Origin of the sequence: Arthrobacter terricola, from assembly GCF_004354015.1 — a bacterium.
Taxonomy (GTDB): Bacteria; Actinomycetota; Actinomycetes; order Actinomycetales; family Micrococcaceae; genus Arthrobacter; species Arthrobacter terricola.
The window spans coordinates 1-115,343 of the sequence record NZ_SMRU01000013.1 but is presented as its reverse complement, the minus strand read 5'-3'; the positions used below and the strand labels follow the sequence as shown (position 1 = coordinate 115,343).

Here is a 115,343-nt window from a genome sequence, read left to right as displayed (position 1 = left end):
GGCTTGGCTGACTTCAAAAGCCGGGTTCAGAAGTCCGAACAAAAGGAATACCTGGCAATCGACTACCAGCCATTTCGCTGGGCCAGCCAGGCAGCACCCGAGATGTTCCAAGCGAAGCTCGCTGAGATCATTTCGAAGGGCTACGACCTTATCCTCATCGTTAGGGGTGGCGGGCACTGGAGCAAATTGAGGGTCTTCGATCAACCCGAAATAGCTCTTGCAATCAACCGCTCTCCGGTGCCCGTCGCAACCGCTATTGGTCATGAACCGGACGTCTCCATGGCCGATCGAGCAGCGAGTTTCTCCTTCGTGACGCCAACGGCCGCTGGAGAAGCAATCAAACGGGAACTCGACAAGCGCCACTACATCGAGTCCAAACGAATCAACGAACGAGCTTCGACTGGGCGCTCGCCCGCGCCGACCTCTGCCAGAGTTTCCGCCCCGGCCAATGCGCCGACCCCCATCAACGAGCCGCCTGCCCCTCGTTATCCGAGCTTGGCTGATCTGCATCGAGCAAGGGCGGAAGCCGCGGCATTTCAAACGTGGGCCCGGGCTGCCGAACACGAACACCGCAGTGACCTCATCGAATTGGCGCAGCGCCGCGTTCGAATGTTCTCCCAACTCAAAGTCGCTGCATTTATCGCGGCAGGCGTTTTTGCCCTTCTCGTCCAGCAGCCGGTGCTCGAGCTAACGGGTTTCAGTTCGCTTGTTTTGGCCCAGGTGCTGTATCCGGTTTGCTCTGTGGGGATCTCACTCCTGGCTGCTTGGGTGGAGAAGCGGAACCAGAGGTTTGTTTCGGATCCGGCGACCAAGCCAATGAAGCACCCTTTCCGCGACCAGGATGACTGGCGTCGGAGAGCCAAGAGTGTGAGGACCATTCGGGGCATTCGCCAAGTAATCGCAAACATCCCTTCCAACGGCTGAGCAAACACGACAACGTTGTGACGCTTGTCTCATCATCCTTGGCTCCGGAATAGTTGCAGACGCGTTGCAGTTGCCAACAGTGGATCCGTTCCCGTTTGAAAGGCATTGCACATGTTGTTTTCCCCGTTGACGCTCGGCGAACTTGAACTTCCCAACCGCTTGGTCATGGCACCGTTGACCCGTGTACGTGCAGGCGCAGAAGGGATTCCCGGGCCCCTCCTCGTAGAGCACTATCGGCAGCGCGCGTCCCTCGGCTTGATCGTCAGTGAGGGAACTTATCCCACTCCAGCCGGCCAGTCCTACCCGGGCCAGCCTGGCCTTGTTACCGAGGAACAGATCGCAGGCTGGAAGAAGGTGACCGACGCCGTCCATGCCGAAGGCGGCCGCATGTTCGCCCAGATCATGCACGGTGGACGAGTCTCCCACCCGGACATCACCGGCGGCAACGAAATTGTCGCACCCAGTGCTGTCGCCATCGAAGGCGAAGTGCGGACCCCGAACGGCAAAAAGCCTTACCCGGTTCCGCGCGAGTTGAGCACAGATGAGCTACCAGCGGTCATCCAGGAAATCGTTACGGCATCCCGGAACGCTATCGAGGCCGGGTTCGACGGCGTTGAACTGCACTCAGCCAATGGCTACCTGCTCCACGAGTTCCTTGCACCTAACACCAACATCCGTACGGACAGCTACGGAGGTTCCCCGGAAAACCGTGCCCGCTTCGTCATCGAGACCGTCAACGCCGTGGTCGAGGCCCTCGGCGCCAACCGGGTGGGCATCAGGATTTCCCCGGAGCACCTGGTACAGCAGATTGAAGAGACTGATCCTGCTGATGTCCGCGCAACATACGAGGTTCTCGTGGACACGATCGCCCCGCTCAACCTGGCCTACCTGAGCATCCTGCACCACGAACCCCAAGGCGAACTCGTCCAGGACTTGCGCGAGCGTTTCAGGGGTACGTTCTTGGTGAACACCGGCTTCAGCACCATCACGGACCGGGAAGAAGCCGTAGCACTCGTCGCGAACGGCCACGCGGACGCCGTCGTCGTAGGGCGCCCGGCCATCGCAAACCCGGACCTCGCGCGCAGGTGGCGTGAGAGCCTGCCGCTCAACGAACCTGATCCCTCTACGTTCTACGGTGAAGGCGCGAAGGGCTACACCGACTACCCGTTCTACGCGAACTAACCCCAACTAGCCCTCGACGGCGGCACTCGGCTTTTCCTGAAAGCCGAGTGCCGCCGTCGTGATTTAAGCGATCTTACCTGGGTAGCTTCTGCCATCGCGGCACATTCTGCTGGATCAGCGGGTAGGTGCCGTTCGAGATCCCCGGAACCGCGAGGGAGCCAGCCCAAGCCAACCGGAGTGGCCCAGCAGAAAATCCCAGCCCCCTTAGTTCCCCGCACAGTTTCCGGGTCTAAGGTTTTTAGTGAGGTAACAATCCCGAATCGGCCCGTGTGCCGGGAAGGGGCAGTTGAGGTGGCGACAAAGACCCAAGTCTTCAGGGATAAACGCCAGGCCCGCATCGAGCGCGCGGTTGCCAGCCCCCACTATAAATGGACAGTCCTGACCAACACCACGCTGGGCATGCTCATGGCGACCATCAATTCGTCCATCATGCTCATAGCCTTGCCCGACATTTTCCGCGGAATCCACGTAGACCCGCTCACTCCCGGCAACACGAGCATGCTCCTTTGGCTCGTCATGGGCTACATGGTGGTCACGGCCGTGCTTGTGGTTACCTTTGGCCGGCTGGGCGACATGTTCGGCCGGGTGACGATGTACAACGCAGGCTTTGCGATCTTCACGGTATTCTCCGTGCTGCTTTCTTTGACGTGGCTCTCAGGTGACGCGGGAGTCCTGTGGCTGATCATCATGCGTGTGCTTCAGGGCGTCGGCGGGGCGATGTTGATGGCCAATTCAACGGCCATCATCACGGACGTCTTCAAAGTGGAGCAGCGCGGACTGGCGTTGGGCCTGAACCAGGTCGCAGGCATTGCGGGATCCTTCTTGGGCCTGATCGTAGGGGGATTGCTCGGCCCGCTGGATTGGCGCTTGGTGTTCCTCGTGTCCGTGCCGGTGGGGTTGGCGGGCACCGTGTGGGCCTACCTCAGCATGCACGACACCGGAATCCGGCAGCCGGCCAAGCTCGATTGGTGGGGCAACGGAACGTTCGCGGTGGGCCTGGTCGCGGTGCTGGTGGGCATCACGTACGGCATCCAGCCATACGGCGGCCACACGATGGGCTGGACCAACCCGTGGGTGCTCGCCGCCTTGATCGGTGGAGCTGCGGTGCTGGCCATTTTCTGCTTGGTGGAATCAAAGATCGAGGAGCCTATGTTCAATTTGTCGCTCTTCAAAATTCGAGCGTTCACCGCTGGAAACCTGGCCTCGTTGATGTCCGGCATAGGCCGCGGCGGCTTGATGTTCATCCTGATCATCTGGCTTCAGGGGATTTGGCTGCCGCAGCATGGCTACAGCTTTGAAACCACCCCGCTTTGGGCGGGCATTTACATGTTGCCGCTGACCGCGGGATTCCTGATCGCAGGACCCGTTTCCGGTTGGCTCTCCGACCGCCATGGGGCCCGGCTCCTCGCCACCTTGGGAATGGTAGTGGCAGCAGCGAGTTTCCTTTGGCTGCTCGTATTGCCGGTGAATTTCACGTACCTGCCGTTCTGCCTTGCGTTGCTGACCAACGGCTTGGGCATGGGGTTGTTTGCAGCACCGAACAGGGCCGGCATCATGAATTCGCTTCCGCCTAATCGCCGCGGCGTGGGCGCGGGCATGAGCACGACCTTCCAGAACTCGGCCATGGTGCTTTCCATCGGCATCTTCTTTTCCCTCATGATCACCGGGCTCGCCCGCACTCTGCCGCAGACACTCGCCTCAGGCCTGACGGCTCACGGTGTGGCCGCCGCAGACGCGGCGAAGGTTGCGCAACTACCGCCAGTTTCGGTCCTGTTCTCCTCGTTGCTGGGCTACAACCCGGTACAGACGCTGCTCGGGCCGAAAGTCCTGGGAGGCCTTCCGCCGACGGACTCGGCGTTCCTGACCGGCCGCTCCTTCTTCCCGGCCCTCATCTCGGGGCCGTTCGCCGAAGGCCTTGCAGTGGCCTTTGCCTTCGCGATCGCGGCCTGCATCGTGGCCGCTTTCGCGTCCGCCCTCCGCGGCGGAAAGTACGAGTACACGGAGCATCGGATCGAGTCCGAGGCCCCGCGTCGTCTCCCAGCGGCGCAGTTCCTTCCGGCTGCGGAGTCGTTGCGCACGGTCAGGGCGCACGACGGCGGAAAGCAAGCCGTCCGTCGGCGTGCCGCTGACCATGTTCCGAAACCCACGAGCGTTGATCCACGTCGCCTCCGATGAAGCGAAGCTAGCTGGCCCGCTGGCACAGCGCGACGAAGCCGCCCAGTTGCTCGAGACCTTCGGGGTGGCTCGGCAGGTAGTTGGTCAGTTCCGGTGAGCGTACGACGACGGCACGCCATTGACCGCGCGAGATCGCCACGTTGATCCGGTTGCGTGAGAGCAGGAAATCCATGCCGCGGGGAACTTCGGCCGCAGCGGACGCTGCCATCGAAACGATCACCACGGGAGCCTCCTGGCCTTGGAACTTGTCCACGGTGCCCACGCGCACACCGCCGAGGCCGGCACCCCGAAGTTCCCGCTGGATGAGCTGCACCTGGGCGTTGTAGGCGGCCACCACCAAGATGTCTTTCTCACCCAATGGCCGTTCTTCGGCCGATTCACGCGGATCCAACCATGCGAGTCCCACGTGCCTCCGAACTTGCCTGGCCACTTCCGCGGCTTCCTCCGATGACTGGGTGGAGTTGCCGCCGTGCGGAACGTAGACGCATTCCACGCCGGCAGGGACTCCGGCCAGTCGCCGCTCCGAGGCGAGGGGAGCCGACTCGAGCCGGTTGTCGTAGGAAAGTTCTGACACCGCAGTGCACAAATCGGGGTGCATGCGCCACGATGTCGCCAAGAAATAGCCAAGCTCCTCCGGCAGTGTGTGATGGCCGTTCGCCAACCAGCCGAGGGCGGATTCGTCCACCGGTTCAGGGTGTTTGCCTTGGGTAACCTGCGGGAGCTGCTGCGGGTCGCCGAGAAGCAGCAGCCTGTTCGTTGCCCGGCTTACGGCAAGGGTGTTGGCCAGGGAGAACTGCCCGGCTTCGTCGATCACCAACAGGTCCAAGGAACGGGCTGGAACGGTTTTGCCAGTCATGGTCCAGGCCGTACCGCCGATGAGGCAACCGCCGGCCGACGTCAACAACCGTTCTATTTCGCCATCAGCCAGGATCTCCCATGGTTTTGCCTGGGTATCGCCTTCCTTGGGTTTCTTCCCGACCCTGGCCGGAGATACGCCTGCCTCGATCGCCCTGCGGAGGAGTGCTTCAACCGTTGTGTGGGACTGGGCGACCACCCCTACTTTCCATCCTGCGGCCACGAGTCGTGCCACAACGTGGGAGCCGACGTAGGTCTTGCCCGTTCCCGGAGGTCCCTGAACAGCGAGGTAGGAGCGGTCGAGGTCTGCGACCGCTGCAGTGATCGCGTCCACGTAGCCGTTCTCGCCGGGCCCGACGACGGGCAGTGCCGTTGGCGTGGCAAGCCGCGGTGGGACTCGGCGCAGCAAGTCCAAGGCTGGGTTCTTTGGCCAGGACGGCAAGCTGGAGCGAAGCTCGACGGCTAGTTCCGAGAGGGCTGCCCGCTGGCCGTTGGTGTTGACCGGGACATCGGGCGTCAGCGCCATGGGTAGCTGGTGGAAGGGCGAAGTTTTGCTGGGCAGGATCTCCCGGACGAGCACGGTATCGCCGCTGTGCCCTTCACCGGGGGAGTCCTTAGCGTCCAAGCCGCTTGCATCGAGGATCTCGGTTCCCCCTGCACCGCTCCTGCCTTGGGCACTCATTGCCTTGCCATCGAAAGCCTCAGGCACAGGGGCATCGTACATTCGGAAGAACTTGTTGCCGGGCGTAAATCCCGAACCTTCGGCTGCGCGGCCGTAGAACAGGACGTCCCTCGAAGGGTTCCTCTTCCCAGGTAAAGTGGACCAGTCCCGTACCACCTCAGCTTGTTCAACAACGAAGCAGTCCCGGGTGTCCTCCCATTCGGAAACGGGCCGGTCGAGACGATCGAAGTGGCCCCACCAATATTGTTTGTCCTCGCGCCGGTGATAACCGACGGCGGCAGCCACCAAGGCGACTGCCCGGGCTTCCGAGGGTGCCACGGCATGCTCCGCGACGTAGTCAAGCAGGGCAGTTTCTTCCGGTGCGGCTTCGTATTTCGCCGGCTCGGTCTCCTTGTGCGTCGCCGGCACGGAGTAGCCCGGCTCGATTGAACGCTCGGAGGCCAAGCCCAGCAGCCAGTTCCGCAGCTCAAGGGTGGAGAGGCAGTCGTATTCGTTGTAGTCCGAGATCCCCGCCAGAATGCCGGCGGCCTCGTCGCTACGGCCTTCGTCGCGGGCAGTGCAGTAGTTGGCATAGGCAACTACTGAAGCTCCGGCGTCGGTCACTTCGCCCGAGCGCAAATGCTCGCCCATGTAGAGGGGCTCGAGTTTCTTGATGCTGTAGGAGTTTTCGGAGATGCGGATGCTGTGCCGGACGGTGTCGTACAGGTCCACCAGGACGCCGTCCCGCAGGAGGTTGTCCACGGCGGCCTCGCCGACAGTATGGATCAGCGACAGGTGGCGGAGGGCAGTTTTCTCGTAAGCCGCGTAATGGTAGATCCGCATGTCCGGATACTTCATCCGGCGTTCCTCGACGTAATCGAGGAAGTCGATGAAAGCCTGCCGCTCCTCGGTCCGGGAATGTGCCCAGAACGGCCGGAAGACGGGCTTTTCGCCCGGAGTTCCAGGATTCTCGACCACGCCGAACAAGTACTCCAAGCCCCAACGGCCGGTCGCCGGGTCTTGCCACAACGGATCTCCCTCGAAGTCGAAGAAGATGTCACCGGCGTCGGGTCGCGGAAGGCGGGCCAAAGAGTTGGATTCGAGGACCGAGTAGCTGATGCTCTTGGCCTTACCGGTCTTGTCGGTATAGCGAACGGTTCCGTCGGCGGTCGCGATCCCTGTTTGCAGCCGCGCTTGTTCCTGCAACCGCCGCGTCACGGAATCCGTGGCGTCAGGCATCCCGGCCAAGTCGTCAATCGTGGAGATGCCATCGGCAAGCAGTTTCTTGCGGCGCGTGATCCTCATCCCCGCCACCATCAGCAGGTCCCGGTGCGACTCGACCTGTTCCTTGCAATAGTTGCACCTGCCGCACGCGGTCACCCCTGAAGTGCCCCACTGGACGGGCTCGGGCTGTGACCGGTGCGCCGAGGTCAGCGCCAGGAAACGGCTGCGGCGCTCGCGGAAAACCGGCAGTACGTCGGCCAACTTGTGGTTGCTGTGCACGTAGTCGTAGCCGCCGGTGTCTGCCTGGACAGTTGCCCCCAGGACGAGAGTCAACTCCGGCGCAGGCTCGATCCCGGCTTTAAGAAGTTGCTCCGCATAAGCGGCAAGCTGCAGCAACGCCGTGACCTTCGCGTGCCGCGCGAGCTTGGTGTCGAAGACCGCATACGTGCCGCCGGGGCGCCTGCCGCCGCCCTGCTTCACAAGGAAATCCGAGCGACCGTGGAACCCGCCGTCGAAGAACGCAGCCTGAAAGACCACGTCCGCGCCGGACCGCAGGGCTTCAATGGATTCCGCGTGCTTGGCGCGCAGGGTGGCGCGGTCCATCGCTTCGGCGGGAACGACGTCGTACACTCCGGTTCCCGCGCGCGGATCCCAAGCGCCGAACTCGGCCACGAACCGCTCCAGCACGGCGTGTTCGTGGATATCGCCCAGCTTCGCGGCGCGCCCAAGCATTTCGTCGGCGTCGAACTCCGCTTTGGGGGAGCGATGCAGCTTCTCGTCCAGCACGCGCAGCAACTGGTATTCGCACGTGGAAGCAATCACGAGGTCGCTGGCCGAAAACACCAGGTCCTGCGCCGCTCCCGCACTTTCCGAATCAAGAAGAAACACCCTGCCCCCTTCGAGGCCACGCACCATTCCAAGCCGACAAAGCCAAGCTATCAGGGGTCCCTGACAGTAATAGGATCAGCACTTTCAACCGCGATCTGTTCAGCGTTTCGGCCTGAGCGTAGGCTGACAACATCGGCGTCGGTGCCGGGGGTCCGCGTCGATACCACATCGATGGAGGAGGACTCATGAGTGTTGTGCGCGAATTCATGACCACCAACGCCCAATGCGTCAAGGAAGACCAGTCATTGCGTGACGCGGCCGTCCTGATGCGCGATCTGGACGTCGGTTCCCTGCCGATTTGCGGCAGCGATGGAAGGCTCAAGGGATTCATCACCGACCGCGACATCGTGGTCAGATGCGTAGCTGAAGGATGGGATGTCGGCGTGAAGACCGCGGCCGACCTCGCCCTAGGCACGCCGATCTGGATTGATGCCGATGCAAGCATCGACGCCGCCATTGACTTGATGGAGAAACACCAAGTCAGGCGCCTTCCGGTCATCACCGACCACCGCTTGGTCGGCATCATCAGCCAGGGCGACATCGCCCGCAACTACGCCGAACAGCGCACTGGAGAACTGGTGGAGCACATTTCCGCCAAGTCGCCCGCCGTCCCGCTCGGCTGACGCACTGCAAACCCAAGCGTCACGGCCAACCAGCCGTGGCGCTTTCGTTTGTGGGGCACAATGTCATGGTGACTCAACTTCCAGCGACCCCGTCAGCCCCGAGCCAGACCACGCCGCTTCCAGCGGCAGAAACCGCCATCCACGCCCGCATCGCAGACGAGTTGGGCGTCAAGGCTTGGCAGGTCAAAGCCGCGGTTGAACTGCTCGACGGCGGATCGACCGTCCCCTTCATCGCCCGGTACCGCAAGGAAGTCACCGGGACGCTCGACGACACCCAATTGCGCGAGCTCGAGGAGAGGCTCCGCTACCTGCGGGACCTGGAGGACCGCCGTCGTACTGTCCTCGAGGCGATTGCCGCGCAAGGCAAGCTGACCCCGGAACTGGAAGCCGCCGTCGTCGGCGCTGACACCAAATCGCGGCTTGAAGACATTTACTTGCCCTTCAAGTCCAAGCGCCGCACGAAGGCGCAGATCGCCCGCGAGGCCGGGCTCGAATCGCTCGCCGATGCGCTGCTCGCAAATCCGCAGCTCGATCCGGAGACTGAAGCTGCCAAGTACTTCAACGCCGAGCACTCAATCGACGACGCGTCCGCCGCGCTCGCCGGCGCCCGATCGATCCTCGTGGAGCGTGTATCGCAGGATCCGGACCTTGCCGAGGACCTGCGCGAACGGTTGTGGACGCAGGGCCGGATGGTGTCCCGCGTGAAGAAAGGCCAGGAGGTCGAGGGGCAGAAGTTCAAGGACTATTTCGAGTTCACGCAGGTGCCCTCCGGCATGCCGAGCCACCGCGTCCTCGCGCTGCTGCGCGGTGAGAACGACGGCGTCCTCGAGCTTGACCTCGCCGAGGCAGAACCAGCCGACGACGACGCCCTGGCCGCCGCCCGCACGCGCTACGAGAACGCTGTGGCCAAGTGCCTCGGGGTCGCCGAACGTGGTCGGCCGGCCGATTCGTGGCTTGTCCAGACTGCGCAGATCGCTTGGCGCTCGCGGATCCTGGACCGCCTGAGCAACGACCTCCGTGGCCGCATGTTCGCGACGGCCGAGGACGAAGCGGTCCGTGTTTTCGCTGCCAACCTGCGTGACGTGCTCCTTGCCGCTCCGGCCGGGAACCGCGCCACGCTGGGCCTGGACCCAGGATTGCGGACCGGCGTGAAGGTGGCCGTCGTGGATGGCACCGGCAAGGTGGTCGCCACCGACACGATCTATCCGCACGCCCCGGCCAAAAAGTGGGACGAGGCCTTGGTGACGCTCGAGCGTTTGGCGCGGCAGCACGCCGTCGAACTCGTGGCGATCGGCAACGGCACGGCCTCGCGCGAAACGGACAAACTCGCCGGGCAGCTCATCAAGAACCTGACCGCGTCGGGCGGTCCTGCCGTGCAGAAACTGGTCGTATCCGAGGCCGGTGCATCCGTGTACTCGGCATCCGCGTTGGCTGCTGCCGAGCTTCCCGGCATGGACGTGTCCCTTCGTGGCGCTGTGTCCATTGCGCGACGCCTGCAGGATCCGCTGGCGGAGTTGGTCAAGATCGAGCCGAAGTCGATCGGCGTCGGGCAATACCAGCACGACGTCACCGCGGCGAAGCTTGACCGTTCGCTCGACGCCGTCGTCGAGGACTGCGTCAACGCAGTGGGCGTCGACGTCAACACCGCATCTCCCGCACTGTTGAGCCGCGTGGCCGGTGTCGGACCGCTCCTGAGCGAGAACATCGTGGCCTACCGCAACGAGAACGGCCCGTTCGCCAAGCGCGCCGACCTCAAAAAGGTGCCCCGGCTCGGCGCCAAGGCCTTCGAACAGTGTGCCGGCTTCTTGCGGATCACCGGGGGAGCGGAGCCGTTGGACGCGTCCAGTGTCCACCCCGAAGCGTATTCGGTGGCACGGAAAATCGTCGCCGCCGCACATGGTGGGGCCGTGTCCACATTGGATCCGCAGGCGTTCGTCGATGGGACATTCGGTTTGCCGACCGTTCGCGACATCATGGCCGAGCTCGAGAAGCCCGGCCGCGACCCTCGACCCGCGTTCGCCGCCGCGACGTTCTCCGAAGGCATCGAGAAGATCTCCGACCTCAAGCCCGGCATGATCCTTGAGGGAACGGTGACTAACGTGGCAGCATTCGGGGCGTTCGTTGACGTCGGGGTTCACCAGGACGGCTTGGTCCACGTGTCGGCGATGTCCAACAAGTTCGTGTCCGACCCCCGTGAAATCGTCAAGTCCGGCCAAGTTGTGCGGGTGAAGGTCCTCGAAGCCGATCCCGAGCGCAAGCGGATCTCGCTCACCCTAAGGCTCGACGACGAACCCGGCACCGCGGGCGGCTCGGGCGCGCGTGGTGGTTCAGGCGGCCGTGGTGCCGGTTCGCGCGGTTCCGGCGAGCGGGCTGGTTCGGGTGAGCGTGGCGGTTCCGGTGAGCGCCGTCCGGCGCGGCAGGGTGCCGGATCCCCGAGGGCAGGAGGGGCGGCTAGCGGTGCGAAGGCGACGCCCAAGCCGCAGGCAGACACGGCAATGGCAGAAGCCCTCCGGCGAGCCGGGCTCGGCAAGTAGCCCCGCCGTCGAACGCAGCGTCTCAACCCGACGCTCGCTCACGTCTGGTGGGTTTTTGGTGGACGCTCGCTCACGTTTGGGACTTAAACGGCAAACCCTTGCGCACGTCGGAAAATGATGTGCACAAGGGTTTGCCATTTTTGCGTCAAAAGTGAGCGAGCGTGTGCGGCACCCGCCGTCGCGAGGCCGCACCCGCCCCTATAGCGACGGAATCGGGAAGAACGCCCGCGGGTCCTGCATCAGGGCCGGGAAGTCCAAGTCCGAACGGTCAATGACTTTCTCGACCTCGAAGTTGCGGCCGAACCTGCCGTCTGCCAAGGTGATGGGCCGTCCGTGGATCTTGCCCAAGACGAACTTGGCACCGCCTTCGACGGGGACAAGGACAGGCGTGCTGCCGGGGAGCGTCCTGAAAGCTTCTTCCTGGCGTTGCCGGTTCCGCGTGGGTTTCTTGACCTTCTGGACGGGTACCTTGCGCGAGCTTTTGGCGGGGCGGCGGGACGTTTCCTCGGCGTAGACGAATTGGTATTCGTCGCTGTCGGCATTTGCGGGCTTGACCTTACCGACAGTCGGCAAACCGACCTTGTCGATCTTCTCCGGTTCGACGTCGCCCACCGGGGAACGAAGGACCCAAATGAAATCGTCGAAGGGGTCTTCCGGAATGAATTCGTAGCGCGGCTCGGGCCAGATGTATTCCAGGTCCTTCGGAGCGTCCGGGAAGTGTTCTGCATAGAAGCGAGGTTCCTTCTGGAGCAGCTTGGATTGGTGGCTCAAGTGAAAATCGGGGTCGCCGAGCCACGGCGGCATGGGAATCTTGTCCGCGTAGTCCGGGTGGGCTGCCTGCGGTGCGAACTCGGTGATGCTCGCACGGGTGTTGTCCGGATTGCCACGGGCGACCCATTCGTCCACCATCGCCAGGCCGTACATCGTCAGCGCAGGAACATACCCCATCCACATGCGGATTGCCGGGTGGGCAGACCGGCCGAACTCGGGGATGACCAGTGCGCGGAGGATCTGCAGGGCTTCGACACGCTGCTTGCCAAGCCTGGCGGTGTCCAACGCGGCAGCGCTCTGCTTGAAATCGGGGAACGGGAGGAAGGTCTGCATCCTTTCAGTTTGGGGGTGCGACGGCCCAGAACCAAGTTGACGGGGTGTGGTCTTCCCCTCGCCGGCTCTATATGGTGCATCCATGGAGCAAAGAGTGGACATGTCCAGTGGCGGCGGCGCACTGGCGGCGTGTTGGTGTTGCGGGTCCGAATATCCCGAGTGGCGAATCGTCCGCCTCGGCGCGCATCCGGAGGCCGGAGTGTGCCTTTCGTGCACGGTGTCCCTCCGAAGCACTGCCCGACGTCGGGAAACCAGTTCCGCGAACTGGCCGGCGCGCGCTGTGCTCGGGGCGGTCGACCGCGCGCGTGGCGCCGTCATGAAGCGACAGTGGCAGCATCTACCCGTGTTCGGATCGCTGTTGCGGAGGATCAACCGGCATCTCCCGTGATTCGTCCTAGGCTTGTCGGGTGGAAACTTTTGGCGAATCGACGGCGACGGCGGCACCCCCGGTTGCCGAACTGCACCTGCACATCGAGGGGACGCTCCAGCCCGAGCTGATTTTCGCCCTCGCGGAACGTAACGGGATCCAGCTTCCGTACGCGGACTTGGACGAGTTGCGTGCCCTGTACGAGTTCACGGATCTGCAATCATTCCTGAACCTTTACTACGCCAACATGGCTGTCCTGCAGACCGAACAGGACTTTGCCGACTTGACCCGTGCATACCTGGCGCGTGCCGCGGCCGGAGGAGTCCGGCATGTGGAGGTCATGATGGATCCCCAGGCGCACGTCTCACGCGGGATTGCGTTGGAGACCTGCGTGAACGGTGTGGCTTCGGCGCTCACGACGTCGGAGGAAGAATTCGGCGTCTCGTCGCTCCTTATTGCCGCCTTCCTGAGGGACATGTCCGAAGAGTCGGCGCTCGACGTCCTCGAACAGTTGCTTGCCATGGACGCTCCCATTGCCGGGATTGGCCTGGATTCGGCCGAGGTGGGCAATCCGCCGTCGAAATTTGAGCGCCTGTACCGTCGCGCGGAGGAAGCCGGCCTGCACCGCATCGCCCACGCGGGCGAGGAAGGTCCGGCGTCGTACGTGTACGAGGCGCTCGACCTGCTCGGGGTTGAGCGGATTGATCACGGGATCCGCTGCATGGAAGACTCCGTGCTCGTGGATCGCCTTGTGGCCGAACAAATTCCGTTGACTGTGTGCCCGTTGTCCAACGTGCGGCTGCGTGCGGTGGACACCCTGGCCGACCACCCCTTGCCCGCAATGCTCGCTGCCGGGCTGAACGTGAGCGTGAACTCGGACGATCCCGCGTACTTCGGCGGTTATGTGGATGACAACTTCGCGCAACTCGTCGCGGTCCATGAATTGTCGGCGCGGGACCGGGCACGGCTCGCGTCGAACTCTGTGCGGTCGTCCTTCGCCGGTGAGGCGAGGAAGGCCGAACTGCTCGCAGAGGTTGCGGAGTGGGAGAAGGCGGCGGGGGCGTAGGAGGCACTCCACTTCGATCCGCAAGCTACTCGGCAGTACCCGGTCCAAGTCCGTAATTTGCGACTGTTTGGGCGTAATAGTGGGACACGACACACGCTGTTAACCGGGAACAGTCGTCAGAATTTACAGAACATTGGCAGACTGCTCAAGGAATACCCGCCGTTGAAGGAGACCCATTGGCCAAGTCCACCGTCGAAAAAAGCAGTGTCCGTCTCAAGACCGTCCTGGACGTCTTGGCTGAGGGAACCTGGTCTGAGAAGTCGCTGAACGCGGGCGAAGTCTTGGCGGAGGCGATTGTCCGCGTGCCGCTGGATGCACGCGAAGCAGAATTGTTGAGTGGAGGGATTCCGCGTGGCCACAAGAGCTTGACCACCGCTACCGCGAAACTGGTCAAGGCGGGCTGGCTGATCAAGGGCCGTTCGGGCTGGACCATCACCGAAGACGGCCTGCGTGCCACGGTGGCTTTCGCGAAGCCGGAAGAGTTCACCGTCGCACTGGCTGAGGGAACTCCCGTTCCTGCGGAAACCCCGCTCCCGACAGCTCCGGCCAAGAAGGCTCCTGCGCGGAAGGCTGCGGCCAAGAAGGTGCTCGGGGAAGCCGCCCCTGCCGAGGTTGCCGAGGCAAACGCTGCGACCGCCAAGGCAACGCCCAAGACCGACGTGGCGCCCAAAGCGGCTTCCGCCGTCGACAAGCTTGAGCAGCCGGCCGCCGTCGCGATCGCCGGTGATTTCAACAAGATCCTCGGCGCCCCGGAGGACTGGGCCCCCCAGTACGACGAAGCGCAGATGAAGTTCAACTCGCGCCGCAAGGTCTGGACGCTCGCTACTTCGTTGCCGGCGGGCTTCTACACGTACAAAATCGCGCTGAACCGTTCGTGGGACGAAAACTACGGTGCGTTCGGTGTGCGCGACGGCGCCAACCACGAATTGCACCACGACGGCGGCAAGGTCACCTTCACGTACGACCACTCGACGCGGGACATCGTCACGGCGTAGCGTCGTTGTCCAAGTTTTCTCCAAGTCCAAATGTGGACTTGGAGAAAACTTGGAGTTCCCCCTGATCCGGGGTAGGCGCTAACCTCCCGTCGGGATGCTTAATGAGAATCATTATTGATAAGCTCCAATTGCTTGATACCTCGCGATTGGAGTTCCATGCCGTTCAGTGCTTCCCGACTAGCCCTTTCAATTGTTCTTCCGCTGACCTTCCTTCTGGGTGGCTGCGCGTCGGCTGAGCCAGCGCCACCTTCCGGGTCTGGCGCGACGACGGATCGGGAGTGGCTTCTCACGGCTGATCCCAAGGCAGCCACGCTCTACGTAAACGATGTGTTTGACGGGAGTCAGAAAGGCTCGATTGACGGCATCGAGCTCGGTGTCCACGCCGGAACGATTCAACTCGGCAAAGGCCGCATCGCGTTGGTTGATGAGTCGAAGCCAAGCCTGAATATCCTGGAAGTCGACCATCAGGGCAAGCCGGTGATCGCGCAAAGCTTCACGATTCCCGATCCGAACGGAAATTGGGAGCGCGCTGGATGGATCACCACCGACGTGAACAAACGGTACTTGGCCGTCGGTTCTGACTTCGATGAATCCATTGAGCAGCAGGTGACGCTCGTTGATCTTCAAAGCGGTGGCCAGTGGACGGTCTCATTGCAAACGAATGAGGTAGTCCTGGCGACCACCGGGAAACCGGGCACCGAGGAGATGCATACGTTCCTGGCAGGCGATCCTCTGAGGCTCGTAGTCTCATCGGGTGGGAAGCTGGACGCTTATCTTGTCTCGGACATCACTTCCGGAAATCCGACTCCGACGCGCCACAGCTCTACGGCGTTGGGTGCGTATCCGCATGGTCCACTCATGGGCAAAGATGGCGACGCCATTGGATCGACGCTGAACTCCGGAGTCGAAACTCTTCGCTTGACGCGAGACGGTTTCGGGGCACCGGTTTCCGCCGGCTACCCGGCCGGCGTCGGGCAAAGCTACCGCCCGCGCATGGCTCCCGATGGCACGACTTTCGTAGGGGCGCAAGCCGGGCGCGTCGAGAAGGGCACGGCATGGAACCTCACTCCTGCGTACCTGATGTCCGGTTCAATGACTCAGGGAAGCATCGCTTCGGTCAAGGTAGGTGAAGGGATTGCAACACGTGCGGCAGTCAGTTCGCGCTTCGCATCGCTTGTCCTGACGAAGGCCGGGGGCGATAATCTGATCCTCCTTGACCGCAACTCACAAACAGGGATTTACGACGGCGGGAAGACTGAGATCCCCCTTGAACCCCTCAGTGCGGGACCCAAAGCCGGACAAGACAGTAAGACCGCCGAAACCAGATTTGTTGCTGCGACAAAAGACGGAGAAATGATCTTTGTCTCAAGGGGCGGCGAGGGTGCGGTAACCCAGGTTTCCACCTCCGAATCAAAGGCCCGGCGCACCATTACCTTCCCGACCAAGCTTGCTGCGGGTGGATATCTCGCAGTCATTAACCCTGCGGAAACGCCGTTCGACCTTGGTGGGCGCTGACCCCGCCCCTACCCATACATCAGCGATCCCGGCGTCGTCAGTTTCTCTCCGGTCTCGAGCCACGTCTTGAGGCCGGAGAGGATCATTGGCCAGCCGCCGTAGATTTGGTCGTTGCCGCCTTCGCGCAGGTCGCTGTGCGTAACGGTCAAGTGGCACGAGTCGCCCACAGGTTCGATTTCCCAGGTAACCCGCGACGTTCCTTCAGCCTTCACGTCCTCGCCCCATAGTGCGCGCATGGTTTGCACGAGCCGGCGCGGGGGATCGACCTCCAGGTTTTCGCCTTCGCCGAGGATCATTCCGTTGGCTCGAGGGTTTGTCATTTCGTAATGGCCTCCCGGCGACCATTCGGCAGTGTGGGTGTTGCCGAATTGGTACTTGCTCCGGATATCGCTGTCCGTGATGGCTTCCCAGAGCCGTTCCGGAGTGGTCTTGATATAGATTTCGAAGATCTTTTCCACGGGACTTTCCAATCTGGATTTGAGGTCGCTCAATGCGGCGGCCCATGGTTCTGCGTATTTGCTCACCCAGCGGTCGTGGACGAGCCGGATAGGTACGGGATTCAGGTAATGCAGTTTTTCACGACCACGACGGCGGGTCACCACCAGTCCGGCCTCCTCAAGGATCTTGAGGTGCTTCATGATCCCGAAACGGGTCATGTCGAACCGCGCCTCAAGCGCACCCAGCGTCTGACCGTCCTCGCGGAAAAGCTCATCGAGCAATTCCCTGCGGGTGGGGTCGGAGAGTGCCTTGAATACGGCGTCCATGAATTCAGGATAGGTGACCATTTAGTCACATGTCAACGGTGCGCGGCAGCACAAATGGCGCTCACAAAACCGCGCATGACCTCACAACCGATCATGCCTATATCCGAGTAGGCCTGAAGAACCCGTTGCGTCGTGGTATTTGGCGGGGATCGATATGGGGTGGGGGCTTGAACCATGCCACGCCGGAATCCATGGTGATGGTCCATTGTTCTTTGTGGATGACGTGATGGTGGTGGCTGCATAACAAAATGCCGTTGTCGGTGCCGGTGGTGCCGCCTTGGCTCCAGTAAGTGATGTGGTGGGCTTCGCACCACGGCGCGGGAATATCGCAATCCGGGAAGGCACAGCCTTGGTCGCGGGCGCTGATGGCTTTCCGGATGTGGGGTGGGAACACCCTGGTGCTGCGGCCGATGTCCAGAATGCGACTCTCACTGCCGAGCAAAACCGGAATGATGTCCGCGTCGCAGGCTATCTTGCGGATGACCGTAGGGTGGATTGGGCCTTGGAACGTGGACGAACTGCTGCTTACGCTGCCGCGCGAGGCGGCCGGTGATTCGTGTTCGATGCGGTCCAGCAGTTCGCGGTAGTCGATGGTCACCATGACCTGCGGCCGAAGGCCACCCGCGGCTGGCAGCTCCGCCGTGGAGAGTGCCACCCCGCAGGCCCCGACCAGTCCGTCAAGTAGCTTTTGCGCACGCGAGCGGCGATCGAGCGATGGGCGACTGGCGCCGTCGTTCTCGGAAAATGCCCGCGGGGAGGCGGCGCTCCCGTCGTCCGGGTCAGCATCCTCCGGTCCGTCGGCATCTTGGCGCAGACGAGGGTTGGTGGCAGTGTTCATGACGGTGGCGAGTGTTTCAAACTGTTCCGCGGTGGCGAAGATTTCCACGTGGTGGAGCCCGCGGCGAGTTTTGCGGATGAACGCCCCTTGCCGCTGGCGGAGTTCTTCTTCGCTCGGTTCCGAGCCGTCTTGGTCGATGGCATCAACCCAGCGCTTCGCCATCCGGGCGACGAAATCAGGATCGCTCTGCACAGCCGCGTTGGTGAGTGACTGTTCCATCTTCAGTGTGGTTTCCGAATCGGCGATATGCCGTACCCGGTCCAGGGCTAAGCTGATCAGCGTGGCCGAACGGGACGGCACGACTGCCGATGAAAGAGCCGCGGCGAGGACTTGGTTCCGCGCGCAAACTTCCTGCCCAGCGATGCCCGCCTGCGGGAGCACCACCGAAGCAAGCCCAAGCCGACGCCGGGCCTCGCCGATACTGATCCGCAACCTGGCCCTCAGGAATTCGGCCGCGTTCCGGTAACCATCGTCCACCGAACCAGCCTCGCTCGGGCTGACCGGAGGCGCTGGTACCGGGACCTCGCTGTGGGATGCGGTTGCTGTCGGCTCGGTCCAACCGGTCCTCCATGCGGGCGCTGCCGATGATTGCCTCGCCTCTTGGGCTTCCCCGCGTGTCCGTTCTACGGCCTCGGCTGCGACGATCTGTAAAAACTCCACCGCCCGCGATATCTCTTCGACTTTTCCGGCGAAATCAGCGGCATCCTTGAATCCAAACAGGCGGGAAGCGGTAACCGTTTCTGCGCGAAGGGCATCCATCGCGGCATTGGCCTGGTCAAGCCAGAAATCCGGATCCGCCATTCGGTCCGGTTTGGCAGCAGGAAGGGCCATCAGTTGTTTGAAACCGGCGGCCTCGAGCATCGAAAACTTGTGCATTGTCCGCGACGTCGCGGCGTTTCCCAGTCCGACGCCGAGTCCGCCGCCAAGCCCGGCACGCTGGGCCGCACTGGCATTCATACGTTGCGAAAGGCGTTCCAACGCCGCAACGTCAACGCGGGGCGAGACTGCCCGACGTGCCACGTTGTGAACGATGCCTTCCATAGATAAACCATGTCACGGGGCTCTGACATTTTTACCCCCGCGGTTACCAGGCTCCAAGACTCGGAGCCTTAACTACGCCTTCTGCTCCCAATGAACCCGGATTGCCGTGGCAATTGGGTCAGTGGTGACATCAACCTGGAAGGCTACTGGCGCGGTTCCTGTTTCTTCGATGACGTTATCGCGGTACACGCGGCCGCATGAAGGACACAGTGTGTAGAGGTCCTCATCTTCGGGCCAGGCGGCCAGCCCGTCGGGAGGGAGAGTATCTTCAGCGAAATGCACAGGGACGCCGTGCGAATCGGCCTGGATCAATCCCTCTTTGCCGACGGTGTTTCCGCAAATGCAGGTGATGGTGGTGACATCATGATCGATGACTTCAGCCATTTCAGTGTACATGTGAGCTCCCGGAGTGGAGGGACCTTGTGATTAGATTATGCCCGGGAATCCGTAACTAGTTCAGAGAAATGCCTGGATTTTGTACCGTTGACGCCCGTCTTGTCTAGTCGAGGATCGTGTAAGTCGCGTCGGCAGAGAGGTAGTTCTCAAAGTCGGGGAAAAGGCTATCGTCCATGAATGGTCGGCAAGTTCCGCTACGGGACGCGATTTGCATGGTGCCCGTGGCGCGGCCCTGACGCATTTCCGACGGCGGCGGGGAGCCGGGGTTCGTGTTCGGGCAGGAACCGACAAACCGCCATTCATCGACTCCGTAGTAAGTGACCAGAAAATCGTGTGGGCGGGCGAACGCATCCCTGACCGCGAGCACTTTTGATGGGTCAGGAACAACCGTCCCTGCGTCGGCTTGGAACCAGTCCGAAACGCCAGGGTGCGAAACAAGGTCGATGGACGCACCCGGCGCTACAGTCTGGTCGATGTGGAAGTGCGCAAGCTCCACCCCGCACCAAAACCCTTTGAGTCCTTCGCCGAAGGCTTTGTCACAGAGGGCGTTGGGTGACTCCCACAGGGCATACAGCCCAAACGTCGCTGGCCACTCGGAACTCGGCTCGAATGTTAATGACGCGCCAGGAGTCGTGTTGGTGATTCGTAACGTGTAAAGGGCCTCGACTTGAAGCTCAGCCATGGGCTGATTGGTCGTGGGCCCGACCATGGCCAGGGGCCTGCTCTTCATGCGGGACGGTGAATAGCTGTAGCTCAGCTCAAAGGTGTTGCCGTCAACGTCCCTAATTTGGTGTGTGCCGGAGGATCCTTGAAGCGGTGCTGGCGTCCGCGGCGCCGCTTCCTGGGTGGATTGCCCCGCGGCTTGGCCGGATGGCGTCGCGGGTCCCGACGGCCCCCGGGCAGGAAATGGCCCACTGAGGAAGACACAGCCAGACAAGCATGCCGCCACGGCCGCCCCGACTGCGATTGCGGCAAACTTCCCCATGGTGCCCCCACCACACTCGACGGCCCTGATGGCCGCATCTCCTCAGATGCTAGCTTCTGATCGCGTGAGGCAACACCATTCACCAGCACCTAGGGCGGGAGGCGCCCACCTGTACTCCCCAGTACAAAACTCCACCTACTCGCAAACTCATTAACTAAGTCCAGTAGGCATCACTCAAGGCTGGCCGGAATCCGATCCGTAGGCTCCGTTGTGAGCTGAGGAAGGCTCACCGCCATCGGACTGGGAAACGGTGTGCGGAGGTTTCAACCGGCAGTGCCTGTGCCATGCCAAGGACGCATCATGAAAACTCCAAAACTCATGGCCATAGCTTGCCTTTTGTTTGGATCGATAGTTACACCGCTCACGGCGGCGAACGCCGCGAGTGCCGAGACGCTGGAGTCTCCGAATCTGGGAGCCGCTGCACTGGGGAACGATATTTCGTGGCCCCAGTGCGGCGGCGGATTGCCTGGCGGGCAGTCATTCGGGATTGTCGGCGTGAACGACGGCCGGCCTGGCACGGTGAACCCTTGTTTGGGCGAGCAGCTCCAATGGGCTGCAAGCTCGGTAGGGGGAACCAGCCAGGCGCCGGTCGCGCTGTATGTCAACACTGCGAATCCGTCGCAATACGCGTATACGTGGTGGCCCTCGTCCAACGTGGTGTTGGGAGTGAATGTTCCCAACCCTTATGGTGCCTGTAACGGGACCGCTTCCACGGCCTGCGCCTACATCTACGGCTACGCCAACGCTTACGACGACGTGAACGAGTGGGGCGTGCCGGATCCGACGAAGCACATGTGGTGGCTCGACGTGGAAACCGGTAACGCCTGGTCCTGGGACACTGCGGCCAACGCCTCCGTTCTTGAAGGCATGACCGCGTACTTCCAAAGCATCGGGGCCCAAGTGGGCATCTATTCCACCTCGTACCAGTTCGGACTGATCGCCGGTCAACCGGGGCCGAACAGCAACCTGAACGGGCTCAAGAGCTGGCTCGCCGGCGCTACCTCGACTGATACAGCGGCAGAATACTGCGCCTTGCCTCCGCTCACTGCCGGCGGCGTCGTCGCACTCACGCAGTTCACCGATGGAAACTTCGACTACAACTACTCCTGCATCCCGCCGGCACCGCCCGCACCTCCAGCGCCGGTCGCTCCACCAGCGCCCCCGACGCCGACACTCACCCACGACGCCGACGGTCGCCTCAAGCCGCTGCTCTCGCAGGCACAGGGCTGACGCCCAAGGTCAGAACGCGACCCCCGGCGGGTTCCAAACCCGCCGGGGGTCGACTGTTGTAACGCGTCGGTTCGTGACCCGAAGCAACTATGTACCAGACTTAGTTAGGTGACCAACAAATCCCGCCCCGGCCTCGCGATCACAGCTCTGAGCGTCGGCACGGCGTTGAACCCGCTGAACTCGTCCATGATTGCGGTCGCCTTGGTGGTGTTGCGGGAGGACTTTGCGCTCGACGTCGCCACCGTCACCTGGGTGATCACCTCGTTTTATCTTGCCTCGGCTGCCGGCCAGCCGCTCATGGGAAGGTTGGCGGACCGCTTCGGTCCGCGGCGTCTGTTCACGTTCGGCATGGCGGTGGTCGCAGTGACGTGCGCGGTGGCGCCGTTCCTGCCCAACTTCGCGCTCGTCTGCGTGGCCCGGGCCCTCATGGCGGTGGGCACCGCGACCGCGTACCCGTCCGCCGTCGTCATGGTCTCCACGCTCAGCCGGGAAGCGAACATCAGTTCCACGCGCCCGCTCGGCCGGATCCAGATGGCCAACACTTCGGCGGCGGCCGTCGGGCCGGTGATCGGCGGCGTGCTGGTGAGTCTGGTTGGCTGGCAGGCGCTGTTCGCGATCAACGTGCCGCTGTCGATCGCGGCGCTACTGGTGGTACAGCGGACGGCCCCGCCCGACGTCGGACGCGAAACCGGAAAGCTCTCTGTCCTGGTTCGCGATTCCGATGTCCCCGGAATCCTCGCGTTCGTCGGTTCCCTGTTGCTCGCGATGATGGCGCTGCTCAATGTCGTGCCGGCCTACCGTTGGTGGTTCCTCGCTGCCGCGGTGATCCTGGCGGCGTTGTTCGCGTGGCGGGAGCTGCGGTTCGCCCCGCCGTTCCTCGATTTGCGGCTGCTCGGCCGGAACCGGCCGCTCATGCTGCTGTACCTGGGCTTCGCGGTATTCAGCGCGGTGTACTACTTTGCGTTCTTCGGCTTGCCTCAGTTGCTGCAACAGGCTGCAGGGTACGACGCCGGCGTGGTGGGTGTGTTAATGCTTCCCCTTGCCGCCGCGTCGGTTTTCATGACGCCGGTGACGGTGCGGCTGATTGAGCGGTTCGGTGTGCGACCGGTGATGGTGGTCGGCGTCGTGGTTCTTGCGTCGGCATCGGGAGCGCTTGGCCTGCTGACGCTGTCCTTCTGGCCGCCGCTGGTGCTGGTCCTGACGGCGTTCATGGGTGTGCCGTATGGCGTGGTCAGTACCTCGTCGAACCAGGGTTTGTACGTTTCGGCGCGGCCCGAGGAGAGGGGAGTGGCGGCCGGGATTTTCCAGACCTGCCGCTACCTCGGCGCGATTACCGCCACGGTGCTGATCGGTGTGCTGTATGGCTCGGGCGTGAACCAGCCGAACTGGGGACTCATGGTGTTGGTGATGCTCGTGCTCAGCGCGGTGGTTTTCGTGCTGGCGATGGCGTGGCGGAAGCCGGCGGAGTAGGCGCGCTGCCTGTCCGCGGAAATAACGCATTGAGCGTACGACGGCGGCTCCCGGCCTGAGTGCCGATAGGCGCCTGAGCTGGGGCTTTATTGAGTTGAAGTCCGCCTTAAAACGATTCTCGTGTGGGCGCGCTTTGTGGTTTGTGCTTCGTATTGACACCCATTTCGCGCCGGAATAATCTCTGCGTTAGCGAGGCCGGTCGCCTCGTCGTTGGGTTTTTTGGCGCTGCCTCTGGGGGAGCTCCGCTAGGAGATTGTTCTAGCGAGGAGAGTCCTGAATGTCGTGGGAAAAGTCCGGAAAATATGTTGCCAATGGCAATTGTGCATTGATCTGTCCGTGTCTGGGCGAAATGGCCGAGGGCACCCCTAAGGGGCAGGCATGACTGCGGGACACGTGCCACGGAGGAGGCTGAACCGGGGAGCTGCGGGGCATGCCATGGCGGGCTCCGCGGCTTTCAGGGTTGGCCCTCGTTTCCGGGTTGATCCGCGCGAAGCGGGCTTGGTTGCGGTTCTTCTTGCCCTGGCTGCGGCGAGTTGGGTCTTCACGGCTGTGCAAATGTCCGGCATGGACATGCGCCGTTGGACCAATCCGGGACCGCTTGGATTCTTCGTCACCACGTGGGTTGTCATGCTGGCCGCGATGATGTTCCCTTCGGTGGCGCCGATGGTCGTTGCCTATGCGCGGATCGCTCGCCATCGCCGCGAGACCGGGCGTTATGCGCCGACGGGTTCCACGGCCTTGTTCGTCGCGGGTTATCTGGTTGCGTGGACGGTGTTCGGTCTCGCTTCGTATGCAATTTACGCGGTACTCGGGTCGCTCATCCCTGGGGTGTTTTCCTCTGATCCGGGTGGCCGCTATCTGGCAGCCGGGGTGATTTTGGCGGCCGCGGTCTATCAGCTCACGCCAGCCAAGAATGTTGCCCTGATGAAGTGCCGGACGCCGATGGATTTCATTCTCCGCCGCATGCGGCATGGGTATTTTGGCGCGCTGCGCATGGGAGTGGAGCACGGCACGTGGTGTGTTGCCTGCTGCTGGGCGCTCATGATCGGGCTTTTCGCGCTTGGCGTGATGAGCGTTGGCTGGATGGCATTGGTGGGGGTGTTCATTGCCCTGGAGAAGATGCTCCCGTGGAAGCGGCTCGCCAACCGCGCGGTCGCGATCGCGTTGGCCCTTATCGCTTTGGGCATCGCCGTCGCGCCAGGAATGGTGCCGGGGTTCGGAATGTAGGTTTGTTGGCCATGAGTGCGCGGCTCGCGGGTGTGTGGCGGGTTCAAGCGGGGTTGCTGGCCGTGGCCGGTGTCCTGCTGCTCTGCGCGTGTGCTGCTTGGCCGTGGGGTGACTCTCCTTCGGGCGTGGTTTCCGGGAACGTCCTGTCTGCGCCGAGCTGTCCGGTGGAGCGCGTTGGTTATGTGTGTCCTCCGCGCCCGGTTTCAGGAGCCACGGTGGTCGCTTACGACGGCGACACGGCCCAGGTCTCCACGCGCACCGACTCCGGCGGCTTCTTCAGGCTCACCTTGCCCGTCGGCCGTTATGTCATCAAAGCGACCAACGCGGGCGGCTATGCGTCGACTGCCTCACAGGATGTGGTTGTGTCGGGCGGGCCTGTGCGAATCACGTTGATCGTGGATAGCGGGATTCGTTGAGGACGGGCTTAGTTTGCCGGGGGCCGGACGCGCACTGCGGTTTTTTGAGTCCCTTTGATGCAGCTCGATCCGATCTCGACGCAAATGCGCTTTTACCACATCCTTCTCCCGCTGAGTGGTGAAAGGGAGATTTTGAGTGCCCGAAACCATGAATTTGAGTGGTCCTACGAACTTAAAATGAGTATTGACAAATTTGCCAATAGAGTATTTCCGAATTTGATCGCAAATCATTAAGTGGGATCATTGAAATTCACTGCTTTTCGTATTGCGGACAAATACCCTAAGGAGACGAGCGTGGATTAATTAATTCCGCGACTTCAACTCTAATCTAAGCATGCATCGTTACATTCGGGACTACGACTGCATCCAGAATGCGGTCGGGTCCTTCAATGCTGGTCGCTGGTCGTTTTAGGTTCTGGTTCCCGACGCTGTGAGGTGAGGACACTCCATGGACAGAAATAGAGGCTCAATCAATGGTCACCCCCTTCCCGTCAGGGAACGAAGCCTGGTTGAAGTGCGCGGCCGCCTGTTCACGGGGGCCGATGGCCATGCTTATGTGCGGCCTAGGATGCACCCGTATGAACCGGACCCCAGCCCGCAACTGCAAGCACGGGAGGACACAACGCCGTTCAGGATGAGGGTCACCGGCCCTGAAATTGTCGAACAGAAACTTGCTCACCCCGAGGGATCGTGGCACACCATTCGGGGCGTCCTCCGAGGGACGAGCATTGAAGTTACCGAAGTGTTCGGTCAGCCCGCGCAGTGGCTCGACACCTGGGAGGAAGCGGACCCCAGATACGCGGAGTCGAATCCGGATGCGCCAACGGAGTGGTTCCTTAGTCCGGACCGGCAAACGCTTCTGGAAGAGATTTCTGACCGCTTTGATCAGCGCACGGACTTCGGCCCGCATCTATCGTGGGGGCTCAACGGCACGTACGAGGGTACGTTTCGAGTCAAGTTATACATGCTGATGATCAATGACAACTTCGCATCGTGGGCGAACAACTACAGCCCCGATGACCTTTTGGTTCGATCCTTCGTTATGGCCCTGTAGCTACTAGTTTCTCAACTGCAATCTTGGACGGTTTACATGGTTCGACAGATGTCAAAGGAACGGCTTGTCACTTTGGCGGCGGTTGGCTTCGCAGTGTCGCTAGGCATGTCAGCTTGCTCGGCAGTGGCGGCGAACACCACTGCTACGCCAACCACTGCAGACGAAGCGAGGACCCTGGCTCGCGCCGTCGCTGACAAAGCAGGGTGCGGGTCGTTCGAGGACTACATTGTGAACAGTCGCCCGGACTGGTGGAAGTTCACGTGCCAAATCAAGGACGATACCTTCTCGATCGTCGCCTCCCGATCGCCCAAAGCAAGAAGCGACGACGAAACCCACCTGAAGGAAACCGGTCAGCAATACTGGACGCAAGATTCATACAGCATAGTTGCCGTCCCGAAATCGAACAGTAAATCCACAATTGGGGCAATCAGCCCAGACTTGGAGCCGTTCAAGAAAGCATTGGATCGCTCAAAGTAGCCGGCAGACAGATCAAGGACGACCATCACGTATGACGCGGTGGCCGTCCTTGATTTTGCCCGGCGTTACGTGTCGATGCTCGCCATATTCGGGTAACGGGCTCCAGCCGTCGCACCCGCCGGCGCGAGCTCGTCCAGGCGCTTGAGGTCCTCTTCCGAAAGTACGACGGCGGTCGCACCCAGGTTTTCGTTGAGTCGTTTACGGTGCTTGGTGCCGGGGATAGGGACGATGTGCTCGCCCTGTGCCAGCAGCCAAGCGAGCGCCAGTTGCCCGGGAGTGCATTGCTTCTCGTCCGCGAGTTCCTTGACTCGGTCAACGAGTTCCAGGTTGCGGGTGAAGTTGTCGCCTTGGAACCGAGGTGAGTGCCGGCGGAAGTCGTTCTCAGCGAAATCCTCGGGCGTACGAATTTGGCCGGTCAGGAAGCCGCGTCCCAGTGGGCTGTAGGGGACGAAGCCAATGCCCAGCTCGGCCAGGACCGGGAAGACTTTCGTTTCGGGTTCGCGCTCCCAGAGGGAGTATTCGGTTTGAAGGGCTGTAATGGGATGAACGGCGTGGGCGCGGCGGATGGTCTCCGCTGAAGCCTCGGACAAGCCCAGATGGCGGACCTTGCCTGCCTGGACCAGTTCGGCCATGGCACCGACGGTGTCTTCGATGGGCACCGTCTTGTCCACGCGGTGCTGGTAATACAGGTCGATGTGGTCCACGCCGAGGCGCTGAAGGCTGGCGTCGCACGCGGCTCGCACGTACTCAGGCTTGCCGTTGATACCCGCGAAGGAGCCGTCTTCGTGCCGTTCGTTCCCGAACTTCGTGGCAATGACGACGTCGGCACGACGCTCGGCGATCGCCTTGCCTACGAGCTTCTCGTTAGTGAATGGCCCGTACATGTCGGCGGTGTCCAGGAGGGTGCCGCCGGCGTCGAGAAACGCGTGGATGGTGGCGATGGACTCTTGCTCGTCGCCGTGTCCGTAAAACTCGCTCATGCCCATGCAGCCGAGGCCGAGGGCGGAGACAGTCAATGATCCAAGCGTGCGGTTTTCCATGGGTACTCTCCGTAATCGCGGAATGTGCTGGACTGGACTCAAGGAGGGACTGGGCTCAGAGAGGGTGCGTAGACCGCCACTATAGGCACACGGGTGAGGTGGCGACAACGGCTCACTCATTCAGCCGACAGCGGGGACGTTGGCCAGCGAGAGTTCTGCTTCGAGCTGGTCGAGAGCCTCAGGGTACCCGGCTACATCGATCACCCCACGCGTTGTCTGGAGTGAAACCATTCGAACGCCAGGTCCGATATTCATTGCCAAGAAATCCCACGCCTTGAGGTGTCCGCGGTCCCGTCGAGACCAGTCGCTGACGAGAAAGGTAGCAGGTTTGACCCAAGCTCCTTCACGGTGCTCATCCGGCACAAAGTCCACAAGTGGCGTGCGCACTGAAAGCAGCCCGCGCACCCATTTGTCCGCTAAACCGCCGGGCAACGGCTCGGGCGAACGAACCCGCCTCGCGGAGGTTGTCCGCAAACCCATCCGACTCCGCAACCTCAGTCAACTGGGAGTTCCCCGCAAGCCACCTCGGAATCCTTGACTCCACCGAGGGAGTCAACAAAGGTGGGAAGGACCGATCCAAGCGAAATTCTTGCGAATCAGGAGATCCACTATGACTCTTCCCTCAGGTCTGACTTCCGGCACGTGGTTGCTGGACATGTCCCACAGCGAGATTGGCTTCAGCGTCCGGCACGCCGGCATCAGCAAGGTCCGGGGCCGCTTCACGGACGCCAGCGCCGAGGCCCGCGTGCACGGGTCCCTGGCCGACGCTTCCCTTCACGCAACAGTGAAGACCGCCAGCTTCGATTCCGGCGATGCCAACCGCGACGCGCATGTCCGTGGCGGCGACTTCTTCGACGTCGAACAGTTCCCGGAAATGACCTTCCGAGCCACCAGCGTGGAGGGCGACGGCGAGGATTACACGCTCACGGGCGACCTCACCATCCGCGGGATCACCAAGCCGGTTGAGCTCGAAGTGGAGTTCACCGGCGTCGCTGTTGATCCTTTCGGGGCCACCCGGGCGGGGTTCTCCGCGGAGACCGAGATCAGCCGCAAGGATTTCGGGCTGACGTGGAACGCGGCCCTGGAGACCGGTGGCTTCCTGGTTAGCGACAAGGTGAAGATCAACCTCGAAGCCGCCCTGGTCAAGCAGACGGAGCCTGTCGCCGCCGAATAGTCCCACGAAGCCCGCCACCCCAGGCACAGCTCCGGTTTGTCGGTGCTGGACCTCCAGGGGTGGCGGGGGCTTTTGCGGTTAAGCCAGCGTGGGCAGTGCGCTGAAAAGCTCAAACTTTAGTGGCTGCCCTGACGCAACAAGAAAGCCGCACTGGGCCTTGGGCACCAGTGCGGCTTTTTCAATGTTTATCACCTATTTGTCATGATGTCGTTTCGGAAGATCTCCTGTAGAAACGTCCGAATCGCTGAAGGTAAAGATATGTACCTGCAAAGGTGATCAATCCGAGGACCGGCCCTGCCCAGAAGGCTACCGGCGTGCTGCGCACGAGAACAGCAGCACCGCCGAATACGGCACCGAGAATACCGACTCCCGGACCGGCCGTAGCAAGCTTCCCCTGGATTTCGCGGCCGATCTGGCCATAGTGGATGCCTTGTATGACTACAAACAACAGGAATGCGGCAACCATAATCACCGACCACGGAGGATCGGTCATCGCCACGACGCTAATTGTCACACCGAACAAGGCTGACAGTGGCAGCCAATAGGCTCGCGCGGTCAGATGCGTTGTTGTGCTCATGAGCAACCTCGATTGAAATCGATGACAGATCCGGCAATGGCCATTGCGGCCGAGCATCCCATAGCGGCCATCGGACCGAAGAAGCCCCTCGTGCAGAGTTGTTTCCGAATGCGTGTTGCGTGAACCATCTAAGATCCCCAAACTCTTAGTTTTCGGCTGCTCAAAAAGAGCAAATACACCGACACCAACTCGTCAGTGGCGCCCGGTTCAGGTCACGCTAGAGAGCAATCCGCTCCGATGCAAGTCAAACCGGAGAGCTCCATTGAGGGCAGGTGAAGCCCCTGTGGGAAGGGGACATCGGTCAGCTCGTGTTTTCCAGCCCGGCGCTAGGGTGAGCGTCGAACGTTGTCTCAAGACCGGCTTAGTGCTGGTCCACCGTTTCCTCGACCTTCTGTGCTGACCGGCCGGATTCTTTCCGGCCGGGCGGGTAGGCGTGCCGCTTGCCGGCCAGCGTGATGACGAGCGCGACGACGACCGGCAGCGCCGCGGCGACCGGCACCATGAGTGGTCCGGCCAGGACCAAGGCGGCGGAGCCATAGAGGGCGCCGATGGTGATGCCGAGTTGGATGGTGAGGACGGTGAGGCCGTTGGCGGCATCCCGGTATTCGCCTCCGGCGCGGAGGATGGCTGCCTGGTTGTAGATGCCGATCGCGCCGAGGCCCGCGCCCCAGACAGTCATGAGGACCATGGCGCCGGGGATCGTTCCGCCGCCGAGCGGCAGGAGGAGCATCGCTATGGCGATTGCCGCCGTCGTAATCATTAGTGAACGGCGGGGCCGGGAGTCAACGGTGATGCCCGCGATCCAGATGCCGATGAGGCCGGAGGCTCCGAGGACGGTGAGCGAGAGGCTGATGGCGTAGTCGGGCAGGCCGGCTTCGCGGATGAACGGTGCGATGTAGGTGAAGAGCGCGAAGTGCGCGAGCACCAACAGTGGCCAGGCGATCGCGACCGCTTTCACGCCAGGCTGGGCGATGGCCATGCGCATGGAGGGGCGGACGGCGTCGGGGATCCGTCGGACTTGGGGGAGCAGCCAGAGAGCCAGGCCGGTCAGCAGCAGGCCGAACCCGGCCAGGAAGAGGAAGGCCGCGCGCCAGCCGAGGAGGGTGCCCAGGGCCGTGCCGACAGGAGCGCCGATGGCCATGCCCAGGCTGTTGCCGCTGAAGACGATGGCTAGGGCTTTGCCTACTTTGTCGGCCGGGACTACGCGTGAGACGAACGGCGCCATGGTGGTCCAGAGCAGGCCGTGCGCCAGGCCACCAACAAGTCGGCCGCCCATGGCCGCCGCGAAATTGGGGGCGAGCCCGACGAGCACGTTGCTCAGCGCGAAGGTGAGGACGAGTGAGACGAGCAGGGTCTTCTTCGGGACCTTGGCCAGCAGACGCGCGGCCGGGATCACCGTGACCACGATAACGGCGGCATAAGCGGCCGCAAGGTAACCCGCCACGGGCTCGGACACGTCCAGGCCAACGCTGATCTGGGGCAGCAGACCCGACGTCAGAAGCTCCGTGGTGATGGCCATGAAACCGGTGGTGGCAAGGACCAGCATCGCGGCGATCGGGAAGCGTTTGGGCGCAGGCAAGGGCAGGACGGAAGACATGGGGGAGCGGATCCATTCAAAAGGGGTGGGTATGAGGACGGCGCCTATGCCAGAGTCCTGCGGACTAAGTTACCTGATTTGTTTGGCGTGAGGGAGGGTCTGTGAGGGCTATGTTGGGGGCGGGTCCGGATAGATAGTAGTCGGTAATAACAAATGACACCCACGGACAATTCAGGCTGTTGGTTTTTGTCTGATCCACCAAATAACCTGGCGCAGTGACTACATTCGATGGGGGACCGGCAGATTCGAAGCTGCCTGAGGGACTGTACGAACTCCTGAACACAGAAGGCTTGGCGGGAAAGCTAGCGCTGGTACCGGACCTAAAACCGGTGGTGGCCGTCGTCGAAGATGATGACAGCCCAGACGTTCTTTCACGTCACGTTGCAGGAGTCGTCCGCCGGGCATTATCCGCAGCGAAGCCGGAAGACAGGGTGTTCCTCGCCAACCGCCTGCTCAGTGAGATCAAACACGCCGACCACATAGCTGACGGCCCTACACAGCTCCTCTCCCTGCACCGCCCCGACGCCCTCAAACGCCGGCAACTGCGGCGCCCCACCACTAGGCTCAGCGAGTCGGCACTCCTCACAAACAGCAAGGAGGATCCCAATCTCGCCGCTGAGTTGCGAACTGAGATTGAGTCAGCCAATACTGTCGATCTCCTTTGCGCCTTCGTCCGGTGGACGGGCCTCAGGTTGCTCCAACCAGCTCTCGAGCAGCTCAGGGAGCGTGGGGCCAAGTTCAGGGTCATCACGACCACCTATATGGGTGCCACGGAGCGCCGCGCGATTGATGAGCTCGTCATGCGCTACGGCGCCGAGGTGAAGATCAATTACCAAACCCAGGCCACGCGTCTGCATGCCAAGGCTTGGCTCTTCCGGCGGAACACGGGATTCGACACCGCCTACGTTGGAAGTTCCAACCTCAGCCAGGCCGCGCTCCTAGACGGCTTGGAATGGAACGTCCGCCTGAGTTCTGTCGCAACGCCGGACCTGCTAAAAAAGTTCGAGGTCACTTTCGACAGCTACTGGGAACAGCGAGCATTCCAGAGCTACGATCCCGACACCGATGGTGCCAAGCTTGACGCAGCCCTGGAACGCAACGGCGGGAGGCGAACTGCAGCCCCGGACGCGGCCACAGGCCTGGAAGTCCAGCCCTTCCTCCATCAGGAAGAAATGCTGGAAGGCCTCGAGGCAGAGCGGTCCAAGGGATACAACCGGAACCTCTTGGTCGCTGCCACCGGCACAGGCAAAACCGTCATCGCTGCCCTCGATTACAAACGGCTTTGCGAAGCGGCCGGCCGCAACTTGACGCTCCTGTTTGTGGCACACCGGCAGGAAATCCTGAAACAGTCGTTGCGGACGTATCGCGATGTGATGCAGGACGGTGCCTTCGGCGAGCTCTACGTCGGCGACCACAAGCCGCAAGAGTGGAGACACCTGTTTGCCTCCGTCCAATCCCTATCTTCTCTGGGTGTAGAGGCACTCAAGTCGGATCAATTCGACGTACTCGTGATCGATGAGTTCCACCATGCCATGGCTCCGACCTACCGGTTGCTGCTCGAGTACCTCCAGCCGCAACAGCTACTTGGCCTCACGGCGACACCAGAGCGTGGTGATGGCGGCGATGTGGCCAAGGAATTCTTTGGCGGACGCACGGCCAGCGAACTCCGGCTCTGGGACGCCCTCGACGCCGATCTGTTGGTGCCTTTCCACTACTTTGGCGTGTCCGACGACGTCGACCTCACCCAGGTTGAATGGAAGCGCGGCAACTACGACAGTGCCCAGCTCGACCGCCTGTACACGGGCAACGATGCCCGTGCCGCAAAGGTCATACGGGAGCTCCGGGACAAAGTCCCGAGCATTGAGTACATGCGCGCGATCGGCTTCTGCGTTTCGGTGCAGCACGCGCGGTATATGGCCGAAGTCTTCAACGGTGCTGGTATTGCGTCTGTTGCCGTTGACGGCAGTACCGACGATGTCGAACGCGAACTTGCCCTGAGCCGGCTCCGCGACCGGGAAATCAACTGTATCTTCGCCGTCGATCTTTTCAACGAAGGCCTTGATCTGCCGCAGGTTGATACCATCTTGATGCTCCGGCCAACACAGAGTGCAACGATCTTTCTCCAGCAGCTCGGGAGGGGCCTGCGCCGCGCCGAGGACAAAGCCGTACTGACGGTGATGGATTTCATCGGCCAACAACGTCGCGAGTTTCGTTTCGATCTTCGCTACCGGGCGCTCACCGGCTATGGGCGGAAGGAGCTGGAGAAGGCTATCGAGGATGAATTTCCATACCTGCCATCGGGTTCGCAGATCGTGCTGGACCGCGTGGCGCAGAAGGTCGTTCTGGACAACATCAAGGCCCAGCTGCGGTTCAACCGGACCCAGCTCGTCCAGGACATCGCCTCCTATGCAGAGATTGACCTGGAGGCATACCTCGAGCAGTCCGGGAATGACCTCAAATTGATTTACCGGTCCACACGCGATTCATGGACAGGCTACCTCCGGCAGGCAGGGCTGATCGAAGGGTTCTCACCGTTGGAGGCAGTCCTGACGGGGAAAATCCGGGAGCTCTCGGAGGCCAGCGAGCAGCGGCTCCTCGGCCGTATGGCCGCACTCATCCACGTGGACGACCCGGAACGCGCCGATGCATACTCGATGCTGGTCGCCCCTGACGCGCCGCGGTATGCGGAACTTGGAGTCCGCGAACAGACGTTCGCGCGGATGCTTTTCTATACCCTTTGGGACGACGGCGGCGATTTTAAGACGTACGACGCCGGACTGGACTATCTGCGCAGCTACCAGTTTGTTTGCAGCGAGATCCGCCAGCTCATGAAGCTCGGCGTTGCCGCCTCGAGGCATGCTGCCAGGGGCTTGGGCGCAGGGCTGCAGCATATTCCGCTGCTCTCTCACGCGACATATCGACGGGAGGAAATTCTCGCGGCGCTTGAGTACGGTTCGCTGGAGCTTGGCAAGAACGTTCAGCATAGGGAGGGCGTTGCCTGGTGTCCGGGGACGTCGACGGACGCCTTCTTTGTCACTCTAAACAAGGACGACAGGAAGCATTCGGCGACGACGATGTATCGGGACTATGCGATCGGCCCGGAGCTCTTTCATTGGGAATCACAGAATGCGACATCGCCCAGTAGCCCGACGGGAAAACGGTACTTGGACAGACTGAAACATGAGTCGCATATCCTGCTATTCACCAGGGACACCGCTGAGGATGAGACAGGCCTCACCGTTCCCTACACTTGCTTGGGGCAGGTGGACTACGTCGAGCACACGGGGGAGAAACCGATTGCGATCAAGTGGCGGCTGCACCGGCCTATGCCGGGAGACGTGTTCGCGACGGCTGCTGCCGTGGCGCAATAGCGGACGACCTATGGGGTCGCGGGTCTTGGGATAGGGGGGGTTTCGGACCTCAGCTACAGCCGAGCCTTCAGCCAGTGCGATCGACGCAAGATTTTTCGGATGATCAAGAAGGCCTCGCGAAAATGATCAAGGGCTGCGGCTCGTGAGGAAGCGATGAAAGTAGTGGGCAAGGACCCTGGGCCTCGCGCATGCGGTGTCTATGACTATCTTCGAACACGGTCTCCGATTTGATATTTGTCGGAGCGGCTCCGGCAACCGCTCGTTCAACGCGTCCAGGAGCCTTTCGAGGAGCGCGAACGGTTGGTAAGTACCCCGCGAGTCTCACTCCGCGCAACCTACTGCATTGACGTTGGAGCCGGGCTGGAAAACTCTAGGTGAGATTCTTGAAAACGCCAGTCAACTCCCTACGCTCGCCCACCCGGATAGCGTCGTTGGTGCTGATGTAGGCGAGCCGCCGTTGCTCCAACCTCTTCTGTTGACCCGGCGATGGGATCCGAGCCCCTTTGGCATGGTTGCATCGGCTGCACGCGGCCACGAAGTTTTGGAGCGAAGTTGTGCCTCCCTTGGACCACGGGTAGAAATGGTCCCCATGTTCCGCAGGGCGCAAACACCGACGGTGAAGGCCGGCCTCCAGTTCGCACTGCCCGTCGGCTCGTGCCATTCCTTCCCGGCGCTGTTGACGCGTGAAACGACGGAGCGGGTCGCGACGCCGGACGTCGTTGGCACGTATGACGACGGCAACGCCAACGAGGACGATGAAGATAGCACCGGGCAACGCGACCGCGGCCAGGGCGGCATTGAGTATCGGACCCAAGACGTCGATAAATGAGGTGGGTCGCTGGCTCATCGAAGCATGCGTGGCGGCGGCGAAGACAGCACCGGCAAACAGCCACGCAACTGTGCAGAGCGTTCCGAGGCGGAGCGACTTGCGGGTCCAATAGATGCGCTTCAGTTCCAACATTGTGCCCCTAATGATTGCGGCGCAGTAGATACCGCCATTGGCGTGTCTGGTCAGACAGATCGTAGCGCTATGCCCTCAAGTTCACGTCGTTGCCGGTCGACGTGCTCTGCGACGGAAGGCTTGAGTCTGCTAGCTGCTCCCGGACCGGTGTTGGGCCCGCCGAATATTTGGTTCGCGCGCACCGTTGGGGCGACGAACACTCATCAAGCGCTTGATGACCACTCAATTTGGCTTTCGTCGGCACCTAATTCCGGGTGCTGGTCACCTAGTTGACAATTTCGACCCTAGCCTTACTCACACGAAGACGCCGCAGGCAAAAGGGGAAGCTTTGATAAGACATTGGCAGTCATAGTCGTCGCCGTCGTGCCGACTCCGTTGGTCACCGCCGGCAGGGCTATCGCGGCCCCCAGCAAATCCGAAGTCCCGGAGGTGTTGACGTGAGGAATTCGTATGTCCCGCAGCGGCGGGCTGGATTAACAGTGGGCCGGAACTATGGCTGTGTTGGGGAACGAACCCAGGAAGAACATCATACTGAAATATATGCTCGAAATGGCGGAAGCGCGCAGGGCAACAGCGGGACGACGCATCTATAACTACGCAATGGCTGCGGTTTTGGTGGCAGCCGGAATCTGGGTTTTCACAACAGGCGCACCGGGATGGATCTTTCTCGCCGTCGCGGCCGGTGACGCCGCCTTCGATTTCTTCCTCGTCAATAGTTGGGTGAAGCATGATGCCTTGCGGACGTCGCGATCTGCCGGCGATTCAGTCTGACCTCGTTGTCCGTCTGTTGTGCACCAAGGTCTGAATGAATCGGTCAGCTGCCCTCGCGTGAATCCCGCTTATGCCAGCTTGTTGAATCCCGTTATGTCGCACCGCATTAAGGAAACGATGAATAGATTAATGTCCCGAGGGCTGATCTTTGGTGCCGGATTTGGGTGCACGTATGTGTTGGTGATTCTTTCTTTGAGCGCAACCAGCGGCCCGGGATTGTTGGTATTCGGCGGACTCGGCGGTGCGTTCGTCGGTGCCCCGTCGGGTTTCATCATTGTGGTCTTCACCCTTGGCGTCGTTCGGCTGGTCACAGTTCGACCCGGCTTTGAGAAAGCCATTGCTGCCACCACAACCGGAGCTTTGACTCTGCTGATCCTTATGGCTTTGGCATCGGGTTCGGATACACAGTGGCCATGGTGGACCGAGGTTGTCACGGCGAGTGCCGCGGCTGCCATTGGTGGGCTGGCGTGGCGTCGGGAGAAGACTTTGGCTGAGAAGTCCAGCGAGCTTCATGTCCCCCAACATACTTCGCAACCCGATTCGCAAGGTTAAATGCCGGACACTGCGTGACAGTGCAAGCTTTTGTCTAAGAATTGCCCAAGATTCGTCAATCGACCTTCCAGACGGAGCGGATTATGACAGCATCGTGCTCGGGGCCTTTCCCACTGAACGTTGGGGGTAGCGATGTTCGTTCCGAATTCCGGGGATCACTTTCGCGAGGACGATCTGCCAGTCCAGATTCGCGCATTGCGGATGCCGCGCTGGGCCGGTGCTGTCCTCGGTGCCGGCCTGGTGGTGATGGCGGTTGCAGCGGTTGCCGCCTCGATCGTTGTCAACGATAGCGACAGCACGATCATCCCGGCTTGGGTCGAGGGACTCATCCTGGCGGGATCAATAATCTCGGCTATCTCAGGTGCCGTCCTGCTTTGGTATGCGGGGGAGTGGGTCACGCTCACCAAGTTCGAAGCAATCGTCACGAGGGCATTCGTCGTCCACATCAGGGTCGACCGCACGCATCTTGAAGACTTCCACGCCTACCTCCACCAGCACTACGCCCGCGGGGGAGTTCAGTACCGCATGGTGCCCACCTTCACCACCAAGGACGCATACGACCGGCTCCGGGACCTGCCGCTGCCATTCCTGTCCTACTGGAACCCTGCCGGAGGGACACAAGCCCCTTTGCCACCGCGCGCCGCATACATCGAGGCCTGGGCCCGCGCTGGCTACAGCCCGTACTCGAGAGCCATACCCACAGGCGTCGTACCGTACACGCTCTCGATGCATCGGGACGCCATGCGAACAGGCCTGCGGCACCGCGCGCGCATGTGGGCGATCATCCTCCCGGTGGTGTCGATCGGTCTCGGCCTAAGCCTCGGTTTCGGCCTCGGACCCGTCGCCAAAGGCCTCGGTCACAGCCGCAGCTTTGACGCCAACCGCAGCTTTGACGCCGAAACGAACCGTACTGGCATCCGCGACCTCAACGACGCGCTTACCCCCGACATCGCCAGCTACCAGTGGCATGCGACGGTGTATCCCAGCACCGGCACGAGGGACTTCACCTTCTTCCCAATCATGCGGTCCCTACCCTCAGGGCCCTACACCGTCCGATATTTCATCCGCGACCCCGCGCAGCATGGCGCCGACCTCAGTGTTCCTGAGCAGAGGTACGGCCGAATCGTCTCCCAAGGCACAATAACCGTCAAAAACCCCACAATTGCGTTCACCCTGGACCACGACGACAGCACCTTTGCCATCGAGGTATACGTCACCGACGACCACGGGCACACCACGGCCAACTCCAAGATCTACAGAAACATCGCCGAGCTTCCGGCGCCGACTCCCACGCCCCTTCCCACACGCTGAGAGACCGGGAGTTTCGCATAGGGATTCCGGCGCGTGAGGAGACTCCAAGCCCGGACCGACGCTGGACAGCACCGTCGGCCCGTGGTTGCGTGGGACTGTTGCCATGGCCGTAAACGGAAGGAACAACAGTGAGCAAGCTTGCACTTATCACGGGAGCCAGCTCCGGAATCGGCTGGGCATTTGCCGAGCGTCTTGCCGCCGACGGTTACGATCTGGTGATCGTGGGCCGACGACAGGAACGCCTGGAACAATTCGCCCAATCCCGCCCTGAAACCACGATCCGGACCGTGGCCGCCGATTTGTCCACGCCCGCAGGGATCGACTCGGTAGCGCAGATCTGCGCTAGCGAACCAGTGAGCATGCTCGTGAACAACGCAGGCGTGGCACACTACATGCCTCTCGCCGAGCTCCCGGCGGACAAAGCCACGGAACTCGTCAACGTCAAGGTCCTCGCTCCCACCATGCTCAGCCGCGTCGCGATCCCAGGCATGCAGGAGCGGGGCGAGGGAACCATCATCAACGTGGCCGGCATGATCGCCTTCGGAGGCCCCGCGCCGCACTCCCAGATGCCCCGCCGCGCGGTCTACGGCGGATCCCTGGCCTACCTCGTCGCGATGTCCCAGACCCTCAGCGCGGAGCTGGAAGGCACCGGAATCACGGTGCAGGTGGTTTGCCCGGGCGTCGTGGCCACGGAATTCCACGAACGCCAAGGCATGGACCTGAGCATGATTCCGCGGATGAGCGCCGCCGACGTCGTCACCGCCAGCATGCGCGGCCTGGAACTCGGCGAAACCGTCTGCGCCCCGGGCGTCGAGAACACCGGGCTCCTCGACGCAGTGTTCCAAGCAGACCTCGCCGCTTTCGGCGCGCAGAGCCCCGAGCTTGCCACGCGCTACCGGACAAGCTGATGCGATCCTCGTGAACCGGTCCTAGAGTGGGGCCCATGGCTATCGCACGCTTCCCGGTCGTGGTGCTCGATTGTCCCGACCCCAAGACCCTTGCCGAGTTCTACAGCGCCCTCCTCGAGTGGAAAGTCGAGCGGAACGACGACGACTGGTGGTCCGTTCGTGCCGAATACGGGGATTCGCTCGCCTTTCAGAAGGTCGAATCCTTCACGCCGCCGCAATGGCCTGGCCAGGACGTCCCGCAACAGATGCACCTCGACGTCTCGGTGGACGACCTCGACACCGCCGAGGCGGCCGTGCTCGAAATCGGGGCTACCAAGCACGAATACCAGCCGGGAACGTCATTCAGGGTGTTCCTTGACCCGGCCGGCCATCCGTTCTGCCTCTGCCAGGACTGACCGCTACACGCTCGCCGTCTCCGTGACCTGCGCCGCCGCGTACACCGGCGGGAACATCTCCGAGGTCTCCCGCCGCCTATAGTCACGTTCCCCGTAGGCTTCGACCATCTGCCCGAAAAGCCGTTGGCCCTCAGCGCGCAGTTCAGCGAGGTCGATGCCCGGGAGCGAGCCGTCAACAACCACGGGTCGACCCGCGACGTAAGTATCGGTGACGTTGCGTGCCGAACCGTTGAGGACGAGTGTGCGCAGGGGATCTTCCACGACGCCGTCGCGGAAGTCGCCCAGCGACGCGACCATGATGTCCGCTTGCGCGCCCGGGCACAAGCGTCCCAAGTCGTCGCGGCCCAAAGCCTTGGCACCGCCCAGAGTGGCGGCGTCGAAGAACGCTGATACCGAGCCGGCGTCCCGGCGGCCTTCCGCGATGCGCGCGAGGTGCGTCCCGACGTCGATACCCTTGATCAGGTCCGGCGGGAACGAATCCGTTCCTAGGCACATGTTCACCCCGGCGGCCGCGAAGGCGTCGAAGGACTTGAGCATGCCTGAGTAGTGGAACGATGTCAGGGGACAGTGGATGATGCTGACGTCATGCCGGGCCAACACGTCTAACGGCCCGCCCTCAGCGCTCGACGACGGGTCCGTGCCGTCGATCACGATCCCGTGCGGGATCAGGAGCCGGGCGTCCAGCAGGCCGGAATCTGCCAGCTGCTCCAGGACCGTGCGTCCGGTGAGCTTGAGGAGTAAGCCGTTTTCGTTGGGCTGCTGGAGGCAATGCAGGCGCACCAAGGCGTCGCGTTCGGTGGCCAACTCGGCGGTCCGGCGCATCAGCTCGTCCGAGAGCGTCTCGATCCGGCAGGGGAGCAGAACACCGGTCAGCAACGGGTGCCCGAGTTCCTCGGCGTAATCGAGGAACCGGACGGCGTCGGCGAGTCCCTTGCGCCCCTCGTCCTCGTCAAAGAGGACCACGCGGCCGCCGTCGTTGTCGGTGACATTGATCCCCGAGCGGTAGGCCGGCCCCAGGAAGCCGCGCAAACCGAGTTCGATGCTGGACTGCGCCATCCCCTCCAGTTCTTCGAAGGTTTCGGCCCACGAGCTGTGGATCTCCGAGGCGATCGGCATGTAGGTGGTCACGCCGTGGAGGGCCAGCTGCGCCAAGGCGAATTTGCGCACGATCTGGCGTTGCGCCGCGGTGAAGACATCCCGACGGCGGTGGGTGAAGTAGTCCTCGGACCATTGCAGTCCCGGAGCGGTCTCTTCCGTGGGCCAGGAATCGAAGATCATGTGGTCGATGTCCGCCAAGGCATCGAGATCGATGAGGCCAGGCGCGATCAGGCTCTGACCGAAATCCCGGCGCTCGTCCACGGGACCCGCGTAGGCGGTGCCGACGTAGATCACCTCGTCGTCCCGCATCACGACGTGCCCGTCCGTATGCAGCACGTGCCGTGTCCCGTCATAGCCAAGGACGTACCGGGCAGAAAGTTGGGTAATCATGAATCCTCCATATTTGGTATCCCAGGTTGACTAGCCGCAGTTCTTGCTCGACGACGACCATGGGCGACGATGCCCATGTTCTCCGAAGATTTCATGCGACTTCTGTGACATGTATTGCATTGCGATGTGATCGAGCTTACCATTTTTGGTATACCAAATAGCGCGGACGTATCCGTCCACCGCCTCTTCAGCACACGAAGGGTGCAGAACAATGAAGAACCAATCCACAACCACTCCGGAGGTGGATGCGCCGGTAGCCAAGGTCGACGACGGCGCGACCCGCCTCTTCACCCCGACGGCACGGCAATGGGGATCAATGATCCTGTTGTCCACCGGTATCTGCGCCGTAGCAATCCTGGCCGGCACCCACAAGATTCCGCTCGGCAACGCCGCGATCGTGCTCATGCCGGTCCTGTGGGCCGTGCTGATCGGTGCAGTCATTGGCGTGCAGAAAGTGCGGCCGATGTCCGGCCAAAGCCGCGCGGTGGCCTCTGTGTTGCTCAACGTCAGCATCGTGATGTTCCTGGCAGCCCTCGGCACCCAGGTGGGGCCCTCCCTCAGCAAGCTGACGGCACTCGGCCCGGCCATCCTGCTTCAGGAAGTAGGCCACATCTTCGGTACTGTCATCATCGCCCTGCCTGTCGGCGTCGCACTCGGCATGGGCCGGACGGCAATCGGCGCCACTTGGGCGATCGACCGTGAATCGTACCTGGCCTACGCGCTGCAGCGCTTCGGCGTGAAGTCGCCGGTCTACCGCGGCGTCTTCTCGGTTTGGCTGCTCGGCAGCGTCTTCGGCGCGGTCTTCATCTCCCTGCTGGCCGGCCTGCTTGGCGGGATGGGCATCTTCGACCCGCTCGCCCTGGCCCTCGGCTTGGGGCTCGGCTCGGGATCGATGATGCTTGGCGGCGTAGCAGCCCTCTCCATCCTGCATCCGGGGCAAGCGCCGGAAATCATGGCGCTCGCGGCCCTGTCCAACCTCGTGACGAACCTCGTGGGCTTCTACGCCGGCGCCTTCCTTTCGTTGCCCATGGCCCTGAGGCTCTACAAGTTCTGGTCGCGCCTCTTCCGGCGTAACGACGACGGCAAGCGCCTTGACCGGTACGGAAAGGTCGTTTCGGCGAACCTTCGCGGGCGCAAGGGTAGCGGTACGGTAGACGTTTCGGCGGTGATCCAGGACCCCGAGGTACGCACGAAGCCTTCGACGTGGATCATCGCGTTCGCCGCAAGCATCGCCACCGGAGTAGTCCTCAACGCCCTCGGCACCAAGTCCACCAGCCTTAACGACGTAGTTGGAGTGGTGATCCTCGGCCTCCTGACCGCCCTGGCCTTCGTCCTCGCGAAGTACATCCCCGCCGTGCCGTCGAGCGTATGGGTCCTCGCCCTCGCAACCTTGGCGACGGCGCCGATCCTTCCTTTCAGCGGCGCGATCGTTTCCCTCACCCACAACCTCGACGCCCTGTACGTGGGCCTCGGATCGATCGCCCTGCTCGGCATGAATGTGGGGCGCGATGTCAACGCGCTGAAGACCCTGAACTGGCGCACAGTAGTTGTGGCGACAATCACGTTCTCTGCGAGTTTCGTGGCAGCCGCCGCTCTTGCGCAATTCGTCATCCATGTCTGAGCGGTGACATAACGCCAATCCAGGCGGGTGGAATGGATTCCTTCGTCCATTCCACCCGCCTTCCCGAGTTTCCTGGGCGAAACCCTCGGCAGAGCCTGCAGGTGATATTCGACGCATCGTGGCCCCTTCGAGCCCTAGCGCACGCCATAATCGGTCGAACATGAACGGCGGATGGACAGCAAGCCATCTTGGACTTGCTAAGATCTAAAGGCTCGTCGGCAAACCGGAGAGCCTCCCCATCAATTGGTCCGGAACGGACGTGCGTCGACGCGCCCGGTACCGGCCCCTGCCCGACCCGAGGAGACCCCCAGCCCTCATGACCGCATTGGCCGAACCGGACTATTTCGAAGACTACGACCAGGATTACCGCAGCGAGATCGACTCGCGTTATGAGGAAGGCTTCGGGCGCGGGCCCGAGCTGGACGACGACTACGACAGTGGCTACGACGAACTCGACAAGCTCTTCGATGGTCTTTTTGACGACGAGGACGACCTTGACGCCCCTGCCAAGGCCGAAAAGAAGACCCCGGCCAAGAAGGACGCTCCTAAGGTAGCTTCCGGCAAGGCAGCACCGCCGAAGAAGGCAGCGGCAAAGTCGCTGCCCAAGGCCAGCCCGGTCATTACCCGCCGGGTGGTACCCGTCGCCGCTCCCGCGGCCGAGGCACCCGTCGCCGTCGTCGAGAGCTCCGTCGTCGAGCCGTCCGTCGTCGAGAGCTCCGTCGTCGAGCGCACCGTCGTCGAAGAACCGGCCGTCGCTGCAACTCCCGCGCGCGAAACGGCGACTGTGACCGTCGTCGAACGCGCCGCCGTCGAGCCCGTCAGTGCCGAATCGGTTTCCACGGAAGAAGCCCAGGTTCCTGCGGAAGAAACGGTTCCTGCGGTTCCGGACAGCCCCTTCTTTGCCCCTCACATAGCGCCGGTCAACGAGCACGTGGAGTTCCTCCGCAAGCTGCGCCCGGGCTTCGAGGTCCCGTATGTCGATCCGATGCACTCCGTGGAGGAGTGCCGGATTGTTTCCCTGTTCTCCAACACCGGAGAGGCCTCTCCGCGCGGAGTTGTCTGGGCCGGCGACGACGTTGCCGCCACCCGGCTCCTGGGCCTGCAGTTCCAGCTCGGCCTGCGCCCGGAATGGATGATGCCGTGGAACACCCACCCGTGGTTCACCCCAGGCGAGGCGAACGGAAAACTGACTCCCGAGCAGGTCAACGCCGGCCTCAAGCCGCTCATCGGCTTCCTCAGGCTCGTCCCGCGCGCCTCGGCGATCGTCGCGCACGGAACGGAAGCCAACCGCCTCGCGCAGATGCTCCTCAAGACCGACAATCCGCTGATCTGGCGGCGCGGCTTGAAGGTCTACAAGGCCCGTTCGCTCCACGGGCGTGCCTTCGCCGGGTCCAAGGAACGCCAGACCGAATGGCTGATCGAAATGGGTCGCTCCTACGCGGACGCCATGGCACGTGCGGGCCTCCAAGCAGGACGGCGCTAAGCACATCGCCTATCCCCGGCAGGCGCTGAGTGGCTCACCACCCAGCTCTCGCCGGGGTGGCGGTTATTTCTTCGATGAACGCGGTTTCGCGGCTTTTGGGGGAAGGGTGGCTACGTAGGTGAAAGCCTTCTCGACCCATTCGGCAGTCTGCTCTTCGTCGGCATTCCACGTTTCGGGCAGTCCGACGTAGCCGCCCATGGGCCGGCCTTCCGGGCCGAAGGGAAGAGTTTGGTGGTTGGCTTCGAGTGTCTCCCGGTCGGCGTCGGAGAGCCTGACGCCGATCATCGGGCCGAACAATCCGGCGAACATGTTGCCGTTCACGAAGGCGCCGAGGTTTCCGAACATCGGCTTTACCACGACCTCGGGGTTGTCCGGCACCGCTGCGCGGAAGCGGTCTTTGTCGACGTCGGACGGTTTGGGTATCTGCACGTGCCTGCTCCGGGGTAGGGGATCGAAAGCCTGGGACTGCATGCAGCATACGGTCCTTTGACGCGGGCTGCCAGATGTGAGCAAACTCAGGTCTGATGGGCTTTTCCTGACCGGTAGCGGTGAATTGCAGGGACACCAAAAAAGATGTATCCGAATACTATTACCGGGTATCCGGTCCAGAGCGGTCCAATCAGCTCGCGAACAGGGGTAATGAAAATCATGGCCACGCCCAAGAGCGCTATCGCGAGAGTCAGCAAGCCGCTCCAGCCGTGGAGCATGACTTGGCGGCTTTGTTCTGCAGAGATCATGTCGCAGCTCCTTGCTTTCGACTGACGACTGAGTGAGATCTTGTGGTCCAAATCGCCACTTAGGCGGAGAAAGCTAATGGAATGACTGTTCGTGAAACTATGAAGGACGCTGGTTTGGCACCTCCATACCCCACCGGTTCGGGTCTGAAAGGTCTGCAGACCCTAATTTGCTTTACCTGCCTATTTCTTTCTTGACGGGAACCAGGGAACCCCGGGCTTCACGGCAAAGATCAAGAACAAGAAAATGATGCTGAACGACACCAGGCTCGCCAGTGTAGGTTTGGGTGTCCAGCCCGACGTGGCCCAGTAGACCAACCATTGACCTGACCACATCCCGCCCACTGAGGCGACGTAAACGTACAGGCGTCCCCACAGGGTCCTTGGAGTGAGGAACTTAGGCTTGGACGTCAATGTTCCTGTCCCTCCCGGCACTGCTTGATATTTCACACTAACTCCCCAATTGGTTAGACATTGCGGCCGGCAATCAGAGCGGCTCCGCTTTGAATGCTGCCCATTTTTCGGCGGGTTTTGGTTTCGGCAGTCAGTTCTGCCTTCCTCTACCCAAGTGAAAAATACGGCCAGCAGCCTCCGCTTGGGTGTGAGACTGTCGGATCTAGGTGTGAAAACGGCCAATCTAGGTGTGAAAATGTTCTCGTCTAGGGGCAAAAGTGCTTAAACACTTAGTTGGGTGCGCTTCGGTCGCAGGCAGCCCCCTCCAACTCCAAACGGAACACCCACAGCAACTCGTCCTCACCCGGCACATACCAATCGCGCTCCGGCGCCCGCCGGAAACCAAGAGACCGATAAAGCGAATGCGCCCGTTCCATGAACGTCGCGCTCGTCAGGCTGATCGCACGTATTCCAGGCAACCGCTGAGCATGCTCAATGATGGATCGAACGACGGCCCGCCCGACACCCGACCCTTGCAGGGAGGGATCCACCGCTAGCATCCGGAACTCGAGCTCATTCTCCAGCGCGATCTCGCTGTATGGCTGGCCCCTGAAGGTCAATGTCACTGCCGCCACCACTGCGCCTGCTGACTTGGCCACCCACACCTCGGCGTGCTCTGCCCGGTGTTCCACATCGTCCAAGACACCCATGTAAGGGTGGTCGGCCGTGAAGTGGCCCGCCTGCACATAGGCCTCCCGAGTGACCCTCCGAACCTCCGGGAAATCGGCCGCCGAAGCGCGTCTGAAAACGAAGTTCACAGCCCAACCCCAGCCGAAACCACACGAGCAACATACGAATCCAGCGAACCCAATGCCGGTTGGGACGACGGATCCGCCACGGCATCGGCGCCGACCAGATTGGCCACAGCCAGCGCATCCCCATAAGAAAGCCCCGACCGCAGCGCCAACACCAAACCAGCGCAGAACGCATCTCCCGCGCCGATCGTATTCGCCACGGTCACTGAAACCGAATGCGCCTCAGCAACCCGCACTCCGTGCTCAAACATCGCCGAGCCGGCAGCACCATAAGTCACCGCCACCAACTTCGCGCCAGTCAAAGAAGTGATCAGCTCGTACTCGGTCTCATTGACGATCACCAAGTCGCAGCGCTCCAACAGTTCCGCCGGCAAATCCATTGCAGGCGCCGCGTTCAGCACGAAGAATCCCGTAGCGCGACGCGCAACCTCCAGCACCACGGGCAGCCCGACCTCGAGCTGGCAGAGCACGGTCTCCTCAGGAGCAAAAGAAATGCCATCCAAGGCAAACCCCGAGTTCGCCCCGGGGCACACGACGATCTGGTTCTCGCCGTCGTGATCCACCACGATCAGCGCGGTTCCGGTCGCGGCGCCATCCAGCACCGCAACGTCCGAAACATCCACGCCCGCAGACGACAGCGCCGAGAGCATCACGCCACCTTGGGAATCAGAGCCAACGGCCCCGATCATCCGGGCAGTTCCACCAAGCCGCGCGGCAGCGACCGCCTGGTTCGCTCCCTTGCCGCCAGGTTGCTGGCTGAGAACGCCGCTGCCGATGGTTTCCCCGGCGGTCGGAAGCCTGTCTGCGGTGGCGATGATGTCGAGGTTGATGCTGCCGACCACGGTGACGGCAGGAAGTCGAGTGCTCATGGGAAGTCCTAACGAAAGAGGGCTGATGAGGAAATAGTGTACGGGATGGTTGTACTTGTGCGTCATACATGGTTGTATAACAACTCACATCCCAACGGCAGGACGTGCCTGCAGAACAAAGGAGTTTGATGTGAACACCCCAGCAAGCGTCACAACAACGCCGCCATCCGCCGTCGTCGGCGATCCCGCGGTCACCGGCGAATCAGCCGAAAGCAAGCTCGGCGGCCGCCGCGCCGCGATGCTCATCTCCGCACTGCTCCTCGGCGTGCTGTCCTTCCAGCTCAACGCCAGCATGGTCACCCCGGCTCTCCCGCACATCGCCGCGAGCTTCGGCCTGGGCGCCGACAGTGCCGCCCCGGTCCAGTCCATGTTCTTCCTCGCAGGCGCCATCGCGGGTCCCGTGATCGGCAGGTGGAGCGACTTCATCGGCCGCCGCACCGCACTGCTGCTCGTGCTCGGGATCATGGCCGTCGGCACCATTCTCTGCATCGCGGCACCCACCCTGCCCGTCCTTATCGCGGGACGTTTCCTCCAGGGTGTATCGAGCGCGGTCTTCGCCCTCGCCTACATCGTGCTCAGCGAAAACCTCCAGCCGAGCGTCTTCGGTACCTCCGTCGGCATCATCGCCGCGATCAACGGCGGAATCGGTGGCGTCGACGGCTACTTCGGCGGCCTGATGTCCGAGACGCTCGGCTTCCGCTCCATCTTCGTCGTTGTACTGGTGCTCACGATCATCGCCGCGGGCTGCATCCTCAAGACCGTTCCCAAGGGCAAACCGCAGGGTATCCGTGGCGCGATGGACTGGTGGGGCGCAGGTTCGCTCTCGGTATTCCTCGTCTTCATCACCTACTTCGTGTCCGACGGTTCAGCCGCCGGATGGGCCGCTCCGAGCACCCTCGCCCTGCTCGCCGGCACGGTCGCATCCTTCGTTGCCTTCTGGATGATCGAGAAGCGACGCCGCAACCCGCTCATCGCCGTCCACCATCTGCGCTCCCGGCAGGTCTGGCCTGTCATCGCCACCACGGTCCTCACCCTCGCGGGCATCTTCGCCATCATCAACTTCACCGTGGTGCTGCTCAGCCAGGACACCCACGATGGCTTCGGACTCAGCGCATCGCTCTCCGCCCTCCTGTTCCTCACCCCGGCGGCCCTCATCGGCGTCTTCGCCGCCCCGCTCGCCGGCTGGCTCGCCGACCGCCGCGGCTGGATCAAGACCCTCCGCGCCGGCACCGCACTCAGCCTTCTCAGCGCAATCGTCGCAGCCACCTTCTCAAGCAACCAGATCGCGGTGATGGTCGCCGTCGCGTCCCTCGGCATCTTCTACAACGGCTTCTTCCTCACCGCCATCAATGGACTCTCGGTGCTCCTCTCGCCGAAGGAGGCACCGGCTGCCCTGCCCGGCATCAACGGTGCGGGCTTCGGCATCGGGGCGAGTCTCGGCGTCGTGATCGTTGCGCCGTTCGCCGCCCAAGCGACCTCAGTCGGTTACGCCACCGCCCTCTGGATCTCAGTGGCGATCACCGCCGTCGCGTTCATCGTCAGCCTCTTCGTCGCCGCCCCCAAGGGCGAAACCCTCTAATCCCTCCACCAACCGAAATGAGAACCATGACCACGCCCGCCCCGTTCTACCTCGACTGCGATACCGGAATCGACGACGCCCTCGCCCTCGCCTACCTGCTCGCCTCGCCACATGCCGACGTGCGCGGAATCGGCAGCGTCAGCGGTAACGTCAGCGCCGCCGTCGGGGCCCGCAACACGCTCGACCTCCTCCAACTCGCCGGTCACGCGCACATCCCCGTCGCGCTCGGCTCCCACGATCCCCTCGCCGGATCCTTCCAAGGCGGAGCGCCGCACGTACACGGCACTAACGGAATCGGAGAGGTTTCGCTCACGACGGCGGCTGCCGCACTTGCGCCCGAAACCGCACCGGAGATGCTGGTCCGGCTCGCGCACGAGCACCCCGGCACGCTCAAGGTCCTCGCCATCGGGCCTTTGACAAACATTGCCGAAGCCCTGCGCCTCGACCCCGAACTGCCGCAGCTTGTGGACGAGATCACTATCATGGGCGGGGCTGCCTTGGCCCCCGGAAACATCACCCGCGTGGCCGAGGCGAACATCGCCAACGACCCCGAAGCGGCCGCTGTCGTGCTATCCGCGGACTGGAAGATCACCCTCGTGCCGCTCGACGTCACCATGGCCAACGTCCTGGAGGAGAGCCACAGGCAAGAACTGCTCGCTTCGACGGAGGCCGTGCCGCTAGCGCTGGGGGAGATGCTCGGCTATTACTTCCGCTTCTATGAAGGCATTTACGGCCGCGCGTGCTCCGCCATGCACGACCCCCTTGCCGCGGCGCTCGCCGTCGGTGCCGTTTCCGCGGCGGTCGCACCGGTGGTGCGCGTCGAAGTCGACACCAGTTCCGGTCCCGGCCGCGGCCAAACCATCTGCGAACTGCGCGGACTGTACATGGACTACCCGGAGCAACCCGGCGCGCGCTGCCGCGTTGTACTATCCCTCACCGACGACTTCGCCCCGCACCTGGTGGAGACGCTGCTGTCGTTTTCGGCAGAAAGTACGACGGCGGAGCTCGGGTTGGCTGCGACTGTCGCCTGACGGCTTTGGGTGCTCAGGACTGGAGCGTCTGCATCACCGAGAGGTGACCGGCGCGGTCGGCGATGAGGCATTTGGCCAGGTAGAAGGGCCGGTTTGCGTGCCGGACGTACTGGGTCAGGACGAGGACGGGGTCCGAGGCGCGCAGGTCCAACAACTTGGCGCGGCTCGGGCCTACCTGGCTCAGGCCGATTTGGCACTCACCCGGCCCCAAACTGCGGCCCGCCGCTTTGTTGAGCGCGGCAAGCAAGGTGGTGCCGCCGTCGTCGTCGATTTCCAACGGCGCGGCGGGACCGCCGGCGAAGCTGACCGGGAGGGCGGAGATGTTCTCCTGCAATTGCGCGATCGGCTCGCCGTCCCTGATCAGGACCGACTCCCAGAGCCAGCAATCCTCCCCGGGGTTGACGCCGACACCAGGGGCCGAGAATTCGGACGCCGGTTGCTTCACGACCTGGGTGCGTTTGATTTCCAGTTTTTTCCCGGGACCGCCGAGAACTTCCTCGAAGGGTCGGATGCGTTCGATGCCGATGCGGGGGAGGGTATCCGAGACGAAACGCCCGACGCCGCGCCGCGCCCGGATGAGGCCGTCCTCCTCGAGCAGCATCAGCGCTTCGCGGACCACCGTGCGGCTGACCTTCATGTCCGTGCCGAGCTCCGTTTCGGTGGGAAGCATGGAGCCGGGGTGCAGCAAGTTGTTGCGGATGGCTTCGGCGATCCGTGAGTAAACGACCACCCGAAGCGGTGAGCCGGGCTGGGCCTCCACCGGCTGGGACAGGAACCGGACGGCGTCCTCGTGCACGATATGCCTCGCTTTGCGGTCTTGGGGAGAAATCCAGCGTAGCAAGTTGTACGGGCTTGTTGGACAAGGTGGGACTTTGGGGGGGCGAATTACGCGAGAGGTTCCGGTGTTCTTGGGTGCTCGATTGGTTGTCGGTGGTGACAGCTAGGATTGCGTCGTGATGCACCCGCGACTGGAGTCCTCGCCGAGGGAGTCCCGCAGTCCGAAAAGCACGTCATCCAGGATGTCGATGAGCTGCTGGCGCGGAATATTGCGCTGATTCGGGCCAGTAAAAGCCGCCATGAAGCCAGAGGGGCGTTTTGCGCTCGCAGCAATGACCAACCTGCGTGGTTGTCACGCAGCGAACTGATTGCGTAGTAGTCCATCAGGTCCTTCACCGCGGTGGGGGCTTGCTTCTGTGCATTCTAGAGTGCGGCCCGGACATTTTCGCCCATCGTGGCAGCCCTTGCGAGATCGGGTAGGTGTCACCCTCCTGTCGCCTAGACCTGCGGGTAAATTCAAGACGTTTTAGTATTTCCTCATGGCTGATCTCGAAATTGAAACTATTAGGAACGAAATTGACGAGCTGGATCGTCGGATCGTCGCGCTGATTGCTGAGCGCCAGAAATGGGTGATTCAGGCAGGCAGGATCAAGAAGGGCCAGGACGAGGACGCAGTCAAAGCTCCGGACCGCGTGGAGAGAGTGATCTTCAAGGTCCGAGCCCTCGCTGAAGAAGCGAGCGCTTCAGCAGATGTCGTTGAGGCTGCGTATCGCGCATTGATCGCAGGATTCATTGACTTGGAACTCGGCGTGCATCGCGGTCAGCGTTGAACAGTCACTCACCAGGGGAGTATTCCTCGGGGCAGCGTTCGGCTGCATTTACGCGTTAGGGGTTCTCTTCTTCAGCGGTACCAGCGAACCCGGTTTGCTGGTCCTTGCCGGGCTTGGCGGAGCGCTGTTTGGCACTGCCGTGGGCTTCGTCAACGCCGCCTTGATCCTCGGAATTGCTCAGGTCATCAGAGTTCCACACGACATGGAAAGAGTCGTTGCTGCGGGAATCACCGGAGCCATCACGTTGGCGATCCTTATCGTTTTGGCTTCCGATTCGACCTGGCCATTTTGGGCGCATTTGCTTCCGTCCGGCGTCGCAGCGCTTGTTGGCAGTCTGGCGTTGCAGGCTCCTCACCGGTCGGCTACGCAATCGGACCCAACGCCAGAAGAAGGAAATGTTGGGTAGTCCTTGTGCCCTGAGCACTCATCAAGCGCGTAACCACCACTCAAATTGGCCTTATCCAGCACCTAATTCGAGGTTTCGAAAACCCCGGCAGTAATTCCCTCTGTAGCCTTCCGTGCACGCACACTTTGCATGCTCGTGGAACGCAGAGGAGGGATTATCGTCCTGAAGTATCTGCGTGAACTGGGTGACGTGCGAAGGGCAACCCCGCGACGACGCGCTTACAACTATGGGATGGCCGCGGCCATTATGGGAGTCGGAATCTGGATCTTTGTGTCGGGGGCGCCCGGATGGATTTTCCTCGCCGTCGTAAGTGCCGACGCCGTCGTTGATTTCTTCCTTGTCAACAGCTGGGTGAAGGCAGATGCGGTCTCCGACCTTCACCGCCCGGCCACGCACCCCGCAACAAACTCGGCATCAACGCCCACACCCTCGATGAGCGCGGAGTAGTTCCCCGTCAACCACGGCAGGCCCGCCTCCGGCCGCCAGCCATCTGCGGCTCGCACCTCCCTTCGACGCTGTGGCAGAACCTTACGCCTGGCAATTCAAGGAGGGAATGGATCGGTCAGGATCGGAGAAGCGATCAAAGCGCCCCGTGCCTAGAGTCAAAAGTACGAAACCTATCCAAACCTATTGAAGGACATGTCATGACCTCCATCGATTCAGTCACCCTCGAAGTACAGGACCCCGCGGCGGCGGCCGATTTCTATGATGCCGCTTTCGGATTGGGCGAGCTCGTGCGGGTACGCGCGGCTGACGCCCCGACAACCGGATTCCGCGGATACACCCTCTCGCTCGTTGTCTCGCAACCCTCTACGGTCAGCAGCCTGATCGACTCCGCCGTAGCGGCCGGAGCCACCACCCTCAAGCCTGTTCAGAAATCTCTGTGGGGCTACGGAGGCGTGGTGCAGGCTCCGGACGGCGCGATCTGGAAAGCCGCGACGTCAGCCAAAAAGGACACAGGGCCAGCAACGCGCGAGATCGAAAAACTCGTCCTCCTCATGGCGGCCGCGGACGTGACTGCAAGCAAGAAGTTCTACGTCGACCGTGGGCTCACCGTTGGAAAGAGCTTCGGTAAGTACGTCGAGTTCAACATGCCGTCCAGCCCGGTTCAGTTGGGCCTTTACGCCCGCCGTGCCCTCGCCAAAGATGCGGGTGTAGCTCCCGACGGCGGCGGATCGCACCGTATCGCGATCGGCAGCCCGGCCGGCCCGTTCACGGATCCCGACGGATTCGCGTGGGAGGCCGCATAGCTCAGGATCTGCGATCTCGGCAATTGTTCAGTTAACCTCCCGTGAAGTGAGGTCGGCCTGCAGGAACTGGAGGAAGCTCATCCCGGTGGACGTGCCGTCGCCCCATCGATTGCCGTCCACGTAGGCCGTCGGGGTTCCGTTGATCCCACTGTCCAATGCCAGCCTGCCTGAGTATCGTGCCCACGCGAGATAAGTGCCGCCGTCGATACACGTGGCCACATCGGCGCCGGCTCCCGATGCAAGCGATTTCAGCTGTTGATTGCTTAAGCCTGCGGGTCCCTCTACCGGTTGGTGGGCGTACAACTGGTCTACGAACGCGGCAAATTTGTCCGGATGCGAGTTGGCGACACAAGCTGCTGCCGCCGATGCCCGGGACGAATACCTCGTGGTAGAGCGGTCGTCGAGGAAATTGACCGGCCGGTATTCCAGAGTGATCTTTCCCTGATTGCGCAACAAGTCGAGGGCAGGTCCGTTAGTGTCGTGAAAGTTGGCGCATGCCGGGCAGGCAAAGTCGATGTACACGACGACTTTGGCGGGCTGTCCTTTCGGTGCCGCCTGGATCCCCGGTGCGTTCGGGTTGCCAAACGTGGGCGCGGCCGGGTCCGGCGAGGGTAGCGTCGTGGTGTCGATGTTCGACGCCGGTGCAGGAACCACGCTGCCGCCGGCACCCAGGACTATCCCGCCGTTGGCGTTCATGTTGGCTGGGCTCGGACCCTGGTCGGGGAGGCGGCTTGGACTGGTTCCGGTCCATTGTGTCGCGTTCGTCGTGACTCCGGAGGCAATGAGAACGAAGACGAGCGTGCCGGCCAAGGCGGCAATAACGAAGCTGGTGTAGCCGATCACCAAGCCCGCGACGGCGAGCCCCCGACCGCCGTCGCCACTGCGCCTTATGCGGGCGAGGGCAATGTGCCCGAAAACGATACCGAGTACGTTGACGACCACAGCGCAGATGAGAGACGCGATGGCCAGAGGCTCGGTGCGTTGAGGTGTCTGGGCCGGTGGAGGATAGCCCTGCCAGGTGTCCGTCCACGGGCTGCGTTGCTTGTCCGCGGATTCCGGCTGCGGAGGCGGCCACGGGCGCGGATCGGGCTGCTGATAATTGCTCATCCGAAGTGCTCCTTCCGGTGCGCAGGAGCCCCACGTCCCCCACGTGGTCACGAGCATAGTCTTGAATGCTCTGCCAACGGGAGGACGCACCGTCCGGATCTAGGAAGCCAGCCGCTCCCGAGGGCTGTCATCCGGGATGCTCGGCGTGGTGCCGCCCATTGGCCGGTTGATTTCGGCCCACACTTCATCGAGGGAGATGCCGAGGACATCGGCGATCGCTGCGATGGTCGGAAAAGCCGGGGTCGCCACCCGGCCGGACTCGATCTTCCGGAGGGTCTCTGGCGAAACGCGGGCATCGAGCGCGGTATCGAGCATTGAGCGCTCGCCCCTGGCGCGACGCAACAGGGCACCAAGGCGCTGTCCGCGTTCGACGTCTGCGGGAGTGAGCGGCAACCTGACCATGGCTCCGATTCTAATACCGGGATACTATTACCGGGATAGTTATTCGAAGCGCATGGAAGAGGCGCCGCATGATCGAGATCCTGAACCCTACCGAGCTGCGCTGCGCAAAGTCATCTGGTGCGCTGGTTGCTGACATCCTGTACACGCTGAAGGGCCGTGTCCAAGTTGGAACCAACCTCCTGGACGTCGACCGCTGGGCACGGGAAATGATCGTCGACGCCGGCGGGGTGTCCTGCTACGTGGACTACGCGCCGTCATTCGGACGCGGACCATTCGGCCATTACATCTGCACTTCCGTCAACGACGCCGTGCTTCATGGCCTGCCCTACGACTACTCCCTTAACGACGGCGACCTCCTCACCCTTGACCTCGCAGTATCCAAAGACGGAGTCGTGGCAGACTCCGCGATCACCTTCATCGTGGGCGACTCGAAACTCCCGGAAAGCGCTGCGATGATCGAGGCTACTGAGCGTGCCTTGCGCGCAGGTATAGCGGTGGCGGGTCCCGGAGCCCGCATAGGAGACATCTCCTATGCCATCGGCACGGTGCTTAGCGATGCGGGCTATCCCATCAACACCGAATTTGGCGGCCATGGGCTCGGCTCAACGATGCACCAGGAGCCGCATGTTCCGAATACTGGCCGCCCGGGGCGCGGCTTTGAGCTTCGGCCAGGCCTTTTGCTGGCATTGGAGCCGTGGGTTATGGCAAACACGGCTCAACTCGTGACGGATCCCGACGGCTGGACCCTTCGAAGCGCCACAGGCTGCCTGACAGCGCACAGTGAGCACACCATCGCGATTACCAACGACGGAGCAGAGATCCTCACTCTGCCGAGCTAGTCGCTCCTACCGTCCCAACGCTACGTTGCCCGTTCCCAGTGCTCTCGAAGCATGGCAGCCAACCGGTCGGGCTCGATCCGGTGCGGGGGATCGAAGTGGTGGCGGTCCGGAAAGACTTCAAGCCTGAAATCAGGAAATACAGTGGACAGCCGCTCGGCGACCTCACCATAGTCATCCGGGTTGCTCAGCCCGCCGAGGACAAACAATACGGGTCGTCCGAAAGCAGCGAGGCGCTCCTTGTCGAGGTCATAGACCTTGAAATCGTTCAGGAACGCCCGGATTCCTGCCGGCCGCTTTGCCATCCACGGCGGCGGTCCGCCTTCGGGCGGTGGCGGAAGGACGACGTCGGGCTTCACTCCCAGCCTTATGAAAGCGGCCATGAACTGTGCAGGCGGGAGGGACTCGAGCGCCTCGTATTCCTTCCAGAGTTCGGCATGCGCCGGGCTCCAGTCCCAGTCGCCCGCCCACGCCGCCTCCAAGAGCGTGAGGCTTTGGAGGCGTTCGGGATGCTTGGCAGTGAACGCAAGGGCCGCCGCGCCGCCACCTGAGTAACCGAGCAGATGGAACGTTTCCCAGCCTCGCGAGTCGGCCTCGCGAAGGACCCCGTCGATCTCGGTATCCAGGCTCCATCCGGGCGGCGGCGCATCGCTGGCGTAGAGCTCCAGGTCCTTGGCGACGGCGTCGACGTCGGGCCCCAGCGCTTCGATCAGCGCGCCATAGGCAGGTTGAGCAGGAAGCACGCTCCCTGGAAGGAGAATGACCCGGATCCACTCCATGGCAGAACTGTACGCCTAACGAAGAATTCCGCTAAATACTAGCCAAAAGCCCACACCCCTGTATGATTGTGGCTGTTGTTGTGTTTGGCATTTGGTAGTTCAGGCAGTTCCCGCGGTTCATCAACCGCGACCTTCTGAAGTAACGGTGGAGAACACCCCACAACGGAGGCCCGACAGTCGGGGCAAACCTCCACCTTCAGTAAGGAAACTGAAAAAATGGCTACAGGTATCGTCAAGTGGTTCAACTCTGAAAAGGGCTTCGGCTTCATCTCCCCGGAAGATGGCAGCCAGGACGTTTTCGCTCACTACTCCGCAATCAACTCGTCGGGCTACCGCTCCCTCGAAGAGAACCAGAAGGTTTCCTTCGACGTCGAGCAGGGCCCCAAGGGTCCCCAGGCAGTAAACATCCAGGCTCTCTAAGCTTCGGATTACACGAAAGCAGGGCCGGTTCGTTTGAACCGGCCCTGTTTTTGTCTTGCCTGCTATTCGCAGGCTATGCCGTCGTTGTCCCTGTCCAAAGCGGCCCGATAGCCCGGCTGACCTCGATAGATAGGCGCCGCCCCGGCAGCTCGCGCAGCTGTACAGTTCGCGTAGTAGACCGACGACGGCGGTGCGGCCGGCTGCTGTGCTGCAGCTCGTGCGGCGGCTTCTTGGGCGGCTTGTGCCGCAGCGGCTTGCGCGGCTGCCTGAGCGGCCGCTTGCGCAGCCGCGGCATCTGCTGCTGCCTTGGCTGCTGCGGCCTGTTCTGCTACCGCCCTATCTGCAGCTGCTTTGTCCGCCGCCGCTTTATCTGCCGCTGCCTTTGCCGCGGCGGCTTGTGCGGCCGCTCGTGCATCGGTGACTTTCTTGGATTCGGACCGTTCCATCCAAACCAAAGCGCCGGCATCGGTCTTCGTGCACACGAATTCCTTCGGAGGGTAGCTCTCCGTTGCGTTTTCAGTTAAGCAGGATGTTGATTTCGGTGCTGTCGGTGTTGGTGTAGCCGAAGGAGTGGGTGTTGGCGATGCGGACGCCGAAGTCGATTGCACGGCGGCTGCGTTGGTGTGTGTTGTGCCGGCTCCGCCACACGCAGCCAGCGAGATCGCCACAGACCCGGATGCAATGACGGTGAAAATCCGGAACATATCCTTGCGCGTTCTTGGAAATGCTTGAAACGCTTTTTTGACCCGGTTTTTTGGCGCGCATGTATTCATTTATTGCCCCCCATGAATATTTTATTTTGATGCAAACATCGCAGATCGTAGCACCAGGAATCCTGCGGAAGGAAGTGTTATCCACATACTTGCGATGGTCCGTTGACTGTTCGTTCCCTTCATGCATCTTCGAAAGTATCTTCTAGTCAAGAAAAATATATTCGAACAAATATCCACATGCAAGAAGTCGGACCTAGAGCCCGGCACTCGGTCCCCGTAGCGTCGAAGCATGAGACCACCAACCCGGATCCACTCGAGGATCGCTTCTGCCGCCACCCCAACCCCAACTAGGTGTTTTCCGGGAAATACACCTAGATGGCTCCTCCTCACACCTAGACGGGAAGCAAAACCCCACGTCAGCACACCTAGATGCATGACCGGGCACACCTAGATTGGCCATTTACGCCCCTGGAGCCCGAAAAGACCTCTTACAGTTCCCCGTGGAAGAGGTCCGTGTGCGGGCCCTGGGGGAATCTGCGGCATTGCTTGGGATATCCGTCCGCCAACGCTCAGCTTTGGGCGGGGCTCAGTCGAATCGTCTGGACATGGCACCACCCAGGGTCCGGGGACTGCTGGTTTAGCCCATCGAAGGAAGTTGGATCGTGTTCGAACAGGAAGTTCGGCGAACACTGGAATACATCGCTCGCGGAATGGCGGTTCGAATAGTTGCGGCTCCTGGCGGCGGACGCACCACCATAACGCAGAAAGTCATCGCCGAGTTCGAAAAAGGCGGGGTCACTGTATATTCGATTTCCGGACTGCGCTCACACCGAAGGGTGCCTTTCGGTGGAATTCACAGCCTGGGCCAGGATATTCGCGTTGGCCAATTGGGAGTGCTCGGCGTGGCCGACGTCCTGGCCAGTCGCCTGACCAAGCCAGGAGAGCGTGTCCTCGTCGTCGACGATCTCGAATACGTAGACCCTGAGTCCATCGCTGTCCTTGACGCTGTCCGGCGACGAACACGGCGCCCCATGATCGTCACTATGACCGAGTCGTCCCTTTACACCAAGGGGCGCGTTCCCCTCCTAGGCCTCGGTCCGGAAGCCAGGGTGCACCTGAACCCATTGCGGTATGAGCAAGTCAACGAGCTCATCACCGAGGTCCTTGGCACCCCGGCCGACGCTGATGCCACAGCACGGATCCTTGCAAAGTCCGCCGGGAACCCGAGGCTCATAGTCCGTATCGCCGAGACCGCGGCATTGAGCGGACTCCTTGCCCGCCGGGACGGTCAATGGCACATGACCAACGACACCTTGTGGAATGAGCACCTTTACAGCACCGTTGAGTCCCTGCTTGAAGGACTCGAAGCAGACGAACTAACAGGGCTGCAGACCATGGCGATAGCAGGGACTGCCTCAATCGATGTCCTTCAACAGGTCATCAAGCCGGATGTCTTGGACCGGCTGGAACAGCGCGGCTTCATTTCCGCGATCGATAGCGCGCACAACGACATATCGCTCGCCATCACGCCTCCGGTCATCTCCGACTACTTCCGGGGCGAGCGGATGCTTACTACGCGACGTGTGCTGGCCAACCGAATCACGCGCACCCTGAGTGCCGAGCCGCAGGAGTCCAACGCGAGCGCAAGCTCCGGTGATTCACTCACGCGCGTCCTGGCCGCACTCCGTGTCGAACGGAGCTCCGGGGACGCAGCCACTGCTCGTCACTTTCACGAACAAACCGCCATTTTGGAACGGCACCGCTTCGAACTGTGGGATGCCGACAAATCGGTATCGAATGCGGCCGCCTTGCTGCGGGTCTATTGGGGCTCACCGATTGATGCGTCGCGGATTGAGCAAGTTCTGGCGAGCACGCCCACGGCAGATGGTGACTCGGGCGAACTCTTGTTCTTCGCGGTCTCAAAAGCACTTTGGGCCATTTACTCCGGTAAAGGCCTGGACCAGGCAGCCGCGGTGCTTAGGAGCTTCGCCAAGGAGCATCCCCGACGCTCGGCGGAAGCCGACGCCTTTGAACTATTCATCAACGCCTCCTACGACAAGATGCCGCAGGACCTTGACCAGGTCCTCGAGCGACTCCACGAGCGCAGGCCTGGAAGCAGCGTCATCGCGAGCGTCCAAGCAATTCTGGAGCTCTACCGTTTCAATCCCAATGGAGCGCTCGCCGCCCTCGAATCTTCGCGTGATCCAGGAATCAATCCCGGAATCGAACCATTCATCCGTGGAATGGCCATGTTCAGTCTGGGCAGGTTCGAGGAAGCAGTCGTCCTGGCGCTCGACAAACGCGCGGAGGCGCGGCGCGATCTCGACCAATTCGGGGTGGTGTCAAGCACCTATGTAGCCGCCCACGCCCTTTCATATGGCGGCTATTTGGACGAGGCCGACTACTTGATGGGCAGCGTCTTTGCCATGGGGCGGCCGGGCTTCCTGATGGACTCCCTGTACGACGCAATGCTTAGGCTTGCCGGACTCAGGACAGCCGCGTCGACCATCGAGCCCACCATTACGCTGGCTACGCAGGCACGGCGCCAAACTGAAGAAGCCGGTCCGCTACCTGGAATGGGAAAGGGCGTCTACAACCTGGTCGCGGGACGGCCGCTCGTTCCCGCTGTCTTCGATCGGCAAGCCGCCTATCTGATCAAGCGGCAACTGCAGCGAGGCTACGTGCTTGAAGCAGCGCACTCCGCCTTGTTTCTGACCTGTTTGCTGCCAGGACGCAAAACGCTGGACCTTCTTCGCGAAGCCCTTCGGGACCACTCGATCACCGCTCACGAACAACTGGTGGAAATTGCCGCCACGGTCGTGAAGGAAGACCACCAGTCGCTCGACACGCTCCTTAAGAAATACAAGCCCGACGCAGATCTCTACCACGTCCGGATGCTCCTTCGGGGAGCCTTCAAACGGTACGCCTTCGTCGACGACTCCATTGGCGCGGCTGCAATGGAACGTGCCTATCTATTGTTTTCCGCCCGATTTCCGTCGGCCGTTGAGCCTCTGGCATTCAATTCGGGCAGCTACTCACCGCTGACTGTCCGCGAAATTGAGGTAGCTGCCTTGGCCGGCCATCGCACAAACCCGGAAATCGCGGAGCATCTAGGGCTCAGCATCAGGACCGTCGAGAACCACATTTCCAACGCACTCCGGAAGACGGGCAGCCCGACTCGAAGCGCCCTGTTCGAACTCGTCCGTGATTCGTTGCCGTTCCGTTGATGCAGGTTCGTAGCGGTGCAAACAGACCCTGATCTGTGAGTGGGGTCTTCTCACCACCTAGTAGGGGCGTTTTTACCACTCAAAAGGGGTTAAACCACCACTCAACGGGTCCTCGCCGAACATAGTCTCCTCATGGTTGCACGGCGTCATATGGGGGAAACGCTCTAGTTCCTTTGCCGATGCACTGCCCTCGAACCTGCCGGCAACGGGCCGGCATATCGTGAAAGGAACCATTTTGAAGACAAAACTTAGCTCGGGCCGCAAGCGCACATTCCTGGCAGGAGGCGCACTCCTGGGTGTGACCGCACTGCTGACCGCGGCCTCGTTCACGGACTTTGCCAACCTCAACTTCGGCAATGGCGCGGCTGATTCCGGCTTCGGCGGAAACAACCGATTCAACATCCAGGTTGTCGGTACGGACTCGAGTGGCCTGCCGGTGGCGGGAACCTGGCAGGAAGCAAACAGCGCGAATGGCGTGAACATCAAGATTCCGGGCGCTGACCTGATCACCCCGGGCGACACCGTTTCGGTCAACATCCCGTTCCGCAACGAAAGCCCGGAGCTCAGCGCAGCGATCACCTTCTCGCTCAAGGACCGGGCCGGTTACACCTCCAGCCCCGCTCTGGACGCTGCACTCCGCTACACCGTGACGCTTGACGGCACGGCCCTCGTTACCAACGTACCGAAGTCGTCCGTGGATGCCCTCAACCTGGGTACCTACGCCAAGGGCGGTTCCGGAGTCCTCGGCGTGAGCGTTACGCTCCCGGATCAGGGCAGCCCCGCGGCCAACAACGCGATGCAGGGCCTCGTTTCCTACGTTCAGGCACACTTCGACGCGACTTCCGTCAAGCCGTAGTACATGAACGGCTGGTGGAGGCTCCTCTCGAGCCTCCACCAGCAACACCGCTTGCCTGAGCAAGCCGAGAGCTGGATCCACGAAGGACAGAAAAGTATGAGGAAACAACCCCGCGGTCGAATGCGGATAGCGCTTGCAACCGGATCCCTGGTTGCCGCGGGCGCTCTCATCACAGCCGCCACATTTACGGACTACGCCGACGTCGCCGTCAAGCTTGACGGCTCCAGGAACACTTTCGACATCGTCACGGCAGGAAAAGTCGACCGCACCTGGCTACCCAGCGACGCCGATTGGGTACAAGCCAATCCACACGCTTACAGGGTTTCCCTGACCAGCGACAACAGCGGGTACCTCATGGCCCCCGGAAGCACCGTGGACCTGCGGATCGCGGCTAAAAACAACAGCCCCCGTCTTTCCGGGCTTCTGAGCCTCAGGATCCTGGACCCTCAACCGCGCCACGATGCCAAAGACCCAGTCACTGGGACGTACCTCGAACTTTTCGACCAGCTTGTCTTCACCGTGGCGGACGGAGGCAAGGTCCTTCTTGACCGTGTCCCGGCCGACCGCCTGACAAGCATCAGTTGGCCGGATCCGATCAAGGCTGGAGAACGCAAAGTGCTGGACGTCAGGATCGAGATGCCCTCAACCGTGGACAACCGCTGGCAGCAGGCCTCGACCGATATCCAGTTCAATTTTGAAGCGGTGAACCTGTGATGACGAGTCGATTCAAGGCAACTGGACGTAAGCGCGTCGCACTCGCGCTAGGAGCCGCCACGCTGGCGTGCGGCCTGGGCATTACCGCCGCTGCGTACACTGACTTTGCAGTGGTCAACCTTGGGACTGGCGCCGCGAATTCAGGCATCGGAAATCCCAACAAGTTCGATATCGCAGTAAAAGACGCCGGCGGAGTCCTTCGCGATGCTGATTCCAAGGCGACAGCCGTCGTGCTACCGCTTACCTCAGGCACGGAATTCTCCGAGACCAAAGCGGTCCAATTCGACACCACCGTAGTAAACCGTCAGCCAGGCATCATCGGCGACCTCACGGTTTCGCTCTACGACCCGGATCCCCAGGCCAACGACCTATTCGGCGGCCTTCTCTTTACTGTCTACCTGGACGGCTCCGCGACGCCGGCCATTGCGAATGCCACAGCAACGCAGGTCAACCAGGCGGCATTGCGTTTCACGGACGTTGCTCCGGGACAAGAACACTCCGTCAAACTTTCCGTCCTTCTGGCCAAAAACAGCGCGTCAACGGCGACCGGCAAGTCCACCCAGTTGGGCGTACTGACCAATGGAGAAAGCAAATGATCGCACTGCGCAAGGGCCGGGCGCTCATCGGCCTTATCGGAGCAGGAATCTTGGTCCTCCTGCAGTCCGTAGGAGCATCTGCCGTCACGTCTGACTTGATCAATACCAACCCGACATCCGTCGCGATCGACGCGCCCGCGCCCGGCGAGACCCAGACCTGGAAGATGTCCGTCAGCAATGCGGCCGATTCGGCACTGCCCCTTGGGCTTGAGATCACGGGAGCGTCAGACATCCTTTTCTCCGGGGCCACGCCGATGGAAATCAGCGTAAGAACGCTCGACGGTGGCTCGGTCGTCGATCGGGTTCCCGTCGGAAAGATCCTTGGACAATCGCTGCAACTGCCTGAACTTCAGGTTGGCAAGACGTACGACCTCGTTGGTTCAGTGACTTTGCCAAGGGAAGCCGGCAATTCATATCAGGGAGCCAGCGGCAACCTTAAGTTCCGTTTCGTCACCAGCCTCGACAAGCCCGACGTCAACCCGGCACCACCCTACTCAGGACCAAATCTTGCCAATACCGGCATGAACAACCTGCTTCCCATAACGATCGCGGCCGTCGCGCTGCTTGTCATCGGCCTTGGCGTCGTGGTCCTCCGTCGAAAGAGCTCCTCACATGAGTAACCTTCCATTCCTTCGCCGCCGAGAGTACCTCGCCGCAACTGGCTTGTTCGGCCTCAGCGCGATCTTCGGCTCAGCCATGACCGTGGCACCCACCAGCGCTGCATACAAAGACCAGACCCACGCACGATCTGAGGTAGTTCCAGCAGCCGCTGCGCCTCCGTTCATGGTCGGCCTTGCTCGGAACGTACGCATGGTGGATACCGGACTTGGTGTGGGTGTCGACGGAAACGCTTACGTCTGGGGACGCACGGACTACTTCATTAATGCCGGTGCTCCGGATCCTGGCCCGTTCAAAGCACCACAGAAGGTGGCGGGCATTCCCGACGGCACCGTCCGGCAGGTCACCGGACAGATCTATAACGCCAACGCCCTTGACGCTAGCGGCACGGTATGGGGTTGGGGCTTCTACGACTTCCGTGACGGAACCGACGCCGCCAAGCCTGGCAACAACGCGAAGCAAGTTCGGATCAATTCCGCCTGGAACGGTGGCGGTGCCATTCTGGACAAAATCATCACGATTTCATCCACGGAATACGCCGGTGCGGGCATCCGGAGCGATGGCAGTATTTGGCATTGGGGCGCGCCGACCGGATACGGAGGCAATGCTGGCGTCGGAGCGAGCCAGGTCATGGGGATGCCCGATCCTTCCGTGCCGGGAAATCGACCCATCTACCTCAAGGGCGCCTACACGAACTTCTTCGTCATCCTCGAGAACGGGGACGTGTATTACTGGGGCGGCATTGGCGGGAACAGCCTTCCATCCGGACTCCTCAACTCGGATGCCAGCCCTCGCCTGGTGGCTCCGTTGTCGCCGTGGTTCCAGCGCAACGTCGCGCCAGGTGCCCCGTACATCGTGGCCGTCGACGGCGGCATCAACATGGGCGGAGCGCTACTGTCAAATGGCCAAATGGTGAGCTGGGGGAGCAACCCTACGCGCATCGGCGGCCGCGCCACACTCAACGCGACCACGCCGGGCGTCATCACCACGCTGTCCAACATCACATCGATGCAGTTCGGCTTTACCGGTGTGGCCATGATGAACAACGCCGGAGAGTTGTGGGGCTACGGTGCGAGCGACGATTATGGACGCTTCCCACAGATACCTACTCGTATCGATACGAATGTGGTGCAGTGCGGTTCAGGCCAAGGCTTCTACCTTTGGCAAAAGGCAGATGGAACGTTCTGGGGGCGTGGCTACGACCCGGCTGGGTCGATAGGTATGCCGACCGGACAGATTAACACAAGCCGACTGGTCTCCTGGAACCTCGGAATGGTGAAGCTATGAGGAAGTTGATGAAGAATCCAATCAAGACCTTCGGCGACGTTCGGAAAGCCGGTCGGGTGAAGCTGGTCCTCACGGCAGGTGTCCTCGTGGCCGCGACGGTAGCCGTTACCGGAGCAACGTCAACCGACTTCGCCCGCCTGAACTTCGTCGGGGCCACGTTGGTTGAGTCGCCCCGGTTCGACATCGGGATTGTGCGGGCCGACGGAGCTGTTGAACAGGCAGACAAGGACGGCGGCTTTGACTGGGCCGTCGCCGGTGCAAGCGACCTGGTGCCCGGCAAGTCAGTGTCCACCACTATCCCGGTCTTCAACAACACCTATAACCTCAAAGCCGATACGAGCTTTCAGGTGGTCTTGCGGAACGGCGATGGACGAGTGGCGCCCGGTGTTCCGATCATCCTTCCTTTCCTTCGTTTCACTGCAACCGACGAAACCAACAAGGTGATCTTCACTGATGTCACCTGGGACCAAGCCAAGGGCGCTTTGGGCGTCATGGAGCCAAGGTGGGGCGCCGTCCTCAACAACGGTGAACAGTTCACTCCCGCAGCGTCAGGCTCCGCGAAAAAGCTCAATCTGACCATCAAGTACATCGACGGCCCGGGCGTCGAAAACTACAACGGCGGACAAGCTGCATTATCTGTTCGCTTCGACGCTGTATCAGCTGCGCGGTGACCCTTCCTGACATCATGCGGGAAGAAGAAGGCATGCCGGTAGACGCAGCGGGGCAGGCGAAAAGACGCGAAATGAGGGAAACCCGCTCCACGAGGACGCGTCGAGCCAAGACCGGATCCGGGATCAACACTGCGGCAGCAAAGGATCCGGTCCATCCCGCGATGAGGATTTACGCAGCGTTCCGGTCGACCGTCATGACGGTCGGGGCGATTGTCGGCGTCGCATCAATTCTGACCTTTGGAGTGTCGCTCCTTTTCGGAGTTCGGCCACTCGTGGTCGTTTCGGGATCCATGGAACCCACGATCCCGGTGGGCGCTGTGGTGTTTACAGCGCAGACACCGGCCGGCGACATCAAGGATGGCACGATCGTCACCGTAGATCGGCCGCGGAACCTGGGTTTGGTCACGCACCGTTTGATTAAGTCCGTTGAGACGGAACCCGGCACGTACGAATACACGCTCAAGGGAGACGCCAACTCGAAGGACGATCCCGAGCCCTACAAGGTCAAGACTGCAGGCAAGTACGTATGGCATGTTGTTGGACTCGGGTACCTCGCCGAATTCCTGCAATCCAGGAACGGAATGATCGTGGGCATCGGATGCGGCCTGGCCCTTTTTGCTTTGTTCATCGCGGATCCCGACCGAATAGCGAGCCGGCGAAGCAAACGGAACGAAGAGGCTGATCCGGAAGGGGCAGAGCATGCGACTCAGCAGGAGAGCCATGGAACGCATTCGTGAATGGATTGCGCAGCGTGGTCTTCCCCAAATAAGTGGGAAACGGAGTAAGCCGCAGGACGGCGCTGCCAAACCGTCAATCGCACTGATCCACTTCGCAGATCGTTTCACTGCTACCACCGGTGAAACCATCGCCTTCACGGCGTGGATGCTCAACGATTCGAGGGAGACCCTGACCGGGGTCTCCCTCATTGAGCGTTCTTTCACGAACGCGAACCTCGAGAACCTCAGCTACGACACCAGCCCTCATCCCGAGGAACTCAGAAGGGGAAACTTGGGGCCCGGGGAAAGCGTGGAACTCCACTTCAGCTATCTTGTCCGCGAAGAGGACGTCATTCACCGCGGCGAGATCGTCAGCGCGCTGCAAGTACGCGCCGTTTCTTCAGCGGGTGTGATTTGGGACGAATGTGATGCTACTGTCCAGCTCTATCCTAAAAAGCTCGGCAATAGCAGGGAGAACGGCCACATCACGCCTCTGCTCGACGTCATCTAAAATTCCTCGAGCATGTTGACCCTAAATTACGAATTGGTGCCATTTCGAGCGCCTGGCGTCATAGATCTCTCCGCGATCCAGGCGCCAGGCGTCCGCCATTTTCCTGACAATAAACCTCAGCTTCGACTTTGGCCGGACCATTTGCAGATAACGAAATGTCACTTCCCCAGGCACAGACTTCTCCAACTGGATGACGTCGCGGTCGGCGTCGTAGGTAGGCGGATAACCAATTCCGTTTGAGTCCAATCGCCGACGGTCACCCCTGCCGCGCACCAAGTGCCGCTCGAAAATTCGTGCAAGTTCACGTCGGGCATCTTCCAACTCATCCGCTGCGGGCCTGCGGTATTCCAGCAGCGGCGCAATCACTGAGTAATTCTTCAGCTCCCAGTCGTGCATGGCATCGACGAATTCCACGAATGCCCTCACGGCGGGATCATTTGACTTGCTTCGAACATCAATGGCGATCAACTTCAAAATACCTCTCCAAGTTTCCCGTTGAAACTAAGGAATACGGTAAGTGCGCCTCCGCCGATTAGGTGTCCATATCAGTTCGATTGAGTGGTGGAAACCGCCGGATTAGGTGTTCAGGCCCTTTTTGCAGCCCGCAACACCTAATCCGAAGCACTCGCTTCACCCTTGTGCGGTTCCGTGTTCTCCGCAGTCGGGATCCGTTGGTTTCGGGTAACGCGGGTGGTAGCGCCATTCGGGGCAGGAACAGCCCGGATACCGGTTTGTCCGCCTATGCCAGTGACTTTCCGCCCCCAGCGCCACCGCATCCCGAAAAGGTTCGTTGGTGAACATGGTGCCTCCTAGTGGGCCTGACCGTCCGGCTGCGCCTCGGCCTCGGGTTTCTTGAAGAGGAAGGAGTGGGTAATCGAGAGTTCATCGGGCACGGAGTGGGAGATCAGAACCACGATCTTGTTGCGCGCCCATTCGTCCAACTCGCCGATGAGGGCGTCAATGCCTTGGACATCCATCCCGTTGAAGGGCTCGTCCATGGCAACAATCGGGGTATCGGCCACCGTGCACATCAAAAGCCAAAGTTTCCTGACGTTGCCCGTCGACAGCATGGAAACAGGTTGCTCGGCCCAGCTTTCCAGTCCGTAACGTGCCAACCGGGCTAGCCCCGCGTCAGGACCGACGCGACGGCTCCTGGCAGCGAGGGCCAGATGATCGTGAACGGTCATGGAGGGGAACAGCGCCGGCGCCGTTCGGCAGACACTGCGAACTTGGCGTGCGTCGGCGGAACCGGCGTCGATATCGCAAAGCCGGACGCTCCCCGACCACGGCCGGAGGAATCCGCTCAGCAACTCAAGGCAGGTCGATTTGCCGCTGCCATTGCTGCCCGCCACCCGGTACAAGCCGGGAGACGTCATGCTGAGGCTGAGTCCTTCAACGACAGGTGAACCCTGCCGGTAACCCACAGTTACAGAGTCAATCTCGATCGAAGGCTCAAAAGGCGTTGGCGCAAGCATACGGCGGCTCCGAGGGTCAAGAAGGTGGAATAGCCCAACAACATCAAGGTGCTGAATCCAGGGCTGACGATAAGGGTGAAAGAACACGGGGAGACGAGCAAAAGGGTGAGGACAGCGTCCATGATGTCGTTGGATTTGGTGCCGTCAGTACTGGCTGACGGGCTAGATAGCGATTCCGCGACGACGCCCGCCGCAACGACAATTACGCTCGCGAGGACAGCGCCGGGGGCTAAGACGCCCAGAGCCAGGTATGCCGCCCAGAAGACAAAGCCGCCAATCGCGGCGCTCAACATGATGTAGGTTCCTATGAGTCTGGCGGCAATGGCTGTCGCAGAGGAACCGTTCTCCCACGCGAATCGGTAGTGATAGAGCTTTGCCGTGGGACCGATGCGCTGAAGCATCGGCTCCGTGACCGCGAGGCTCAAAAGCACGGAGATCCCGAGAAGAGACCTGGTCAGCTCCGCCTCGCCAACACTCGAATGAAGAGGCAGGATGGCCCGGGCACCGAGCAAGATCCCGACAACCGCAAGCCATGCGAGGACGATCGTGCTGACCACTGTGCCTTGTTTGCTGCTGAACATGTCAGTGATGACGAAACGTGCGAGCCCCGACGATCCCCGGCGGGCGGCGGGGCGCTTCGAAGATGCCGTAAGTGAAATGCCCAGGTATGAGAGTCGCCGCCAGGTGCGCCCGCCGAGCGCGAGAAGCAGCCCGGCAGCAAGCAAAACAAACACTGTCAGCGAGGGAAGGAAGGACATCCCTTTAAAATCACGGCCATCAAGCGGTCCGACGAAAGGTGCGAGGAATCCGGTGACGAACCCGAGAATTACTCCGAAAACCATGGCTATAAGGCAGTACTTCCAGTGCAGGCCTACCCGCCGGACGGGAACAGAGGCGAAATAGGCCACGGCGTAAAAGCACGCGCTGGAGACAAATATCAGTACAGCGATGGACGCTGCTGCGAGCTTGGCGTATGCAACGGATTGCTCGAAGAACACCACAAGGAACCACGCCCACGAATACCCCAGAAGACCGATCCGACGGAAAACAGGAATAAGGCCGTATCGGATGACGACCTGGTGGAAAGGCAAGTCCAATGCCCTGAAGAGCTCCACGTGCGGGCAACCCGAAACGGACAGGCGCCGGCTCGAAATGATGTCACCCAGAGTGATCGCGGTTCCGGCATAAAGAAGGCCAAGGAATCCCCAGTTCAGTACGGCTTGTGTGTCCTCGCGAAGGGGCCCATCGCGGAGAACCGACAGGGTCGAGAAGAACAGGAGTGTGCCCAACACGAGTGCGGCAAGCGACCCGAGGGCGGTGATTGCCTTGAAACCGTCCAGCGTCACCGGTAAGCGCAGTGCGTTGACGAACTCAAATGCCCGGAAATCCCGAAGGGTCCGGTAGTCCGCCTTCCAATCCTGTTTGGGCACGTTCGCTGTGCTCCCAAGCTGCCGCTCGACGTCGTGCACTGAGGTTTTTGTGTCCATCGGCGCCTAGAACTTGCTTTGCGGATTCTTCTTCTGGACGGAGTCCATGAAGGTCACCAGGGTCAGCACCGCGAGACCGAGCTCGCAAACGACGGCGATTACCGACGTCGTTCCTTGGAACGGGACCGCGGATCCCGCGCCGAGGGCTGCCGCGTTCGAAAATCCGGCGAGTGCGAAGACCGCCGTTTTGAGCAGCAACCATTTTCGGGCGGGACTAAATGCCGCAATCAAGGTAGCGGCCACTCCGAAGATGAAAAGGACGGCGACCATTGAATTCCGCAGAACGAGCGGATCGATGTTCCTGAGGCCAACCGGGGGAGCGGCGGACCACAGGAGCGTCGCGGATATTGCGGAGAGGACGGCGGCAAGGAGGCCGACGATCCGAAGGAGACGGCTAAAGAGCTGGGTAAGCATCGGAACTTTCTGGCTCGGAGATGGTTTCGGGCGGCTTAGCCGACGGCGACGATGGATGCCAGGCCAATGGCCGTCAGCACCACGAGGACTTTCCTGCCCGGCGGGAAATGGCGCCAATGACGGAAGAAGAAGGCCAGGACGAGGATCGCCATGGACGGGAAATAGACCCAGTACCCAGGGACGTCACGCGGTTGGACCACGCCGAAAACCACGCTGAAGAGGTTTACGGGAATGGTCGAGAGAACGGCGATGACAAAGAATGCACCTACATTGAATCGTCCGGCGACGAGGCATTTTGCGGGGATTATCCGCTTGTCCAGCACGGAGGCCAAGGAGAAGTACAAGGCGATGATCACGGCGTAGACAAGGAAGAACACCACGGTGCCGACCGTCATCGAAAGCTGCAGCAGGCGGTCGTCACCAAGCTCGGATTTCACGTCCTCCGGCACGCGCGTGCTGAGGTGCTGCCTGGTCAAGGGAAGCCGCAAGGCTACCAATGCCATCATGATGAGGTACGCCGCGATCCAGAGGAGGCACGATGTGGCGATCCGCTCTGGACCGCGTGATGGCTCAGGCCGCAGCTTCCCGACGGTTGCCACGTTGATGACGGTCTCGGATTCCCGATTGTTGCCGGTTCCGGTCATGAAGTCTTCCCCTTTAGGTCTTCAGGTGAATCACGATGGCCTCGATGGCTGCACCGAGGACGATCAAGGCAAGGGCGATGAGAAGGGTTCCCAAGGAACGGGCGGTGTCGTTGATGAAAGACGCCACGGTGGCGGGCTCGCGCTTGAAGGCGAGCCTCTGGACGAGCCCGGCAGTTGGCTGGAAACCTGCCGTTGCCGCCATGACGAGGCCGAGGAATTCAAACGGCACGTACCAGATCACGTCCGCGAGGAGGTTGCCGCCGCCTACGGAATGCACTCCGAGGGAGACCGTTGCGCCGACATAGAGGGCAAGGATTCCGGCTCCCACAAGAGTGGTAAGGCCGAGCGTCGCGATGCCCGAGTAGAGCACCAGGGCCGCCCCGACATTCCGTGTGAGGATCTGCACGAAATCCTTGCCGTACAGCGGGCTTCCTCCCATGCCCCGGGCGTCCCGGATCCAGGAGGTATCCATTGCCGCGTAGCCGAAGAACGCGATGGCAGCCATGATCAACCCCGTGCTTGGGAGCAACCACCCAGGGATGCTCCCAAACACGCGTGCTGTCTTAACAAGCATTGATTAGGCGACCGCTTGCGCCCGACCGATGCGGAAGAGAATGCCCCGGGCGGTAGCGATCAAGGCACCGGTAATTCCGGCTCCAAAGACCGCACCGATCACGACGAGGGCCCAGCCTCCGACTTCGATGGCCTGCATGATCTGGGAGGCGGCCGCGGCGGAGATGCCAAGGGATCCCGCGATCCAGGAAACCGCCATGCTTGCCCCGAAGATACCCACCACGGCGATCGCGGCCGCAGCCGCCGCCTGTAGGCCGGTCCTCTTCGTCATTGTTGATTCCACGTTTACCCCTTTTTTCTGAGAGATGGTTGCCAGCGGGTTGCTGGTCCTGAAATGCAGCGGCCCTGTCCTACGAGGGCTGCCGACAGTTCAGATTCTCTCGGTGAAAATGGGGGTCTAGGTGTGGAAAGGGGCGGAATTGGCCCAATCTAGGGGTAAACAAGCGTGATCTAGGTGTAAGAAGAGGCCCGTCTAGGTGTAAATTCGCCAAAACACCTAGTTGGGGGTCGGGGACAGCGACGTGGCCGGGTGGGATTGGCGCTCCGTGGTGTTGCGAGAAGTCTTCCGCTAGCCGTGCACCAACATCGCAGAACACCTATTTGGGAGAATTGCCACTCAAATTCGGCCGAACTGCCACCTAAATTCGGATCCTGCAGCACCTACTCGCCAACGTTGGCCATAGCCTGCTCCCACAAAATTCTGCTGATTTGACCTACGTGAGCATAGGCACAGCCATGGGCATGAAGGTTTCCAGTTTTGACGATGAAGGGCCGCACTGGCCGTTCGCCACAATGTACTTCAGCCTCTGGGCGTTCTTCTTGTCTCTGGTGTCCCTCGGGGTCGCGGGAATAGTGAGAAGCCGGCGCAGCCGCGGCGGCTAAGCGAATGTCACCGCCGTGTTGACCGGGCCTTGACGGGCGAACCCACGACGAATGGCCGCGTGTTGACCGCTTTGCTCGGAGGGACCGCCGGGGTGACGTCGGTTGCGGTCTCCTCCACCTCGACAACGGATCCGGTTCCGAGCCCCCGGACGGTCCAACCTTCCGCACGCCACACCGCGGCGTCCAGGACGTTTCGCGCGTCCAGCACCATCCGGCGTCGTACGAGTTTTCCGACGGCGGCGGGTGACAAGTCGCGGTATTCGTCCCACTCAGTGAGCAGCAGCACGAGTTCCGCGCCTTCCAGCGCACGGTTGGTGGAAGCCTCGAAACGAAGCTGCGGGTAGCGCATCCAGGCGTTGTTGATCGCTTTGGGATCGGTCACTGTGACGTGGGCGCCTGCGGCAGCGAGCTGGAGCGCGACGTCCAAGGCGGGGGAGTCCCGGGTGTCGTCCGTGTCAGGTTTGAAGGCGGCGCCCAGGACCGTGACGGTCCGGCCGGACAGGAAACCCTTGCACATGTCGCGAGCAACGAGCACGGTGCGGGAACGCTGGGCGAGGTTGATGGAGTCCACCACGCCCATCCACTCGTCCACGGAGGGTACTGACAGAGCTTGTGCCTGCGCTCGGAACGAACGGATGTCCTTCGGCAGGCAGCCGCCGCCGAATCCCAGGCCGGCGTGCAGGTAGCGGTTGCCGATGCGCGGATCCAGTCCCATCGCCTCGCTCAGTTCGGCGACGTCGGCGCCGGACGCGTCGCACAGTTCGGCCATGGCGTTGATGAAGCTGAGCTTCGTGGCCAGGTAGGCATTGGAAGCGGACTTGATGAGCTCAGCCGTGGCAAAATTGCAGACCAACCGCGGAATACCGGCGGTGATCAGCGGTGCGTAGACGGCGTCGAGCGCGGCGGTGACCGGAAGGCCTGCAGCAGAATCCTTGCCGCCGGGCACGCCGTAGACCAGCCGGTCCGGAACCAGCGAGTCCTTCACGGCGGTGCCTTGGCGCAGGAACTCGGGGTTCCAGCCGAGCTGGACATCCGGGCGGCGGGCAAGGATCCCACGGAGCATGTCCACTGTTCCGACGGGAACAGTGGACTTGCCGACGACGACGGCGCCCCTCGCCAAATGGGGGAGCAGGCTCTTCGTCGCTGCGATCACGTAGGAAAGATCCGCCGTGTCCGAGGTCTTGGACTGCGGCGTGCCCACGCAGATGAAGTGCACTGACGCATCGGCGGCATCGGCGAAGTCAGTGGTGAAGGTGAGCCGCTTCGTCGCGAATCCGTCCCGGAGGAGTTCGTCAAGGCCGGGTTCATGGAACGGGGCGAAGCCCTTGTTCAGGTGGGCCACTTTTTGGGCGTCTACATCGATGCCCACCACCGTGTGTCCCATCGATGCGAGAGTGGCCGCATGCACGGCGCCGAGGTAACCGCAGCCGACGACGGAAATTTTCATGCCGGGAGTCCTTTGCTGGAAGTAGCGGGGAAAGTCGGATGGATTTTGGCCACCGGGTTGGCCGGTGCGGGGAGCTCAGCGAGGACCTCACCCGAGATGACGGCCTCGTAGTGGTTCACGAGTTGGGCGCTCAGGACGGGCCACGTCCGCCCTTGGACCGAAGCGAGGGCCGCCGTTCCGAACGCGCGGCGCTTGGCGTCGTCGCCCACGAGGTCCTGGACATAACCGCGCAATTGGGCGAGGTCGCCGGGCTCGTAAAGCCAGCCCGTCCGTGAGTTTTCCACGAGGTCGAGGGGACCGCCACGGCCTGTGGCGACCACAGGAACCCCCGAAGCCATGGCCTCCTGGATGGTCTGGCAGAACGTTTCGAATTCGCCCGGATGGACGAAGAGATCAAAGCCGGCTACGGCTTCGGCGAGCTCTTCGCCGCCGAGGAACCCAGTGAAGACTGCTTGTGGCAGTGCGGCTTCAAGTGCCGTGCGTTGCGGGCCGTCGCCCACGATCACCAGTTTGGTTCCCGGTAGATCGGCGAGCACGGCGAGATCCTCCACCTGCTTTTCCACTGCGAGGCGGCCCACATAACCGATGACGCGCTCGCCGTCGGGCGCCACCGAGGCGCGCCACGCCGTCGAACGCTTGGCGGGGGAGAACCGCGCGGTATCCACACCGCGCCGCCACATGCCCACCCGCAAGATCCCGCGGCCGCGCAACTGATTGAGCGCGAACGTGGACGGGACCAGTGTCCGGTCTGCGAGGAGGTGGATGTTGTCCACCCGGTTCCAAGCCCAGTTCTCCAGGATCGGCACGCCGTACCGTCCGGCGTAGCTGGGAACCTCGGTCTGGTAGATGGCCACTGTGGGGATGCCGAGCTGATGCGCCGCTTGCACGGCCCGCCAACCGAGCACGAACGGTGATGCGAGGTGAACGACGTCCGGTGCGTAGTCGGCAAGGATTCTCTTGACCCGATTCACACCGCCCAACGCCACCCGCACATTCGTGTAACCCGCCAACGGCACGGACGGCAGACGGTGAACATACGCCCCGTTCACGACGTCCGAGACAGCAGTGTCCGACGTCGACGGCGCAATCACCATTACTTCGTCGCCGCGCTCCTGAAGGTGCTCCAGCACCCGAAGGATGGAGTGGGTAACTCCGTTCATGAGCGGCAGGAATGATTCGGCAACCACAGCGATCCTCACACCTCAACGGTCCGCTCGGCGGTTGGCGGGGCGGCGGAATGGGCATGACGCGAAGGGGAAGGTTTGGTTAACAACGCGATGTTGCTGCTTGAAGTAGCACTTCGCGGCAATTGCGGACACAACAGTGCCCGCCGACCCGGGTTGCCTATTGTAAGTTGATTGAAAACACTGAGGGCGGCTACCGAATGTAGCCGCCCTCAGTTGTTCATGGCCCCGACTTCAGGATGTCCGGCAGGACATCGACGAAGACCGTCTGGGGCGGCTCGTAGTAGATGACCAGGACCTCATCGCCCACGTTGAATACACTTGTCTTGTCGAACGGATGGGCATGGAAAGCGCTCGTCCCTCCGTGGAACGGAAGCATCACTTCGCCCACGGTCCCCGGTCCGATGCGTCCCGTTACCCGGCCTATCTTGCCGGTCAGGCTCCGATCAACCTCTTTGTGCATGGAAACCACTGAGCATCACGATCACTTGGCATCGGGAGCTTTGGGGTGAGTCGGCGGTACCTTGCCGTTCTTGAGCGCGCCGGTTATTGACGGTAGGAAGCTCCCCACCTGAGACAGGATCCCGCCCACCATGCTGTTGAGTCCCTCGCCGCCATTGAGGACGGTGAGTTGGTCCACGTGGGCGAACGGCTCGGCAGCGGCCGCGACAATCGCCGGCATGTTCTCCGCCAACTGCTGCGAGATTACTGCCTCTTGGTTGGTTCCTAGTGCCTCGGCACGGGCTTTGATACCGTCGGCTTCCGCGAGGGATTTGGCCTTGATGGCCGAGGCGGCCGCGTCACCGCGGGCCCTCGTGGCCGCCGCTTCGGCCTCACCGGTGACCTTGGTGGCCCCGGCCATGGCCGCCGCTGCCGACGCGCTTGCCTGCGCTTCGACTTCCACGCGACGCGCATTGGCTTGCGCTTCGAGCTCGGTGCGCCGAGCCCTTGCCTCGGCCGCGCTGATATCTGCGGACTTCTGGGCTTCGGCTTCCGTTCGCAGTGCATACGCTTTGGCGTCTGCCGGCTTGCGAATGGACGTCTGGAGCTTTTGCTCCTCGCGATCGGCCTCCAACTTGGCCACTTCGGTTTCCTGGACAACCACTTGCTGGCGCGCCGTCGCGTCCGCCAAGGGCCCGGCCTGGGCAGCGTTGGCGCGTGCAGTTTCCGCGTTGGCTTGCGCAGCCGACTGCTTGATCGCGGAGAGGCTCTGGGCGTCCGCGATCTGGGCTGCGGCTTCGGCTTCCTTTTCGGAGGCCTCGCGGTTCCGCGTGGCCTCCGCGATGCGGGCCTCCATTTTCACCTGGGCAATGTGCGGCTTGGCGAGGTTCTGGATATAGCCCGTTGGGTCCTGGAGGTCCTTTATCTGGAGGGAATCAACCACCAAACCGAGTTTTTCCATTTCGATTCCGCTGGCACTGCGGACCAATGACGCGAGTTTGTCCCGCTCACGAATGATTTCTTCCATGGTCATGCTGCCAATAATCGAACGCAGGTGTCCTTCGAAGACGTTGTAGACCTGGCTTTCCATTTTGGGCTGCTGGCCGAGAAACCTCCTCGCCGCATTCGCGATGAAAGCCGGGGCGTCGCCGATCTTATAAATCACGACGCCCTCGACCACCACTTGGATGCCCTGGGAGGTCACGCAGTTGACCTGGAGTTCTGTTTCATTCAGCGTCAGGGACAACGTCCTGACGGTCTGGAGTCCTGGAACGACCAGCGCACCTTTTCCGGTGACGATTTTGAAATCCATTCCGTCCCGCTCAAGCGTTCCCCGGGTGAGTCCGGAAATGATGAGCGCTTCATTCGGTTCAGCTACCTTCCACGTCAATCTGATCACCAGCCTGATTACGGCTATGGCGACGACCACCCCCAAAACGATTACAAGAATCGGCAGATAAGCAGCAAGGTCGAGCATGACTGTCCTTTCAACGACTAGCACTCAAGCGGCTCGTGTAGTCAGTCTGCTGCCCCCCGCTCCAGTAGTCCAGCAAATTGTTAACGGAAGATCTCCGGCGCGAGTGCCCTTAGGAGCGCGTTTCCACCAGCGCTTCGGATGTTTGTCCGTACAGCCAGTCGTTGTACTGGAAATCGCCGTCCTTGCGGCTCTTGAAAAGGAGGTTCCGCAACACACGCGCGACCCCGGAAACGTGCCAGGATTCGCCCCAGACCCGGGCGGTCCGCTGGACACGCGCAGTCCGTCCTGCGCGGGCTACGTTGAAATCGCTGATGGCGAGGTCCCACGCCCGGGCGTTCACGCCGTCGTCGGTAAAGACGGAACCGAGGGTGGAGTCCTGCAGCGCAGCGGCGTCTTCGAGCGCCTGGCACGCTCCCTGGGCAAGGTATTGGAGCATCGGGTGGGCGGCGTCGCCCATCAGCACCAGTCGGCCGTCGATCCAGTTTTCGATCGGCTCGCGATCGTACATGGGCCAGCGGATACCGGTGGCGAGATTCTGCAGGGCTGCCTGGACGGCGGGGATGCAGTCCCGGTAAGCGGCCTCGAGTTCGTCCACTCCACCGTACTGTTCTTCGCCGCGGTCAAAGGACGGAGACTTGAAAACGGCTACGGTGTTGAGCAGTTCGCCCTTGCGGAGCGGATATTGGACAAGGTGGCAGTCCGGTCCGAGGTAGACGATGACGTCCTCGAGGTCCGCGGCTGGAGTTTCGTCCGTGATGGGAACCGTTCCGCGGTAAGCGACGTACGACGACGACACTGGCCCGTCCTGCGTGACTGCGGCCCGAAGGGTGGACTTGAGCCCGTCCGCGCCGATCACGACGTCGGCCTCGTAAACCTCGCCGCGGGCCGTGTGCGCGATGCCCCGGCCGTTCACCGTCTCCACGCTGTCGACGACGACGTCGTTCACCAAGCGGACGCCGGCCTGCTGGCAGGCTTCCAAAAGGATCCGGTGCAGGTCGCTGCGGTGGATCACTACGTAGGGAGCGCCGTACCGTTCTTCGAATTCGCCGCCGAGGGTCTGGCGGGTCAATTCCTCACCGGTGAGGGCATCGCGGAACACCAGGTGCTTGGGGCGGACGCCTATTTCGAGGGCCTTCTCCAAGAGTCCCCATCGCTTCAACACGCGGGAAGCGTTGGGCGCCATTTGCAGGCCCGCACCCACCTCGCCGAATTCCGGGGCCCGTTCTACCAAGGTGACCTCGGCGCCGTTCGAACGGAGGGCCAGGGCACCGGCGAGGCCGGCCATTCCTCCGCCGACGACGAGGACTTCAGTGGACGGTGTGCGGTCAGACATTGCTAGCTCCTACAGAGGTGGTGTTTGTGGAATCGTGTGGTGTGGTTCGCGCGTTCTTGATTCGGGCTCCGATGACTCCGAGCAAGATCGCGGCGACGCCCGCGGCCCCGGCGAATGCGAGGAAGTTTGAATTCACGCCCAAGCCCGCCACGAGCAAGAGCCCGCCGGCCTGGGGAGCGGCAACCGCGCCGATGCGTCCGACACCCAGAGCCCAACCAAGGGCCGTTCCCCGCAGGTGGGCCGGGTAGTGGCTTGCCACTGCGGCGATGATGAGGCATTGGGTTCCGTGGGTGCCGACTCCGGCGAGCACGAGCATGAGGTAGACGACCGCTACCGGCGGCCCGGCTACTAGGACAGCCAGCGCGACGGCGGCGACGGCGGCTGCCGCTATCGCCGTCGGGACCGGTCCGAAGCGGGTTCCCGCCCAAGCGGTCGCAACCGACCCGACGACGGCTCCGAGGTTGAGTGCCAAGGCGAAAGTCAGCGCCGATCCGAGGTTGTAACCGGCCAGCTGCATCAAATTGGGGAGCCACGTGCCGAGTCCGTACCAAGCGAAGAGTGTCACCAAAGTGGCGACGGCAAAGAGAAGGCTCATTCCAAGGTGCGGGGCCCGGAGGAGCGACCTGAATCCGACCGGTTCGGCTGGTTTGGCGGGAGGCAGCGTCTCCGGCAGGAACCGCATGCCCAAGGGAACGACGACGAGCAAGGCCACGGCCGCAACAAGGAACATCACAGGCCAGCCGAAGGCCGGGATGAGGGGAATGCCCGCCAGCGCGGCGATTGAGCCGCCGATGGGTACGCCGGACATCATCAAGGTGGCGATCGTCGAGCGCCATTTCGCCGGTACCATTTCCGCGACCAAGGCATTGGCCGAGGGAACAAGTCCACCGAGGCCGATGCCGGCGAGCAGCCGCAGGCCTCCGAAGGCGTACGCGTTTGGGGCGAAAGCGCAGAGGATGGTGAGCGCGGAAAACACGGTGGCACACAGGATGATGGTTCGGCGTCGGCCCCAACTGTCCGACATCCGGCCGGCGAAAATGGCTCCGATCATCATGCCGACGAAAGCCATCGAGCCGACCGTTCCAGCAGTGGCTTTGCTGAGGCCCCAGCCGGTGTCCGTGATGAGCGAGGACTGGACGGTTCCGTAGACGATGAGGTCGTAGCCGTCGAACACCACGAGCAGCCAGCAAACGAGGACGGCCGCGGCGGATCGCCTCGAGAAGGAGGCTGGGGAATGCGGGGAGACCCCGGAAGGGTGGCGCCGTTGGGTCCGCTCCGGCGCTGCAGCGGAAGGGGTGTGATTCATGCCACCACTGTGGCGGCGGTCGCTTCCTGTTCCCAATATAATTCTGTTGTGCAGAATCTTCCGGCGCGTAAAAAGCCTGCTTACTCCATCGAGGCAGTGGACAATGCCTTGCACCTCCTCCAGCTCTTGCGGGACGGTGGCAGCTTGCGGCTCAAGGATGCCGCGGCCGAGCTGGATGTTGCACCGTCCACTGCCCACCGGCTGCTGGCCATGCTGGTGTACCGGGGGTTCGCGGTCCAGGACGAGACCCGCCGCTACGTGCCTGGGCCTGCGATGGGAGTCGGGCCGGCCGGACTCAGCTGGAGCCGGCAACTTCGCTCTGTGGCCCAACCGCACATGGAGCTCCTCAGCGGCCGTATCAACGAAACCGTCAACCTCATGGTCCGTGTCGGCACCAAAGTCCGGTTCCTCGCGACGGTGGAGGGGACCAGTGCCTTGCGCGTGGGGGACCGGCAGGGAACGGTCCTTCCGGCCAACAAGGCTTCAGGCGGCAAGGCGATGCTCGCAGAATTGGAGCCGGCCATGATCGAGCAGCTGTTCCGCAGCCACAACGCCGAGATCGGCGGCGACAACATTCCCGACGCCGAGTACCCGGCCTTCCTCCGCGAGCTGGAGACCATCCGGAGCAACGGATTCGCCGCGAACTTCGAGGGCACGGAGGAGGGAATCAGCGCGCTCGGCGTGGCTTTGCACAACAGGCACGGAGTCGCCGTCGGCGCTTTGAGCGTTGCGACGCCGGTGGCACGGTTCCGCAAGCTGTTCGACGGCGGCCTCGTGGCTATCTTGCGGGAAACGCAACGTCAGCTCGAGATCGATATCGCCGCCAATCCGGCCGAGCCGGATTGAATCATGCACCCTAATTCTGTTCTGCAGAAATTAATGGAGATCACTTCCCGCTGTCCCTAGGGTCTGGAGTACGCAAAACCAGTCCGTACTCCCCAAGGAGGGCCTTGTGTCCGTCAGCGCCGATAACACAACCCATCATTCAGTTGCGGCGGGGCACGTCGTTCCTGAGCCCACGCCCGAAGAAGCAGCCCAACTCGAGCAGCTGTACCGGGACTTTGACAAAGAAAACCTGATCCCGCTGTGGACGGAAATCGCGGACTTGATGCCGATGGTTCCCTCCCCGAGGGCGGTGCCCCACGTCTGGCGGTGGAACGACCTCTATCCCTTGGCCGCACGCGCCGGAGACCTCGTGCCTGTGGGCCGGGGCGGCGAGCGGCGGGCGATCGCCCTGGCGAACCCGGGGCTGGGCAGTACCCCGTATGCCACTCCGACGCTGTGGGCCGCGATCCAGTACCTCGGCGCCCATGAAACGGCCCCGGAGCACCGTCACTCGCAGAACGCGTTCCGCTTCGTCGTCGAAGGCGAAGGCGTCTGGACCGTGGTCAACGGTGATCCGGTCGCGATGCGCCGCGGCGACTTCCTGCTCACTCCGGGATGGAATTTCCACGGCCACCACAACGACACCGACCAGCCCATGGCCTGGATCGACGGCCTGGACATCCCGTTCGTCCACTACGCCGACGCAGGATTCTTCGAATTCGGCACGGAACGCGTCACGGACGAAGCCACTCCGGACATTTCCCGCTCCGAGCGGCTCTGGGCGCATCCGGGACTTCGGCCCTTGTCCGGGCTGCAGGACACCGTGAATTCCCCGATCGCCGCGTACCGCTGGGAACACACCGATGCTGCCCTGCGCGAGCAGCTTCTTCTCGAAGACGAGGGGCACCCGGCCACCGTCTCACAGGGCCACGCCGCCATCCGCTACTCGAACCCGACCACCGGCGGGGACGTGATGCCAACCATCCGTGCCGAGTTCCATCGACTTCGTGCAGGGGCCTCCACGGAGACGCTCCGTGAGGTCGGTTCCAGTGTCTGGCAGGTTTTCGAAGGCACCGGCACCGTCGTCTTGAACGGCGAGACCCGCACCCTGGCCAAGGGCGACCTGTTCGTCGTTCCGTCGTGGGCGGCCTGGTCACTGCACGCCGAGAGCGAGTTTGACCTCTTCCGATTCAGCGACGCCCCTATTTTCGAACGCCTTAACTTCAACCGCAGCTACACCGAAGGACGCAACAAATGAAACTCCTTACCCTCCGCATCTCCCTCGAGGGACAGCCAGGTACAGTGGCGGTGCGCCAGGACGGTGACGTCCTGACGGAGATCGACGGGTTCGCCGATGTCGGGGCCCTCCTGCAGGATCCCGCCTGGGAGACCACCGCTGCGGCGGCCAGCGGCGCAACGCACGCGCTCGACGGCGCCGACCTCGCCGCCGTCGTGCCCTCACCGGGGAAGATCATCTGCGTCGGGCACAGCTACCGCAACCACATCAAGGAAATGGGCCGGGAAATCCCGGAGTACCCCACGCTGTTCGCGAAGTATTCGGAATCGCTGATCGGTCCCAACGATGACCTCGCGCTGCCGCAGGAATCGGACACGGTGGACTGGGAAGCCGAGCTCGCCGTCGTGATCGGCAAGAAGGGGCGCCGCATTAGCGAGGCGGACGCAGTGGACCACATCGCAGGGTACGCGGTCCTGAACGACATCAGCATGCGCGACTACCAATTCCGCACCGTCCAGTGGCTGCAAGGCAAGACCTGGGAAAACAGCACCCCCTTCGGTCCGGCCCTTGTCACGAAGGACGAGTTCACGGTGGGCCCGCTCATGTCGTCCGCGGTGGACGGCGAGATCCAGCAGCAGACTCCCACAGGGGATCTCGTGTTCACGCCGGAATTCCTGGTCTCCTACATTTCCACGATCATCACCCTGAACCCAGGCGACGTCATTGCAACCGGAACTCCCGGCGGTGTGGGCCACGCACAAAACCCCAAGCGCTACCTTCAGGAAGGCCAGGTCCTGGTCACCGCTATCGAAGGCCTGGGCCAGCTGACGAACCGCGTGGTCAAGGAAGCCTGATGGTCGCCCGCCACGACCTCGCCACCGACCCGGGCCTGCAGGAACAACTCCTGCAGGCCCGGCGTGGGACAGCCTTCTTCGCCCGCAAGCTCAACGAACTCTCCGACGCGGAGCTCGACGGCGAGTCCCTCCTGCCGGGCTGGACCCGCCGCCACGTCGCGGCCCACATCGGCTACAACGCCCGGGCCCTCGCCCGTTTGATTGAATGGGCGGCCACTGGAGTTGAAACCCCCATGTATCCATCCGTGGCGGTGCGGGATGAGGAAATCGAGTTCGGCGCAACCCTGCCACCTATCGCGCTGCGCAACCTCTTCGACCACTCCGCCGTGCACCTGTCCGTGGAGTGGCGGGATCTTCCCGACGACGCGTGGCGGCACACCGTCCGGACCATCCAAGGGCGCGAAGTGCCGGCGTCGGAAACTGCCTGGATGCGTTCCCGCGAAGTCTGGGTACACGCCGTCGACCTCGCCAACGGCGCAACCTTTGCCGACATACCCACCCCGGTTCTCGAGCGGTTGCTGAAGGACATTACGGGTGCTTGGCAGGCGCGCGGAACGGATGCCGGCCTGCTCGTCACAGTTTCCGGTACGGAACTCGCTTTCGGAGATCCGGACGCCGCAGTTGTGGTCGCTGGTCCGCTTCCCGACGTTGTTGAGTGGGCCACAGGGCGCGGGAACAGCGGAGTGACCGCGAGCGAGGCCGGGCGCCGCGAGCCGGTACCGTCGCCACCTGCCTGGATCTGATTGTTGCGGCGCTTGTTGAGCGCAAAAAGATGGTTGGCGCAGCTCCGGGCTTCATCACCGATAGAACTGCACCAACCGCTTTTCTGACTATTCAGGTTTAGCTGTAGATCCTACTCATCGGCGGCTCCTGTAATCCCGGGACTAACTCGATCCGGGCCCCTCCACGACCTGCATGCGTCTACTGCGAACACTCTAATTTTACGGCTGACCCGTGCAAAAAGCGCGCCGGGATCGCTGGACGACGGATCGCAGGACGTGAGCTCCGGTTGGCGGCTCCCTCGGGCGCCTCCCGAGGGAGAGGGTTGCGCCGTGGCACGATAGAAGGCGATGAAACTGCGTGCTGATCAGACCGGAAACCGTGGCCTGCCGATGCCTTTGTGGCTCCAAGGCGCACTCGAATCGGCCCAAGCCGCCTTCATTTCCTCGCTCGTGGTGATCCTGCCCCTCCTGGGTGTCTGGGCCACGGACGGATTCCAGAACCGCAGCATCGATTTCCTGGCTCGCTTGGCGGGACAGACCTGGCTGCTGGTGAACGGTGTTCCGCTGCAGCTTGCCACAGTCAATATCGGGACGGCGGGACTGCCCGGGTCGGGTGTGCTTTCGCTCATTCCGCTCGGCTTGACCCTGGTGCCGTTCCTCCTGGCCTGGCGCGCGGGCCGTCGACTCGCCCGCGCCTCTTACTCCGATCAGCTCTGGCAGGCGTTCTTCGGAGCCGGACTGGTTTACGCTGCGTTCGGTGCGGCCACCGGATTCATCTGCCGCACCCAGGACGTGGTTATCAATGTGTGGCTCGCCGCGTTGATACCCCTCATCCCTCTCTGCTTGGGCATGGTGGTTGGCGCCCGGCGGGAGTCAGGCTCCTGGAGCCGGCTTATCGGCGTCGACGCTGTGGACTGGCTAGCGCGAACGAGTCAACATTCCCGCTGGGCCGGCTCCTATTTCGGCTCCGCCCTCAAGGCCGGGTTCGTTGCCATCATGGCAGCCCTGACGCTTTCGGCACTACTCCTCACGGTCGACCTCCTGATGCACTGGACGGACATCATCGCCGTTTATGAGGGCCTGAAAGCCGGCGCGCTCGGGGGCGGAGTCCTCACGATCGCCCAGCTCGGGTACTTGCCTAACCTGGTTGTATTCACCTTGGCGTGGGCGTCCGGTTCCGGCTTCTACCTCGGCGTCGGTTCACACGCAGGGCCGCTCGGCACCGCTGTCGGGCCTTTGCCTGCCATCCCGGTCTTTGGCGCACTGCCCACCGGCCAGCTCGATTTCGGCGCCGCGGCGCTCGCGCTGCCCGTCATGGCGGGCTTGCTCGCGGGCTGGTGGTTCCTGCGCGAGGGCGAGAACCACTTCGACGAATGGCTCTCCATCAAGATCAAGGCGCGCTGGTTCACGGCACCCGTTTCCACGGTGTTCCTCGGAGCGCTCGTCGGAGCGGCGGCAGGCGCGATGGCTGGCGTGTTCGCATGGCTGGCGCGGGGTTCGGCCGGTATCGGCCGCCTGACCGAGATCGGTCCCGACCCTCTATGGACGGCGGTGTGGGTCGCCGCGGAAGTCGGCATCGGCGTCGTGATTGGTTACTCCGTGGGTCCCTGGCTTGAGCGGCGCCAGAAGCTGCGCGAAGCGGACCTTGACGTCCCCGCGTACGACGGCGACCGCAACTAAGCGGCGCATCGCACCTTCGCGTGCGGCTAGCGCAGCTCGGACGGGACGGAGTTTTGGAAGTCCACGAGGCACGAGTCCTGGGCCTGGAGCGTCAGGGCACCCCGTGAGCAGTCCTGGAAGGTCTGGATTTCCCGGAAGAAGAAGGCAGTCGTCAGGATCAGCAGGCCCATGATGGCCGTGACTGCCAGGCCCGAGATGGTGCCGAACAGCACGAGGCGCGACTGCTTGAAGCGCACCGTACGGACGAGGACCACGATTCCCAGGACCACGGCGATGACAGCGAGGATGGCGCTGAGCCACACGTAGCTGATGTTGAGAAGGTAGACGAAGACCGAGCCAAGCACCGAGAGAAGGAATGCCCGGAAAATGGTCCGGGTTACCGCAAGCGCTGATTTGGCAGCCTCGCTTTGCTGATGGTGCTGCGGGCTTGGTCCAACGCTTGAATTCATGTTTTCCAGCCTACGCGAGCCGCCCATAAGCTAGTGCAATGCGCATTGTTGTCCTCGTCTCCGGCACCGGTTCCAATCTCCAAGCAGTCATCGACGCCGTGAAGGCAGGCGAACTGGACGTCGAGATCGCCGCCGTAGGCGCCGACAGGCCCGGCACCTACGGCGTCGAACGCTCCGCCGAGGCCGGGCTGGATACCTTCGTAGTGAACTTCAAGGACTATGGCGACAGGGCCGACTGGAACTCTGCGCTCACGAAGGCTGTTGCCGGATATGAACCGGACGTTGTTGTTTCATCCGGGTTCATGCGGATTGTGAGCCCGGAATTCATCGATGCATTCGACGGCAAATACCTCAACACCCACCCCGCTTTGCTCCCGGCCTTCCCCGGCGCGCACGGCGTCCGCGACGCCATGGCTTACGGGGTCAAGGTCACGGGATGCACCGTGCACTGGGCGGACGCCGGGGTGGACACCGGGCCGATCATCGCCCAGGAAGCCGTCGAGATCCTGCCGGAGGACACCGAAGACACCCTCCACGAACGCATCAAGGTAGTGGAGCGCAGGCTCTTGGTCCGGACTCTGGCTGAGCTGGCAGCGGGAAAGCGCGTTTAGGTTCCTGATCGCGCGAGACACCCGCCCTCTCAACTGAGCTACCCGCGGGCCTCGATTGCCTTTCGCAAGAACCCGCCGGCATCCTCCAGGGCGCTCTTGGCTTGCCCTGGTTCAACACCGGTCAGCACCACCAGGATGGCCGCCTTGACCGAGCCGCCCACGGAATCCAAGGCTCGGATGGCCGTATTGGCGTCGACGCCCGTGGCATGTTGGACAGTCCGTTGGGCTCGCGCGAGGAGTTTGTTGTTGGTGGCGCGCAGGTCCACCATGAGGTTTCCGTAGGTCTTCCCAAGCTTGACCATCGTGAGGGTGCTGATCATGTTGAGGACGAGTTTTTGGGCGGTTCCCGCTTTGAGCCTCGTCGAGCCCGCTACGAATTCGGGTCCGACCACGACGTCGATCGCGACGTCGGCCAACTTGCTGATCGGCGAATCGTGGTTGCAGGCCAGTGAAGCGGTGAACGCTCCCCGGCTGCGGGCTTCCTCGAGGGCACCGATCACGTAGGGTGTCCGTCCTGACGCCGAAATCCCGACGACGGCGTCCGCTTCCGTGACTTCGATATCGTGCAGGTCCCTGGCCCCGGCCGTCGCATTGTCCTCGGCGTATTCCACCGGTTTCTGGATGGCTTGGGGACCACCGGCAATGATCGCGACAACCAGGCCCGGGGGAGTACCGAACGTGGGCGGGCATTCGCTCGCGTCGAGGACGCCGAGCCGTCCGGCCGTCCCGGCTCCCACGTAGAGCAAACGGCCACCTCGCGCGAGGCGCTCCGCGACGGCGTCGACCACCGCGGCGATCTGCCCGCTTGCTTGTTCCACGGCGTCGGGAACACCGCGGTTCTGCTCATTCATGGCGGCGACGAGCTCGGACGTGCCCATCGTGTCCAGTTCACTGAGCGCCGGCGAAGCCATTTCGGTTTGTAGGCCCGCGAGTTCGGAGCGCAGGTCCCCGAGCCTGTCACCGCTGGAAGAAGGAACCTGGGTTGCGTCAGATTGTTCGGTCACGGTGGATGTACCTTTCCTGAAGGAGCCCGCGGCGGTCCGCTGCGAGGGCGGCCCCGTCCATTCCGTCGCCGAGCGCCGCAACCACCTCAATCCCAGCCGAAGCGAGGGCGTTCTGCAAGAGCCGCGCGAAGAACTCTGATTTCACCACTCCTCCGAGCAGTGCAACGTGGCGGGTCCCTCCGCACGCGAGGGAAACCGTGCGGACCAGGAGGGCGCACGCTTCCGCCAGGATGGAACGCGCGACGGCGTCACCCGCCTCCGCTTCCTGGAGCACCACGGGCGTGAATCGGCCCATTGACCGCGAGGGGTTGTCGGATCCCGCTAGCCACGCTGGAAGTTGGGCCGCCGAACCAGCCAGCGCGGAAGCCGCCGTGAGCAGCGAAGTGGCCGGGCCGCCGTCGTACGCGTGAAGTGCCGCCTGCAGGGCGGCCTGGCCGATCCACCGTCCGCTGCCGAGGTCGCCCAACAGCGGTCCCCAGCCATCGGCGCGGTGGAGGGTCCCGGCGTCGTCGAAACGGAAGGCGACGGCTCCCGTGCCCACGATCAACACGGTTCCGGGTTCTCCGTTCCAGGCGCCAAGCTGCGCGGCCGTGGCGTCGGACAGGACGGCGGCAGGTGCTCCGAACCGATCGGCGAGTACGACGGCGAGCTCCCGCGACTGCGCCGCGGAAGCCTCCACGCCTGCCACGGCGGCACCGATTCCGCGCAGCGAAGTTTCGGGAAGGCCAGAAGGAAGCATCGCGACCGTTTCGACGAGGAGTTCGAACGCTACGTGCGCCCCGTCGTCCGTGCCAAGGCCCGGAAAACCGTGGTGGTCCGCGGACCCCAGGACTGTGCCGCCCTGTCGCAGTTCCACGCGGCAGCGGCTTTTGCCGATGTCTGCCACCAAGATTGCGTCTCGGGAATCCATGGCCCCACCCTATGTCGTGGGCGTCAGGATGTCCGGAAACCGGTCGCAAAAAACGAAGGGGACCACAACAAGATAAACTTGGCCGTATCCCCAGCAACCGCGCATTCCCGCGATATAAGACGGAGACTTTTGTGAGCTTGACGCAGCTTGACCGTGTTCCCATCCGCCGTGCACTGATCTCGGTTTACGACAAGACGGGGCTGGAGGAGCTCGCGAAGGGCCTGCATGCCGCAGGAGTCGCGATCGTGTCCACCGGTTCCACGGCGAAGAAGATCGCCGCCGCTGGTATCCCGGTCAAGGAAGTCGAAGAAGTCACTGGTTCCCCGGAGATGCTCGACGGCCGCGTGAAGACGCTGCACCCGCGCGTTCACGGCGGCATCCTGGCTGACCGCCGCGTGCCGGCACACATGGAGACCTTGGCCAAAATGGAGATCGAGCCTTTCGACCTCGTCGTGGTCAACCTCTACCCGTTCGTCGAGACCGTCCGCTCCGGCGCGGAGCAGGACGACGTCGTCGAGCAGATCGATATTGGAGGCCCCGCGATGGTGCGGTCGGCCGCGAAGAACCACGCCGCCGTCGCGATTGTGGTGGACCCGAACTTCTACGGGGCAGTCGTTGAGGCGGCAGCTGCCGGCGGTTTCGACCTGAAGACGCGTCGCCGCCTCGCCGCGAAGGCTTTCGCCCACACCGCGAGCTACGACACTGCGGTTGCCACCTGGACCGCGAGCCAGTTCCTCGACGAAGACGGCGACGGCGTCATTGACTGGCCCGCGTATGCCGGCTTGGCACTGGAACGCTCCGAGGTCCTGCGTTATGGCGAAAACCCGCACCAGCAGGCGGCCCTGTACGTGGACAAGGCTGCGCCTGCAGGCATCGCCCAGGCCGACCAGTTGCACGGCAAGGCCATGAGCTACAACAACTTCGTCGACGCCGATGCCGCCTTGCGCGCAGCGTTCGACTTCTCGGAGCCCGCGGTCGCCATCATCAAGCACGCCAACCCCTGCGGCGTTGCTGTCGGTTCCGCCGACGCCGCCGATCCCATCGCCGACGCCCATGCCAAGGCGCACGCCTGCGATCCCGTGTCGGCTTTCGGCGGCGTGATCGCGGCGAACAGCATTGTCACGGCTGGAATGGCGCAGACTGTGGCCGGAATCTTTACCGAGGTGGTCATCGCTCCGGGCTTCGAACCCGAGGCCGTCGAGATCCTTTCCAAGAAGAAGAACATCCGCCTCCTCGCCCTCCCGGACGGCTACGGCCGCTACCCGACGGAGATCCGCCAGGTTTCGGGCGGCGTGCTGGTCCAGGAATCGGACAAAGTGAACGCCGACGGCGACAACCCCGCCAACTGGACGCTCGCAGCCGGCGAAGCCGCAGACGATGCAACGCTGGCCGACCTCGCTTTCGCGTGGACCGCATGCCGCGCTGCCAAGTCCAACGCCATCCTCCTCGCCAACAACGGCGCAGCGGTGGGCATCGGCATGGGCCAGGTCAACCGCCTGGATTCGTGCAAGTTGGCCGTTGAGCGCGCCAACACTTTGGGCGTTCAGGTGGAGTCCGACGTCGATGGCGCCGGCGGTGCGTCCAACGCCGACGCGAGTGGCGCCCCCGAGCGTGCCCGCGGTGCCGTGGCAGCTTCCGACGCGTTCTTCCCGTTCGCCGATGGCCTGCAGATCCTGATCGACGCCGGGGTCCGAGCCGTGGTTCAGCCGGGCGGTTCGGTCCGTGACGAGGAAGTGATCGCTGCGGCAAACGCTGCAGGAATCACCATGTACTTCACGGGCTCACGCCACTTCTTCCACTAGGCGGTATTCGCTCTAGCAAAAGATGGACATGTCCCCTCTTCCCGAGGGGACATGTCCGTTTTTCGTTGTCAGCAAAGGACATATTCGGAATATGTCCGCTGCTGACAGCCAGCGCTGAGCATGTCCAGTGTCCATCCTTAGCGCTGAGCATGCTCCTTGGGGGCGAAGTGCCGAGCCAGCTCAGGACTCCGATGCTGCCTTGTAGGCTTCCCGGATGACTGAGCCCCAGTAAGGGCCGTAGATCACTGGAGGTCCGCCGGTGTAGCCGTAGCTTGTGATGGAGTTCTGGTAGCAGTCATCGTCGGAGTTGACCATCCACGGTCCGCCGGACGATCCGCCGGTCATGTCGCAGGGAATGCCCTGAGCCTTGAATTGCGGATTGATGGCATCTTTGGTGGCATCACCTGAACAGCTTTTGAGCGATTGGCCGTCGAACGGCGGGGCGGCCGGGTATCCGTACGCTTTGTAAGTCAGACCGCGGTCCATGTTGAATTCAACCCCGGAAGCGCCTACGACGTCGGCCAGGTGCTGGCCGTTGATGGTCGCCGTGACGGCGAAGCCAGTGTCGTAGCGGATATCGCCGGCGGTGCTCCACTGCTTAGTGGTGTAAAGGGCCTTTGCGGGCCAGATACCGTATGGAGCGGTGCCGTTGAGGTAAGCCGGGACGAAGACGAAATTCCGGACGAAAGCTCCCGGGCCTTCATTGACACAGTGGCCGGCGGTGGCAACAGTGCTGTCGTTGTCCGACACCACGGCGTTTCCGGAACATACGTAGTTAAAAGCACCCATCGAGAAGAAGACTTTGCCGACGTGGTCGATCGGGTCTTCATTCTGGTGCAGGCTCGTACCGCCTCCCTTGGATGTGCCCGCGATCTTCTCCGGCGGACCGGTTTCGACGGCGGTGCTGGCGCTGCTTAGGGCGCCGCGGGCGAGTGCGGGCCCCGCGAGGACGTCGCCGGAAATTGCCGCGCGCATCCGTTCGGGGGTCCAATACGTGGAGGCGTCACCACTAAGTGACGAACTGACGAGCTGCAGCGTCCCAGGCGCCGCGAAGCTCGAAGCTGATCCAACAGGCGCGGCGTACGCCCCGCCAGCGGCGCCGAGGGTCAGAACAGCGAAGGTGATGAGGCTCAGGAGACCGGTGATGGGGAATGATTTCTTTGTCATGATTGTCCTGCCAATCGCTTGGGGCCATGTGTTGTCGGCCACAGTTTGACGCATTGAACCTACTCCGATTCGGTGTGTTGGTACATAAGGCGCGGTTGTCGAATTGGCGGATGGTCGGGGCATTGCAGTCGCGGTAGGCGTCAATCCGGCGCCCTCAGGTAAGTTAGAGATGTTGAAATCTGCTGACTTTCAGGGAGATGCCCCGCCAATGGCAAAGATTATCTATACCCACACTGACGAAGCGCCGATGCTGGCTACGTACTCGTTCCTGCCTATTGTGGAAGCTTTCGCCTCGACTGCAGGTGTGGAGGTTGAAACTCGCGATATTTCGCTGGCCGGCCGCATCATTGCTGTCTTCGGCGACTACCTGACTGAAGAACAGCGGATCAGCGACGCCCTGGCCGAACTTGGCGAATTGGCAAAGAAGCCTGAAGCGAACATCATCAAGCTTCCCAACATCAGCGCTTCCGTCCCGCAGCTGAAGGCAGCGATCGCCGAGCTCCAGGGCAAGGGTTACGCCCTCCCGGACTACCCGGACAACCCGGCTTCGGACGAGGAGACGGATATCCGCTCCCGTTATGACAAGGTCAAGGGTTCGGCTGTGAACCCGGTCCTGCGTGAAGGCAACTCGGACCGCCGTGCACCGCTGTCGGTAAAGAACTACGCCCGCCAGAACCCGCACTCCATGGGAGCCTGGAGCGCCGACTCCAAAACCAACGTTGCCCACATGACGGCGGACGACTTCCGTTCGAACGAGAAGTCCGTGGTCATCCCCGCCGATGACACCGTCAAGATCCAGATCGTCCGCGAAGACGGCACGGTCAAGGTCCTTAAGCCTGCCTTCCCCGTCCTCGCCGGCGAAGTGGTGGACGGCACTGTGCTGCGCGCCGCCGCCCTCGACGAGTTCCTCGCTGCCCAGGTGGTCCGTGCCAAGGAAGAAGGAGTGCTGTTTTCCGCGCACCTGAAGGCCACCATGATGAAGGTCTCCGACCCCATCATCTTCGGCCACGTCGTCAAGGCGTACTTCTCCGAGCTTTTCGACACATACGGCAAGCAGATCGCGGCGGCTGGCCTCAGTCCCAACAACGGCCTCGCCTCCATCCTCAACGGCCTTGACGAACTGCCGGAAGATGTTCGCGAAGGCATCCGCACCGCCATCAAGAAGGGCCTGGAAGAAGGCCCGGCACTCGCCATGGTCGATTCGGACAAGGGCATCACCAACCTGCATGTCCCGAGCGACATCATCGTGGACGCTTCGATGCCGGCGATGATCCGCAGCTCCGGCCACATGTGGGGACCGGATGGAAAGGAAGCGGACACCCTCGCGGTCATTCCGGACAGCTGCTACGCCGACGTTTACCAAGTGGTCATTGAAGACTGCCGCAAGCACGGAGCTTTCGATCCCACCACCATGGGTACTGTTCCGAACGTTGGCTTGATGGCACAGGCAGCAGAAGAATACGGCAGCCACAACAAGACGTTCGAAGTTGAGTACGACGGCACCATCCAGGTAGTCGACTCCTCCGGAACCGTGCTCCTTGAGCACCAGGTTTCTCCCGGTGACATCTGGCGCGCCTGCCAGACCAAGGACGTGCCGATCCGCGACTGGGTCAAGCTGGCCGTTACCCGCGCCCGCGCATCGAAGACGCCCGCCGTCTTCTGGCTCGATGAAAGCCGCGCCCACGACGCCCAGCTGATCGCGAAGGTCAAGGAATACCTGAAGGACCACGACACCGAGGGCCTGCAGATCGAAATCATGTCCCCGGCGAAGGCCACCGCATTCACCTTGGAGCGCATCCGCAAGGGCGAAGACACCATCTCCGTTACCGGAAACGTGCTGCGTGACTACCTCACGGACTTGTTCCCGATCCTCGAACTCGGCACGAGCGCGAAGATGCTTTCCGTTGTTCCCCTGATCAACGGCGGAGGCTTGTTCGAGACCGGTGCAGGTGGTTCGGCTCCGAAGCATGTCCAGCAGTTGCTGCAGGAAAACCACCTGCGGTGGGACAGCCTCGGTGAGTTCCTGGCCTTGGCCGTGAGCTTCGAACATCTTGCCACCACCACGGGCAACGCTCGCGCCCAGGTCCTCGCCGACACCCTTGATCGGGCGACGGGTACCTTCCTGCTCGACAACAAGTCCCCGAAGCGTCGGGTCGGCGAGATCGACAACCGCGGCAGCCACTACTACCTGGCCAAGTACTGGGCCCAGGAACTGGCAAAGCAGTCCGACGACGCCGAGCTCGCAGCTTCGTTCTCCGCGGTTGCCGAAGCGTTGGCCTCCAACGAGGAAACGATCGTCGCTGAGCTCCTCGGAGTCCAGGGTTCGCCCGTCGACCTCGGAGGCTACTACCGTCCCGACGCAGCGAAGGCCGAAGCTGTCATGCGTCCTTCGGCAAAGCTCAATGAAGTGGTCGCCTCCCTCAGCTAAGCATCTGGCTTAGCTCATCGAGATAGTCCACGTGGGTTAAAACCCACCCAGCCCGCAGCCTTGGCCACCGAAAGGAGGCAAAGGCTGCGGGCTGGTTCTCGTTAAGCCTGTGGGCGTTAGCTGCGACCCGCGGCCAGGAAGCGGCGCGGTGCTTCGACGCCATCGGCGAGATCGGCAAGGACCCGGCCGATGGCGGGCGTGAACTTGAATCCATGCCCGGAGAAGCCGGCGCCAACCACCAGCGGACCAAAGCGGTCGAGCACGAAATCTTCGTTTTCGGTGGTTGTGTAGGTGCAGCTGATGGGCACGGCGGATTCGGCGTCCACCCCGGGAAGCCATTCGCGAACGTACTGCCGGAGGGCCTCGAACTGGACCGGCTCGGCTGTAAACGTTCGGGCGTCCGGGTCCATCACCGGCCCTACGCCGTGCCAACCCGCCTTGATTCCCTCACCCGGCGTGAGCATCCCGTAGACCGGGCTGTACCAGTAGTCGTCGCGGGGCTCACCGGGATCCGGTGCATGGTTGAAGCTCGGCCAGGACAGGGAGCCGTCTATCGGCGTGAAGTGGGCGGGCTGCTCCTGGGTGACCACCAGGCGTGGAAGGTGCACCTGTGCCCCGATGAGCTTGCTCGTCCACGCGCCGGCCGTGATGACCACCCGTTGTGCCGTGACCTCTTGCGTATCGGTGACGACGACGGCCCGGTCCTCGCCGAGGACGCGGATGTCCCGGACCGGCGTCGAGTATTCAAACCTTGCGCCGTGTGCCTCGGCCGAGGCGCGCAAAGCCTTCAACGCATCGGCGGCCCGGACACGGCCGGCTTCCGGCACGAACAGGACATCGCCGCGGAAGGCCATGCCCTGCCAGCGGTCTTGGGCTTCCTTCGCGGAGATAAAATAGCTGTCGATGCCGCGCAGCTCGTGGGCTGACCGAACCTCCCGGAGCCGGGCGACGTTTCCGTGATTGGCCAGGCCGACAAGATCCAGCAACGTTGTCCCGGTTTCTTCAGCGAGTGCGTCCCAAAGGTTGCGCGCTTCACTGACGAGCGAGAGGTAGTCGTCCTCGGGATAGGCCGTGTTGAAGTTGCGTGTCGCGCCGTGCGAAGCGCCGAGGTGGTGTCCCTCGTCGAACTGCTCGAAGAGACGGACCGACTTCCCCTTGAGGGAGAGCTGCCACGCGGCGGCCGATCCCATTGCGCCTCCGCCGATAACGACGACGTCAACATCCATTCCCATTCACCTATCCCGTCCGCGGCTTCCGATCGAAGCACACTGCAGCTTCTATTCTGCCGTCAGGCGTGCTGCTGGACTGCCAGTCTCGTGGCATGGCCGCCGGACGCGCCTGGCCTCCCCACCTACGCAGCCAACCGCCTGCGGACCCACGCGGACAACTGGTCGACAGCGATAATCAGCACGAGCACGATGAGGATGTCTGTGACCATGGCATCGAATCGGAATGACTTGATGGATTGGTTGATCAGCAATCCGATGCCTCCGGCTCCCACGAGGCCAAGGACGAGGGACGAACGCACGTTCACATCGAATCGGTAGAGCAGCAAACCAACGAATTGGGGGACCACCATGGGGAGCGTGGCATTGGCCACTTGCTGGATACGATTGGCTCCGGCGGTGCGAAGCGCCTCCTGCGGACCCGAATCGCACTCCTCCATGGATTCCGCCCACAGTTTGCCCATGACTCCGGTGTTGTGGCAGATCAGGGCCAGGACACCGGCAAAGGGCCCGAGTCCCACTGCGGTGACGAATATCAAGGCGAAGACGATGTCCGGCACGGCGCGGAAGAAGGACAGCACCGCCCGCGACGCCTGATACGCAAGGTGATGCGGCGTGGTGGTCCGGGCGGCAAGGATGGCGAGCAAGAGGGCAAACGGAACCGAGAAGGTGGTTCCCAAAAGGCCGATCCAAAGGGTCACCAGTGTGGCGTCGAGTCCGGGCCGGATGGTTTTCTCCCAACTGAGGTCCGGCGGAAAGGCATCGGCCACGAACGAGGCCATACCCTTCCAACCGTCCACCAACAGTCCGGGTTCAAAGCCCGTTCCCTGGATGGCAAGCGCATGGAGGACGACGACGGCGGCGACGCCGGCCGCCGTCGTGATCCATCGCAGCGGTTGCTTCGGGCGGACTGGAAGTTGTCCGCGGACGATTGTTTCCTCGCTCACGCTGCCGCCACCCTGTCCGGCGCATAGAGGGCGTCGAGGTGCACCGGACCAACGTCGGACGACGGCAGGTCGAAGGCCATGGTGCCGTGAAGCAGACCGATGCACCGGTCGGCGTGCCGCAAGGCAAGATCCGGTTGGTGCAGGACGGCGGCGACGGCTAGTTTTTCGACGTGTGCGAGGTGATGGAGGAGCGCCATGACCTGGTCGGCGGCATGGGGATCGAGTGCGGATACGGGCTCGTCGGCGAGCACAACATCTGCTCGCTGGCAGAGGGCTCGAGCCACAGCGACTCGCTGTTGCTGGCCTCCGGACAGGCGGCCGACACGCTCGAAGGCGCGATCGGCCAGTCCTACCCGGTCGAGGCAGTCGAGCGCTTCAAGTTGTATGGAACGCGGGAAAAACAGCGGTGAGAGCGAGCGGCCAGTGGGTATCCGGGCCAAGGCCCCTGCACAGACATTGTCCAAGGCTGTGCGGCGCGGGACCAGATGGATCTTCTGGAAGATCATCGCTGTGCGCCGCCGGGCCTCCTGCAACTGGCGCCACGGCAGCTTGGCGAGATCGTCGCCGTCGACCGCAACCACTCCGGCATCGGGCTGGGCGATTCCCATGACGCAACGCAGCGTGGTGGATTTTCCCGAGCCGTTGGCGCCGAGGAATGCCACGAGTTCCCCGGCGCGGACATCGAAGCCCACGTTGTTGAGCACGGGGCGGTTTCCAAAGGATTTGCGCAGGCCTCGTACGGAGAGCAACGCGGGGTCCATCAGAGGTTCTTTTCCGTCAGGTTCATGGTTTTGGCGAGGTCGAAGAGCGGTTGGTAGTCGTCTTTGCTGACTGCGATCATCGGACCCGGGGGAGTTACGTCGAGGAAGGCACCTACTTTGGCGATGTCTGCCGGATCGAGGGTGAGGAATGCGTCCTTGACGGCCTTCTTGAAAGCGGGGTCGGCGTCGGGCCTGACAGTAATGGGGTCGTTGGGGATCGGGGCCGAGGTCCAGATACGACGGTAATCGGATGGGTTGAAGGTTCCGGCCCCGGTGGCGGTGGCAAGGGTCTGCGTGTTGATTTCCGCAGCGTCCACTTTCCCGTTCTTGAGTGCAAGCAAAGCCTCGGGATGTCCGCCTGTGTAGTCCATCTTGAGGTCGGCGTCGGCAATGCCCACTCCCCGCAGCCCGAATCGGGGCAGGACATCGCCGGATGTCGAACCAACGCTGCCGAGTGCCAAGGACTTGCCTTTGAGGTCGGCGATCGTTTTGAGCGGGCTGTCCTTTGCCACCCAGATGCCGGCGGAGTAACTGCTCAGCTTCTTGTCGGACGTGGCGAAGGAGACAAGCGGTTCGGCCCCGGCTTTCTGGCTCGCGAAGACGAAGCCGAGGGGACCGAACTCGCCCAAGTCGAGCTTCCCGTTCCTCATTGCTAGGACTTCCGCTGAGTAGTCTTCAACCACTTGGACCTTGACCGGGCAGTTGAGCTTCTTGGATAGCGCCGTCGCGAGGACATCATAGGCGGGGGTGAGCTTGGCAGGGTCCTCGTACGGCTCGATGCCGAACTTGATTTCGCCGCCAGGGCAGTTTGCGTTGATGCCGGAACTTGCGCTTCCCGCTGGTGTCCCTGCGGAGTTGGCGGTTCCTCCGCACGCGGAGAGGGCGAGTGCTGCGACGAGTGCAAGCGCGGATGACGTGAAGAATGACTTTTTCATGGGGGTCCTTTGCGACGGGGAGGCGGTGGTTCAGTAAAGGCGGGCGATATTGCGGTGCGCGAGCCCGAAGGAGAGGGTCATTCCGACGCCGGAAGTCACCGAGACGACGGTGACACCGCGTTGGACGTCGCGGACCAGGAGGGGCGATATGGAACTCGAGGCGTAGATTCCTTGCCAGCGCTCGACAATGTCCAGGGGAGCGCCGATTGCCGACTCGATTTCCATATTCACAGTGGTGGTGACGCCTTCCTTGAGGAATGGCGGAGCCGTGTGGTGGTAGTGGTGGGAGTCGCCGAGGATTACGGTCCCGTCCGGGCGCTGGGTGAACATGACGTTCGCCCCTATGCCTAGGAGTTCGGGCCGGCTTTGCTCCATTTCTGCCCGGAGCGCGTTTGCTGCCGCCGTGTCGGTGAAGGCCTGGTATCGGAGCATCGACGTGGCGGTAAGGATGGCGGGCTTGATGTGCAGCCCCGGCGGTTGGGCTGCGAGGGACATCTGCAGGGCGCATCGCTCAATCCCGTGCTCTTCGGCGAGGTCGGGAAAGAGGTAGTCGACGTCGTGGCCTACGCAGACGAAAATCCTTTCACCGTGGAAGTTTCCACGCGTAGTGCGCACAGTCGATCTTCCGGCTTCGCTGCCAAATCCAAGGGCTGCTGTATTCCAGTGGATGTTCACCCCGGGCTGTTCGGAGAGCCATTGAGCCAGCTTGGCAACGGTGGTGCGAGGGTCCACTCGCAAGTCGTCGCGGAGGAAGGCGCCTCCTACCAAGGCGGGCCAAGAAACGGATGAGGTGCCGCCGTCGGGCACTGACATTTCCTCACCGGAACCAAGGCGGGCCCGCACCTCGGTGGGGGTAAGAAGCTCAACCTGGCCTTGCTCGCGTTCGCCAGACAGTTCGCGGAGCACCGCCATTTCAGATTCCGTGCGTGCGAGCACCATGGCACCCGATTCGGCGGCCCAGAAATCGGCCAGGCCCGCGAACTCGAGCCAGTATTTCCGGGACGTCTGCGCCATTTCGTACAGATCGCCGGACTGGGCGGTAATGCAGCAATGACCGAAGTTCCTGATTGAAGCGCCAACAGCCCGGTGGTCACGCTCAAGGATTGTCACGGTCAAGCCGTTGGCCACGGCGTGCGCGGCGTGGGCGAGGCCGACGATGCCCGCGCCCACGATCACCACATCGCTTGAGGGCGCTGACGGCAGGCCACTTGAAGGGGGAAATTGGATGTTCACGCCATTGACATTGACCTGCCTCGAAAGCGGAATCAAGCTAGATCGGCACTTGTACATACAAGTTAACCGAGTCTTTACCTGATTTGGTTCGAGTTCATGGTCTGTTTACCAAAATTCCCGTATTTTCGCGACAGCTTGGCCATCAAACTTGTATTATCAACTCGTGAGTATCCAGCAGAACGCACCCCTGCATGTCCGCCTCGCCGAGGAGTTCATGCGTCGCATCTCAGACGGAACCTGGCCACCGGGATCGCAATTGCCGAGCGAGGCAGTGCTTTGCAAGGAATTTGGAACGTCGCGCGGTCCGATTCGCCAAGCACTCGCCTCGTTGCGGGCCGAAGGTGCGGTTACCGGGGGCCGCGGACGCCCGCCGATGGTTCGTCCTGCAGTGCCTTCGCAGTCGTTCTCGACCTTCAATTCCTTCACGGAGTGGGCTGTTGGCATTGGGAAAACGCCCGGGCAGCGGACTCTGGAAGTGGCGCTACGCGACGCGAGGCCCGAAGTGTCCGAAGCGCTAGACCTGGAAGCCGGAGAGAAGGTGGTGGAACTGCTGCGCGTCCGCTACCTCGACGGCGTGCCTGCCATGATCGAGCGGACTTGCTTCATCCTCGAGGTAGGGCGGCTCCTGTTCGATTTTGATACCGATTCCGGCTCGATCTTCGCTTTCCTGAAGGGGCAGGGCGTTGACCTGTATAGCGCCCGCCATACGATCGATGCCGTAGCCGCCAACGAGGAAGACGCGGAATTGCTGGAACAGGCCGAGGGGATTCCCCTCTTGCGGGAACGCCGAGTGACGCGCTCCGCGAGCGGTATGGCCATTGAATACTCGGAGGACTGTTACCTGCCGGAGCTCACCAACTTCACTATCGACAACACGGCGGAACGCCGCGCCGCCCTGGTGCGTGTCCACACCGAAGAACCCAAAGGTACACATGATTAAGCTGATCGCCTGTGACATGGCCGGAACCACAATCGACGAACACGGAGATGTCTACGTTGCATTGGCCCGTTGCGTCGAAGAAACCGGGGTGGCCACCACGCCCGAAGCTGTTCAGGAGTGGATGGGAGCCGACAAAGCAGAAGCCATCGCCGCCCTCATCACCCGGGGCGGCGGCGTGGCAACTCCTGAGATTGTGCAGGCGGCGTTCCTCCGATTCAAGGAGTTGCTCGCCGATTTCTACGAGCAAAACCCGCCGGTAGCGCTCGACGGCGTCGAAGACGCCTTTCGTGAATTGCGGAGCCGCGGCGTCAAGATAGCGCTGACAACAGGGTTTTCGCGGGACGTCGCCGAATCGCTCCTAGCCCGACTCGGCTGGGGCCTTGCCGGCAGCGGAAAAGGACCCGACGACGGCATCCGTCTCGATGCGGTCGTGTGCTCAGACGATGTTGCTGCCGGGCGTCCCGCTCCCCACATGATTCATCGCGCCATGGAATTGGCCGGGGTCGCCGATGTCCGTGAGGTCCTCGCTGCCGGTGACACCACTAACGACTTGAAAGCGGCAATCAACGCGGGCGTGACCGCCGTGGGGGTTCTGACCGGGAAGCTCGGACGCGAGGAACTTGCTGCGCAGCCGCACCATCACATCCTTGTGGGCGTCAAGGATCTTCCCGCCCTGCTGGGTTGACGACGTCGGACTGCCGCTTTCTGGCCCTTGCCGTTTTGAGCTGCCGGGCTGGCATGGAAGATTGATGGGGTGAAATTCCTCCTTCCTTCACAGACGTCTTCCGCTCGCGGAATCGCGTTCCTTCGGATTGTATTTGGCGGCCTCGTGCTGCTTCACGGGATTCAGAAGGTCCTGGCCGGACAACCCGCACTTCAAGCAACCATCACCGCGATGGGGATCGAAAAGGCCGATATGGTGTCTTGGCTGGTCCTCTGGGGTGAAACCGGTCTGGGCGCACTGCTGGTGCTCGGAGCCCTCACAAGGGTGGCTGGTTTCCTTGCCGCGATCATGTACGCCGGGATTTGGTTCGTGACCGAATCGGGCAAACCATTGCTTAGTGACCAGCCCGGAATCAATGCCGAGCTGCTCATCTTGTATATCGCACTGGCGCTTGCTTTCTCCTTCCTTGGCTCCGGAGCGATGTCCTTGGACCGGAAGCTCTTCGCCGGGAAAGGCCCGCGCAAGGCAAGCCGTTAGACGAGCTGCCAGTTCTCATTGTCGGCCGTCCGCACGGAGGCACTCCTGCGGGGGTTCGCCCCGCAGGAGTGCCTGGTTTGGGCTGGATCCAGTGCGGTGGAGCAGCCCGGGCCGGTGACTATGCGGGAACGTTAGCCCGGATCTTCCGGCTACCCATCATGGCGATGAGTCCGCCTATCAACAGTGCGGCTGCGGTCAGCAACCACAAACCGTTGAAACCTGTGCTAGCCAAGGCAGCTTGATTGCTGACTGAAGAAGCCGCAGTCGCGCTCGACTGGCTTGCGCCCGTCATCGTTGTGACAGCCGATGACGGATCAACGGACGAAGCAGCAAGTGCTCCCTGAGCCGCAACGCCCTGCCCGTCAACACCTTGCGTCGCATCGCCCTGTACTTCAACGCCCGCATTAGCCGCGGGCGGGGTTACAACCGGCGGGGTCACAACCGGCGTGGTCACCGGCGTGGTGGCGACCGGCGTGGTGACGACCGGCGCCGTCGGCAGTCCGAGCGAAGCCGCGCCAAGGACCGTTGCCGGAAGACTTCCGATCAAGTCCAAGGGCGCCGCGATCCCGGCTCCCGAAACGAGGCCGTTTGTGCCCAGTCCGTCGGCGCCGAGCAAGCCCGAGGTCGTGCCGCCGAGGGTGACGGGGAGTACGACGCCGGTGCTTGGCGTGGTGCCGCCCAGCACGTTGGCGAGGGTGACGGGCACGGTCGCGCCGGTGCCCGTCGTCGTGCCGGTTCCGGTGAGCACGTTGGCGGTGGTGTCGCCAACGGTGACGGGCGCGGTGACCCCGGTGCCCGTCGTCGTGCCGGTTCCGGTGAGCACGTTGGCGGTGGTGTCGCCAACGGTGACGGGCGCGGTGACCCCGGTGCCCGTCGTCGTGCTGGTGCCGGTGAGCACGTTGGCGGTGGTGTCGCCGACGGTGACGGGCGCGGTGACCCCGGTGCCCGTCGTCGTGCTGGTGCCGGTGAGCACGTTGGCGGTGGTGTCGCCAACGGTGACCGGTGCGGTAACGCCAGTGCCGATGGGCGCTGTGCCGGTGCCGGTGAGCACGTTGGCGGTGGTGTCGCCAACGGTGACGGGTACGGTCGCGCCGGTGCCCGTCGTCGTGCCGGTGCCGGTGAGTACGTTGGCGGTGGTGTCGCCGACGGTGACCGGTGCGGTAACGCCAGTGCCGATGGGCGCTGTGCCGGTGCCGGTGAGCACGTTCACAGCCGTGTCGCCAACGGTGACCGGTGCGGTAACACCGGTGCCGGTAGTTGTGCCTGTTCCGGCGAGTACGTTGGCCGAAGTGCCACTGGCCGTAACGGGTGCTGCTACTGAGACGGGGGTGTTCGCTGGAGTGGTGTCCAGCACAGCCAGAGAGGCGGCTCCGACATTAACAGGGACCGATATCGGAGCCACCACCTGGGTTCCCGACGAGACCCCCAGTCCGCCGGAATTTGTCGCCGGGGCCGGAGCCGGGGCGGGTACAGGGGTGGTGGTAGCGACGTTCGAATTTCCAAGCAATCCGAGCGTCGCGGACCCGAGGTTCACCGAGATTGCCGATGAAGGGGTAGTGGTTGTGCTTTGGGCAGTTGCAGTGGTGTCTGCCGCGTTGGCGGCAGTTGCGCCGAGGGCAATGAGCCCTCCGGCGAAAAGGGTGCCAAGTAACCCTTTCCGGACAATGCTGTGCATTTTTCTCTCCTGAATGATTTGTTCCGTTGGCGCCTCGGTCCGCGAATACAGTGCGCAGGCGCCAGGACTGGCCGTTTGTCACCGTCGCTCGGTTGGATTGGCGCGGTGACATGGCTCGGAACTAGTCGGGAGAGGATCCCGGATCAAACGACACGGGAGTGGGAAGGTGGTAGGTGGCGGCCGTGGATTCAAGGATCCCGGCCAAGGGATGGAACAGGCTCATATTTGGAAGCCACGCCGCAGCAGCCCCGGAGGAATTCCCCGTGAGGACCGCCGAACTGCTTCCAGCGGCGCTACCCGGGGTTCCGGCAGGAAACTTTTCGTCTGACGGAGCCAGCGGAGCAGACGTTTCCCCATAGCTGCTCGCGGGAGCCGACGCGGGCCACTGGGCTCCGAGAAGCCCAGATGGCCCGACCCGACCTGCGAAACCCATAGGCGGAGTGTCCGCTGACTCGCCGGCGAGCGGCGTCGTATCGGCCGGCACGGCGGCGGCGGGGCCTTCGTCGCCCGCTTCCGCTGGAAGGCCGACCGGCGGCAAAACAAAAGGAGCCCCGACGCCGGGAACTGTCACCTGGGTCTCCGGAATGGCATCGGGGAGCTTGGGAAGACTGTCCACCAGGGGAGTGACGGCGTCGATCGCGGGGCCGGTCACGCCCTGTAGCAGGGTGCCGGCTGGCTCAACTACCGGAGCTGTCACGCTCGAGACGGCCCCGCCGGGGACCACCTTGTTGAGCACCGGCATATTGGCGACGAGGTGGTCAACGGCGGGTGGCAGCTGGCCGATGACGACGGCGGGCGGTACCACCGGTGCGTGGGCAGCTTGCGCAGGGGCTGAAACTACCTGCGAAACGATGGCGGGCGCAACCCCCACAACGTTGGTGATAGCGGAATCCACGCCATCCACGATCGAATGGTTGTTCGCCGTGCCGGAATCTGCGCTTGCTGCCGTCGATGAGAGTGCCATCCACACAACAGCCCCGGCACCGGCAAGCAGGACGGAGCGGAGAACATGAAGAATGCGCCGCTTGCTCCGCATTGCTTCCATCTCGACACCCCCCAGCGTCCGATTTGACGGTCATTCCCATCGTAGGACCGGATTAGTTAAATAGTCCAGAAACCCATATGCCAATTACCGCAACTGTCAAGTAGGCGCGGCGTTGTGACAAAAACGGGACGTCGGTATGGAAGATTCGAAAAAGCGGTCCCGTCAGACTCGCGCGTCGTTCGCGTATCGGACACCCAGTTGGGACCGGACGCCGTCGAAAAGCCGCATGGTGTTGAGCGAATCGTTCAAGGGCATGACAGGGCTTTCGATGAGGCCCTGCTGGATGCAGCGGGTCACTTCGCGCAATTCATAGGTGTAGCCGATGCCTACTGTCTCGAAGCGCTCGGCGCGGGGTTCGTCCCAGCCGGTTCGGACCAGGAGTTCCCGTGGATTGTTGATGGACCCTTGCGTCTGGAGGAAGCCTCGGGTTCCAGCCACGTTTGCGGACCGCGGCCCGTGGGCCAGGAGCGACGACGTCAACTGGGCGATAGCGCCGTCGTCGTAAGCAAGCGTGAGCGCGTTTTGGGTGTCAACACCGTCGTCGTTCAACGAGCCCACCGCACTCACCGACTGCGGGAAACCCAAGGTCCCCAACGGCCACAACAAGGCGTACACAGTCAGGTCCAACAAAGCTCCGCCACCGGCCGCCGGATCCCAGATCCGTGCGGACGGATCGTAGGTAGCGGGGAAGCCCAAGTCGGCACTGACCCATTTGATATCGCCCAGCTCGCCGGATGCGGCAATCGAAAATGCACGCTGAATGCTCGGCAGGAAGCGGCTCCACACCGCCTCCATCAGGAACAAATTGCGCTCCCGCGCCAAGCTGATCAGCTCCGCGGCCTCGCGGCCGTTGATGGTCAGGGACTTCTCGCACAGGACATGCTTGCCGGCGTTGAGGGCGTCCCTCACGATCTCGAAATGCTGGGCGTGCGGCGTCGCCACGTAAACCACGTCAACGGTTTCGTCGGCGAGCAGCCGCTGGTAGCCGGGGACATCGCCGTCGTCCCCGTAGGCCTTGGTAACGGCGTTCGCGGCCGCAAAGGCGTCTGCCGACTCCTGGGACCGCGAGCTCACAGCGTACAGCCGGGCGTCCTCGAGTTGGGCAAGATCGCCGGCCACCGTCCTCGCGATACCCCCGGTGGCAATAAAGCCCCAGTTCAAGGTTTTTCCAGTGGCCGAGCGGGGATCCTGGTTTGGTTGGCTGAACAGCCACGGCGTCGCGATGTGCAGGCTCATGGGCCCTATCCTCTCATTCCCTCGCCGCGCTTCGCGGGACCCGCCGCGACGCAAGAGTGCCGGGAACCCGCGGGGTTCCCGGCACTCCGTGCACACTGCAGTCGGCTGACAGATCAGGCTCCGGCAACCACCCTCGGACGGACGGCCTCTTCCGTAAGTTGGCCTTGCTGCAGCCTGAAGCGGCGGTCCGTCTTCTGCGCCAACGTCCGGTCGTGCGTCACCACGAGGATGGTGGTGTTGTGGTCCCGGCTCAACGAGCTCAACAGTTCGATGATGTGGTCGCCGGTCTGCTCGTCGAGGTTGCCCGTGGGCTCATCGGCCAGGATGAGCTTGGGTTCGTTGCCCAGCGCCCGGGCGATCGCCACTCGCTGCTGCTCTCCGCCCGAGAGCCTGTTGATGCGGCGGGAGTGCTTTTCCGGGTCCAACTGCACTTGTTCAAGGAGGGTACGGGCCCGTTCCAGGCGGGCTCCCTTCCGCATTCCGGCGAATTCCATCGGGAGCATGACGTTGTCGATGGCCGAAAGGTTCGGGATGAGGTTGAACTGCTGGAACACGAACCCGATGTCCCTGCGGCGGTACTCCGTGAGCTTGCCGTCGGGCAGGCCGGCGAGGCTGACGCCGTCAACTACGACGTCCCCGCTGGTCGGCTTGTCCAGTGCACCCAGCAATGAAAGCAGGGTGCTCTTGCCGCTGCCGCTCTTTCCGACGATCGAGGCGAGCGTGCCCTTTTCGAGTTCGAAGCTCACTCCGTTGACGGGCTTGATGGTGCGGTCGCCGGTCTTGAACTGGCGTACAAGGTCTTTGACTTCAATCATGGCTATTCTCCTCGGAGGACTTCGATAGGGCGGATGCGCGCGGTCAGGAGGGCCGGCACCAGGGCGCCGACGACGGCGACCGCGAAGACTGCAGCGACGCCTATGGCGATCGTGCTGGGGGAGGCGCTCGCCGTCACTGAAGTGAGCAGCTGGGAGGCGCCGCCGAACGCACCCCCACCGCCGAACCCGCCACCAAAGCCGCCGCCGCCCGGGCCGCGCTGGTTCGATGCCGACGTCGTGCTGTTGGAACTGATGAGGGCCGAGGCGATGCTGCCGCTCGCGAACGCGGCAATCGCGGCACCCACCACGCTGCCGAGCGCCACCAGGACCAATGCCTCGAGGACGAACTGCAATCCGATCGTGCGGTTGCGGGCGCCGATCGCCTTCAGGACGCCGATCTCGCGGCGGCGCTCGCGGACCAGCATGACCATGATGAGCAAGATAATCAGGCCGGCAGTGCCGAGGGCGGCAATGAAGGCCACCAGCGAAATGTTCTTCACGCTGTCCAAGGAGCTGACGGCGGTCTCAAGGTTCCGCTGGCCCTGCGTCACGTCGGCCTTGTCCGATCCGAGTGCCGACTGCAGCGCCGTCTTGGCGGCATCCACGTTGTCCATGCTGTTGACCGTCACAACCATGCTGGACAGTTCGCCAGGGGTGGAAGCGAGGGCCTGTGCCTCGGCCAGGGTGGTGTAGACGGCGTTGTTTCCGAAGGTGGTGCCGGCGTCGAAAATGCCCGCAACAGTGAAGGTCTTGCCTGCGATGGTGAACGTCGAACCGACCTTGAGGCCGTTCTTGTCGGCGAGCGTGGTGCCGAGGAGCGCCTTGGTGCTGGCGGCGGTGTAGTCGCCCAGGCCGGTGCCGCTTGTGATGTTCAGGGCCTTGCCGGACGTGTCAACCTCTGCCCCGATACCGGTGGCCGTGATGGGCAACGAGAAGGTGGGCGCAGCGCCCGAGTTTCCAGTTCCCGAGCCGCCTGCCGCTCCGCTGTTGCTGTTTGTGTTGTTCCGGTTGCCCAGCGTGCCGGCGTCGATGGCTGCCTTGAGGCTCGTGGTCACGCTGGTTCCGCCTCCGGGACCGCCGCCCGGGCCGCCCTGCTGCGAGGTGGTGCCGGTGCTTGAAGTAGACGTCGCGGACTCGTTCTCCAGGCGAAGAGCTTTCGTGCCTACTACCGAGACGACGTTCGGTACCGCGGCCGCCGTCGCGGATTCCGCAGTGGTGAGCGGCTCGCCGCCGCCCTCGAAGCCCTGGCCGCCGGCCGGATTCACCGTGAGGACCGTTCCGACTGAGGCGTTGAGTTCCTGGACTTTGCTGCCGACGGCCTGGTTAGCCACAAGCATGGACAGCGCCAGCCCGATCGCGACCGCCAATACTGCCACCACTGCCGAGGTTCTTATCTTGTTGCGGAAGGCATTGCCTACGCTCCTGGCTAGGACGCTCACGTTTCTCCTTAGGACCCGGCCCGCCCCAGCGGCGCGCCTGCTCACCTAACAGTGCTCATGGCGGCTGTGCGGCCCTCCAGCTGAAGCTATGCGCGGCCTGTGAACGCGGTCCGGCTCATGAAAGCGCCCGACGGCGGCACCTCGCCGGGTGCTGAAGCGCCCGACGGCGTCAGGAACCAACGCTGGAAACGCGGACGGCGACCGCCCCCGGGTAGGGGACGGCCGCCGTCGTTCGAGCTGTTTGTGTAGTGCTACTTGGTGAGCGGGCCGAGTACCGGATCGTTCACGTAAGCCGTCTTCACATTGGCGAGGGTCACGATGACCGGCGGCAGCAGGTAAGCCGGAACGGTCTTCACGCCGTTGTTGTAGGACTTGGAGTCGTTGATTTCGACCTGCTTGCCGGACTGCAGGTCCTGCACCATCGTGATGGCCTGCGCAACCAGCTTGCTGGTGTCCTTGTTGATGGTGGAGTACTGCTCACCGGCCATGATCGACTTGACGGACTCTACTTCGGAGTCCTGGCCCGTGACGATCGGGATCGGCTTGCCTGCACTCTTCACAGAGGTCAGGATGGCGCGGGCCAACGTGTCGTTTGGCGACAACACGCCGTCCAAGTTGGCGTTCGAGTAACTGCCCGAAATCAGTGCGTCCATTCGCTTCTGGGCGTTTTCCGGCTTCCAGCCCTGGGTCACGGCCTGTTCGAAGGACTTCTGGCCGGAAAGCACCTTGAGCGTGCCGTCGTCGATCTTCGGCTGCAGGATGCTCATGGCACCGTCGAAGAACACCTTTGCGTTGGCGTCATCGGGGGAACCCGCGAAGAGTTCGATGTTGTACGGGCCGTTCGGCTTCTTCGACTTCAGCCCGTCCAGGAGCGCCTGGCCCTGGAGCACGCCGACCTTGAAGTTGTCGTAGGCCACGTAGTAGTCCACGTTGGACGTGTTCAGGAGCAAACGGTCGTAGGCGATGACGGTTGCGCCGGCGTCCTTGGCCTGCTTGAGCTGCGTACCGAGCTGGGCGCCGTCGATTGCGCCGACGATGATGACCTTGTCACCCTTCGTCACCATGGCGCTGATCTGGTTCTGTTGCTCGGAAACGCCGCCGTTGGCGAACTGCACATCCGGCTTGAAGCCTGCGCTGGTGAGCCCGTCGTTGAACAGCTTCTCCGCGAGGACCCAGTTTTCGCTGGTCTTCTGGGGGAGTGCGACGCCGATCGAGGACCCCTTGGGGAACGTTTCGGCTGCGCCGCTCGAAGAGCCGCTGGAGCTGCCGGTGTCGGAACGGCCGCAGGCTGTCAGCGCCAGTGCCGCGATCGCAGCGACAGCTGCTGCCTTTCCTGCTTTACCCAACATTCGCATAACTTGGTTCGCTTTCTTTGTTGTGGATGGAACGCATTGCCTCGAAGCCGATCAGGCTTCCTTAGCTATGACTTCCTTGGTTGAGGTTGTCTCGTCCGGTGCGATTTCCTCGCTCTTCCGGCCGAAGTTCTTCATCATCATTCCGATGATCGATTTCTTGCCCTGCGTCTTGTTGTAGACGTCGAAGGCGACTGCCGCGAGCAGTACCAGGCCCTTGATGATCTGGGTGAGGTCCGCGCCTACGCCGAGGAGCTGCAGGCCGTTGTTCAGGACTGCCATGACGAGGCCACCGACGATCGAGCCGATCACGGTTCCGACGCCGCCGGTAACCGCCGCGCCGCCGATGAACACTGCGGCGATGGCGTCCAGTTCCCAACCGACGCCGTCGAACGGTCCCGAAGCGGTGGAGCGTCCAACGAAGATCATGCCGGCGAGACCGGCCAGGACGGACATGTTCATCATGACCATGAAGTTGACCTTCTTGGACTGGACACCGGAAAGCTCGGCCGCGTGCCGGTTGCCGCCCACAGCGTAGATGTGCCGGCCGATGACGGTCTTGGCGGAGATGAATCCGTAGATGAGCACCAGCACCCCGAGGATGAGGCCAGGGATGGGGAACGAGGTGCCGGGGCGGCCCGTGGCGAACAGGTACGTCGCGTACAGGATGGCGGCGTTGACCAGCACGAGCTTTGTGATCATGACCCAGGTTTCCTGGACTTCCGCACCCAGTGCCTGTGCGTTGCGGCGGCTGCGCAGCGCGCTGAAGATCACGAACGCGACGCCGATCAAGCCGAGGAGGACCGTCAGGTTGTTGTATCCCGTGTTTGGTCCTACCTCCGGCAGGTAGCCGGAGCCGAGGTACTGGAAGTCGTCCGGCACAGGGACGGTGTTGGATTTGCCGACGAACTGGTTGAAGCCACGGAAAAGGAGCATGCCGGCCAGGGTGACGATGAAGGCGGGGATTCCGACGTACGCAGTCCAGAAGCCTTGCCACGCACCGATCAGCGCCCCCAGCAGGAGGCCGAACAATACGGCCGCGTACCAGGGGAGATTCCAGTCCCGGATGGCGAGCGCCACCGAAATACCGACGAAAGCTGCCACCGATCCAACGGAGAGGTCGATGTGGCCGGCGATGATGACCAGGACCATGCCGATGGCCAGGATCAGGATGTAGGCGTTGCCGTTGAACAGGTTGATGACGTTGCCCGGGGTCAGTGTGCGGCCCTCGGTAAAGATCTGGAAGAAGATCACGAGCGCCACCAGGGCGAAGATCATGCCGAATTGTCTGGTGTTGCCACCGAATAGCTTCTTGAGCGCGTTCATGGTTTGGATCCTTGTGTCCGTGTGGTTCTGGGGTAACCGGGTCAGGCTGCTTTGCGGCTGGAGGTCATGAGTTTCATGAGGCTCTCCTGGCTCGCTTCGTCCTTGGTGAGCACCCCGGTGATGGAGCCCTCGAAGATGGTGTAGATGCGGTCGGAAAGGCCCAAGAGCTCGGGAAGCTCGGAGGAAATCACGATCACGCCCTTCCCTTGGTTGGCCAGTTGCTGGATGATGCCGTAGATCTCGTACTTGGCTCCGACGTCGATTCCGCGGGTGGGTTCGTCCAGGATGAGGAGGTCCGGATCGGTGAACATCCACTTGGCGAGAACTACCTTTTGCTGGTTCCCGCCGGAGAGTTTCGAGACGCCTTCTTCAACCGACGGGGTCTTGGTCCGCAGGGACTTCCTGTACTGTTCGGCCACCATGAATTCCTTGTTGGCGTCCACGACTATGCCCCGGCTGATCTTCTTCAAGTTGGCCGAAACCGTGGTGGTCTTGATGTCATCCAGGAGGTTCAGCCCGAGGCTCTTGCGGTCCTCGGTGACGTAGCCGAGGCCGTGGTCGATCGCTTGGCGGACGTTGCGCATACTGATCGGCTTGCCGTCCTTATAGACCTGCCCCGAGATGAACTTGCCGTAGGAGTGGCCGAAAATGGAGCGGGCAAGCTCGGTACGTCCTGCGCCCATGAGCCCGGCGAAGCCAACGATCTCGCCCCGGCGCACGTGGAAGTTGGAGCCCTTGCAGACCAAACGGTCCTGGATCTGGGGGTGCCCCACGGTCCAGTCCTTGACCTCGAAGAACACTTCCCCGATCTTGGGCGTGTGGTCCGGGAAACGCGATTCGAGCGTGCGGCCCACCATGCCCTTGATGATCCGGTCCTCGTCCACGCCGTCACGCTTGACGTTGAGCGTCTCGATCGACTTGCCGTCGCGGATGATGGTGATTTCATCCGCGATCTGCTCGATCTCGTTGAGCTTGTGGGAAATCATGATCGAGGTGATGCCGCGGCCCTTGAGGCCGAGGATCAGGTCCAGCAGGTGCTGGGAGTCGGATTCGTTCAGGGCGGCGGTGGGCTCGTCCAGGATGAGCAGTTTGACCGATTTGTTCAGGGCCTTGGCGATTTCCACCAACTGCTGCTTGCCGACGCCGATTTCCTTGATGGGCGTGTCCGGATCCTCGCGCAGGCCAACCCGGGCAAGGAGCTCCACCGAGCGTTTGCGGGCTTCCGCCCAATCAATGACTCCGCGGCGGACCGGTTCATTGCCGAGGAAGATGTTCTCCATGATGGACAGTTCCGGAATCAGGGCGAGTTCCTGGTGGATGATCACGATCCCCGCCTGCTCGCTGGCCCGGATGTCCTTGAACTGCTGGACTTCGGCGTTATACACGATCTCGCCGTCGTAGCTGCCGTGCGGGTAGACGCCGGAAAGCACCTTCATGAGGGTGGATTTTCCGGCACCGTTCTCGCCGCAGATCGCGTGGATTTCGCCCACCTTGACCCGGAGGCTGACGTTCGAGAGAGCCTTCACGCCGGGGAATTCCTTAGTGATGGATCGCATTTCGAGGAGGATCGGATCCTGGTCGGTTGTGGGGGTAGACATACCCTCGCGCCTCCAATGGTTGACGTCGTCGTCGGCTCGCGGATGGCGAGCCTTTCTGATGTGAAAGTAAACTGGATCACACGCCTTGTCGTCAAGACTTGAACGCAATGGCGAGATAACAGCGTGGTAACGAATTGGTTTAGGACTGCTTGATTCCGGCGTGCTGGAAGACCAGTGCCGCCGCCCCCAGGGCCTCTGCCCGGGCACCGAGCGAGGACATGGCAAGGTGCGTCGTCTCGCCGATTACGGGGACGGCATGGCGGACAAGCCCGCGCCGGATCGGGTCCAGGAGGATGTCGGCAAGGCCGGCCAGCGGACCGCCGACCACGATCACTTCGGGATTGATGAGATTCGCCACATTGCCCAAAGCGCGCCCCACGGCCAGGCCGGCGTCGTCCACCACGCGCAGGGTCGCAGGATCCTTCGCAAGGGCGTTCCGCACAATGTCCTCAGGTTCGAGATGCACTCCGGTTCCCTTGCCAAGCAACTCGATCATGGTGGTGGTGGAAGCCATGGTTTCGAGGCATCCGCGGTTGCCGCAACGGCAGATCGCGCCGTACTCGTGGATAGTTGCATGCCCGATTTCACCGGTGATTCCGACCGCCCCGTAGTAGGGTTCCCCATTCAGGATCAGGCCTGCGCCGATGCCCGATCCTATCTTCAAGAACATCAGGTTGCTGATCCCGCTGTGTGGCCCCCAGGTGACTTCGGACAGGGCGCCAAGATTGGCGTCGTTGTCAACGTACACGGGCAAATCGAGGGCTTCTTCCAGCCGTTCGAGGATCTGGATTCCCACCCACTCCGGCAGGATCGCCCCCTGGGCTACGGTCCCTGATCGGCGGTCGATCGGGCCCGCGATGCCTGCTCCCGCGCCCACCACCGCGCTCCGGTCCACGCCGCTTTCCAGCAGTAGCTTGTCGAGAAGTTCGACGGCGGCGCTGATGCCTTGTTCCGCGTGGTGGCCGAGGGGAAGCGTCACTGTTTCCTCGATGATGATGTGGTAGCCGAGTGACGCAAGGACCACCCTCAGGTGCCGCCGGCCGAAGTCGATCCCGACGGCGACCGCCCCGTTGCTGTTGAGCCGCACGTTGAGTGCCCGGCGGCCCGAGCTGGTGATCGGTTCCGTGGAAACCAGGCCGGCGTCCTGCATGATCTTGACGATGTTGGACACCGTGGCGGTGGACAGGCCGGTCTGCCGGGCGAGTTCGGCCTGGGTGGACGGGCCGTTCAATAGGCACTCGATGAGCCGCTGCTGGTTGAGGTGGCGCAGCGCCGACTGCGAGCCGGGGTTCTTGCGATGGCTCTTCATCGAGCTGGATGTTGCAGGCATGACATGAAGCGTGCACCAAATCACTTTTGCAGTCAAGAAGTTAACGCATGGAGACCGTCTTGTGTCGACCCCATGGACCGATACGGACAATTGTGCGATCCATCCTCTGCCCGTCTTCGTTGGGTCTATTTGTCCCCGCAGCAGCGCGTGGAGGCTGGCTACGCTGGTTTGACGACGATTTCCAGGAATGTCTTCCGGGGAACTGAATGGGCTATTGAGGTGGTAAAGATGCTGCTGTCCGTGATGCAGGCCAATGCCGTTGTCCTGGACATCGAGGCCAATCTGGCGACGATTGACGCGGCAGCGCAAAAGGCTGCCGGCGCCGGGGCCTCCTTGCTGCTGACTCCTGAACTCTTCCCCGTGGGCTACTCGCCGCTCAGGATCCACGCGGAGCTGGATCCTGTAATTCTTCCAAGCATCCGGGAGAAGTTGGCCAACATCGCTCGCGTCCGCGGCATTGGACTGGTCTATAGCCTTCCTGCTCCTGCCGAAGACGGTGGCCGGTATATTTCGGCTACGCTCCTAGACGCGGGCGGCCAGGTTTTGCTGGAATACGCCAAAGTCCATCTCTTTGGCGACGAAGAGCGAAAGGCGTTTTCCGCCGCCACCGATGCTCCCGCCGTCGTCGACTTCAACGGCCTCAGCGTTTCACTGTTGATTTGCTACGACGTCGAATTCCCTGAAGCGGTCCGCGCGGCAGCCGTGCGCGGAGCCGAACTACTTTTGGTTCCAACCGCGTTGTCCGCTGGATACGAAGCCGTGCCGCAAGTGCTCATCCGTGCCCGGGCATTGGAAAGCCAACTCCACGTGGCCTACGCCAACCACAGCGGCCATGAGGACGGTTGCGACTTCCTTGGCGGAAGCGTGGTTGCCGGTCCGGACGGCTCGCTGACGGCCGCTGCGGGAGAATCGGCCGCGCTGCTGTTCGCCGAAGTCCTTGCGGATCCGGTGCGTGCCGCGCGCGAGGACGTGCCCTACCTGAGCGACCGCCGCCCGGAAATTTACCGGGAGTGGGAAGCTCCCGGTCGCCGCGGCTGAGTCATGAACGGGCATGCGCTGTCAAGGCAACGGGTCTGGACCAATACTTGATTCCTTCTATGAGGCCGCGTCCGTCGCCGAAGACAGGGAGGATAAAGACCGCATGGAACAGGAACCACAAGTGCAGGAGCGAGTTTGGAATGAGAAAGACAAGCGCCGCTCCGATAGCGCATGACGCGCCCGGGCCAGCGACCGCTGTGACTGCAATCTGCCAACCACGCAGGCTTCCGATAGGCGTGATGGAAAAGCGCCGACTGTTGGTTGACACTACGATGTGGGTGACACCCGAGAACCGCCGCATACAAACAACATGAGATATCTCATGCACCACGAAACTGCAGAACAGGCAGAGTGCGTGGGCCAGTAACCAAAGCCCGGCTTGGAATAGGACCCGGTCTCCGGTCATGAACGCCAAGGCGCCGCACAACAAGAACCCGACGGCGATGGCAGCAAGGGGCCAACGGGATGACCGGATAAGTAAGCCAAGTATCAGGCCGGCGGTTGTTTCTCGCAGCGGGATGGCGTGAAGAAGCAACCTTAATCGGCCTCTTGAAGGCGTCGCTTGTGAGCCTTGAGACGTTCCAGAACCGAAGCTACCGCAACCTGGAATGCCGCCAGCAATACGAAAATGATGGCGATGGGGGCGCCATTCGACACGCCTGCTTCCAGTATTGTTGACCCGTCCGACTGTTCTTGCGGGTGGAAAAATACCGCTCCGAAGAGGCCAAACTTTCGTACTCCGACCTCTCGGGCCGAGAACATCGTCATGATGAAGCTTCCTACGACGACGATCATGGTGAGGACAAAAGATGAAGTCAATGCCGCGGATATTCTAAGAAACCACTTCATGGCGGGCGATCCTTTCCAACCTTTGCATGCCGAATATGCTGTAACCGACAATCAGGAGGTTCAGTAAAATGAAGATTATGGCGGTGATTGCCGGGTGAAAGTTAAAAATGTTCAGTCCGAGGGCGATAATCATGACAATCGTCAAGGTCACCACCACTCCTATGAGTACAGTGAAGGGATTTCCCTTTTCCGGGGGAAACGCGATGCCTATCAATGTCGAAATGAGGATGTTGCTCAAGCAGAATACTGCCACGTGCGGGATCGCATCCCACGAAATTCCTTGTGCCAGGGATAGGCTCAGGACCGGAATGGCAACGACGCCGAGCAGGACCGTCTGCGAGCCCACGAGACGAAGGTAGTTAGCGAATGTCCGGCCCGGGAAGGGAACCATGCGCCTCAACGTTTCCGAATTTGAATATGCGTAAATGCCCTGAAAAGTGACTAAGGCTAGCACGTAGGGTGGAAACGCCAAATGGTAGACCCACATGAATATAGAAAATATGATGACGAAAAGGACCGCTACCGTCGTTTCGAAATTTCGAAACATGACCAGTATGTAAACGCCAAACCGATGCTTCGCCAACCAGGACGGAAGCAGTATGAAAAACCGGCGTATCGGGACGTAACTCTTCGGAGCCGCCGCCATGATTGCCCCGACTATTGCGGCAGATGTCACAAGGAACACCAGACTGCAAATCCATATTCCAGCTTTTTCCTGCAATAGCGCGAATGACAGTGCTGGCGACCAGTAGTCACGGCCTTCTACATGACTTTGGGCTATTTGTGCGCTCTGTTCATTGGTATATGGGAATATCGCGACGAGCCCGAGACCCAGCACCATCGGCACTATGAGACTGCGAAGCCGGGAAACCCGCAGGGTAAGAAGCGCCCGTTCGAGGAGATAGTAGCCAAGGCTGAGCAGCAGGTACGCCGTCTGCGCCGGGAACCAGATGGAGGCCAGGACCTTCGGGATGAAAGGAGGGCCTCCCACCAGGACTGTAGAGACCGAGAAGGCCCCGAAAATGAACAACATCATCACGAAGACGACTGACAATTCGAAGAGCCCGAAGGCCAGTGTCCTTTCCTTGTTGGTCACCGGAAGGCTGAAGGACAGCTTGAGGAGTTCGTCTGCCTTCATGAAGAGCACCCGTATTAGTACATAGGTAACAAGGGCCCAGAACGCTACAGATACATTGGCGGCTTGAAGGACCGGTTCGAGGAGGCCGGTTCCACCGAAGTACTGCCGGATCACCACATAACTGAGCAGTGTAAAGCCGGCGAAGGCGGTGACAAGCAAGAGCAGTACTGAGATTCTGGCAGTCCGACTTGCCAGCAATCCGCGGCCCAACACGCGCCTGAGAATGAAAATCCAAAATAGCCGGAAAAGCAGTGCCACGCTCGCGCGCCGCATCTCAGGGGGTCTCCATTACCTGGATGAGCTCGTTGGCCAGGTCCGCGATGGTGCCATGGTCCGCGATAAGGTCACCGACCGGGGCTTGGACAACCATGCTTCCCCTAATAAGGAAGGCAAGCTGATCGGCAACCCGCTCCAACATTGCGAAGTCATGGCTGCACAGCAAGACCGACCGGCCTTCCGCGACGAGTTCCTTCACGTCACCTTCGAATATTCTGAGCGCGTCAATGTCTATTCCGTTCAAGGTCTCATCAATGACAGTGAGCCTCCTTCGCAACATGAACGCCGCGATGAGCTGCAACTTTTTCCGCATGCCATGCGAGTAGTCCTCTATGAGGTCCCGATGCCTTCCAGCCATGGAGTACTTCGCGAATTGCGACGTCAACGCGGCGCAGTCCAGGGCTTCCCCGTACAGGCCGTGCATGAAACGCAGGTATTCCTCGCCCGTGAGAAACTCCGGAAGGAAGTCATTGCTCGACAAGTAGATCGAGGACATCTTGGCATTGCGGCTCTGGCTTATGTCGGAACCGATCTTGACTTGACCGTTTTGGAGTTGCAGCAGGTCCAAGATGACCTTAATCAGTGTCGATTTTCCTGACCCGTTGGGTCCCACGAGTCCCATGATGCAGTTTGTCGGAATCGTGAACGAGACATCGTGCAGCACTTGGGTCCGGGAAGTGTAGGCGAAGTTAAGGTTTTCAACCGTCAGGTTCATTGTTGATACCCCTTTCAATGCTCCGGCCGTGGTGGCGCACTTTTGGTGTGCCACCACGACGAGTTGTTGGAACAGAGCTACCTGCATTCAATGAGGACTGAGACTCCCCACTGGCTCCAACTCCTGCATTCGAAGAGTAGGGCTCGGAAGCGCCGCCTAGGGGCCGATAGGTCGAATCTAGGTGTGAAAAACTTCGGACTAGGTGCAAATCGGGCAAAACACCTAGTGTCGCGTTTCTGAAGTAGTTAAGCGGTTGGCTTTTGCGAGGATTTGTTCGGGGGTTTTGGTCCAGACGAACGGGTGGCATCGGTCGTTCCAGCCGGTGATGAACTGGCGGATTTTCTGGTTGAGGTCTTTGACGCTTGTGAAGACGCCGCGCCGGATGGCCTGCCGGTCGATGATGCCGAACCAGACTTCGACGAGATTCAGCCAGGATCCCGAGGTAGGAGTGAAGTGGACGGTGAAGCGGGGATGGGCCGCAAGCCATGCCTTGACTTCGGGGGTCTTGTGCGTGGCGTA

At 62.2% G+C, this 115,343-nt stretch carries 109 protein-coding genes (1 of these 109 running past the window's edge); 51 read left to right on the top strand and 58 right to left on the bottom strand.

Features of this window, described 5'->3' with window-relative positions:
* From E1809_RS12535 to E1809_RS12525, 3 genes are all read left to right on the top strand, one after another.
* Window positions 1–924, top strand: the 3' portion of a protein-coding gene (locus tag E1809_RS12535; protein WP_165962295.1) for an exodeoxyribonuclease VII large subunit. It extends 258 nt beyond the left edge of the window; the window shows 924 of its 1,182 coding nt (coding positions 259–1,182); its start codon lies off the left edge, out of view; its stop codon occupies window positions 922–924.
* Between the two features lie 111 nt (window positions 925–1,035).
* The gene (locus E1809_RS12530) at window positions 1,036–2,106 is read left to right on the top strand and encodes an alkene reductase (protein WP_133204562.1); all 1,071 of its coding nucleotides are present in this window, start codon (window positions 1,036–1,038) and stop codon (window positions 2,104–2,106) included.
* Window positions 2,107–2,397: 291 nt separating this feature from the next.
* Window positions 2,398–4,281 carry an MFS transporter gene (locus tag E1809_RS12525; protein WP_215279589.1) on the top strand — a complete coding sequence of 628 codons (1,884 nt, stop codon included), beginning with the start codon at window positions 2,398–2,400 and terminating at the stop codon, window positions 4,279–4,281.
* A 7-nt stretch (window positions 4,282–4,288) separates the two neighbouring features.
* Here the strand turns inward: E1809_RS12525 and E1809_RS12520 are convergent, their stop codons facing one another.
* Complete coding sequence (locus E1809_RS12520) at window positions 4,289–7,909, bottom strand: TM0106 family RecB-like putative nuclease (RefSeq protein ID WP_133204561.1); 3,621 nt, start codon at window positions 7,907–7,909, stop codon at window positions 4,289–4,291.
* Between the two features lie 185 nt (window positions 7,910–8,094).
* Here E1809_RS12520 and E1809_RS12515 point away from each other — a divergent pair, with 185 nt between their 5' ends.
* Together E1809_RS12515 and E1809_RS12510 are read left to right on the top strand one after the other, a co-directional pair.
* The gene (locus E1809_RS12515) at window positions 8,095–8,532 is read left to right on the top strand and encodes a CBS domain-containing protein (protein ID WP_133204560.1); all 438 of its coding nucleotides are present in this window, start codon (window positions 8,095–8,097) and stop codon (window positions 8,530–8,532) included.
* A 65-nt stretch (window positions 8,533–8,597) separates the two neighbouring features.
* Window positions 8,598–11,066, top strand: coding sequence for a Tex family protein (locus tag E1809_RS12510; RefSeq protein ID WP_133204559.1), 2,469 nt, complete (start codon window positions 8,598–8,600; stop codon window positions 11,064–11,066).
* A 198-nt stretch (window positions 11,067–11,264) separates the two neighbouring features.
* Here the strand turns inward: E1809_RS12510 and E1809_RS12505 are convergent, their stop codons facing one another.
* A complete protein-coding gene (locus E1809_RS12505; protein ID WP_133204558.1) occupies window positions 11,265–12,170 on the bottom strand; it encodes an MSMEG_6728 family protein in 906 nt (301 codons plus the stop codon).
* Window positions 12,171–12,577: 407 nt separating this feature from the next.
* Here E1809_RS12505 and E1809_RS12495 point away from each other — a divergent pair, with 407 nt between their 5' ends.
* From E1809_RS12495 to E1809_RS12485, 3 genes are all read left to right on the top strand, one after another.
* On the top strand, window positions 12,578–13,603 hold the full coding sequence (locus E1809_RS12495) for an adenosine deaminase (RefSeq protein WP_133204557.1): 1,026 nt from the start codon (window positions 12,578–12,580) through the stop codon (window positions 13,601–13,603).
* A gap of 176 nt (window positions 13,604–13,779) precedes the next feature.
* Window positions 13,780–14,598, top strand: coding sequence for a pullulanase X25 domain-containing protein (locus E1809_RS12490; protein WP_133204556.1), 819 nt, complete (start codon window positions 13,780–13,782; stop codon window positions 14,596–14,598).
* A gap of 327 nt (window positions 14,599–14,925) precedes the next feature.
* Entirely contained in the window at window positions 14,926–16,113 is a 1,188-nt protein-coding gene (locus E1809_RS12485; protein ID WP_133204555.1) for a hypothetical protein, read from the top strand.
* Window positions 16,114–16,121: 8 nt separating this feature from the next.
* On the opposite strand, the gene E1809_RS12480 is transcribed toward E1809_RS12485, so the two are convergent.
* The 4 genes from E1809_RS12480 to E1809_RS12465 form a co-directional block, all read right to left on the bottom strand.
* Window positions 16,122–16,877, bottom strand: a complete 756-nt coding sequence (locus tag E1809_RS12480) for an ArsR/SmtB family transcription factor (protein ID WP_133204554.1) — start codon at window positions 16,875–16,877, stop codon at window positions 16,122–16,124.
* A gap of 97 nt (window positions 16,878–16,974) precedes the next feature.
* Window positions 16,975–18,756 carry an HNH endonuclease signature motif containing protein gene (locus E1809_RS12475; RefSeq protein ID WP_235835572.1) on the bottom strand — a complete coding sequence of 594 codons (1,782 nt, stop codon included), beginning with the start codon at window positions 18,754–18,756 and terminating at the stop codon, window positions 16,975–16,977.
* A gap of 72 nt (window positions 18,757–18,828) precedes the next feature.
* The gene (locus E1809_RS12470) at window positions 18,829–19,140 is read right to left on the bottom strand and encodes a hypothetical protein (RefSeq protein ID WP_235835571.1); all 312 of its coding nucleotides are present in this window, start codon (window positions 19,138–19,140) and stop codon (window positions 18,829–18,831) included.
* Between the two features lie 115 nt (window positions 19,141–19,255).
* Entirely contained in the window at window positions 19,256–19,834 is a 579-nt protein-coding gene (locus E1809_RS12465) for a hypothetical protein (RefSeq protein WP_133204552.1), read from the bottom strand.
* 603 nt (window positions 19,835–20,437) lie between these two features.
* Between E1809_RS12465 and E1809_RS12460 the strand changes: the two genes are divergently transcribed.
* The 6 genes from E1809_RS12460 to E1809_RS12435 all read left to right on the top strand — a co-directional run bounded on the left by E1809_RS12460 (window position 20,438) and on the right by E1809_RS12435 (window position 26,011).
* On the top strand, window positions 20,438–21,367 hold the full coding sequence (locus E1809_RS12460) for a glycoside hydrolase family 25 domain-containing protein (protein WP_205754168.1): 930 nt from the start codon (window positions 20,438–20,440) through the stop codon (window positions 21,365–21,367).
* Window positions 21,368–21,475: 108 nt separating this feature from the next.
* Complete coding sequence (locus tag E1809_RS12455; RefSeq protein ID WP_133204551.1) at window positions 21,476–22,837, top strand: MFS transporter; 1,362 nt, start codon at window positions 21,476–21,478, stop codon at window positions 22,835–22,837.
* A gap of 555 nt (window positions 22,838–23,392) precedes the next feature.
* A complete protein-coding gene (locus E1809_RS12450) occupies window positions 23,393–24,064 on the top strand; it encodes a DUF2182 domain-containing protein (protein WP_235835570.1) in 672 nt (223 codons plus the stop codon).
* Window positions 24,065–24,075: 11 nt separating this feature from the next.
* On the top strand, window positions 24,076–24,480 hold the full coding sequence (locus E1809_RS12445) for a carboxypeptidase-like regulatory domain-containing protein (RefSeq protein ID WP_133204550.1): 405 nt from the start codon (window positions 24,076–24,078) through the stop codon (window positions 24,478–24,480).
* A 514-nt stretch (window positions 24,481–24,994) separates the two neighbouring features.
* A complete protein-coding gene (locus tag E1809_RS12440) occupies window positions 24,995–25,534 on the top strand; it encodes a hypothetical protein (protein WP_133204549.1) in 540 nt (179 codons plus the stop codon).
* Between the two features lie 48 nt (window positions 25,535–25,582).
* Window positions 25,583–26,011 carry a hypothetical protein gene (locus E1809_RS12435; RefSeq protein ID WP_133204548.1) on the top strand — a complete coding sequence of 143 codons (429 nt, stop codon included), beginning with the start codon at window positions 25,583–25,585 and terminating at the stop codon, window positions 26,009–26,011.
* Between the two features lie 65 nt (window positions 26,012–26,076).
* On the opposite strand, the gene E1809_RS12430 is transcribed toward E1809_RS12435, so the two are convergent.
* Window positions 26,077–27,051: an aldo/keto reductase gene (locus E1809_RS12430; RefSeq protein WP_133204547.1), complete on the bottom strand. Its 975-nt coding sequence runs from the start codon at window positions 27,049–27,051 to the stop codon at window positions 26,077–26,079.
* A gap of 610 nt (window positions 27,052–27,661) precedes the next feature.
* Between E1809_RS12430 and E1809_RS12425 the strand changes: the two genes are divergently transcribed.
* Window positions 27,662–28,225, top strand: coding sequence for a YceI family protein (locus E1809_RS12425; protein ID WP_133204546.1), 564 nt, complete (start codon window positions 27,662–27,664; stop codon window positions 28,223–28,225).
* Window positions 28,226–28,424: 199 nt separating this feature from the next.
* Here E1809_RS12425 and E1809_RS12420 read toward each other — a convergent pair whose 3' ends face one another.
* Together E1809_RS12420 and E1809_RS12415 are read right to left on the bottom strand one after the other, a co-directional pair.
* Window positions 28,425–28,802: a hypothetical protein gene (locus E1809_RS12420; protein ID WP_133204545.1), complete on the bottom strand. Its 378-nt coding sequence runs from the start codon at window positions 28,800–28,802 to the stop codon at window positions 28,425–28,427.
* A gap of 361 nt (window positions 28,803–29,163) precedes the next feature.
* Window positions 29,164–30,399 carry an MFS transporter gene (locus E1809_RS12415; RefSeq protein ID WP_133204544.1) on the bottom strand — a complete coding sequence of 412 codons (1,236 nt, stop codon included), beginning with the start codon at window positions 30,397–30,399 and terminating at the stop codon, window positions 29,164–29,166.
* A 251-nt stretch (window positions 30,400–30,650) separates the two neighbouring features.
* Between E1809_RS12415 and E1809_RS12410 the strand changes: the two genes are divergently transcribed.
* On the top strand, window positions 30,651–33,770 hold the full coding sequence (locus E1809_RS12410) for a DUF3427 domain-containing protein (protein ID WP_268908678.1): 3,120 nt from the start codon (window positions 30,651–30,653) through the stop codon (window positions 33,768–33,770).
* A 370-nt stretch (window positions 33,771–34,140) separates the two neighbouring features.
* Here E1809_RS12410 and E1809_RS12405 read toward each other — a convergent pair whose 3' ends face one another.
* Entirely contained in the window at window positions 34,141–34,731 is a 591-nt protein-coding gene (locus E1809_RS12405) for an HNH endonuclease (RefSeq protein ID WP_133204542.1), read from the bottom strand.
* 540 nt (window positions 34,732–35,271) lie between these two features.
* On the opposite strand from E1809_RS12405, the gene E1809_RS12400 reads away from it, so the two are divergent.
* From E1809_RS12400 to E1809_RS12380, 5 genes are all read left to right on the top strand, one after another.
* On the top strand, window positions 35,272–35,502 hold the full coding sequence (locus tag E1809_RS12400; protein ID WP_133204541.1) for a hypothetical protein: 231 nt from the start codon (window positions 35,272–35,274) through the stop codon (window positions 35,500–35,502).
* 192 nt (window positions 35,503–35,694) lie between these two features.
* A complete protein-coding gene (locus E1809_RS12395) occupies window positions 35,695–36,054 on the top strand; it encodes a hypothetical protein (RefSeq protein ID WP_133204540.1) in 360 nt (119 codons plus the stop codon).
* 195 nt (window positions 36,055–36,249) lie between these two features.
* The gene (locus tag E1809_RS12390) at window positions 36,250–37,365 is read left to right on the top strand and encodes a hypothetical protein (RefSeq protein WP_133204539.1); all 1,116 of its coding nucleotides are present in this window, start codon (window positions 36,250–36,252) and stop codon (window positions 37,363–37,365) included.
* A 128-nt stretch (window positions 37,366–37,493) separates the two neighbouring features.
* A complete protein-coding gene (locus E1809_RS12385; protein WP_133204538.1) occupies window positions 37,494–38,273 on the top strand; it encodes an SDR family NAD(P)-dependent oxidoreductase in 780 nt (259 codons plus the stop codon).
* Window positions 38,274–38,308: 35 nt separating this feature from the next.
* Complete coding sequence (locus tag E1809_RS12380; protein WP_133204537.1) at window positions 38,309–38,668, top strand: VOC family protein; 360 nt, start codon at window positions 38,309–38,311, stop codon at window positions 38,666–38,668.
* A 3-nt stretch (window positions 38,669–38,671) separates the two neighbouring features.
* Here the strand turns inward: E1809_RS12380 and E1809_RS12375 are convergent, their stop codons facing one another.
* Window positions 38,672–40,156 carry a chlorohydrolase family protein gene (locus tag E1809_RS12375; protein WP_133204536.1) on the bottom strand — a complete coding sequence of 495 codons (1,485 nt, stop codon included), beginning with the start codon at window positions 40,154–40,156 and terminating at the stop codon, window positions 38,672–38,674.
* Between the two features lie 211 nt (window positions 40,157–40,367).
* Between E1809_RS12375 and E1809_RS12370 the strand changes: the two genes are divergently transcribed.
* Window positions 40,368–41,777, top strand: a complete 1,410-nt coding sequence (locus E1809_RS12370) for a DUF3100 domain-containing protein (protein ID WP_235835569.1) — start codon at window positions 40,368–40,370, stop codon at window positions 41,775–41,777.
* A gap of 985 nt (window positions 41,778–42,762) precedes the next feature.
* The gene (locus E1809_RS12365) at window positions 42,763–43,260 is read left to right on the top strand and encodes a uracil-DNA glycosylase family protein (RefSeq protein ID WP_133204594.1); all 498 of its coding nucleotides are present in this window, start codon (window positions 42,763–42,765) and stop codon (window positions 43,258–43,260) included.
* Between the two features lie 63 nt (window positions 43,261–43,323).
* On the opposite strand, the gene E1809_RS12360 is transcribed toward E1809_RS12365, so the two are convergent.
* The 4 genes from E1809_RS12360 to E1809_RS12345 all read right to left on the bottom strand — a co-directional run bounded on the left by E1809_RS12360 (window position 43,324) and on the right by E1809_RS12345 (window position 46,071).
* Complete coding sequence (locus tag E1809_RS12360) at window positions 43,324–43,689, bottom strand: TfoX/Sxy family protein (RefSeq protein ID WP_133204593.1); 366 nt, start codon at window positions 43,687–43,689, stop codon at window positions 43,324–43,326.
* Window positions 43,690–43,775: 86 nt separating this feature from the next.
* Complete coding sequence (locus E1809_RS12355; protein ID WP_133204535.1) at window positions 43,776–43,997, bottom strand: hypothetical protein; 222 nt, start codon at window positions 43,995–43,997, stop codon at window positions 43,776–43,778.
* A gap of 680 nt (window positions 43,998–44,677) precedes the next feature.
* Complete coding sequence (locus tag E1809_RS12350; protein WP_133204534.1) at window positions 44,678–45,205, bottom strand: GNAT family N-acetyltransferase; 528 nt, start codon at window positions 45,203–45,205, stop codon at window positions 44,678–44,680.
* A complete protein-coding gene (locus tag E1809_RS12345) occupies window positions 45,202–46,071 on the bottom strand; it encodes a ribokinase (protein ID WP_133204533.1) in 870 nt (289 codons plus the stop codon). Before E1809_RS12345 ends, E1809_RS12350 begins: the two co-directional genes overlap by 4 nt.
* A gap of 130 nt (window positions 46,072–46,201) precedes the next feature.
* Between E1809_RS12345 and E1809_RS12340 the strand changes: the two genes are divergently transcribed.
* Window positions 46,202–47,650, top strand: coding sequence for an MFS transporter (locus tag E1809_RS12340; protein ID WP_235835568.1), 1,449 nt, complete (start codon window positions 46,202–46,204; stop codon window positions 47,648–47,650).
* 26 nt (window positions 47,651–47,676) lie between these two features.
* Entirely contained in the window at window positions 47,677–48,681 is a 1,005-nt protein-coding gene (locus tag E1809_RS12335; RefSeq protein WP_133204532.1) for a nucleoside hydrolase, read from the top strand.
* 13 nt (window positions 48,682–48,694) lie between these two features.
* Here E1809_RS12335 and E1809_RS12330 read toward each other — a convergent pair whose 3' ends face one another.
* Complete coding sequence (locus tag E1809_RS12330; protein WP_133204531.1) at window positions 48,695–49,477, bottom strand: GntR family transcriptional regulator; 783 nt, start codon at window positions 49,475–49,477, stop codon at window positions 48,695–48,697.
* Between the two features lie 144 nt (window positions 49,478–49,621).
* Window positions 49,622–49,759, bottom strand: a complete 138-nt coding sequence (locus E1809_RS26690) for a hypothetical protein (protein ID WP_165962291.1) — start codon at window positions 49,757–49,759, stop codon at window positions 49,622–49,624.
* Window positions 49,760–49,997: 238 nt separating this feature from the next.
* Between E1809_RS26690 and E1809_RS12325 the strand changes: the two genes are divergently transcribed.
* Window positions 49,998–50,288, top strand: a complete 291-nt coding sequence (locus tag E1809_RS12325; RefSeq protein WP_133204530.1) for a chorismate mutase — start codon at window positions 49,998–50,000, stop codon at window positions 50,286–50,288.
* A 55-nt stretch (window positions 50,289–50,343) separates the two neighbouring features.
* Here the strand turns inward: E1809_RS12325 and E1809_RS26685 are convergent, their stop codons facing one another.
* Entirely contained in the window at window positions 50,344–50,487 is a 144-nt protein-coding gene (locus E1809_RS26685; protein ID WP_165962290.1) for a hypothetical protein, read from the bottom strand.
* A gap of 438 nt (window positions 50,488–50,925) precedes the next feature.
* Here E1809_RS26685 and E1809_RS12320 point away from each other — a divergent pair, with 438 nt between their 5' ends.
* Both E1809_RS12320 and E1809_RS12315 read left to right on the top strand, forming a co-directional pair.
* On the top strand, window positions 50,926–51,141 hold the full coding sequence (locus E1809_RS12320) for a hypothetical protein (protein WP_133204529.1): 216 nt from the start codon (window positions 50,926–50,928) through the stop codon (window positions 51,139–51,141).
* A 197-nt stretch (window positions 51,142–51,338) separates the two neighbouring features.
* Window positions 51,339–51,944 carry a VOC family protein gene (locus E1809_RS12315; RefSeq protein ID WP_133204528.1) on the top strand — a complete coding sequence of 202 codons (606 nt, stop codon included), beginning with the start codon at window positions 51,339–51,341 and terminating at the stop codon, window positions 51,942–51,944.
* A 27-nt stretch (window positions 51,945–51,971) separates the two neighbouring features.
* Here E1809_RS12315 and E1809_RS12310 read toward each other — a convergent pair whose 3' ends face one another.
* Both E1809_RS12310 and E1809_RS12305 read right to left on the bottom strand, forming a co-directional pair.
* The gene (locus E1809_RS12310; RefSeq protein ID WP_165962288.1) at window positions 51,972–53,051 is read right to left on the bottom strand and encodes a thioredoxin domain-containing protein; all 1,080 of its coding nucleotides are present in this window, start codon (window positions 53,049–53,051) and stop codon (window positions 51,972–51,974) included.
* Window positions 53,052–53,150: 99 nt separating this feature from the next.
* Window positions 53,151–53,453 carry a helix-turn-helix domain-containing protein gene (locus tag E1809_RS12305; protein WP_133204526.1) on the bottom strand — a complete coding sequence of 101 codons (303 nt, stop codon included), beginning with the start codon at window positions 53,451–53,453 and terminating at the stop codon, window positions 53,151–53,153.
* A 68-nt stretch (window positions 53,454–53,521) separates the two neighbouring features.
* Here E1809_RS12305 and map point away from each other — a divergent pair, with 68 nt between their 5' ends.
* Window positions 53,522–54,292 (top strand): type I methionyl aminopeptidase, encoded by a 771-nt coding sequence (gene map, locus E1809_RS12300; RefSeq protein ID WP_133204525.1) that lies wholly within the window; start codon window positions 53,522–53,524, stop codon window positions 54,290–54,292.
* A gap of 20 nt (window positions 54,293–54,312) precedes the next feature.
* Here the strand turns inward: map and E1809_RS12295 are convergent, their stop codons facing one another.
* A complete protein-coding gene (locus E1809_RS12295; RefSeq protein WP_133204524.1) occupies window positions 54,313–55,068 on the bottom strand; it encodes an alpha/beta fold hydrolase in 756 nt (251 codons plus the stop codon).
* Between the two features lie 216 nt (window positions 55,069–55,284).
* Between E1809_RS12295 and cspE the strand changes: the two genes are divergently transcribed.
* On the top strand, window positions 55,285–55,488 hold the full coding sequence (cspE, locus tag E1809_RS12290; protein ID WP_133204523.1) for a transcription antiterminator/RNA stability regulator CspE: 204 nt from the start codon (window positions 55,285–55,287) through the stop codon (window positions 55,486–55,488).
* A 62-nt stretch (window positions 55,489–55,550) separates the two neighbouring features.
* Here cspE and E1809_RS12285 read toward each other — a convergent pair whose 3' ends face one another.
* Window positions 55,551–55,970 (bottom strand): excalibur calcium-binding domain-containing protein, encoded by a 420-nt coding sequence (locus E1809_RS12285; protein WP_235835567.1) that lies wholly within the window; start codon window positions 55,968–55,970, stop codon window positions 55,551–55,553.
* A gap of 34 nt (window positions 55,971–56,004) precedes the next feature.
* Window positions 56,005–56,253 carry a hypothetical protein gene (locus E1809_RS27395; RefSeq protein WP_235835566.1) on the bottom strand — a complete coding sequence of 83 codons (249 nt, stop codon included), beginning with the start codon at window positions 56,251–56,253 and terminating at the stop codon, window positions 56,005–56,007.
* A gap of 610 nt (window positions 56,254–56,863) precedes the next feature.
* Here E1809_RS27395 and E1809_RS12280 point away from each other — a divergent pair.
* From E1809_RS12280 to E1809_RS12240, 9 genes are all read left to right on the top strand, one after another.
* Entirely contained in the window at window positions 56,864–59,428 is a 2,565-nt protein-coding gene (locus E1809_RS12280) for a helix-turn-helix transcriptional regulator (protein WP_133204521.1), read from the top strand.
* A gap of 235 nt (window positions 59,429–59,663) precedes the next feature.
* Complete coding sequence (locus E1809_RS12275) at window positions 59,664–60,284, top strand: hypothetical protein (RefSeq protein ID WP_133204520.1); 621 nt, start codon at window positions 59,664–59,666, stop codon at window positions 60,282–60,284.
* 96 nt (window positions 60,285–60,380) lie between these two features.
* On the top strand, window positions 60,381–60,998 hold the full coding sequence (locus E1809_RS12270; protein ID WP_133204519.1) for a hypothetical protein: 618 nt from the start codon (window positions 60,381–60,383) through the stop codon (window positions 60,996–60,998).
* A complete protein-coding gene (locus E1809_RS12265; protein WP_133204518.1) occupies window positions 60,998–61,594 on the top strand; it encodes a hypothetical protein in 597 nt (198 codons plus the stop codon). The genes E1809_RS12270 and E1809_RS12265 overlap by 1 nt, the downstream gene beginning before the upstream one ends.
* Window positions 61,591–62,214: an LPXTG cell wall anchor domain-containing protein gene (locus E1809_RS12260; RefSeq protein WP_133204517.1), complete on the top strand. Its 624-nt coding sequence runs from the start codon at window positions 61,591–61,593 to the stop codon at window positions 62,212–62,214. Before E1809_RS12265 ends, E1809_RS12260 begins: the two co-directional genes overlap by 4 nt.
* Complete coding sequence (locus E1809_RS12255; protein WP_133204516.1) at window positions 62,207–63,499, top strand: RCC1 domain-containing protein; 1,293 nt, start codon at window positions 62,207–62,209, stop codon at window positions 63,497–63,499. Before E1809_RS12260 ends, E1809_RS12255 begins: the two co-directional genes overlap by 8 nt.
* 8 nt (window positions 63,500–63,507) lie before the next feature.
* Entirely contained in the window at window positions 63,508–64,170 is a 663-nt protein-coding gene (locus E1809_RS12250) for a hypothetical protein (protein WP_133204515.1), read from the top strand.
* Window positions 64,171–64,241: 71 nt separating this feature from the next.
* Window positions 64,242–64,907 carry a signal peptidase I gene (locus tag E1809_RS12245; RefSeq protein WP_165962287.1) on the top strand — a complete coding sequence of 222 codons (666 nt, stop codon included), beginning with the start codon at window positions 64,242–64,244 and terminating at the stop codon, window positions 64,905–64,907.
* On the top strand, window positions 64,891–65,397 hold the full coding sequence (locus E1809_RS12240; protein ID WP_133204513.1) for a hypothetical protein: 507 nt from the start codon (window positions 64,891–64,893) through the stop codon (window positions 65,395–65,397). The genes E1809_RS12245 and E1809_RS12240 overlap by 17 nt, the downstream gene beginning before the upstream one ends.
* A 21-nt stretch (window positions 65,398–65,418) precedes the next feature.
* Here the strand turns inward: E1809_RS12240 and E1809_RS12235 are convergent, their stop codons facing one another.
* From E1809_RS12235 to E1809_RS12175, 13 genes are all read right to left on the bottom strand, one after another.
* Entirely contained in the window at window positions 65,419–65,871 is a 453-nt protein-coding gene (locus E1809_RS12235) for an NTF2 fold immunity protein (RefSeq protein WP_133204512.1), read from the bottom strand.
* A 335-nt stretch (window positions 65,872–66,206) separates the two neighbouring features.
* Window positions 66,207–66,872 (bottom strand): ABC transporter ATP-binding protein, encoded by a 666-nt coding sequence (locus E1809_RS12230; protein ID WP_133204511.1) that lies wholly within the window; start codon window positions 66,870–66,872, stop codon window positions 66,207–66,209.
* A complete protein-coding gene (locus E1809_RS12225) occupies window positions 66,824–68,359 on the bottom strand; it encodes a hypothetical protein (RefSeq protein ID WP_133204510.1) in 1,536 nt (511 codons plus the stop codon). The genes E1809_RS12230 and E1809_RS12225 overlap by 49 nt, the downstream gene beginning before the upstream one ends.
* A gap of 6 nt (window positions 68,360–68,365) precedes the next feature.
* Window positions 68,366–68,773 (bottom strand): hypothetical protein, encoded by a 408-nt coding sequence (locus E1809_RS12220; protein ID WP_133204509.1) that lies wholly within the window; start codon window positions 68,771–68,773, stop codon window positions 68,366–68,368.
* 35 nt (window positions 68,774–68,808) lie between these two features.
* The gene (locus tag E1809_RS12215) at window positions 68,809–69,417 is read right to left on the bottom strand and encodes a hypothetical protein (RefSeq protein ID WP_133204508.1); all 609 of its coding nucleotides are present in this window, start codon (window positions 69,415–69,417) and stop codon (window positions 68,809–68,811) included.
* A gap of 13 nt (window positions 69,418–69,430) precedes the next feature.
* Window positions 69,431–69,922 carry a hypothetical protein gene (locus E1809_RS12210; RefSeq protein ID WP_133204507.1) on the bottom strand — a complete coding sequence of 164 codons (492 nt, stop codon included), beginning with the start codon at window positions 69,920–69,922 and terminating at the stop codon, window positions 69,431–69,433.
* A gap of 72 nt (window positions 69,923–69,994) precedes the next feature.
* Window positions 69,995–70,261 carry an uberolysin/carnocyclin family circular bacteriocin gene (locus E1809_RS12205; RefSeq protein ID WP_133204506.1) on the bottom strand — a complete coding sequence of 89 codons (267 nt, stop codon included), beginning with the start codon at window positions 70,259–70,261 and terminating at the stop codon, window positions 69,995–69,997.
* Between the two features lie 618 nt (window positions 70,262–70,879).
* Window positions 70,880–72,319: a UDP-glucose dehydrogenase family protein gene (locus E1809_RS12200; protein ID WP_133204505.1), complete on the bottom strand. Its 1,440-nt coding sequence runs from the start codon at window positions 72,317–72,319 to the stop codon at window positions 70,880–70,882.
* Complete coding sequence (locus E1809_RS12195; protein ID WP_235835565.1) at window positions 72,316–73,518, bottom strand: glycosyltransferase family 4 protein; 1,203 nt, start codon at window positions 73,516–73,518, stop codon at window positions 72,316–72,318. Before E1809_RS12195 ends, E1809_RS12200 begins: the two co-directional genes overlap by 4 nt.
* 205 nt (window positions 73,519–73,723) lie before the next feature.
* Entirely contained in the window at window positions 73,724–73,966 is a 243-nt protein-coding gene (locus E1809_RS12190; RefSeq protein WP_133204504.1) for a hypothetical protein, read from the bottom strand.
* Window positions 73,967–73,987: 21 nt separating this feature from the next.
* Window positions 73,988–75,421 (bottom strand): flotillin family protein, encoded by a 1,434-nt coding sequence (locus E1809_RS12185; protein ID WP_133204503.1) that lies wholly within the window; start codon window positions 75,419–75,421, stop codon window positions 73,988–73,990.
* Between the two features lie 109 nt (window positions 75,422–75,530).
* Complete coding sequence (locus E1809_RS12180; RefSeq protein ID WP_133204502.1) at window positions 75,531–76,754, bottom strand: FAD-dependent oxidoreductase; 1,224 nt, start codon at window positions 76,752–76,754, stop codon at window positions 75,531–75,533.
* Window positions 76,747–78,060 (bottom strand): MFS transporter, encoded by a 1,314-nt coding sequence (locus E1809_RS12175; RefSeq protein ID WP_133204501.1) that lies wholly within the window; start codon window positions 78,058–78,060, stop codon window positions 76,747–76,749. Before E1809_RS12175 ends, E1809_RS12180 begins: the two co-directional genes overlap by 8 nt.
* A gap of 48 nt (window positions 78,061–78,108) precedes the next feature.
* Between E1809_RS12175 and E1809_RS12170 the strand changes: the two genes are divergently transcribed.
* The 5 genes from E1809_RS12170 (at window position 78,109) to E1809_RS12150 (ending at window position 83,378) form a co-directional block, all read left to right on the top strand.
* Window positions 78,109–78,906 (top strand): IclR family transcriptional regulator, encoded by a 798-nt coding sequence (locus tag E1809_RS12170; protein WP_133204500.1) that lies wholly within the window; start codon window positions 78,109–78,111, stop codon window positions 78,904–78,906.
* 106 nt (window positions 78,907–79,012) lie between these two features.
* Window positions 79,013–80,143 carry a cupin domain-containing protein gene (locus E1809_RS12165; RefSeq protein WP_133204499.1) on the top strand — a complete coding sequence of 377 codons (1,131 nt, stop codon included), beginning with the start codon at window positions 79,013–79,015 and terminating at the stop codon, window positions 80,141–80,143.
* Window positions 80,140–80,976: a fumarylacetoacetate hydrolase family protein gene (locus E1809_RS12160; RefSeq protein WP_133204498.1), complete on the top strand. Its 837-nt coding sequence runs from the start codon at window positions 80,140–80,142 to the stop codon at window positions 80,974–80,976. Before E1809_RS12165 ends, E1809_RS12160 begins: the two co-directional genes overlap by 4 nt.
* The gene (locus E1809_RS12155) at window positions 80,976–81,719 is read left to right on the top strand and encodes a maleylpyruvate isomerase family mycothiol-dependent enzyme (RefSeq protein WP_133204497.1); all 744 of its coding nucleotides are present in this window, start codon (window positions 80,976–80,978) and stop codon (window positions 81,717–81,719) included. Before E1809_RS12160 ends, E1809_RS12155 begins: the two co-directional genes overlap by 1 nt.
* A 327-nt stretch (window positions 81,720–82,046) precedes the next feature.
* Window positions 82,047–83,378 (top strand): cell division protein PerM, encoded by a 1,332-nt coding sequence (locus E1809_RS12150; RefSeq protein ID WP_133204496.1) that lies wholly within the window; start codon window positions 82,047–82,049, stop codon window positions 83,376–83,378.
* A 26-nt stretch (window positions 83,379–83,404) separates the two neighbouring features.
* Here the strand turns inward: E1809_RS12150 and E1809_RS12145 are convergent, their stop codons facing one another.
* The gene (locus E1809_RS12145) at window positions 83,405–83,827 is read right to left on the bottom strand and encodes a hypothetical protein (RefSeq protein ID WP_235835564.1); all 423 of its coding nucleotides are present in this window, start codon (window positions 83,825–83,827) and stop codon (window positions 83,405–83,407) included.
* A gap of 38 nt (window positions 83,828–83,865) precedes the next feature.
* Between E1809_RS12145 and purN the strand changes: the two genes are divergently transcribed.
* The gene (purN, locus tag E1809_RS12140) at window positions 83,866–84,438 is read left to right on the top strand and encodes a phosphoribosylglycinamide formyltransferase (protein ID WP_133204494.1); all 573 of its coding nucleotides are present in this window, start codon (window positions 83,866–83,868) and stop codon (window positions 84,436–84,438) included.
* Window positions 84,439–84,476: 38 nt separating this feature from the next.
* Here purN and murQ read toward each other — a convergent pair whose 3' ends face one another.
* Both murQ and E1809_RS12130 read right to left on the bottom strand, forming a co-directional pair.
* Complete coding sequence (gene murQ / locus E1809_RS12135) at window positions 84,477–85,442, bottom strand: N-acetylmuramic acid 6-phosphate etherase (protein ID WP_133204493.1); 966 nt, start codon at window positions 85,440–85,442, stop codon at window positions 84,477–84,479.
* Complete coding sequence (locus E1809_RS12130; RefSeq protein ID WP_133204492.1) at window positions 85,426–86,352, bottom strand: N-acetylglucosamine kinase; 927 nt, start codon at window positions 86,350–86,352, stop codon at window positions 85,426–85,428. Before E1809_RS12130 ends, murQ begins: the two co-directional genes overlap by 17 nt.
* Before the next feature lie 131 nt (window positions 86,353–86,483).
* Between E1809_RS12130 and purH the strand changes: the two genes are divergently transcribed.
* Entirely contained in the window at window positions 86,484–88,154 is a 1,671-nt protein-coding gene (purH, locus tag E1809_RS12125; protein ID WP_133204491.1) for a bifunctional phosphoribosylaminoimidazolecarboxamide formyltransferase/IMP cyclohydrolase, read from the top strand.
* 180 nt (window positions 88,155–88,334) lie between these two features.
* Here the strand turns inward: purH and E1809_RS12120 are convergent, their stop codons facing one another.
* Complete coding sequence (locus E1809_RS12120) at window positions 88,335–89,321, bottom strand: trypsin-like serine peptidase (RefSeq protein WP_133204490.1); 987 nt, start codon at window positions 89,319–89,321, stop codon at window positions 88,335–88,337.
* Between the two features lie 208 nt (window positions 89,322–89,529).
* Here E1809_RS12120 and E1809_RS12115 point away from each other — a divergent pair, with 208 nt between their 5' ends.
* Window positions 89,530–91,749 carry an NADP-dependent isocitrate dehydrogenase gene (locus tag E1809_RS12115; protein ID WP_133204489.1) on the top strand — a complete coding sequence of 740 codons (2,220 nt, stop codon included), beginning with the start codon at window positions 89,530–89,532 and terminating at the stop codon, window positions 91,747–91,749.
* Between the two features lie 116 nt (window positions 91,750–91,865).
* On the opposite strand, the gene E1809_RS12110 is transcribed toward E1809_RS12115, so the two are convergent.
* The 5 genes from E1809_RS12110 to E1809_RS12090 all read right to left on the bottom strand — a co-directional run bounded on the left by E1809_RS12110 (window position 91,866) and on the right by E1809_RS12090 (window position 96,851).
* Window positions 91,866–92,975 (bottom strand): FAD-dependent oxidoreductase, encoded by a 1,110-nt coding sequence (locus tag E1809_RS12110; protein ID WP_133204591.1) that lies wholly within the window; start codon window positions 92,973–92,975, stop codon window positions 91,866–91,868.
* Between the two features lie 125 nt (window positions 92,976–93,100).
* Window positions 93,101–93,922 (bottom strand): phosphonate ABC transporter, permease protein PhnE, encoded by an 822-nt coding sequence (gene phnE / locus E1809_RS12105; protein ID WP_133204488.1) that lies wholly within the window; start codon window positions 93,920–93,922, stop codon window positions 93,101–93,103.
* A complete protein-coding gene (locus tag E1809_RS12100; protein WP_133204487.1) occupies window positions 93,919–94,683 on the bottom strand; it encodes a phosphonate ABC transporter ATP-binding protein in 765 nt (254 codons plus the stop codon). The genes phnE and E1809_RS12100 overlap by 4 nt, the downstream gene beginning before the upstream one ends.
* The gene (locus E1809_RS12095; protein ID WP_133204486.1) at window positions 94,683–95,618 is read right to left on the bottom strand and encodes a phosphate/phosphite/phosphonate ABC transporter substrate-binding protein; all 936 of its coding nucleotides are present in this window, start codon (window positions 95,616–95,618) and stop codon (window positions 94,683–94,685) included. Before E1809_RS12095 ends, E1809_RS12100 begins: the two co-directional genes overlap by 1 nt.
* Window positions 95,619–95,648: 30 nt before the next feature.
* Window positions 95,649–96,851, bottom strand: a complete 1,203-nt coding sequence (locus E1809_RS12090) for a TIGR03364 family FAD-dependent oxidoreductase (protein WP_235835563.1) — start codon at window positions 96,849–96,851, stop codon at window positions 95,649–95,651.
* A 163-nt stretch (window positions 96,852–97,014) separates the two neighbouring features.
* Here E1809_RS12090 and E1809_RS12085 point away from each other — a divergent pair, with 163 nt between their 5' ends.
* The 3 genes from E1809_RS12085 to E1809_RS12075 all read left to right on the top strand — a co-directional run bounded on the left by E1809_RS12085 (window position 97,015) and on the right by E1809_RS12075 (window position 98,992).
* Window positions 97,015–97,791, top strand: a complete 777-nt coding sequence (locus tag E1809_RS12085) for a GntR family transcriptional regulator (RefSeq protein ID WP_133204484.1) — start codon at window positions 97,015–97,017, stop codon at window positions 97,789–97,791.
* Window positions 97,784–98,476 carry a phosphonatase-like hydrolase gene (locus tag E1809_RS12080; RefSeq protein ID WP_133204483.1) on the top strand — a complete coding sequence of 231 codons (693 nt, stop codon included), beginning with the start codon at window positions 97,784–97,786 and terminating at the stop codon, window positions 98,474–98,476. The genes E1809_RS12085 and E1809_RS12080 overlap by 8 nt, the downstream gene beginning before the upstream one ends.
* A gap of 69 nt (window positions 98,477–98,545) precedes the next feature.
* The gene (locus E1809_RS12075) at window positions 98,546–98,992 is read left to right on the top strand and encodes a DoxX family protein (protein ID WP_133204482.1); all 447 of its coding nucleotides are present in this window, start codon (window positions 98,546–98,548) and stop codon (window positions 98,990–98,992) included.
* A 118-nt stretch (window positions 98,993–99,110) separates the two neighbouring features.
* Here the strand turns inward: E1809_RS12075 and E1809_RS12070 are convergent, their stop codons facing one another.
* From E1809_RS12070 to E1809_RS12030, 9 genes are all read right to left on the bottom strand, one after another.
* The gene (locus E1809_RS12070) at window positions 99,111–100,667 is read right to left on the bottom strand and encodes a hypothetical protein (RefSeq protein WP_133204481.1); all 1,557 of its coding nucleotides are present in this window, start codon (window positions 100,665–100,667) and stop codon (window positions 99,111–99,113) included.
* A 121-nt stretch (window positions 100,668–100,788) separates the two neighbouring features.
* Entirely contained in the window at window positions 100,789–101,712 is a 924-nt protein-coding gene (locus E1809_RS12065) for a hypothetical protein (RefSeq protein WP_133204480.1), read from the bottom strand.
* 162 nt (window positions 101,713–101,874) lie between these two features.
* Window positions 101,875–102,948 carry a Gfo/Idh/MocA family protein gene (locus E1809_RS12060; protein WP_133204479.1) on the bottom strand — a complete coding sequence of 358 codons (1,074 nt, stop codon included), beginning with the start codon at window positions 102,946–102,948 and terminating at the stop codon, window positions 101,875–101,877.
* 113 nt (window positions 102,949–103,061) lie between these two features.
* A complete protein-coding gene (locus E1809_RS12055) occupies window positions 103,062–103,763 on the bottom strand; it encodes an ABC transporter ATP-binding protein (RefSeq protein ID WP_133204478.1) in 702 nt (233 codons plus the stop codon).
* 2 nt (window positions 103,764–103,765) lie between these two features.
* Window positions 103,766–105,202 carry an ABC transporter permease gene (locus E1809_RS12050; protein WP_133204477.1) on the bottom strand — a complete coding sequence of 479 codons (1,437 nt, stop codon included), beginning with the start codon at window positions 105,200–105,202 and terminating at the stop codon, window positions 103,766–103,768.
* A gap of 251 nt (window positions 105,203–105,453) precedes the next feature.
* Entirely contained in the window at window positions 105,454–106,557 is a 1,104-nt protein-coding gene (locus E1809_RS12045; RefSeq protein ID WP_133204476.1) for a substrate-binding domain-containing protein, read from the bottom strand.
* 51 nt (window positions 106,558–106,608) lie between these two features.
* Complete coding sequence (gene mmsB, locus E1809_RS12040; protein ID WP_133204475.1) at window positions 106,609–107,880, bottom strand: multiple monosaccharide ABC transporter permease; 1,272 nt, start codon at window positions 107,878–107,880, stop codon at window positions 106,609–106,611.
* A 41-nt stretch (window positions 107,881–107,921) separates the two neighbouring features.
* A complete protein-coding gene (gene mmsA, locus E1809_RS12035; RefSeq protein WP_133204474.1) occupies window positions 107,922–109,478 on the bottom strand; it encodes a multiple monosaccharide ABC transporter ATP-binding protein in 1,557 nt (518 codons plus the stop codon).
* A gap of 139 nt (window positions 109,479–109,617) precedes the next feature.
* Window positions 109,618–110,808 (bottom strand): ROK family transcriptional regulator, encoded by a 1,191-nt coding sequence (locus E1809_RS12030; protein ID WP_133204473.1) that lies wholly within the window; start codon window positions 110,806–110,808, stop codon window positions 109,618–109,620.
* A gap of 228 nt (window positions 110,809–111,036) precedes the next feature.
* Here E1809_RS12030 and E1809_RS12025 point away from each other — a divergent pair, with 228 nt between their 5' ends.
* Window positions 111,037–111,846: a nitrilase-related carbon-nitrogen hydrolase gene (locus E1809_RS12025; protein ID WP_133204590.1), complete on the top strand. Its 810-nt coding sequence runs from the start codon at window positions 111,037–111,039 to the stop codon at window positions 111,844–111,846.
* Between the two features lie 537 nt (window positions 111,847–112,383).
* On the opposite strand, the gene E1809_RS12020 is transcribed toward E1809_RS12025, so the two are convergent.
* The 4 genes from E1809_RS12020 to E1809_RS12005 form a co-directional block, all read right to left on the bottom strand.
* Window positions 112,384–112,695, bottom strand: a complete 312-nt coding sequence (locus E1809_RS12020; RefSeq protein ID WP_133204472.1) for a hypothetical protein — start codon at window positions 112,693–112,695, stop codon at window positions 112,384–112,386.
* Window positions 112,679–113,992 (bottom strand): hypothetical protein, encoded by a 1,314-nt coding sequence (locus E1809_RS12015; RefSeq protein WP_133204471.1) that lies wholly within the window; start codon window positions 113,990–113,992, stop codon window positions 112,679–112,681. The genes E1809_RS12020 and E1809_RS12015 overlap by 17 nt, the downstream gene beginning before the upstream one ends.
* A gap of 115 nt (window positions 113,993–114,107) precedes the next feature.
* A complete protein-coding gene (locus E1809_RS12010) occupies window positions 114,108–114,911 on the bottom strand; it encodes an ATP-binding cassette domain-containing protein (protein ID WP_235835562.1) in 804 nt (267 codons plus the stop codon).
* Between the two features lie 135 nt (window positions 114,912–115,046).
* Window positions 115,047–115,343: transposase (locus tag E1809_RS12005; protein ID WP_205754049.1), on the bottom strand; the 297-nt coding region annotated here is incomplete at its 5' end.

Coding starts and splice junctions, on each gene's coding strand:
- E1809_RS12175 (WP_133204501.1), bottom strand. CDS start 78,060: ATGAATCACACCCCTTCCGCTGCAGCGCCGGAGCGGACCCAACGGCGC.
- E1809_RS12305 (WP_133204526.1), bottom strand. CDS start 53,453: ATGGTCAGGTTGCCGCTCACTCCCGCAGACGTCGAACGCGGACAGCGC.
- E1809_RS12070 (WP_133204481.1), bottom strand. CDS start 100,667: ATGCACAGCATTGTCCGGAAAGGGTTACTTGGCACCCTTTTCGCCGGA.
- E1809_RS12065 (WP_133204480.1), bottom strand. CDS start 101,712: ATGGAAGCAATGCGGAGCAAGCGGCGCATTCTTCATGTTCTCCGCTCC.
- E1809_RS12255 (WP_133204516.1), top strand. CDS start 62,207: ATGAGTAACCTTCCATTCCTTCGCCGCCGAGAGTACCTCGCCGCAACT.
- E1809_RS12450 (WP_235835570.1), top strand. CDS start 23,393: ATGTCCGGCATGGACATGCGCCGTTGGACCAATCCGGGACCGCTTGGA.
- E1809_RS12045 (WP_133204476.1), bottom strand. CDS start 106,557: ATGCGAATGTTGGGTAAAGCAGGAAAGGCAGCAGCTGTCGCTGCGATC.
- E1809_RS12080 (WP_133204483.1), top strand. CDS start 97,784: ATGATTAAGCTGATCGCCTGTGACATGGCCGGAACCACAATCGACGAA.
- E1809_RS12505 (WP_133204558.1), bottom strand. CDS start 12,170: ATGCAGACCTTCCTCCCGTTCCCCGATTTCAAGCAGAGCGCTGCCGCG.
- E1809_RS12345 (WP_133204533.1), bottom strand. CDS start 46,071: ATGAGCACTCGACTTCCTGCCGTCACCGTGGTCGGCAGCATCAACCTC.
- E1809_RS12210 (WP_133204507.1), bottom strand. CDS start 69,922: ATGGCTGCCATCGCGTTCTTCGGCTACGCGGCAATGGATACCTCCTGG.
- E1809_RS12335 (WP_133204532.1), top strand. CDS start 47,677: ATGACCACGCCCGCCCCGTTCTACCTCGACTGCGATACCGGAATCGAC.
- E1809_RS12185 (WP_133204503.1), bottom strand. CDS start 75,421: ATGCTCGACCTTGCTGCTTATCTGCCGATTCTTGTAATCGTTTTGGGG.
- E1809_RS12225 (WP_133204510.1), bottom strand. CDS start 68,359: ATGGACACAAAAACCTCAGTGCACGACGTCGAGCGGCAGCTTGGGAGC.
- E1809_RS12295 (WP_133204524.1), bottom strand. CDS start 55,068: ATGGAGTGGATCCGGGTCATTCTCCTTCCAGGGAGCGTGCTTCCTGCT.
- E1809_RS12310 (WP_165962288.1), bottom strand. CDS start 53,051: ATGAGCAATTATCAGCAGCCCGATCCGCGCCCGTGGCCGCCTCCGCAG.
- E1809_RS12270 (WP_133204519.1), top strand. CDS start 60,381: ATGAGGAAACAACCCCGCGGTCGAATGCGGATAGCGCTTGCAACCGGA.
- E1809_RS12160 (WP_133204498.1), top strand. CDS start 80,140: ATGAAACTCCTTACCCTCCGCATCTCCCTCGAGGGACAGCCAGGTACA.
- E1809_RS12510 (WP_133204559.1), top strand. CDS start 8,598: ATGGTGACTCAACTTCCAGCGACCCCGTCAGCCCCGAGCCAGACCACG.
- E1809_RS12415 (WP_133204544.1), bottom strand. CDS start 30,399: ATGTCTTCCGTCCTGCCCTTGCCTGCGCCCAAACGCTTCCCGATCGCC.
- E1809_RS12380 (WP_133204537.1), top strand. CDS start 38,309: ATGGCTATCGCACGCTTCCCGGTCGTGGTGCTCGATTGTCCCGACCCC.
- purN (WP_133204494.1), top strand. CDS start 83,866: ATGCGCATTGTTGTCCTCGTCTCCGGCACCGGTTCCAATCTCCAAGCA.
- E1809_RS12190 (WP_133204504.1), bottom strand. CDS start 73,966: ATGCACAAAGAGGTTGATCGGAGCCTGACCGGCAAGATAGGCCGGGTA.
- E1809_RS12020 (WP_133204472.1), bottom strand. CDS start 112,695: ATGAAGTGGTTTCTTAGAATATCCGCGGCATTGACTTCATCTTTTGTC.
- E1809_RS12425 (WP_133204546.1), top strand. CDS start 27,662: ATGACTCTTCCCTCAGGTCTGACTTCCGGCACGTGGTTGCTGGACATG.
- E1809_RS12180 (WP_133204502.1), bottom strand. CDS start 76,754: ATGTCTGACCGCACACCGTCCACTGAAGTCCTCGTCGTCGGCGGAGGA.
- E1809_RS12155 (WP_133204497.1), top strand. CDS start 80,976: ATGGTCGCCCGCCACGACCTCGCCACCGACCCGGGCCTGCAGGAACAA.
- E1809_RS12060 (WP_133204479.1), bottom strand. CDS start 102,948: ATGAGCCTGCACATCGCGACGCCGTGGCTGTTCAGCCAACCAAACCAG.
- mmsB (WP_133204475.1), bottom strand. CDS start 107,880: ATGAACGCGCTCAAGAAGCTATTCGGTGGCAACACCAGACAATTCGGC.
- E1809_RS12260 (WP_133204517.1), top strand. CDS start 61,591: ATGATCGCACTGCGCAAGGGCCGGGCGCTCATCGGCCTTATCGGAGCA.
- E1809_RS12205 (WP_133204506.1), bottom strand. CDS start 70,261: ATGACGAAGAGGACCGGCCTACAGGCGGCGGCTGCGGCCGCGATCGCC.
- E1809_RS12435 (WP_133204548.1), top strand. CDS start 25,583: ATGTCAAAGGAACGGCTTGTCACTTTGGCGGCGGTTGGCTTCGCAGTG.
- E1809_RS12420 (WP_133204545.1), bottom strand. CDS start 28,802: ATGAGCACAACAACGCATCTGACCGCGCGAGCCTATTGGCTGCCACTG.
- E1809_RS12375 (WP_133204536.1), bottom strand. CDS start 40,156: ATGATTACCCAACTTTCTGCCCGGTACGTCCTTGGCTATGACGGGACA.
- E1809_RS12010 (WP_235835562.1), bottom strand. CDS start 114,911: ATGCAGGTAGCTCTGTTCCAACAACTCGTCGTGGTGGCACACCAAAAG.
- E1809_RS12475 (WP_235835572.1), bottom strand. CDS start 18,756: ATGGAAGGCATCGTTCACAACGTGGCACGTCGGGCAGTCTCGCCCCGC.
- E1809_RS26690 (WP_165962291.1), bottom strand. CDS start 49,759: ATGGCGGCTTTTACTGGCCCGAATCAGCGCAATATTCCGCGCCAGCAG.
- E1809_RS12030 (WP_133204473.1), bottom strand. CDS start 110,808: ATGCCTGCAACATCCAGCTCGATGAAGAGCCATCGCAAGAACCCCGGC.
- E1809_RS12240 (WP_133204513.1), top strand. CDS start 64,891: ATGGAACGCATTCGTGAATGGATTGCGCAGCGTGGTCTTCCCCAAATA.
- E1809_RS12530 (WP_133204562.1), top strand. CDS start 1,036: ATGTTGTTTTCCCCGTTGACGCTCGGCGAACTTGAACTTCCCAACCGC.
- E1809_RS12200 (WP_133204505.1), bottom strand. CDS start 72,319: ATGAAAATTTCCGTCGTCGGCTGCGGTTACCTCGGCGCCGTGCATGCG.
- E1809_RS12130 (WP_133204492.1), bottom strand. CDS start 86,352: ATGGATTCCCGAGACGCAATCTTGGTGGCAGACATCGGCAAAAGCCGC.
- E1809_RS12120 (WP_133204490.1), bottom strand. CDS start 89,321: ATGACAAAGAAATCATTCCCCATCACCGGTCTCCTGAGCCTCATCACC.
- E1809_RS12055 (WP_133204478.1), bottom strand. CDS start 103,763: ATGATTGAAGTCAAAGACCTTGTACGCCAGTTCAAGACCGGCGACCGC.
- E1809_RS12315 (WP_133204528.1), top strand. CDS start 51,339: ATGACCTCCATCGATTCAGTCACCCTCGAAGTACAGGACCCCGCGGCG.
- map (WP_133204525.1), top strand. CDS start 53,522: ATGATCGAGATCCTGAACCCTACCGAGCTGCGCTGCGCAAAGTCATCT.
- E1809_RS12430 (WP_133204547.1), bottom strand. CDS start 27,051: ATGGAAAACCGCACGCTTGGATCATTGACTGTCTCCGCCCTCGGCCTC.
- E1809_RS27395 (WP_235835566.1), bottom strand. CDS start 56,253: ATGCGCGCCAAAAAACCGGGTCAAAAAAGCGTTTCAAGCATTTCCAAG.
- E1809_RS12245 (WP_165962287.1), top strand. CDS start 64,242: ATGAGGGAAACCCGCTCCACGAGGACGCGTCGAGCCAAGACCGGATCC.
- E1809_RS12145 (WP_235835564.1), bottom strand. CDS start 83,827: ATGAATTCAAGCGTTGGACCAAGCCCGCAGCACCATCAGCAAAGCGAG.
- E1809_RS12115 (WP_133204489.1), top strand. CDS start 89,530: ATGGCAAAGATTATCTATACCCACACTGACGAAGCGCCGATGCTGGCT.
- E1809_RS12470 (WP_235835571.1), bottom strand. CDS start 19,140: ATGGCTGAAGTCATCGATCATGATGTCACCACCATCACCTGCATTTGC.
- E1809_RS12460 (WP_205754168.1), top strand. CDS start 20,438: ATGAAAACTCCAAAACTCATGGCCATAGCTTGCCTTTTGTTTGGATCG.
- E1809_RS12405 (WP_133204542.1), bottom strand. CDS start 34,731: ATGTTGGAACTGAAGCGCATCTATTGGACCCGCAAGTCGCTCCGCCTC.
- E1809_RS12370 (WP_235835569.1), top strand. CDS start 40,368: ATGAAGAACCAATCCACAACCACTCCGGAGGTGGATGCGCCGGTAGCC.
- E1809_RS12265 (WP_133204518.1), top strand. CDS start 60,998: ATGACGAGTCGATTCAAGGCAACTGGACGTAAGCGCGTCGCACTCGCG.
- E1809_RS12215 (WP_133204508.1), bottom strand. CDS start 69,417: ATGACCGGAACCGGCAACAATCGGGAATCCGAGACCGTCATCAACGTG.
- cspE (WP_133204523.1), top strand. CDS start 55,285: ATGGCTACAGGTATCGTCAAGTGGTTCAACTCTGAAAAGGGCTTCGGC.
- E1809_RS12480 (WP_133204554.1), bottom strand. CDS start 16,877: ATGGACGCCGTATTCAAGGCACTCTCCGACCCCACCCGCAGGGAATTG.
- E1809_RS12465 (WP_133204552.1), bottom strand. CDS start 19,834: ATGGCTGAGCTTCAAGTCGAGGCCCTTTACACGTTACGAATCACCAAC.
- E1809_RS12515 (WP_133204560.1), top strand. CDS start 8,095: ATGAGTGTTGTGCGCGAATTCATGACCACCAACGCCCAATGCGTCAAG.
- E1809_RS12365 (WP_133204594.1), top strand. CDS start 42,763: ATGCACTCCGTGGAGGAGTGCCGGATTGTTTCCCTGTTCTCCAACACC.
- E1809_RS12250 (WP_133204515.1), top strand. CDS start 63,508: ATGAAGAATCCAATCAAGACCTTCGGCGACGTTCGGAAAGCCGGTCGG.
- E1809_RS12110 (WP_133204591.1), bottom strand. CDS start 92,975: ATGGATGTTGACGTCGTCGTTATCGGCGGAGGCGCAATGGGATCGGCC.
- E1809_RS12100 (WP_133204487.1), bottom strand. CDS start 94,683: ATGGACCCCGCGTTGCTCTCCGTACGAGGCCTGCGCAAATCCTTTGGA.
- E1809_RS12220 (WP_133204509.1), bottom strand. CDS start 68,773: ATGCTTACCCAGCTCTTTAGCCGTCTCCTTCGGATCGTCGGCCTCCTT.
- E1809_RS12355 (WP_133204535.1), bottom strand. CDS start 43,997: ATGATCTCTGCAGAACAAAGCCGCCAAGTCATGCTCCACGGCTGGAGC.
- E1809_RS12150 (WP_133204496.1), top strand. CDS start 82,047: ATGAAACTGCGTGCTGATCAGACCGGAAACCGTGGCCTGCCGATGCCT.
- E1809_RS12230 (WP_133204511.1), bottom strand. CDS start 66,872: ATGCTTGCGCCAACGCCTTTTGAGCCTTCGATCGAGATTGACTCTGTA.
- E1809_RS12095 (WP_133204486.1), bottom strand. CDS start 95,618: ATGAAAAAGTCATTCTTCACGTCATCCGCGCTTGCACTCGTCGCAGCA.
- E1809_RS12445 (WP_133204550.1), top strand. CDS start 24,076: ATGAGTGCGCGGCTCGCGGGTGTGTGGCGGGTTCAAGCGGGGTTGCTG.
- E1809_RS12320 (WP_133204529.1), top strand. CDS start 50,926: ATGGCCGCGGCCATTATGGGAGTCGGAATCTGGATCTTTGTGTCGGGG.
- mmsA (WP_133204474.1), bottom strand. CDS start 109,478: ATGTCTACCCCCACAACCGACCAGGATCCGATCCTCCTCGAAATGCGA.
- E1809_RS12025 (WP_133204590.1), top strand. CDS start 111,037: ATGCTGCTGTCCGTGATGCAGGCCAATGCCGTTGTCCTGGACATCGAG.
- E1809_RS12400 (WP_133204541.1), top strand. CDS start 35,272: ATGCTCGAAATGGCGGAAGCGCGCAGGGCAACAGCGGGACGACGCATC.
- E1809_RS12325 (WP_133204530.1), top strand. CDS start 49,998: ATGGCTGATCTCGAAATTGAAACTATTAGGAACGAAATTGACGAGCTG.